Raw genomic sequence first — 115343 nt, 5'->3', positions numbered from 1 at the left:
CCAGAACTTCTTCTCTAATGCTTGTGCCCTCTCATCGTCCCTGGCGGCTTCGATGTCCATGTGCAATTCTCGATAGGCTTTTGCGCGCCATCGAAATGCCGTGTACATTTCGGGCGCGAGGCGTATGGTTTCACTGTACGCCTCCACCGCGTCTTTGAGCTTTCCCTGCGATGCATAAGTGCGTCCGAGGCCATATGGAAAGGCACTATTTCGTGGCGCGATTTGCCTTCCGTATTCGAAATCTGCGAGGGCCAAATCGTGGTGCTTCTGCCGGAGATAGAAAAAACCTCGTGAGGAATATAAGCGGGCTTCCGTTGGGCTAATTCGAATAGCTTCATTCCAGTCTGCTTCTGCTCCAGCCGTGTCGGAGATTTGCTCCCTGGCGTGGGCGCGGTCACGGAGTAGACATGCGGCGTCTCGGGACGAAAAGGTTCTTGCCAAAACCTCCGTGTAGCTCCGGATTGCTTGATCGTAGTCGCGGCGCGCCAAGGCTTGGCTGACTTCCGGAAGAGATGGACAATCTAAGCCATTATCCGTTGTAAGAGCGCGTGGCCAGTAGCCTGCCCTGTCGATAGCATAGGCAGCCGTCAGCACTACAACGAATGCTAACACTAGTGCCATCGACAATTGTCTATCATGCCGTTGCATCGGCAAGCCGATCTTGTCCATCCGCGTCGAGATACTCACAGCCAAACGAACTCTGGCGATCACAACATCCTTGGCATGCTGGGCAGACTATTCGGCGCGTCGATCCCGCTTGGCGGCTGCTATCCTGCATCGTAAGGTAGTGATGCCAGTCTATCCCAATCTGAGAAAAATAGCAGGCAATGTCCGCTCAGGGTCAATACCAGTCCTGCGTCCCAAGGACGTCGATGGGTCACACCTCGTGCCGAATGACTTTCCACGCCAGAACACCGGCGATAAGAAATGACACGGTGCAGAATGCGACAGTCCCCCAGATACGGACATCGGGACGTGTCTCATTCAGCCAAACCAGTGCCGCGAGGCAGAGGATCGCCGGGATCGCGCACGCCTGTGTCGCAATATACCGACGGCGCAATGCGCGCGGTGCGCGTGAGCTCCAGACGAAACTATCAACCTCGAACCTGCGGGAAATGGTGTCCATTGGCTCTTGCGGATACCATTTGCTTAGCTCCAACATAGTGGACCGGAAACCCCATGCGGCAACGCCGAGCAGCGCAATGGCAAGTAGGCATAAAATGAGCGACATCTCGCTTCTCCAGCTTCCCTAAGCTATCGAGCGTCAAACATAATGGTCCGCTAAGGGGCAAACTGAGAAGTCCGGGCGTTCAGCCGGCAGGTCGGCTTTACCCCCAACTCCAGACAAACGCTGCATCGGACTAACTGACGCGATGGGCCAATATCGGAAGTAACGGACACGAAGTTGCGGCGTAGGCAGAGGCAGCGTTCAATCCGACAGACGAGGAATGCGACGTATGGATGCGAGCGCGATGGGATGTGAGACAAAGGCGTTGCACAGCCTTGCTTGTCGAACGGGCGCGATGCCCCATGACTTAAGGCAGCGCCGCCAATGCATTTCTGAATTACACCGGCCGTTTTAGCCGCCAGACCGGATCAAATACGGATCCAAGGACCCAGCTAATCGGTCCGCCACTTGTATGGCGGCCGGCGTGGACTGCTTTTCGCGATGAAGCGAGCCGACGGAATTCACGACCAGCCCACTACAAGCAAGAACAGCTATCGCAATCGCAGCGAGATATTTAGTCCTCATGACGATGATCCCCTTTATCGCCCCATGAACTAACCGGGCACTCTCAGAAATGGTTCCCGAACACTGCGGCCCAATGTTTTCGGCCGCATCGGAAGTTGCTTGGAAGTTGCTTCCATGGCGCCAGCGACTAGCCGCTGGGGCAGGTTCCTCCTTCGGAATGGAACATCGCGGTCGCGATCAGAAATCAAGGAACGAAAGCGTCCGCCAGGCTTTAGAAAAACTGAGGCCGTCGCTCGCCGGTAGTAACACGGCGCATGTCGCGGATAGCCAAAGGTCGTGGCGAACGACCCGCTGTTCTTAACACAAGTCTTAACACAAGCGCTCGCGCAGATAGCCAAAAGCGACGGTCTCCAGTTCTATTCAAAATCGCCAGCAGTGCCCCGATCGGTTGCGGGGGCCCGATCGGTTGCGGGGGGGAGGCACGGGGTGCTGCCGGAACCGAAGGCTCCGTCATGCGCAACCGAATTGACATTGACCACATACACTGTCGGGCCATCATTCGAGAGATCGGCGAGAGACTACGTGCGTCGCTGAAACCAGAGTCGAAACTACCGGCGAGCCTGAGAGCGCAAATCGATCGGCTCCGCGAATTCGAAGCGGCCGAGCACTGTAACAAGCCGCGCGGTTGAGCCGCAGTCGGCTGGGCGAACATGGATGAACGATGCCGCCGGTGAAGCTTCGTGCATCGACGATCTTGAATGAGTACGGTAAGGCGCAATCCGAATTGATCGGCAAAACCGTCGTCCTTACTGACGGAAAGGCAGGCACGGTCGAGAAAGTTTGGCTGGATGAATTGCACGGGCTTCGGATTTCAATCAAAGGTCATGACGGAAGATGGCCGGTCTCAACCATCAAGTTCGAGGAGAACTAGACCTTCGCACCCGCTGCGCATCACCCCAATAGCGCGCTATTTCAGAACATTCCGATCAGGATGAAAAACCCGATCTCGATCAGGAACGTCGTGCTCATAACCGCGACCGTAAGGAACACGTCGCTCGCCGAAAGAGGGTTCATGAATGCCTCGCATCTTGCGAAGCCCCGGGAGTAAATCGTTCAGGCTAGAAAATGTTTCAGTTCCAAACGCAGACGGCGCGAGAGTATCGGGCAAAGTTTCAAAAATGTTGGCAGCCGACATGACACGCGCTCAATCGACCTTCGGCTAAGGGCCACGAGCGGAAGTAGCCCTTCGCCAAAGAAACGACCATTGCGGATAGATGAAGATCGGATGGTTACTCCAGTCGCGACCTAAGCCGACGCGGTGTCGAGCCCGCCGACCATGGGATGAGACACTCGCGCAGAAGGTCCGCCCTGCTTTGCAATTGCCACGCTCTGCCAAGCCGTCATGAGTTGAACTAACTCCTCTGCGCGGCGTCGCGGTTCAGGAGCCGCGGCGGAACACACTGAATTGGAATGATTGATCGGTGCCCCAAGGCGTCGCATGAGCGTGCCGCCGGGTCTCAACGAGTTGGAACGCGCTACCGAGGGTCTGACCGAGGCTCGCAGCATCGTACCTCACGACGGGAAGGCCGCTGCATCGTTCAGGTCCGTCGAGCGCAAAGGTGGCAATGATTGCGTGCCCTCCGACTTTCAAGGCCCGTCCGAGACGCGCGACATACGCAGCACGGTCACGCTCCTCGGTCAGGAAATGAAAGGCCGCCCGATCGTGCCAAACATCGTAAGCCTTCAGCGGCTCCCAGGCTGTTGCATCCGCGACGATCCAATGAACCTGTGCGGCCCGGCTTCCAAGGCGGGCTTTCGCGGCCTCAAGTGCCGCCCCGGACAAATCGAGGACGGTTACATCCTCAAAGCCCCGATCAATGAGATTGTCGACCAGGCGCGAAGCACCCCCACCGATGTCGATGATGGCCGAAGCCTGAGCCGCGCCGACCCGGGCAATCAACTCAAGCGAAGGAGCCGGACTTTCCTGAAACCAGCTTACTTCGTTCTCGCCCTTGTGGGTGTAGACGCCTTCCCAATGGGCTTGACGGTTCTCGCTCTCCATTGCGTGTTCCCTCCACCCAAGGGGCCGCGATTAGTTCAGAACATGGCAACTCCCCCAATCCTTGACAATAAGCACAGAGCAGCCCTGGACACATTTGCCCGTTGCCCGTACCGATGTCGCGGCGCATCCGGAAGGCACCACCGCCCCGTGCAGCTACCTCGTTCACTATCCCGGCCCGGCGGGGACATGAACGCCTGAAACCTGCACTACCTGGAGCACCTCGGTCACCTGCGTCCGAACAGTCCCCCCACCACGCCGCCAATCAGTCCGCCGGGACCACCCCCGCTGTGCTGATGGTGAGCACCCGTGCGACGACGGGTTGGACGGTCGTCATCGGATTTGTCGCTGCCGCTGACGCCGGCATGCGCCGCCGAGGCGGATTCGGTCAGGAGCGCCTGATGCTGCAGCGGGTTTAGGAAGCCTGTCCTGGGATAGCCGCGTGCCGCCTGCCAGCGCGTGATGACGGCGCGGGTCGACCCGTCGAACCGTCCGTTGACCTTGGTGTCGAAACCGAGATCGGTCAGCCGGCGCTGCACGTCGCGACGCTTTCCCTTGTTGAGGCCGATCTGATCTTCGGTTTCCTGAGTTGCCTCGCCGGCAACGATCGCCGGATCGACGGATGCGATCAGCTCACGGTCGGTCGTGCTCGGACCGGCCGCGGCACCATTTGCACCGACGAGAATTCCCAAGAAAATTCCCAAGGCTGACAATGCGAGGATGAAGACACGCATGGCATATTCTTCGCTGATCTTAAGTCTCGCGATGATTTCGCGTTGAACACCTATCGGTTCAAATGCGCCGCTGTGACATTCGAACGTCCAGCGGCGTCCAAATCAAGGGTCGACTCCGGGTTCTGTCGCTGGCAACTGTTACGGGGGGACACTTGTTCCTTAGCGGGCGTTGATTGTTGCACGGCATCGCACTGAGATGGACCGACAGGAAGGACAGGGACATGATCATCGGCTGGACAGGCCGTTCAGTTATTGACGTAGGTCAGGGTTGCGTACCCGGCTCTGTCGCGAAGCAAGGGCGGACTCGCGGACGAACGTTGCGATGCTCGTCCCCCAGACGAGCACCATGCCGAGCAGCACCCATTTGAAATCCGATTGGATCATGAAGTTGACGGCGGCCATCAACCCGATCGAGAGCCCGCCAGCAACCCCGGCGCCGACCGCAGCCACGGGGCGATGGTCGCGGAAGGACGTCGCGGCCAGGGTGAGCGCGAGAATTCCCGTGGCCGCCACGTAGCCGCCCATCACACGAAAGACGTAGGTCAGCCATGACATGAGTCTGGGCCCGACCGACTGCAATTCGGCCGGGGTGAGGCTCATGTACCGGATGTCCTCCGGCAGCAATGGAGGGCGGAGGAACAGGAAGTAGATGCCGACGCCGACCAACAGGGTGCCGGAGACCGCCAGGAGCATCGAGGATAGATGCCAGCGGTCCCGCGTGTTGCGCATCGTTGCCCCCGGATCAGCACGGCGCCCAACCAGCCAACGACCAGGGCGAGCGCTGCGATGATGACATCATGCCCCTGTTTTGCCCGACGGGTCAACTCTGTTTCGAGAAATCAGAAGCGATGGCGCGGGGCTGTTAAACCATTGATATCACTGTCCCCGGCTACTGTGCATGGGGTTGTTTTTCGACTTTTTGTTGTGCGGCCTGCAAGGGCCGGTCCTAATGCCCGCCGAGATAGGCCGTGATCAGCCTGGGATCGTGGATGAGATCCTTGGCGGGGCCGGACTGCACGATCTCGCCGGTTTCGAGCACGTAGCCGTAGTCGGCCGTCTCCAGCGCGGCGCGGGCGTTCTGTTCGACCAGCAGGATGGACACGCCGAGATCGCGCAGGGAGGCGATGGTGCGGAAGATCTCGCGCACGATCAGCGGCGCAAGGCCAAGGCTGGGTTCGTCCAGCATGAGCAGCTTCGGCTTGGCCATCAGCGCGCGGCCGAGCGCGAGCATCTGGCGCTCGCCGCCGGAGAGCGTGCCGGCGGCCTGGCGCTGCCGCTCCTTCAGGCGGGGAAAGCGATCATAGACCTCGTCCAGCGTCTTCTGGACGCCCGAGCGGTCGCGCAGGCTGTAGGAGCCGAGCAGGAGGTTGTCGGCGACCGACATGTCGGAGAACAGCTCGCGCTTTTCCGGCACGAGGCACAGCCGGCGCTCGACGCGATCCTCGACGGACATCCTCCCGATGTCATTGCCCTGAAACACCATGCGGCCGCGGGAGGCGAGCAGCCCGATGGCGGCCATCAAGAGTGTGGTCTTGCCGGCGCCGTTCGGACCGATGACGGTGACGATCTGCCCTTGCTCGACCGACAGCGAGACGTTGCGGACCGCCTCGACATTGTCGTAGCAGACGGTCACGTCCGTCATGGAAAACATCTCGCTCACGCGACGCCTCCAAGATAGGCCTCTTGAACCCGCTCGTCGCTGCGGATCGCAGCTGGAGCGCCTTCGCAGAGCTTGGATCCGAAATCGAGCACCACGATGCGGTCGACCAGCGACATCACGAACTCCATGTCATGCTCGACGATCAGGATGGTCAGGTGGTCCGACCGCAGTGAGCGGAGCAGCTCCGCAAGCCGCAGCTTTTCCTGGCGGCGAAGGCCCGCCGCCGGCTCGTCCAGCACCAGCAGTGCTGGGTCCGCGGCGAGCGCACGGGCGATCTCCAGGATGCGCTGGTTGCCGAGCGGCAGGTTGCCTGCGAGCTCGAACGGCTTTTCGCCGAGCCCGACGCGCTCGAGCTGCGTCAGCGCCTCGTGCCGCGCGCTGGCTTCCTCGCGCTGGTTGAGACGGAGGGCGCTCGCGAACAGGCCTGTGCTGGTGCGGGCGTAGGTGCCGAGCATGACGTTTTCGAGCAAGCTCATGCGCGGCCGCAGCTTCACATGCTGGAAGGTCCGCGCGATCCCGGCCTTGGCGATGCGGGATTGCGGATCGCGCGTGATCGGGCGTCCCGCAAAGACGATCTCGCCCTTGTTGACCCGGAGCGCGCCGGTCAGGCAGTTGAACATCGTGCTCTTGCCGGCGCCGTTCGGGCCGATGACGGCAAGGATCTCGCCGGAGCGTACCTCGAAGCTGACATTGTTGACGGCGACCAGGCCGCCGAACCGGCGCTCGGCGCCGTCGACCTTCAAAAGTAGTTCGCCGGGTGCCGGTTGTGCGCGGCGGGGCAGGGGAGCCGCCGGCTCCGGCCGCTCGCGTTTGATCTTCGGCAAGTAGCGCGCAACGAATGGCACGATGCCCTGCCGCGCCCATTGCAGGAACAAGATGAACAGCGCCGAGAAGGCGACGATCTCCAGCTGTCCTGAAGCGCCCTTGGCGATCAGCGGCAGATAATCCTGCACGCTGTTCTTGAGCAGGGTGACGACCGCGGCACCGACGACACCACCGAGCAGGCTTCCGGCGCCGCCGACCATCGACATCATCAGATATTCGATGCCCATGCCGGCATCGAACGGACCCGGGCTGATGAAGCGGCTCATATGGGCGTAGAGCCACCCGGAGAGCGAGGCCAGGAAGGCCGCGATCACGAAGGTCACGAGCTTGATCCGGAAGGCGTTGATGCCGAGGCTCTCGACCAGCGTGTTGCCGCCGCGGAGCGCCCGCATGGCACGGCCGAGCCGGGAGTCCAGCAGATTATATCCGAGCAGGAGGACGGCGGCGACGATGCCCCAGATCAGGAAATAGATCTGCGCGCTCGTAACAAGCGCGAACGATCCGATGCTGATCGGCGGGATCGACGAGATGCCGTTGAAGCGGCCGAGCCCCTCGACATTGCCGAACAGGAAGCCGATCGCAAGGCCCCATGCGACGGTCGAGAGCGAGAGGAAATGTCCCTGAAGCCGCAAGGTGACGACGCCGAGGATGGCCGCGACGCAGCAGGTCAGCGCCACCCCGAACAGGAGGCCGAGCCACGGGGAGTATCCGTTCAGCGCGGAGACCCACGCCGTCGCATAGGCCGCGACGCCCACGAACGCTGCCTGTCCGAAGGATACGATGCCGCCGACGCCGGTGAGCAGGGCAAGGCCGATGGCGACCAGCGAATAGATGCCGATGTAGTTCATCAGCGTGATGCTGAAGGGGCTGAGCACGAAGGGGGCCACCGCCAGACACGCCAGCGCCACCATTGCCACGAGCTGAATTTGGAAGCGCGTCATTCCTCGATCTCCTCCTCGGAATGCAGCGAGGCGAGGGAACGCCAGATCAGGATCGGGATCAGAAGCGAGAACACGATGACGTCCTTCAGCGCGCTGCTCTCGAAGGATGCGAAGCTCTCGAGGATGCCGACGCCGACGGCGCCGATCGCCGCGCCGGGATAGCTGGTCATGCCGCCGACGATGGCGCCGACGAAGGCCTTGAGGCCGATCAGGAAGCCGGAATCATAGAACACGGTGTTCACAGGCGCGATCAGGATGCCCGATACACCGGCCATCAGTGAGCCCAGCAGATAGGCGATCGTGCCGGCGCGGGCGGGCCGTATTCCCATCAGGCGGGAGCCGGTCCGGTTCACGGCGGTGGCGCGCAGCGATTTTCCGACCAGCGTAAAGTCGAAGAAGAGATAGAGCAGGCCGCTGAAGACGAGCGCTGCGATCACGATCAGCATGGTCTGGCCCGAGACCAGCACACCGGCGAACTCAGTCGAGAGCGACGTCAGCGGTTCGGTTCTGACGCCTTCAGGTCCGAAGAAGAGCAGGCCGAGGCCGACCAGCGCGAAATGCAGCGCGACCGAGACCGTCAGGAGCAACAGCACCGTTCCGTCCGCGATGGGGCGGAAGACGATCCGGTCCAGAAGCGGGGCGATGGGCGTTATCAGCATCAGCGCGAGCACGAGCCTGACAGCGAGCGGAGGATCGGCGCGCATCGTCAGCCAGGCGAGGCCGACCACGGCCAGCGGAAGCACGAGGTAGAAGAAGAGCGCGCGTGGCAGCAGCCGAAGCTCGCCGGCGCGCATGAGCGAGACGATCTCGATCAGGGTCGCAAGGCAGGCCAGGATGACGACCAGCGCCCCCGTGCCCGGAAAGCGCTTCGCATCCAGGGCCGCCAGCGTCAGCGCGGTGAAGGCGGCGATGTCGCCGAAGGGAATGAAGATGACCCGTGTCACCGTGAAGATGAGGACGGTCCCGATCGCCACCAGCGCATAGACTGCGCCGGTGGCGATCCCGTCGATCGCAAGAATGGCTGCGATGTCACTCGTCATTGAGACGCCGTTCCCCCGTTTTGACTGTCTGCCGCCTTCCGACTACGGCGCGAACTTCCAGGCGCCTCCGGTCAGGCGCACCACGACGAGCGCGCGCTCGTCGACGCCGGTCACCGCACCGGGCTTGAAGTTGTAGACGGCATGCACTCCCGGCAGTTCCTTGGTGCTGAGGATCGCGTCCCGTAGCGCCGTACGGAATTCCGCCGTTCCGGGTTTCGCGGTCTTGAGCGCGCGCTCGGCGGCGTTGGCGAAGATCAGCCAGGCGTCGAAGGAGTAGGCGGAGAAGCCGTCGGTGGTCGGGATGTTATGGGTCTTCTGGTAGACGGCGCGGAAGTCGAGCGCGATCTTCTTGGCAAAGTGCTCGTCGGGAAGCTGCTCGGCGACGATCACGGGACCCGCGGAGACCTGGATGCCGTCGGCGGCCTTGCCGCCGACGTTGACGAAATCCGGATTGACCAGCGCCACGGTGCCGTAGGTATTGCCCTTGAAGCCGCGCTCGGCGAGGCTGAGCAGAGGCAGCGCGCCTTGCGTCCCCGAGCCGCCGTCCAGCACCGCGTCCGGCCGCGCGGCAAGCACCTTCAGGATCTGCGCGGTGACCGAGGTGTCGGTGCGGGCATAGCGCTCGTTGGTCTGGATCTTGATGTCGCCGGCGGCTTCGGCGGCCTTGGCGCCGTTGTAGACGAGGTCGCCCCACGCGTCGGAGAAGCCGATATAGCCGATGTTCTTCATGCCGTCGCGCTTCATGCGATCGGCGACGATCTTGACGAGGAGGGAGGCCGGCTGCGGCACCGACACCACCCATTGCTCGGGCGTATCAGGCAGCTTGCCGATCGGCGAGACCGCGATCATCGGCACCTTCAGCTCGCTCGCCACCGCCGCCATGGCGATGGTCGAGGGGGCCGTCGCGGTGCCGATCAGGAGGTCCACCTTCTCTTCTTCCACCAGCTTGCGGGCATTGCGGGTCGCGGCCGACGGGTCGGAGCCGTCGTCGAGCTGGATCAGGCGAACGGTCTCGCCGTTGATGGTCTTCTTGTATTCATAGGCGGCGTTGATGCCACGCCCGTAGGGGATGCCGATCGACGAGCCGTTGCCGCTGAGCGAGGTGACGAAGCCGATGGTGATGTCGGCCTGCGCCGCCGGGGCTGCGACGATGCCGGCGACAAGTGCAAGTAGGCTCAGAGTCTTGCGCATTTGCGTTCTCCTCCGTTGATGCTGGATAGGAATGCTTTGATGCCGCCGCGCGGGAAGCCCGAACGACAGACGAACCGATTGAAAGCATTGCTGCAGCGCCAAATCATGGGCGCGGCCGACGCGAGTCTGCTCGGCCGGGCGTCAGCAGCCATGATGTTGCTTGCCGCTCGAACAACGGGCCCATCGGCGAATGCGGGCGGGCCTTATCTGAAGCGATGAAAGGTCGTTGGCCCTGCCGCGATGCGCGACCGGCGGTGCTGCTGCTGCCGGCTGTCCGAGCACGGCGACTGTCCACACGATCGAGTCTCTCAAAATCGGTGCCCTGCAACATCATTGTCATGGCCACCGGTCCCTGACCGGCGAGGAATTACTTAAAGCCTAAAGTATTATCGGTGGGGCCGTCAACACGTGTCACGGTGCTGTCAGAAAAAAATGTCGTTGCATACAATTTCGACAGAGCGCGGCGCTTCTTTGCCATTGGGCCGGACGAAAAGGCCGTGCCTGCCCTGCCGTGACGGGCCCCGTCGGCGGCGTCGCCGCGCGCATTTGACGCGTGAATTAGTTTATGATTGAAATATATTCATCGGCAGCCGACGACCGATCCTCCGATCACCGCTTGAGGAGAAGGACGATGCGCATCTTCTGGCAGAGCTTCGTTGATGCGAGCGTGAACGCGCCCTACATGGCGCGGCTGTCGGAATACCTCAACAACATCGCCGCAGCAGGCACGACGGTTCATGTCGAGGGCATTACGCCACCGGACCGGGAGTTCGGGCGGCTCGCGGAATTGCGCTGCGCCGTCCAGGCGATCGACAACGGCATCGCGGCCGAGGAGGGCGGGTTCGACGCCTTCGTGATGGGGCATTTCCAGGATCCCGGACTCTACGAGCTGCGCTCGGCGCTCGACATTCCCGTGATCGGGACCGGCGAGGCGACGTTGCTGGCGGCCTCGCAGCTGGGCCGGCGATTAGGCCTTGTGACGCTCGATCCTGTCTTCGAGGTCTGGCATTACGAGCAGGCCGAGCGTTACGGCCTCGGTGGTCGCGTGGTCCACGTGACCGGCCTTGGCTGCAAGCCGGCGGATTTCGCCGATGCGTTCGCCGGAGACGATGCCGCGCAAGCCCGCATGATCGAGGACTTTGTTGCCTGCGCACGTCCGCTGGTCGAGCGCGGCGCCGATGTTGTGATTCCGGCCGGTGTGCTGCCGGGTCTCCTGATCGGCAGGGAGCATGGCCTGAAGATCGGCCACGCGCCGGTGGTCAACTGCGCGGCCGTGGCGCTGAAGAGTGCCGAGATGTGGGTGCAGCTCCGGAAGCTCAATGGCACCGAGCCCAGCCGAGGGCCGAGCTTCAAGCGGGCCAGCGCCCAGGCGCGCGACGATTTCCGCGCGCTGCTTGCCCGCAACAGCCGCTAGTCCTGGAGAATAATCATGATGGTTCCCGAAAAGATCCTGTACGAGACCGAGGTGACGGCGACCGGAGGTCGGGATGGCAAGGCTGCCAGCGCCGACGGTCTCTTGTCGGTGTCGCTGTCCTTGCCGAAATCGATGGGGGGCCCCGGCGGCGAAGGCACCAATCCCGAGCAGCTCTTTGCGGCCGGCTATGCCGCGTGCTTTCTCGGTGCGGTCAAGCTCGTCGCGCGCACCCACAAGGTTGCGCCAGCCGCCGAGCCCACCGTGACCGCAAAGGTTGCGATGGGGCCGGTTCCGGTCGGATATGCGCTCGCTGTCGAGCTGAAGGTCAATCTGCCCGGTGTCGAGAAATCAGTGGCCGAAGAGGTCGTCGCCGGCGCGCACGAGCGTTGCCCCTATTCGAACGCAACCCGCGGCAATATTGCCGTGAAACTGACGGTGGTTTGAGGCGGATGAACGAGGCGGGCGGTCGGTGACCAATTCCTTACGCACACCGTACGACGGCGTCGTGATTGCGGCTCCCGTCACGATTCCCTATGTGCGCTACTCCATCGAAAGCGCGCAGTGGTGGATCGGCCGTGCGCTCAGCGCGCTCGTCGCGCAGGCCGGCATCAAGGCCTCCGACATCGACGGCCTGTGCGTCTCCAGCTTCACCATGGGGACCGACAGCGGGATCGGATTGACGCAGCATTTCGGACTCTGCGTGCGATGGCTGGATACGATTCCGCTCGGTGGCGCCAGCGCCGTCGCCGGATTGCGAAAGGCGGCGCGCGCGGTTCAGGCTCATGACGCCGACATCGTGGCGTGCGTGGCGGGTGACACCAACCACGTCGATTCCTTCCGGCTGACGCTCGAGAATTTCTCGCGCTTCAACCAGGATGCCGTCTATCCCTACGGCGCGGGTGGCGCCAATGCGAGCTTCGCGCTGATTGCGCGCAACTATATGCGCACCTTCGGCGTCACGCGGGAGGATGTCGGTCGGATCGCGGTCGCCCAACGGGCCAATGCGCTGCGCAATCCGCACGCCTTGATGAAGGCGCCGTTGACGCTCGAACAGTATCTCGCGGCCCGGCCGATCTCCGATCCCATCCATCTCTTCGACTGCGTGATGCCCTGCGCCGGCGCGGAAGCGTTCCTCGTCATGCGCGAAGACACCGCGGCATCGCTGGGGCTGCCTGCGGCGCGACTGCTGTCGACGATCGAGCGGCACAACGCCTTTGCCGACGATCCCATGCAGGTGCGCGGCGGCTGGGCGATGGATATCGGCGAGCTCTATGCGATGGCCGCCGTGAAGCCTGACGATTTGGATGTCGTCCAGACCTATGACGACTATCCCGTTATCACGATGATGCAGTTCGAGGATCTCGGCTTCTGCAAGAAGGGGGAGGGGGCCGAGTTCGTGCGCCAGCACGACCTCACCATCGACGGTGACTTTCCGCACAACACCTCGGGCGGACAACTCTCGGCCGGGCAGGCCGGCGCAGCCGGCGCCTATCTCGGCCTCGTCGAAGGTCTACGGCAGGTTCTGGGGATTGCAGGCCCCACCCAGGTCAGGAATGCGAGCCTCGCCTTGGCCTCGGGGTTCGGTATGATCAACTACGATCGCGGTCTCGCCTCGGGCGCCGCGATTTTTGCAGGGCCGTCGCGATGATAGAGCCGATCAAATCGCCCCGGCGCAAGAACCCGCTGCTGCGGACGCGGCTGCCTGCGTCGCCACCGCGACCGCGCAGCAGGACGTCGCATGGGTTCACGCGGGCCGCCGCCGAAGGCCGCTTCATGCTGCAACGCTGCGAGGCTTGCGACGCCTTTGCCTATCCGGCGCGGGAGGCATGTCCGTCATGCCTGTCGTCCGGCCTCACCTTCGTCGATGCGCCGCGCCGGGGCATGCTTCTTTCCGAGACCACGGCGCGCGTGCCGAGCGACGTCTATTTCCGCGAACGGGCGCCCTGGCGCATCGGCCTCGTCAGGATGGACTGCGGTCCGACAATCGTGGCGCATCTCCATGCCGACTGCGTGGAGGGCGCGCCAGTTCGCATGTCGCTTCAGCTCGACAAGAGCGGTCAGGCGGTGGCCTTTGCCCATCCCGAGGGGGGGACTCCCAACATGGCAGACGACAAGCAGTGGCGGGAAATGACGGCCGATCCGAAATTCCGGCGCGTGCTCGTGACCAACGGCCGCAGCGTGATCGGCCAGGAAGCCGTCGCCGCCTTGAAGGCCGCGGGCGCCAGGACGGTCTTCGTCGGCGTTGCCGAGCCGTGGCGGCCTTTCGCCGGCGAGAAGCTGCTGCGCGGCCAGGACGGGATCGAGATCGTGACCCTTGACGCGGCCGACGAAAAATCCGCGGCCGATCTCGCCGCCGACATCGGCGGCAAGGTCGATATCCTCGTCAACACAACGGAGTATGTGCGGCCGGGCGGCCTGCTCGACCGCAGGGGCACGAGCATCGCACGGGACGAGATCGATCAGGCCTATCTCGGCTTCATCAACCTCGCGCAGGCCTTTGGCCCCGCGATGCGGATGCGGGGGGCCGATGGCATCAATAACAGCGCTGCGTGGGTCAACATTCTCTCGGTCTATGCGCTGGCGAACTGGCCTGCCTTTGGCGCCTACTCGGCCTCGCAAGCGGCGTGCCTGTCGCTCTCGCACTGTCTTCGTGCCGAGCTCAGGCCAGGCGGCGTCAAGGTGATGAATCTGTTCACCGGGCCTGTCGACACCGAATGGTTCCAGACCGTGCCGCCGCCGAAGGTCGCGCCGCGCGCGATCGCGCAGGCGATCGTATCGGGGCTGAGAGGCGGGCTCGAGGAGATGTATGTCGGAGACGTCGCCGAGGAGATCCGACAACGCCTCGCGGCCAATCCGAAAGCGCTCGAGCGCGAGCTCGACAGGTGACATCGAGATTTCAACCAAGCCGGAGGACGTGACGATGCAAGGCAACAATCTCCTGGAACTGGCGGGTGCGATTTCTTCCGGCGCGGTGCGCGTCGTCGATCTGACCTTCACGCTCAGTCCGGACTTTCCGGTCATCGTGCTGCCGCCGGAGTTCGGCCAGGCGGCGCCGGTCCGCATCCAGGAAATCTCGCGATACGATGGTCGCGGCCCGGCCTGGTACTGGAATAACATTACGTTTGGCGAACACACCGGCACGCATTTCGATGCGCCGATTCACTGGTTCACCGGCAAGAACCTGCCGAACAATGCCGTCGACACGATGCCGGCCAAGGACATGATCGCGCCGGCCTGCGTCATCGATTGCTCCGCGCAGGCGGCCCAGGATCCCGATTTCCTGCTGACCGTCCCGCTCGTCGAAGCCTGGGAAGCCAAGCACGGCCGGATCCCCGAGCGGAATTGGGTGCTGCTCAGGACCGACTGGTCGAAGAAGGGCTGGCGCGACTACTCCAATCTCAGGGATGACGGCGCGCACACGCCGGGCCCGAACCCTGATGTCATGAAGTGGCTGGTGGAGGAGCGCGGCGTCATCGGATTTGGCACCGAGACCATCGGCACGGATGCGGGGCAGGCCGGCCATTTCGAACCGCCTTATCCGGCGCATCACTTCCTGCACGGCGCGGGTCGCTACGGCCTGCAATGCCTGTGCAACCTGGATCAGCTTCCGGCCACCGGGGCCGTCATCGTGGCCTCGCCGCTGAAGATCCAGAACGGCTCCGGCAGTCCGCTTCGCGTCATCGCGCTGGTCTCGTCGACCTGAAGCGAATCCATGGCGCTTGCCAATCGGAACAAGAAGTCCTCACGAAAGACAGGTGCCATGAACTTGATCAAGAGCCTGCTGGCCTCCACTGCATTGCTTCTTGCCGTCCCTCAGGCCGTCCAAGCTGAGATCCTCGTCGGCTTCGTCACCGGCCTCAGTGGGCCGGTGTCGTCGATTGGAATTCCGAACGGGAAGGGGATCGCGGCGGGCCAAGTCTATCTCGGTGAGATCGGTGGCGAGAAGGTGCGCGTCATCCAGTTGGACGACGGCTCCGATCCGACCGCGTCGGCGCGCAACGCCCGCAAGCTCGTCGAGCAGGAAAAAGTCGATGTCCTCATGGGCACGTCCGGTGCGCCCCAGACGCTCGCGATGGCGACCGCGGCCATCGAGATGAGGATTCCGATGATCGCGGTGTCCCCGATCGCGCCGGTGCCGCCGGGCGAGGGCGGTCCCTGGGTCGTGCAGACGCCGCAACCGACGCCGCTGCTGTTGCAGGGCATCGTCGACAACATGAAGGCGAAGGGATTGAAGAGCGTCGCGTTCATCGGCTTCTCCGACGCGTTAGGTGACCTCTTCTACGATTCCCTGGTGCAGGCCGCCAAGTCGGCGGACATCAAGGTGATCGCCAATGAGCGCTACGCGCGTTCGGACTCTTCGGTCACGGCGCAGGTGCTGCGCGTCGTCGCCGCGCATCCCGATGCGATCATGCTGGGTGGGACGGGAACGCCCGGTGCGCTGCCGGTGATCGCGCTGTCTGAGCGCGGCTACAAGGGGCCGCTCTATGGCAATCACGGCATGATCAGCGCCGATTTCCTTCGTCTTGCCGGCAAGGCCGCCAACGGCATCATCTGCCCGACCGGGCCGGTGACCGCGGCGGAGCAGCTTCCGGCCAGCAATCCGATCCAGAAGGTTGCACTGGATTTCCGCGCGGCCTTCGCGAAGGCGAACGGCGAGGCGCCGACGGATTCATTCTCGTCCTATTCCTTCGACGGCTGGCTGGTCTTCGCCGATGCCGCCAAGCGCGCGATGGCGACCGGCGCCAAGCCTGGTTCGCCGGAATTCCGGACCGCGCTCCGTCAGGCGCTGTTCACGACCAAGGAGGTCGTCGGGACGCAGGGCGTCTACACCTACACGCCGGCGGACCGGCATGGCGTCGACGATCGCTCACGCGTCATGGTCCAGATCGAGGACGGCAAGTACAAGCTGTTGCCCTGAGCCGGAAGCATGATCGTGACGGAGAACGAGGCGCCGGCGAACACCAGCGAAGCGGTCGGCCGGGAGAACGTGACGCCGGCCTGGGCGCGTGCGGTGACGTCGTTTCCGCCGTCGGACCGGATTCTGTCCACCATTCTCACACGGCAGGCCGAGCGCTATGGCGATCGCACGCTGCTGGTCGCGGGTGAGACGCGCTGGACCTTTGCGCAGACCGCGGCGATCGCGGCCGCGTCGGCCCAGGCGCTCGTCGATGCGGGGATCAAGCCGGGCGATCGGGTCGCACTGATGTGTTCGAACCGTCCGGAGTTTTTGCAGGTCTATCTCGGCTGTGCGTGGCTCGGGGCCATCGCAGTCCCGATCAATACCGCGCTCCGCGGTTTCCAGCTCTCCCACATCTTCCGCAACTCGCGTCCCGCGCTCCTCGTCGTCGAGGCTCAGTTCGTTGTCGCGATCGAGAGTGTCGAGGCGGGTGTCGAGCTGCCGCCCCGGACCTGGATCGTCGGGGCTGCCGCCGATGCAATCGATGCCAGGCTTTCCGCGTTACCGTTGCCGGCGCTCGGAGCCGCGGCGCCGGCGGCTGCCGTCCGCCCCGGCGACACCGTTGCGATCCTCTACACATCGGGCACCACGGGGCCTGCAAAGGGTGTGTGCTGTCCGCAGGCGCAGCTGTTCTGGTGGGGCATCTATTCGGCGCGAGCGCTCGGCGTCCGCGAGGGCGATGTGCTGTTTACGACGCTGCCCCTGTTCCACACCAACGCGCTGAATGCGTTCTATCAGGCGCTCCTGAACGGGTGCACCTATGTGCTGGAGCCGAAATTCTCCGCCTCCGGCTTCTGGGCCGCCGCGCAACGGCACAATGCGACGGTCGGCTATCTGCTCGGCGCGATGGCGTCGATGCTTCTGGCGCAGCCGACCAATGCGAACGATTCGACGCATCGTCTGCGCGTTGCGCTTGGCGGCGGCGTGCCGCCGCAAATCCACGGTCCGTTCAACGAGCGGTTTGGCGTGCCGCTGGTCGACGGCTACGGATCGACCGAGACGAACTTCGTGTTCGCAGGCACGATCCCGTCCGATCGTCCGGGGACGATGGGCTATCTCGCCGACGGAATCGAGGCGCTGGTCGTCGACGAGAATGATTCAGCGCTTCCGGACGGACAGGCCGGCGAGCTGCTGCTTCGCGCAAGAGAGCCCTTTGCCTTCGCCACCGGCTATTTCGGCATGCCGGAGAAGACGGTCGAGGCGTGGCGAAATCTGTGGTTTCACTCGGGCGATCGGGTCGTTCGGGACGCCGACGGACACTATCGCTTCATCGACCGCATGAAGGATTCCATCCGCAGGCGCGGCGAGAACGTATCCTCATGGGAGGTCGAGCAGGCCATCCAGTCCCATCCCGCGGTTGCCGCCTGCGCGATCTACCCGCTGCCATCGGAATTGGGAGAGGACGAGGTTGCGGCTGCGATCCTGCTGGAACCGGGCCAATCGCTGGAGCCCGTCGACATCGTCAGGCATTGCGAAGGGCAGATCGCCTATTTCGCCATCCCGCGCTATGTGCGGATTTTGAGCCAGATGCCGTTGACGGAGAACGGCAAGATAAAGAAGGGCGTGCTGCGCGAGGCGGGCGTCACCACGGACACATGGGATCGCGAAGCGGCCGGAGTGAGGGTGCGACGCTGACCGTCGGTCCGCTCAGGGTTTTTGCAGCGCGTCCTTGACGGCGCCCTTGAGTTCGTCGAGCTCGCCGATCAATCCGTCGAACCGGTCCGCCGGGAAATCCGCCAGCAGCTCGGCAAGCCACGCGCCGTGGCTCTTGGCCATTCGCCTGAATGCCTTGCGGCCTTCGACCGTCATGCAGACGATCTGCACGCGGCGGTCGAGGTTCGACGGCGTGCGGGTGATGTATCCGTCCTCGACCAGGCGGTCCACGATCGGCGTCAGGTTCCCGGCCGAGACCATCAGGCGCTTGGGCAGCTCTCCCAGCACGAGTCCGCTCGGCTCGCGGTCGAGCTGCGCGAGAACATCGAAGCGAGGCATCGTGAAATCGAATTCTTCGCGAAACCGGCGCCGCAGCTCCCCCTCGATCAGGGTCGTGCAGGCGAGCAGCCGGAGCCAAACTCGCGTTTGAGCCCTGTACTCGGCCTCCTGATCTGCCCCATTCTTGGCTGAAACAGGCGTGGACTCCTTCGCGAGCGCCAATCGAATCTCCCGGGCTTGGTGGCCTGACGAAAGCTGATGCAGCTTTCGCGGATGCCGGCAAGATAGTTCGTGCCAAAAGTAAATTCAAGGCTGAGCCCGGGTGCCCCGGAATCGGCTCTGCCGTGTGTCCAATTTGATTGTATCTCAAGATCGACGCTGTGGCGCCGCGGGCGTCGCCCGGGCTCCTTGCAGAACCCACCTTGACAAGGCCCGTGCGGACAAATTACTTTATGCTTAAAATAATTCGGGCGAGAGCTCGGCACACGGCGCGGCGCGCGAAAGCGAGGGATCATGCGCATAGTCTGTATCGGCGGCGGCCCGGCGGGTCTCTATCTGGGCCTGCTGATGAAGCGCCGGCATCCGGAGCACGTCATCTCGGTCGTCGAGCGCAACAAGCCCTACGATACGTTCGGCTGGGGGGTCGTGTTCTCCGATGCCATGATGTCCGCGATGCGGCTTGCCGACCCCGAGAGCGCCGCCGAGATCGAGGACGCCTTCAATCACTGGGACGATATCGAGCTCGTCTTCAAGGGCACGCGCCAGCGTACGACCGGCCATGGCTTCATCGGTATCGGGCGCAAGCATCTGCTCAACATCCTCCAGAGGCGCTGCGAGGCGCTGGGTGTCGAGCTCGTCTTCGAGCGTGACGTCGAGTCCGATCTCGAATTTCCCGACGCCGACCTGATCGTCGCCTGCGACGGCGTCAATTCCAGAATCCGCGCCCGCTATTCCGAGCAATTCCAGCCCGACATGGTGATCCGGCCGAACCGCTACATCTGGCTCGGCACCAAGAAGGCGTTCGACGCCTTCACGTTCGATTTTCAGAGGACCGAGCACGGCTGGTTCCAGGCGCACATCTACAAGTTCGATGCGGAGACCTCGACCTTCATCGTCGAGACCACGGAAGAGGCCTACAACGCCCACGGGCTTGGCGAGCTCGATCAGCAGGCGTCGATCGATTTCTGCGAAAAGATCTTCGCCGAGACGCTCGATGGCGCGAAGCTCCTGACCAATGCCCGCCATCTGCGCGGCTCGGCCTGGCTCAATTTCAGCCGCCTGATCTGCGGCAAATGGAGCGTGTTCAACGGCAAGTCTCATGTCGTGCTGATGGGAGACGCCGCGCACACCGCGCATTTCGCGATCGGGTCGGGCACCAAGCTCGCGCTCGACGACGCCATTGAGCTCGCCAACCAGTTCGACCGCCATGGTCACGGTCGCGCCGGCATCGAAACCGTGCTGGAAGCCTATGAGGAGGTGCGCCGTGTCGATGTCGCGCGCATCCAGAACGCGGCGCGTAACGCCATGGAATGGTTCGAGGTGGTCGGCCGGCGTTATGCCGACACGCTCGAGCCGCCGCAATTCTTCTATTCGATGCTGACGCGCTCCCAGCGTATCAGCCACGAAAACCTTCGCCTGCGCGACCGCACCTGGCTGGAAGGTTTTGAGCGCTGGTTCGCCGCGCGCTCGGGTATCGCCGTCAAGGACGGCGAGCGGGTGCCGCCGCCGATGCTGACGCCGCACCGCGTGCGTGGCCTTTCGCTCGCGAACCGCATCATGGTGTCGCCGATGGCGATGTATTCGGCCGAGGACGGGCTCATCAACGACTTCCACATTGCTCATCTCGGCGCGCGTGCCATGGGCGGCGCTGCGTTGATCTTTGCCGAGATGACCTGCGTCTCGCCGGATGCGCGGATCACGCCGGGCTGCCTCGGGCTCTGGAACGATGCGCAAGAAGCGCAGTGGCGCCGCCTGGTCGAGCTGGTCCACAGTCTCGGACACGCCAAGGTCGGAATCCAGCTCGGCCATGCCGGGCGCAAGGGCGCGACCAGAGTGCCATGGGATGGGATCGATCAACCCCTTGAATCCGGAGAATGGCCTCTGATCTCCGCGTCGGCCTTGCCGTATCTGCCCCACAGCCAGTTGCCGCGGGCGATGGACCGCAGCGACATGGACCGCGTGCGCGACGATTTCGTCGCGGCGACACATCGCGCCGCTGCCGCCGGCGTCGAGTGGCTCGAGCTGCATTGCGCCCACGGTTATCTTCTGTCGAGCTTCCTGTCGCCGTTGACCAACCGGCGCACGGACGAATACGGCGGCAGCCACGAGAACCGCGCGCGCTTTCCGCTCGAGGTGTTCAAGGCGATGCGCGCGGTGTGGCCGTCCGATCGGCCGATGTCGGTGCGTTTGTCCTGCCACGACTGGACCGAAGGCGGCAACACTCCGGCCGATGCGGCGATCTTCGCCGCGATGTTCAAGGAGGCGGGGGCAGACGTGATCGATTGTTCCTCGGGGCAGGTCTGGAAGGAGGAGCGGCCGATCTATGGGCGCCTATTCCAGACGCCGTTCGCCGACCTGATCCGCAACGAGGTCGGCATCGAGACCATCGCCGTCGGCGCGATCTCCGAGGCCGATCACGCCAACTCGATCCTTGCAGCCGGCCGCGCCGACCTCTGCGCCATTGCGCGGCCGCATCTTGCCGACCCGGCCTGGACGTTGCACGAAGCCGCGCGCATCGGCATCACGTCGGTCAGTTGGCCGAAGCAGTATCTGTCCGCCAAGGGGCAATACGAAACCAATCTGGCGCGCGCCGCGGCAGCTAGCGCGCAGTGAGCGGAGGAGGGATCAGATGAGCTCCGTGGCAAAGGTCATCAAGCGGGACTGGCTGGACTGGCCGTTCTTCGAACAGCGCCACCACACGATCGGCGAGCGGCTCGACCGCTTCGTGCAGTCGGGGGTTCTCGACACAATCGATCATAGCGATGTCGACGCCGCCTGCCGCAAGCTCGTGCGCGCGATGGGCGAGGCGGGGGTTCTCGATTGCGCGGTTGCGGCGCCCGACGGCGATGCGACGACGATCGATTCCCGCTCGATCTGCCTGTCGCGCGAGTCGCTCGCCTATGCCGATGGCCTCGCCGATTTCGCCTTCGCCATGCAGGGGCTCGGCTCCGGCGCGATCGCGCTCGGTGGTTCGGCCGAGCTGCGCAAGGCCGTGCTGCCGAAGGTTCGCTCCGGCGAATGGCTTGCGGCCTTCGCGCTGTCCGAGAAGGAGGCGGGGTCGGACGTCGCGGCGATGTCCTGCACCGCGCGCGCCGAGGGCAACGACTACGTCATCGACGGCGAGAAGACCTGGATCTCCAACGGCGGCATTGCCGACGTCTACACGCTGTTTGCGCGAACCGGCGAGGCGCCGGGCGCGCGCGGCATCTCGGCCTTCGTCGTCTTTCCCGATGATCCCGGCTTCGGCATCGCCGACCGCATCGACGTCATCGCGCCGCATCCGCTGGCGACGTTGCGCTTTGCCAATTGCCGGATCCCGGCGAGCCGTCGCCTCGGCGCGCCGGGCGGCGGGTTCAAGCTCGCGATGCAGACGCTGGATATTTTTCGCGCGTCGGTCGCGGCCGCAGCTCTCGGCTTTGCCCGGCGGGCGCTCGACGAGGCGCTGTCGCACGCGCGCAGCCGGCGCATGTTCGGCGCGACGCTGGGAGATCTCCAATTGACCCAGGCCGCGCTCGGCGACATGGCGACCGACACCGACGCCGCCGCGCTCCTGACCTATCGCGCGGCCTGGCGCCGCGATGTCCAGAAGCTTCCGACGACGCGCGAAGCTGCAATGGCGAAGCTGACGGCGACCGAGACCGCCCAGCGCGTCATCGATCGCGCGGTCCAGATGTTCGGCGGACGCGGCGTGCGCAAGGGTGAGGTCGTCGAAAGCCTCTACCGCGAAATCCGGGCGTTGCGCATCTACGAGGGCGCGACCGAGGTGCAGAAACTGATTGTGGCGCGCGATTTACTGAAGTCGCGCTGAGACGATAGAGAGAGACCGATGAGTGTGATGAGACAGCCGGGCGCAGCGGCTCCCGACATGGCGAACGGTTTGCAGGTGCTCCAGCCCGGCGGCTGGCCGCAGCCAAAGGGATATGCCAACGGCATGATGGCCGACGGGCGCCTCGTCGTGACCGGCGGCGTCGTCGGCTGGGACGTTTCAGGCCGGTTTGGCGACGGATTTGTTGCGCAGGTCCGCCAGGCGCTCGAAAACATCGTCGCGATCCTGGCCGAAGGCGGCGCGCGGCCGGATCACCTGGTTCGCCTGACCTGGTATGTCGTGGACATGGACGAATACGTCTCCAACCTCAAGGCGCTCGGCAAAGCCTATCGCGAGGTGATCGGCACCCACTATCCCAGCATGGCGCTCGTTCAGGTCGTGCGTCTTGTCGAGCCGGCCGCGCGCGTTGAGATTGAAGCGACGGCTGTCGTCCCGCGTTGAACGACTGCGGCCTAGCGTGCCCGTTCGACGTGGCCCGCATCGCATCTCGCGCGATATCGATCCAGCCATGCCTGAGTTTCGCTGGCGCAACTCAGTGGCTGGATGTTGGCGCGGTCTTGATCCGCTCCCGCAGACGCTGGAACGTCACGTAGAGCGTCGGGACGAGAAAGATGCCGATTGAGCTTGCCGCAAGCATGCCCGCAAATACGGCCGTCCCGACGGCTCTTCGGCTGAGCTCCGCAGCACCGGTTGCAATCACCAGCGGCAGGAGGCCGAGGACGAAGGCGGCCGAAGTCATCATGACCGCGCGAAAGCGCATATGTGCGCCCTGGATCGCGGCGTCGTGGAGTGCCACGCCCGCTTCGCGTTGCTCCTTGGCAAATTCGACGATCAGAATGCCGTTCTTGGCGGCGAGCGCGATCAGGACCACGAGCCCGATCTGGCCGTAGAGATCGAGATTGAGGCCGGCGAGCTTGATGCCGATATAGGATCCGAGCACGCCGACGACGACCGACAGCAGCACCGGGATCGGGATCACCGTGCTCTCATAGAGCGCCACCAGGAACAGGTAGGCAAACAGCACCGCAAGCATGAGCACGATGCCGGTCTGGCCGGCGGCCTGCTGCTCCTGATAGGCGGTGCCGGTCCACGCGAAGCTGTAGCCCGCAGGCAGCACGGTGTTGGAGATTTCCGCCATTGCGGCCATCGCGGTTCCCGAGGAGATGCCCGGCGACGGGCTGCCGTTCACCGTCACCGAGCGATAATTGTTGTAGCGGGTGATCACCTGAGGCCCGGTCACGATCTTGATCCCGGCGAGCGACCTGATCGGGACCATCTGGCCGGCGCCGTTGCGCAGATAGATCCGCCAGATGTCCGAAATATCGGCGCGATCGAACGCTTCGCCCTGAACGTTGACCTGCCAGGTACGGCCGAACAGGTTGAAGTTGTTGACATAGATTCCGCCGAGCGTCGCCTGCAAGGCCGTGAAGATGTCGCTGACCGTCACGCCGAGCGCCTGCGCCTTGCGGCGGTCGATGTCGAGATAGACGGACGGATTGGTCGCAGTGAAGGTCGAAAAGACACGCGCAAGCCGTGGATCGGCGTTGGCTGCACCGATCAGCGCCCCCGTGACGCTGGAGATCGCGGCCGGGTTCTGTCCTTCCAGCGCCTGAAGCTGGTATTCGAACCCGCCTCCGGTGGAGAGCCCAATGATCGGCGGCAGGTTGAACGGCAACACGTTGGCCTGTCGAATCTGTGCGCCGGCTGCGAAGGTCTGCCGGATCAGCGCCTGTACGGAATCGGCTGCCGCTTTGCGATCGGAAAACGGCTTCAGGCGCGTGACCACCAATGCGCTGTTCGGCTCGGATGCGCCGTCGAGCAGAGAAAAGCCTACGATGGCAAGGACGTGATCGACGGCGGGGATCTGCTTCAGGAGATCCTCGATCTGCTGGGTGACTTCGCTGGTTCGCGCCACCGATGCGCCGTCTGGCAGTTGCACCGAGGTGAAGAAGGCGCCCTGGTCCTCCTCGGGGAGGAAACCTGTTGGCGTGATCAGCGACATGCCGAAGATACCGGCGGCAAGGACGGCGACGAGCGGCAGTGAGAGGCCCGCCACGCGCAGAAGGCGGCGGACGCCGCCGCTGTAGCGGTCGCGCAGCCAGTCGACGAAGCCGAGGACGCGCCCCATGATGCCGCGCCTGGGGCCGGTGTGGCGCAGGAACAGCGCGCACAAGGCGGGCGACAGCGTCAGCGCGTTCAACGCCGAGATCATCATCGCGGCGCTGATCGTCACCGCAAACTGGCGAAACAGCGTTCCGGAAATGCCGGGAATGAATGCGATCGGTACGAAGACGGAGAGCAGCACCAGGGTGATCGCGATGATCGGCGCGGTGATCTGGGTCATGGCCTTCTTGCTGGCCTCGGCGGGGGAAAGGCCCGGCTCCTCCTCCATCACCCGCTCGACGTTCTCGACGACGACGATGGCGTCGTCCACCACGATGCCGATAGCGAGCACCATGGCCAGCAGCGACACCGTGTTGGCCGAATAGCCCAGCACCAGCAGGACGGCGAACGTGCCGATCAGGCTCACCGGAACGGCAACGGCCGGGATCACCGTGGCGCGCAGATTGCCGAGGAAGAGGTACACCACGATCACGACCAGAATGAAGGCCTCGCCCAGCGTCCGCAAGACCTCCGTGATCGTGTCGCGCACGAAGCTCGTGGAATCGTATTGCACGAGATAGCTCAAGCCGGTGGGGAAACGCAGCGACAGCCGCTGCATCGTCGCCGCGACGGCCTGTGCGGTGGTCATCGCATTGGCACCCGGCGCCAGATAGATCGCGATCGGCACGGCCGCGCGGCCGTCGATCCGCGCTTCGCTGTCGAGATTTTGCGCGCCCATCTCGACACGGGCAACGTCCTTCACGAGCAGTGACGAGCCGTCCGGGTTGGCACGCAGCACGATATTGGCGAATTGGTCGACGGTGGCGAGCCTGCCCAGGGTCTGCACATTGAACTGGAGCTGCTGGTCGTCGCTGATCGGACGTGCACCGATGCGCCCCACGGGTGCCTGGACGCTTTGCGCGCGGATCGCGGCAATGACATCGGATGGCGTGAGATCGAGGCTGGTGAGTCGCTGCGTATCGAACCAGATCCGCATCGAGTAGTTCATCTTGGCGAACAGGTTGGCCTGGCCGACGCCGGGCGTGCTGGCGATCGCATCAAGCACGTTGATGATCGCGTAGTTGGTGATGAACAGCGGATCCTGCTGACCATCGGCGCTGTAGAGCACAAGGAATTGCAGGATCGACGAGGACCGCTTGTGTACCGTCACCCCCTGCTGCTGCACTTCGGTCGGTAATTGCGACAAAGCGCTCTGCACGCGGTTGTTGACGTTGACGGTATTGATGTCGGGGTTGGTGCCGAGCGCGAACGAAACCGTCAGCGTGTAGCTGCCGTCATTGGCGCTGGTCGATTTCATGTAGAGCGCGCGGTCGACGCCGATGATCTGCGCCTCCAGGGGTTGGGCGACGCTGCTCTCGACCACCTCGGCGGATGCACCGGGGAAGGTGCCGGAGACCGTGACCTGCGGCGGCACGATGTCCGGAAATTGCGCCACCGGGATCTGCATCAACGCCAGCGCGCCGGCAATGGTGATGATGAAGGCGATCACCATCGAAAGCCGCGGGCGATCGATGAAAACGGCGGATATCATGGTTTGCGGTCCAGCGGTCGGCTCTTGCCGGAGGCGCCGTGATCCGCTTGCGGAGCCGGGGCGTCTGCGGTGGGCTTCATGCTCGACAGGATCAGCGGACTTGCCGGTCCCGGCGAAACGGTCTGGCCGGGACGAACGCGCTGCAAGCCCTCCGCGATGACCTTGTCGCCGGCCGCAAGTCCGGCAATCACGGCGGCGATGGTCGTGGTCGATTGTCCGAGCTGGATGCGGCGCTGCTCGGCCTTGTTGTCGGCGCCGACAGCCAGCACATAGTCGCCCTGCTGATCGGAGAGCACAGCGGCGCGCGGGATCGCCAGCACCTCGATCGGCTGGACGCCCTCCAGCACGACGGTGACGAACTCGCCGTCGGTGAGTTCGTGGACGATGACGCCAGCCGCCGAAGAAGCCCGCAGGATTGGATTGCCGATCTCCCCGCGTACGGTGATGGTATCGGTGCCCTGGGCGATGGTGTTGTCGACGAAATTCAGCTTGCCGGAGTGGCTGTACATGCGGCCATCGGGCAGTCGCAGCCTGATCACCACCGCGTCCAGGCCGCCCTGTGGTCCGTATCGTTCCCGCAGCTCGAGTCCCTGGCGGAGCGGCACCGGGAAGGTGACATACATCGGGTCCTGGCTGACGATGGTGGTCAGCACGCCCGAGCTCGGACCGACGACGTTGCCTTCCGTCACCGCCGTGCGTCCGATCTTGCCGGCAATCGGCGCGTTGATCATCGTGTAACCGAGATTGATCTGGGAGGCCTGGACCTGGGCTTGCGCGGCTTGCACCTGGGCTTCGAGGCTGAGCTGGTTGGCGATCGCTGCGTCGTAGGTGGACTGTTGCCCGGCCGGGCCTCCGAGCAGGGTCCGCGCGCGCTCGGTCGTCAATCTGGCATTTTCGAGCGTTGCCTGGAGCTGCGCGACCTGCGCCTGCTTCGATGCGAGATCCGCTTCGAAGGGACCACGCTCGAGCCGGTAGAGCTCATCGCCTTCCTTGATCTCGGCGCCCTCGTCGAACAGGCGCTTGTCCAGAAATGCCGTCACGCGCGCGACGACGTTGACCCGATTGATCGCCTCGATCCGTCCAAGAAATTCGCTGGTCTCGGTGATCGGCCGCCTGGTCGCTTCCACGACGCCGACCGCAGGGGCCCCGGCCGGGGCGGATTGTGTCCGGGCGGCCCCACCGGCGATGATCGTCACGAGAGTTGCCGCCAGCAACCTGATCGGGACGCCAGCAAGGTTCATTGTCCGCTCCTTGCTCCAGACCTAAGAGCCTGGCTTGGTCGGTGCTGCACCGGCGCCTCGTTACTCCCGCCGTATCCGATCGTTGCGCGCGGGCTCGTCATAACCCTTGCGACGGCTATAGAACATCAGCGCGATCAGGCCGCAGCCGAACACCAACATCAGGATGACGGCCCCTCCGAGGATGATGTTGCGGTAGAGCGGCATCGATGGAGTTGCCTGCCATACCGACACGCAGAAGGCGGCTGCCACTACGAGAAGAGCTATCAGAGCGGCCCACAGGAGCCATTGATTCGCGTGGCGCACGATCGCCTCCTTCGCCCGGGTCGGGGCTTGCATAACCTTCGCGGCAAATCTGCTCCCGGCGGATTGCTCAAGTTGAGAGGGGCGTCCCTAGCGCCACCGCCATCCGCAACGACGACGACCGCGATGCCACCAGCAAACCCATCGGCGCCTGCGCGGCGGTGGGCGGCCCCAGCCCGGACCAGGTCCCCAACCGGGACCGGCCGGGGGTCCCCACCACTGAGCTTGCGTCAGGAGGTCCGACGGCGCGCTGGCCTGGCCAAGATCGTGGGCAATGGGCATCGCTTCCGCAGTCTCAATCAGACGAACTCCGATAGCGCCGATCGCCGCGGCAGCAACGGCATTCTGAGCGAAGCCAAGGAAAGCTCGACGCGTGGGAGTGTCCATCATCATGTTCTCCTTCGTTACGCAGCTCGCCGCACGGATTGAAGCGCATAAAGCAGCCACGCCAGGCCGTGCGAGATCAGGTCGACGCCAAGCAGGAATCCGAGGGCCCAGACGCTGATGGTCGGAAAGCCGAACAGGATCAGCACGCCCGCGAGCAGTCCGAAGATGCCGGAGATCAGCATCATCCATCCGTTCTGTCGCCAATGGGCGAAGCTCAGCACGCATCGAATGACGCCCGAGGCGAACAGCACCGCGCCGAGGAAATAGGTGAGGATCAGGGCACCGGAAGCCGGCTGGGTGAGCAGCACAAGCCCGAAGGCGAGATAGAGCGCGCCGAGAACAATCTGCCACAGGAAGCCGCCCCATCCTTTGGTCCAGAAGGCATGGGCGATCTCGAATGCGCCAGCCGCGATAGCCGTCAGCCCGATCAGCTTGACGCTGATGATCGTCGCGAAGACCACGTCGCTGAGAGCCGCGACGCCGGCGGCGATCATCACGATGCCAAGGAGAGCGCAGACCCATAGCGGAGGCGAGCCCAGAACCCCGATGTCCGACCGGCTATCATAGACTGTCATGCCATCCTCCTGATCCGCGCGATGATCGGCACGCTTGGGATGGTAGCTTCGAGCCCGCGCGGTCGACATCCGACGAAACCCTGAGCGACGGGGTGGGAATGTTCGCGTGGGCCCAACCGGACTCCAGCGATCGCGCGTGAAATCGCTGTTGCTAGCTATCGGCTGCCGCGCGGGCCCAGCGTCAGATTGGTGACGCCGGCCGCGAGATTGATCCCGATCGACCGCTCGATCGACAGCGGCTGCAACATCACACTCCTGCGCGAGCCGCCGATCAGGACGTTGGCGCCGAGACCGGGGCCGAATGCGAGGCTGCCGCTCGCGCCGACATAGTTGCCGCGCAGGGTGGCGGACCCGATCCGCGAGTTCTTGGCGAGCACGGCCCAGGACAGGGAGCCTGCACTGGTCACGCCGAGATCAAGGCCAACGCGCCGGATCCGTCCCTCATAGATGAACTGCCTCGGCGGGTTTCTCGCGAAGAATGTGCAGCGCAGTGACTGCGCTGATCCGAGCACAAGCCCGACGCGCGGGGTGCTCAAGCAGAGGAGCCGGCCGACCCTGAACGTTTCGGCGCGCGCGGGCAGGTTGGCGATGCATAGCAGCGCGGATGTGCCGAAGACTGCAACAAGTCGTGTCATTCGCATTCAGGCCTCCACTTGGCTGTTGGTGTCGGAGGGCGCAATCCTCGGTCGGCCGTCCTGGCGGAGCCAGAACGTGATGCCGAGGCCGATCAGCAGCACTGCGCCCAGCAGGAAGAAGAAGACGGACTGCTTCAGCCAGGATATTGCCGGGACGGCGACGCCCATCGCCAGGCCGAGGAACGAGATCTGCAGCGACAACAGGCTGACGCCGGCGAGGAACGTGCCGAGCGCGAGCAGCGTCAGCAGGACCAGGCCGGTCGCCGGTGTCGGAAGCAGCTGCTGGACGCCCGACACCAGTATGATGTTCATCGTGACGAGCACGGCGATCCAATGCAGCGCCTGGGTCCAGATCAAACGGAGCTGGGCCTCTTTGCCTTGGGTTTCCGGCCATTTGGTAACGACGCAGACGACGCAGATGGCAAGCGCCAGGAATTCCCAGTAGCCGACGAGAGGCTGGTGGGAGACGTTGGTATAGGCGACCCCTCCGATAGCGAGCACCAGCGCTACTATGTAAGGAAGCTGCTGCCACAGGAAATGAGCCATTCCGGAACGATACGAGGGAGGCTCGGTACCCACGTTCCGTTGTACATCGATCTTGCTCATGGCCGATCCACTCTCGATCTACCGCCGTTGAACGTCTGCCTGAGGTCATCGCCAAGGTAGTCCTCGACGTAGAATCGGATGATCGCGACACGGCCGATCGCGACCAGTGGCATCGCCAGCGCGATGCCCAGGACGCCGAACAGCGCGCCCAGCATGACGATCGCGACCAGCGTCCAGGCAGGAGGGATCTCGACCGCCTGACGCTGGATCAGCGGGCCGATCACATAGCCTTCGACCGACTGGATGATCGTGTAGATCAGGACGGCCCAGATCAGCAGCGAACCGCCGAGCGGCATTGCGACGAGCGCGATCGGAATTGCGGCCACGATGGGTCCGAGATAGGGAATGAAATTGGACAGTCCCGCCTGCAATCCGAGCACGAAAGGACCGGGCAGCCCGATGAGGTAGAGTGCGACCCAGACCCACAGCGTCATGAGGATGATGCGGATGAACTGTCCGACCAGCCACAGCCGCATGACGGTGCCTATCTCGTCCATGACTGCCCTTGTCCGCGCGCGATAGGGCTGCTTCACCAGCATGACGAGGCTATCGCGATGGCTGTTCGGATCGAAGGCAAAGAGGATCCCGAGGAACAGGATCACCAGCGCGCCGGTCAGAAGAGTTGAGGCTCCGCCGAGCAGAAATTGAGCGTGGCTGAGAAATCGGCCCTGATCCGAGAACAGCCATTGCGCAAAGTCGCGGCCCCATTCCGGGCCGAGGAGGTCAACGCCATATGACAGGAGATGCTCCTGCAGGACGTCGATCTGGCTGTCCATGACCTTCAGCAGGAGGCGCGTCTGCTCCGGCAGCTTGCCCGCACCCCAGACCATTCCAAACCCCGACAGAGCGGAGAACAGCAACAGGACCAGCGTCAGTCGCCAGGCGCGATTGAGCGGAAGGACCGGCGCCAGAGCCCTCGCGCACGCGTCCAGAAATGCGGCGAACAACACGCCTGCGAAGATGAGCAGGAGACTGGACACCGTCTGCCACGCCAGGAACAGGCAAACGCACGCAGCGAGCAGCGTGAGACCGGTCGCGAGCATGCTGCGTCGTGCGTCGTTCTCCGGCCGGCCGGTGGAATCGTCGCGTAGAACGACCTCGTGGAGCTTCTCCGGTCCTGTCCTGGACTCGCTCATGGATCGGTCCAATCGCTGGAGTCGACGATCGTCTTTTGCGCCTAGGTCCGCACGCGCCGGCTGCCATAGTGCGGATGCTTTCCGCCGCGGTGACGCCAGTAACGGTGCTTCGTCGGGTTCGTATTGGTGTTGGGCGCTGCGCTCTTCGGTGCCGGCGCGCCGGCATCTTTTTGGGCAGACACGCCGGTCTCGGTCGGCTGGGCCGGCGACAGGGTTGGAAATGCGGAGACCGCCACCAATCCGCCGAGGATCAAGGCGCCACAGATGGCCCGGGTGCTCATATCCGCCTCCATGTAACCAGGGACAAGGGACTCAAATCGAGATGGCTCCGGTGGCCAGCGCGTAGACGCCGGCGCATGCGGCGATCGTGATCGCTGCAAAAAGGATGATTTCGAACGGCCTGAAGATCGCTTCCTTGCGCTCGCGCTTTGCGAGTAGGAACAGCACCGTGCCGGGTGCATAGAGGATCGACGACAGCAAGAGAAACTTGGGCCCGCCTGCGTAGATCATGCCGGCCGCGTAAAGTGTCGCGATGGCCGAGCGGATCCAGTCGACAATGCGGGCGTGCTCGCCGGCGTGATAGGCCTCGCTGGTCCAGGCGAGCTTCAAGCCGTACGCCGCAACAAAGAAATATGGGATCAGCGTCATCGCGCTCGTCATCTTCAAGGCAAGCGTGAATGCGTATTCCGCAAACCAGGTGACGAGCAGAAAACTCTGGATGACGCAGTTGGTGAGCCAGAGTGCGCCGGCAGGGACCTTGTGCACGTTTACCGTGGCGAGAAAGGAGGGCATCGTGCGGTGGATCGCGGCGGAATGCAGGATCTCGGCCGCCAACAGCGACCAGGACAAGTAGTTGCCGAGGACCGAGATCAGCAGTGCCACACTGATGAATACGCTGCCCCAGCGGCCGACGACCGCTTCCATCACGCCGGCCATGGATGGTGTCGGTAGATCCGCCAGCTCCGCTCGTGGTAGCACGCCGTACGACAGGAGCGTCACGAGGACGAGGAGGCACAGAACCGTCAGAAAGCCGGCAAGGGTTGCGAATCCGACATCGGCGCGGCTCCGGGCGTAGCGGGAGTAGACACTCGCGCCTTCAATTCCGACGAACACGAACACCGTCAGCAGCATCGTGCCGCGAACCTGCGCGACCACCTTCGAGACGTCCGGCTGCTCCGTCCCCCAGAAATTCATGGAGAAGAGCGTGCCGTCGAAGGCGATGACGGCGACGACGATAAACAATAGTATCGGGATGATTTTCGCGTAGGTCGCGATCGTATTCAGCGCGGCCGCCCCCGTGATGCCGCGCAGCAGCAAAATGTGCACTCCCCAGAGAAGGACGGTCGCCGAAGCGATCGCCACCGGCGTTGTGCCATCGCCGAAGATCGGGAAAAACTGTCCGAGCGTCGCCTTGATCAAGACGAGGCAGGCGACATCTGCAAGGCAGCAACCGATCCAGTATCCGACTGCCGAAGCAAAGCCGATATAGTCGCCAAATCCGGCCCTGGCATAGGCATAGATGCCGGCATCGAGGTTCGGCTTGCGCTGCGACAAGGTCTGGAACACGAAGGCGAGCATCAGCATGCCCGTGCCCGCGATGGCCCAGGCGATTATCGCTCCGAGCGCGCCCGTGGTCCGTCCGAACGCTGCAGGCAATGCAAAGATACCGGACCCGACCATCGACCCGATCACGAGCGCGATGAGCGCATTCCGGGAGAGCCCTTGATCGGCCTGGCTCGATGGAGGCGCCATGGTGCAAGCTGGCCTTCCAATCGGAGATCGGGCAGGCGCGACAACCCCTTGCGACGGTGGAGCGCCGGCCACCCCTTGGCAAAGACCTTAGGAGCAGCCCTTCTGCTCGAACATCAGTGATTCTATGTAGAGAGCAGTGGCAGGAAACCAGTAGGCCGGACCTGGTCCGGCCAGCCTCGTCTTTCCTCAGTTGCGACCGGACGAAAGTCCGGGAGCGGTATCGGCCACAAACACGAAGCTCGACCGGACGAATTCCCCGGCCTTGGCCAGCTCTTCTACGATGTGCCGGGCATGCAGCATCGCCGCGTGCTGGTCAACGTGCTCGCATCCGCTCTCGTCCGGCGAGAGGCCGTATTTGTCGACGATGTGAAAGAAGTAGCGCATGTCGGCCGATTAGGCCGGAAATCGACCCGCTTCCAGTGACAAATGCGTAAGGGTCGTAATCAGAAAGACGAACGCAGGCGGCAGCTCCATCTTGCGATTCTGTAAGGCGGAAAATCGCCGCAAGCTGAAGGGCAGGCGTGCCGAATTTGCAGGCCGAGTAGGGTGATCTTGCCCCCGGGATATCAGGTGATTGTCCGATATCCGTACGAGGGCAGAGGGATAGGGTTGCTGCCTCCCAACGGCTCCGCGAGGAGGCAAGCGATGTCAAACTACGATCAGAACCTGGCGACCTCTGACGCAATCGCGATGGACGCTGGATTGCGCGGCTACATGCTGCGCATCTACAACTACATGGCCGCCGGCGTCGGCTTGACCGCCGTTGTAGCGTGGCTGACCTATCAGCTCACCGGCCCCGCCTTGCTGCAGAGTCCGTTGATGTGGGTCTTCATACTGGCGCCGCTCGCGCTGGTCTTTTTCCTCAGCGCGCGCATCAATACGCTGTCGGCGGCGACGGCGCGGCTCCTGTTCTTCATCTATGCCGCGCTGGTCGGTGTCTCGCTCTCGATACTGCTGCACATCTACACCAGCGCCTCGATCACGCGCGTGTTCTTCATCGCGGCCGCCATGTTCGGGGCGCTCAGCGTGTTCGGCTACACCACAAGGCGTGACCTGTCCGGCCTCGGCACTTTCCTGTTCATGGGCCTGATCGGGGTCATCATTGCCAGCCTGGTGAACCTGTTCCTGCAATCAAGCGGGCTCGACTGGTTGATCTCGGTCGTGGGCGTCGGCGTCTTTGCGGGGCTCACGGCCTACGACACCCAGCGGATCAAGGCGATGTACGACAGCGGGGACGATGAAACGTCGGCTGGCCGCAAGTCGGTGATTTCAGCGCTGTCGCTCTATCTCAACTTCATCAACCTGTTCATGATGCTGCTGCGTCTGGCCGGCAGCCGGCGCTGAGCGACCGAACGAAAGGCGGCCCTCAGGCCGCCGGTCGCTCCGCGGCGCTTGCCAGCGCGTCGCGCAGGGCCTGCTCCCTGGTGTCATCCAGGGACGTCTTCAGCACGGTCCCTCCGGCGTCCTTGATCTCCTTCAGGACCTTGTCTGCAGTCATATTCTTGATCAGGACGAACAGCGCGGCATTGCCGGTGTGGAGTGACGCTGACAACTCCTTCATGAAGGAGTCGTCGATGCCGAAATCGGACAATGCGCCGCCCAGCGCGCCGGAGGCCGCGCCGACGGCGACACCGAGGATCGGATTGAGGAAGATCATGCCGATCAGGAGCCCCCAGAAACCGCCGGTCACCGCCCCCATCGACGTCGTATTGACGAGTTGATTGAGCTTGATGCCGCCGGAATCCGTCTTCACGGCGATCACGGCATCGCTGATCGTGATCAGATATTCCTTCTGCAGCTTGAGCAGCCGTTGGCGCACTTCCTCAGCCTTTGCTTCGGATGGATAAACGATCGCCACTAGATCTGACATGAAGACCTCCCGCTGGATCGCACTCCGCCGGCTAAGCCTGGTACGCTGGCGGACGCGCTGTCAGAGATTAGCCGTCGGTTCACCGGCGCGGCATCGGAGAAAACCCTCAGGCGTCGGGATGATTGTTCCTGATCATGGCGACAGGGAATACCTGGGTCTGACCTGTCCCGATGCATGAGCTCGCGCCTCACGCGGCCACAAGCATCAACACGCTGAACAGCAGCGCCAGCATCAGAAGGCAGGTGCTTGCCGCCGGCCACTCGCAGAGAACACCGTTGCCCCTCTCAACATAGCTACTGAACGCGCAGCAGCCCTGTCGGAATCGATTGAGCACGCCGATTGCGACCTTCCAGCGCACCGAAGACGCAAACGGGTGCGGCCAGGGGCTGAGCAGGATTACCAGCACCACGCCTCCCAGGACAGGCAACAGTGATTTGGAGAGCGTCTCGAGACCGTAGAGATCTGGCGGCGAAATGTACGGGACAGGCAGATACGGTTCCCAAGGCACGAGGCCGAGCAATAACGAGCAGAGCGCCAGGACGAGCGCCGCCACGTTCCGAAGTCGCGGTGCCGGGCCCGTCAATACAACGGGCTTGTCCGGAGGGGCCAGCGCATGAGCCAGAACCAACAAAACATAGGCGGCAGTGAATACCCCGCCCGCCTGGAGCACGACCACCCACCACCATTGCTGCCTCTCGGTCGCGGCCTGAAGCAACAGGTCCTTCGCCAGGGATGCGCCACTCGGCTGCACGCCGATCAGCGCGATGCCGGCGAAGGCAAACGTCAGCACGCTCAAGGGCAGGACCCGCGCGATACCGCCGAGCCCCGTGATGCGATCGTGGCCGAGCCCGGCGTAGATCGATCCGGCGGCCATGAACATCGCCGCCTTCGCAGTGGCATGAGAACCAGCCTGTAGCAGGCCGCCCGCCAGGGCCCCGCCACTCTCCAGGTGACCCGAGCCATTGAACGCGAGCGGAAACATCAGAAAGAGATACCCGATCTGGGCCAGCGTTGAATACGCGATCAGGAGCTTCAGTCGTTCCTGGCGCAAGGCGAGAACGCTTCCAAACACGATCGCCGCCGCTCCCAGCGCGGCGAGCAGTTGCGTGGCGGCGAAACCGGGCAGCCCAGGCATCACCTGGAACCAGAGCCGCACGATGATGAAGAAAGATCCCTTCACGACGAGGCCAGACAGGATCGCACTGGCGGCAGCTGGCGCGCCCGCGTGGGCCGGCGGCAGCCAGAGATGCAACGGAAACAGCGCGGTCTTGGCCAGAAGACCCGTTGTCATCAATGCCGCCGCGACGAGCGAGGCCGGCTCTGCTCCAATCCGATGCGACAACAGCACGATATCCAGGGTGGCATGGAGACCATAGAGCAGTGCCGTGCCCAGCAAATAGAGCACGGAGCCGAGCAACGCGAAGAGCAGATACCGTATCGCCGCTCGCAGGGTCTCCGGGCGGCCATCCAGCGAGACCAGCGGCACCGCGGCGAATGTCAGCAATTCCAGGGCAACATAAAGCGTGAAGAGGTCTCCACCGACAAAGATTGCGTTCAGCGCGGCCCAGACCGCCAGCAGCAGGATCCAGAACGCGAATGGCGCGCGGGCCTTGGTCGTCGTGACGGAGAATTCAGCACCGGCATAGACGGCGACTGCGGAGATCACGACTGCGGTTGCCGCAAGCATCACGGCCGACAATCCGTCCGCGCGCAGCGCCACCCCCAGCGGCGGCGGCCAGGCGCCGAGCAGGTAAACGAGAGGGCCCGTGCCGTGCGGCACTGCTGCCAGAATCGTCACGGCGATCGCCAGCCCCAGCGGCACCATCGCGAATGCGACCAGCCTGACGTATCGGTCGCCCAGAACGAAGGCCAGCAGAACACCCGCGATGGGTATGGCAATCGACAGCACCAGCAGGAACCCGCTTGGGGTTGTTGTCGCGTCCAGTGCAGGGGCAGGGGGTAGCATCAGCCACCAGCCTGATCTGGGTCATCGCCCGGCGAGGAGCGACTGCTCTGCGCCACGGAGGCGCTCGTCTGGAACAGCCGCAGCAGCAGTGCGATTGCCAAAGCCGTTGCGGAAAACGCGACGACGACGCCGGTGATCACCAAGGCTTGCGGCACGGGATCGTTGCCCATCCCTGCCGCCGCACCGCGCCGTCCAACGACGCCGAACAGGAGGAATACGCCGCTGCCAAGTAGATTGAAGGCGATGATCTTGCGGAGGGGCTGGGGGTTCGTGATCAGGCCGTAGAGCCCGAGTCCGACTGCGGCAGCAGCGTACAATCCGAACACCGTCACGCCGCTCACGGCCCCGTGCTCCGTTCCGGCGCGCCGGCGAGCAGCAGGCCGAGCGTCGCTGCGATCGTCAGGGTCATTGCGATTTCGATGCCAAGTATCAGCGGCTTGGCCAGCGCCGGCGGATAGGAGAGGAATGCGGCGCCAAACAGAAGGCCGGCAAGGCCGACGAGCAGGAACAGGCCGGGTCCGGCAACGAGGATGAACCGTACCGATCGATGGCTCACGAGCGGCGTGTCCGCCAATCCGGCCATGATGGTCAGCAGCCACATCGACGCGAGAATCGCGCCGCCCTGGAAAGCTCCGCCGGGATGGTCGGAACCGGTCCAGAGGATATAGATCCCGATGACGATGCCAACCGGTGGCAGCAGCCGCGCAAGAAAGGCGAGAACGCCACGTGGATCGGCCTGGTGGCGCGGCCCCGGACGGCCGCCCCACGCGCTGTCAGGCGCAAGCGACCAAACGCCGATGATGGCCAGCAACAGCACGACCTTCTCGAGCATGGTATCCATGGCGCGGAACGCCATGAGCACGTTGGTGACGGGGTTGGACAGGCCCGTCGCCCAGGCATTTGCAACAGCAGCCGGGGCAAGCGTCGGAGCAGGATCGGGTAGCAGCAGGACCACCCCGGCCAGCACGGCAGCCGTCAGTACGGACAGCGCTGCGGCGCCGGCTCGCAGCAGTTTGCCTGGCCTTGCGTCTGCCATCATGTCGGCATCCCGCAACCGCGCCGCCGCACCCAGCAGCAAGACGCCACCGAGCCCGCCGCCGATTGCGGCCTCGGTCAGCGCGACGTCGGCAGCATCGAGGCGTACCCAGATGAGTGCCACCAGCAGTCCATAGGCAACGAACCCGACCGTGGCCGAAAACGTCTCGGGCACGACGATCGTCCAGACGCCGAGGGTCAGCACGACCGCGGCAAGAACGATTTCGAAGACCGTCTCAATGCTCATCGGTTCAGCTGGCTATGGCGCGCCGCACGCGCAATCAGTTGCGAGACGGTGGCGCCCGCGAGCAGGCCGAGCAGCCAGATACCAACCAGCTTCAGCCCGTCGCGAAGACCCGCTGCCTGCGGGAGCAGTCCGAGCACAACCAGGCCGAGGCCGAGATTGTCCGCCTTGGTCAGCGCGTGCAGGCGCGTCAGGGTATCGGGAAAGCGGAGCAGGCCGACCGTGCCGGCCAGAAAAAAGAACGCGCCGGCCGACACTGCTGCAATCGTCATCACGTCGCGTGCGAGGCTCATTCGTCCTCCGTTGATGCGGTTCCATCGGCCGCGAAGCGGGAAAGTCCCTTCTTGACGAACGCGATGGAGGTGAAGGTGGCGAGCAGCGCCAGGGTCAACGCCACGTCGATCGCTGCGGGTATGCTCGCTGCGGTGCCGAGCAGTAGCAGTGTCGCAATGCCTCCGGTCCCAATCAGTTGCGTCGCCATGACTCGATCAGCGTCGCCAGGGCCACGCAGGATCGACAACAGTCCAAGCGCCAGCATGGCCAGAATAAAGCCGACCGCGACCGTCAGGAACTCAGTCATTGTAAAGCGCTCGAGCCAAGGCCGCCTCCTCCTGATCGAGTTCGGCGATCACGGGCTGATCGACGTCGAGGCAGTGATAGAGGAGTTGCGCCTCCTCCTCTCCGGCCGGCACGGTGCCTGGCAACAGGCTGGTGAGTGTAGCGAACACGTTGCGACGCAGGCCACGCGGAAGGCGGGTTGGATACGCGACGAATCCAGGGCGCAGCGGCAGGCTGGGATCGAGTGCGCGCCTTGCGACGTCCACTCCGGCCACAATGGACTGGTACAGGAACAGAAGCGCCAGTCGGAGGATCGCGCGAGGTGAGCGCCGCGACGTGCCAGGCTCCAGCAAACGCAGGCTCGCCCAGGTTGCCGTCGCGACGGCGATTGTTGCGGCAGGAATGTCATCGCGAGAGGCGCCGGCAAGAACGAGCCAAAGGCAGAGGAACCATGCCGCTCGGGACGCCGCGCTTCGCCAGGTCGCCCCGACTCCGACGCCCGTATGTGCGTCCCGCTGTCCCGAGGGCCCTCTCATTCGTCAAGCCGCCGCGCTCGATCGCTTCATCTGAGCGTGGAACAGTGCGCTCTTGATGAGACCGGCGATATTGGGTGATTGCCTGATCAGGCGTCGGGAATTCCCCAGAGCGCTGTCGGACGGTTGTCACGCCTCGTCAGGTTTTGCCTGCGTTTGCGCCGCGCCGTAACCGCGATTGCATCCGGCCGCACCGAGTAGATTTGCCGATGTGTGCGGCCGATCCCCTGGGCAAGAATACCGAGGGGCGATGCCGCGAAATCGCAACCTCGGGAAAGGCTGACCTGCTCGGCAACGTCTCAGGAATTTGAGGAGCTTGGCTATGCGCGGTCGCCGAACGACACCTCGGCAAGCCATTGCACTGACGCTGATGGCAGTTGCATCCGCGTCGATCCTGGCTGCGTGTGACCGTCAGGTGGAAACAACGAAGTCGTCTCCGCGTCCGGTCCGGACCACGACGATCGAGAAGCGTGAGAGCCTGATGCCGCTGACCTTCACGGGGCGCATCGAGGCGGAGGACGAAGTCAGCGTCGCTTTCCGGATCTCCGGGCGTCTGCTTGCGAACGAGGCCAGGCTCGGTGACAGGGTCGAGGCCGGGCAGTTGCTGGCGCAACTGGAGCCCCAGAGCGAGCTGAGCACATTGCGGCAGGCGAAGGCTGCTCTTTCCGCTGCACAGGGCCAGTTGACGCAGGCACGCAACCATTACGAGCGCCAGGAGACTCTGTTGGCACAAGGGTGGACCACGCGTGCCAATTTCGAGGCGGCGACGCAAGCACGACAGACCGCCCAGTCGCAGGTCGAGGCGGCGGAGGCGCAATTGAGTTCTGCGCACGATCTCGTCAGTTTCACCGAACTGCGAGCCGACGCGCCGGGCAAGATCACCACGACGGGGCCGTCGGCCGGCGAGGTCGTTCAGGCCGGACAAATGATCGCGCGGATCGCCAGACAGGACGGCCGCGACGCCATCTTCGATGTTCCTGCTCAGATGGTCAGATCGGCCCCAGCCGACGTGCAGGTCACCGTCAGCCTGACGGATGATCCGAAGATTACGGCGCGAGGCCGCATTCGTCAGATCGCGGCACAAGCCGATCCAGTCACCCGCACCTTCGAGGTCATGGTCGGCTTGACGGATCCGCCGGCGGCGATGCGGCTCGGCGCGACCGTCAACGGCCGCGTCGAAACCAGTTCCGGGCCGGTGATCGACATACCGGCAACCGCGTTGACGCGGATCAATCAACAGCCGGCCGTGTGGGTTGTCGATCCGTCGACGAACGTCGTTTCGGCGCGCAACGTTGATATCCTGCGTTTCGACCAGGCACAGGTCATCGTCTCGCAGGGGTTGGACGCCGGAGAAATCGTCGTCACCGCGGGCGTGCAGGCGCTTCACCCGGGCCAGAAGGTGCGGGTGCTCGGGTCAGAGCCATGACCGGGCCCAATCTCTCCGACTGGGCCCTCAGGCATCGCTCGCTCGTCGTCTATGTGATGATGGTTGCCGTGATCGCCGGTGGACTGGCATATTTCCGGCTTGGCCGAAACGAGGATCCGTCCTTCATCATCAAGACCATGGTCGTTCAGGCGGCCTGGCCGGGGGCAACGACCGAAGAGACGATGAAGCAGGTGACGGAGCGGCTCGAGCGCCAATTGCAGGAGACGCCCCACCTGGACTTCCTGCGCAGCTTCACCCGGGCGGGTCTCGTCACCATTTTCGTCAACCTGAAGGGAAGTGCGAACGCGAGGCAGGTTTCCGACACCTGGTATGAGGTGAGAAAGAGCATCGGCGACATGCGGCACACCTTGCCTGCCGGGGTCGTCGGTCCGGGCTTCAATGACGACTTCGGCGACACGTTCGGCATCGTCTACGGCTTCACCAGTGACGGCTTCACGCAACGGGAATTGCGAGATCACGTCGAGCGTATCCGTTCCCGATTGCTTCAGGTCCGTGACGTGTCGAAGATCGAGCTCCTGGGTGCGCAGGACGAGGTGATCTTCGTCGAATTCTCCAAGCAGGAACTTGCGACCCTGGGCGTCGATCGGGCGGCTCTGCTCGCCGCGCTGCAATCGCAAAATATCGTCCGCCCGGCGGGCGTGATCCAGACCGGCAAGGAAAGCATCTCCGTGTGGGTGTCAGGCGGTTTTCAGTCGGAGCAGGACATCGCGGGCGTCAATTTCGTCGCGGGAGGACGCACGATTCGCCTGAGCGACATCGCGCAGGTGCGGCGCGGCTACGTGGATCCGCCGCAACCGATGTTCCGGGTCAACGGCCAGCCTGCAATCGGGCTTGCCATCGCAATGCGCGACGGCGGTGACATTCTTGCGCTCGGCAGAAACGTCAAGAAGGTGATGGCGGAGATCACCGCCGACCTCCCGATCGGAATCGAGCCGATCCTCGTTGCCGACCAGGCAGTCGTGGTCGGGGGCGCGATCGGCGAATTCATGACCTCGCTCCTTCAGGCGATCGCCATCATCCTGGTGGTGAGTTTCATCAGCCTCGGAATCCGTCCCGGCCTCATCATCGCGCTTGCCATCCCGTTGACGCTGGCCATCGTGTTTCCGATCATGGAGATCGCTCGCGTCGACATGCAGCGGATATCGCTGGGAGCGCTGATCATCGCGCTCGCACTTCTGGTCGACGATGCGATGACGACCACCGACGCAACGCTCAATCGGCTGGCGCAAGGCGATAGCAAGGTCGACGCGGCGACGTTTGCCTACCGCAGCCATGCCTTTGCCATGCTTGCGGGAACGCTGGTGACGATCGCGGGCTTCATCCCGGTCGGGTTTGCCGCGAGCTCGGCCGGCGAATATACGTTCTCGCTGTTTGCGGTGGTTGCGATCGCGCTCCTGGTGTCGTGGCTCGTTGCCGTGGTCTTCACGCCCTTGCTGGGTGTCGTCATTCTTGTCCCGCCGGCGCAGAAGGGCGCTGCCGAGCCCGGCGCGATGTTCCGTTTCTATCGGAGTTTTCTGACGCTGGCGATGCGCGCCAAGTGGCTGACGATCGCGATCTCGCTGGCGCTCTTTGTTGCGTCCGTTCTCGCGCTTCCGTTGATCCCGCAGCAGTTCTTTCCGTCGTCCGATCGGCCCGAATTGCTCGTGGACCTGAGCCTGCCGCAGAACGCATCGATCCATGCGAGCGAGATGGCAGCCAAGCGCCTGGATGCAGCATTGGCCGCCGATCCGGACGTCCGTCATTGGAGCACCAATGTGGGGCGCGGTGCGATCCGCTTCTATCTCCCACTGAGCGTGGAGCTTCCGAACGATTCCTTCACGCAGGCGGTTGTCGTGGCAAAGGACGTCGCAGCGCGCGAGCGCCTGCAGGTGGGGTTGGAGCGTCGTCTCGCGGAGGAGTTTCCGGCGGCCGTCTCGTCGGTTTCGCCTCTGGGCCTCGGCCCACCTGTCGGATGGCCGCTGCAATATCGCGTCAGCGGACCTGATGTCGAGCAGGTGCGTGAGATTGCACTCAAGGTTGGACAGATCCTGGCCGCGGATCCCAGGGCCAAGGGCATCAACTTCGACTGGATGGAGCCGGAGCGCCAGCTGCGCATCTACGTCGATCAGGATGAAGCGCGCCGGCTCGGCCTGAGCTCGCAGGCGATATCGAGCGTATTGAACACCGTGATATCCGGCGCAATCGTCACCCAGGTCCGCGACGACATCTATCTGGTCAACGTGGTGGCCCGGGCAATCGATGAACAGCGCATTTCGCTGTCCAACCTGCGCACGCTCCAGGTGCCGCTACCTGGTGGAAAGACGGTGTCGCTCAGCCAGTTTGCGACGTTCGGATATCATCAGGAGCATCCGCTGATCTGGCGACGCGACCGCATCCCGACCCTGACGGTGCGTGCCGATATCGGTGGTGGAACGCTGCCCGATACGATGGTGGATGCTCTGTCGCCCGCGATCGAAAAGCTGAGGAAGACGCTTCCTGCATCCTACGATGTGGCCGTCGGCGGGACCGTGGAAGAGAGCCGGAAATCGCAGGCGTCTGTGCTCGCCGTGGTTCCCATGATGCTGTTCGTCATGTTCACGGTACTGATGGTCCAGCTGCAGAGCTTTTCGCGACTGGTCATGGTCGTCAGCGTGGCTCCGCTCGGGATGATCGGCGTCGTGGCCGCGCTGTTGCTGTCCGGCAGGCCGATGGGCTTTGTCACCATTCTCGGCGTTCTCGCCTTGCTCGGCATGATCTGCAAGAACGCGGTAATTCTGATCAGCCAGATCGACGCGGAGCGCGCGCAGGGCAAGAGCCCATGGGACGCGGCGGTGGATGCCAGCAGCTCCCGTTTCCGTCCCATCATGCTGACGGCGGTGTCGACCGTTCTCGGCATGATCCCGATTGCGCCAACCGTATTCTGGGGGCCGATGGCGGTTGCAATCATGGGCGGCCTGCTGGTCGCGACCGTGCTGACGCTTGTGTTGCTGCCGACATTGTACGTGACCTGGTTCGGGGAGAAGGGACCAGCCATGGCCTCCGCGCCACCGTCGTCGTGAGTGGCTGTTTCCGGCGAGGGAAATCCCGACGCTCGACTAGGTAATCACCCGATATTCCAGGTGTCGCCCAGGGCGCATCGTGCGACCGCCGGCAAAGTCGCTCGGCCGGGATGTTGCGCACCCGCGTGTCGCGAGGTCTTCACATGACTGGGACGCCGTCAATCCAGAAGCTCTCCCTGTTCGCATTGACCGCGATGGTGGTCGGCTCGATGGTCGGCTCGGGGATATTCTCGCTGCCGAGAACTTTCGGCATCGCCACCGGTCCGTTCGGCGCGATCTTCGCCTGGTGCATTGCCGGCGGCGGCATGTACACCCTCGCGCGGGTGTTCCAGGCACTGGCCGAGCGAAAGCCCGAGCTCGATGCCGGCGTCTATGCCTATGCGAAGGAAGGATTTGGCGACTATCCCGGCTTCTTGTCGGCATTCGGATACTGGATCGGCAGCTGCATCGGCAACGTATCCTATTGGGTCCTCATCAAGTCGACCTTGGGCGCCTTCTTTCCGGTCTTTGGCGACGGGAACACGGTCACGGCAATCATCGTCGCCTCGATCGGAATCTGGCTGTTCCACTTCATGATCCTGCGCGGCGTGCAGCAGGCGGCCGCGATCAACACCATCGTCACCGTCGCCAAGATCGTGCCGATCCTGGTCTTCATCGCGATCCTGATCGTCTCATTCAACGCCGACATGTTCCGCGGCAATTTCTGGGGCGGCGTGGGCATGCCGGACAAGGGCCTGTTCGAGCAGATCCGCGCCACGATGCTGGTCACGGTGTTTGTCTTTCTCGGCATCGAGGGCGCCAGCGTCTATTCACGCTACGCCAAGGAGCGTGCGCATGTCGGTGCTGCAACCCTGCTCGGGTTTGCGATCGTGACGAGCCTGATGGTGCTCGTCACCATGCTGCCATATGCCGTGCTGCTCCGCGCCGAGATCGCCGGCATGCGGCAGCCGTCCATGGCGACGGTCCTGGAGGCCGTGGTCGGGCATTGGGGCGCGATCTTCGTCAGCATTGGACTTCTGGTTTCGGTGTTGGGGGCCTATCTCGCCTGGTCGCTGATCTGTGCCGAGGTGCTCTCTGCCGCCGGCCGGACCAGGGATATGCCGGCGTTGTTCGGGCAGGAAAATGCGAACAAGGTGCCCGCCGCGGCGCTCTGGCTCACCAATGTGATCGTCCAGCTCTTCGTCATCAGCACATATTGGTCGCAGGATGCGTTCGCGTTGATGCTCAATCTGACGAGCGTGATGTCACTCATTCCGTTCTTCCTCGTCGCAGCCTACGGGCTTCTGCTCGTCAGGTGGGGCGAGACTTATGAGAAGAGCGGCAGTGAGCGAACGCGCGACACGATCTTTGCCGGCATCGCCGTCATCTACACGCTGTTCCTGATCTATTCGGCCGGAATGAAGTTCCTGCTGCTGTCCCTGATCCTCTACGCGCCCGGCACGGCACTCTATTTCTGGGCGCGCCTGGAACAGAAGGCGAGGGTCTTCACGGCCGTCGAGTGGGGCATCTTCATCGCAGCCGCCGTCGGCGCTGCTGTCGGGATTCACGGATTGGCCACCGGCTACATCACGATCTAGGCAAGGCAACCCTCAAGGGCAGTCCCATGGCAAAGCAGGCATCGGAATCCAATAGTCCCTTTGGCGTTCATTCGGAGGTCGGTCAGCTCCGCAAGGTCATGGTCTGCTCACCCGGCCGCGCCCATCAGCGCCTCACGCCTTCCAATTGCGACACGCTGCTATTTGACGACGTCCTGTGGGTCGAAAACGCCAAGCGCGATCATTTCGATTTCGTGCAGAAGATGCGTGATCGCGGGATCGATGTGGTCGAGATGCACAACCTGCTGACCGAGACGGTCGCGATCCCCGAGGCCAGAAAGTGGATCCTCGACAACCAGGTTGTTTCCGATCAGGTCGGTCTCGGTCTCGTCGACGAACTGCGGGGCTATCTCGAGAGCCTCACGCCGCGCGAACTGGCCGAAACGCTGATCGGGGGCGTTTCGACCCATGACTTCCCGGAGGCCCATGGCGGCGAGATGCTCAAGCTCGTCCGCGAGGCCGCCGGCATGACCGAGTATCTGCTGCCGCCGCTGCCCAACACCTTGTATACGCGCGACACGACATGCTGGATCTACGGCGGGGTCACGCTGAACTCGCTCTATTGGCCGGCGCGGCATGAAGAGCCGATCCTCGCCACCGCCATCTACAAGTTCCATCCGGATTTCGCCGGCAAGGTCAATGTCTGGTGGGGCGATCCGACCCGGGACCACGGTCTCGCGACGCTGGAAGGCGGCGACGTGATGCCGATCGGCAAGGGCAACGTCCTGATCGGGTTGAGCGAGCGCACCTCGCGGCAGGCGATCAGCCAGGTCGCCGCGGCCTTGTTCAGGAAAAAGGCGGCCGAGCGTGTGATCGTGGCTGCGATGCCGAAGCTCCGCGCCGCAATGCATCTGGATACGGTCTTCACGTTCGCCGACCGGGATTGCGTTCTGCTCTATCCCGACATCGTCAACAACATCGCGGCCTTTTCCTACCGGCCGGCCGACAATTCCGCCGGCCTCGAACTGCGCAGGGACGAAAAGCCGTTCGTGGATGTGGTGGCTGAGGCCCTTGGCCTGAAGAAGCTGCGCGTGGTCGAGACCGGTGGCAACGCCTATATGCGCGAGCGGACGCAGTGGGACAGCGGCGCCAATCTGGTTTGCGCGTCCCCGGGCGTGGTGTTTGCCTATGACCGCAATACCTACACCAACACGTTGCTGCGCAAGGAAGGGATCGAGGTGATCACCATCGTCGGTGCAGAGCTCGGGCGGGGCCGGGGAGGCGGTCATTGCATGACCTGTCCGATCACCAGGGATGCGGTGGACTACTAGGCGGATCGAGTGGGCTTGGCCGTGAGGCCAGCGCGCCGTTCCGCTTTTCTCGGGGCAACGCAACCGATCGCGTCAGATGCAGAGTGAGTTCCCCGGCGTCTGTTCCGCAGCGTCGGGAGCTTCCGGCATTTTACGAAATGGCAATCTGTCGGTTCAATCCCTGATTTAAAATCCTATCATTAACACGCCACAATCGCTGCCCAATCTGAGGCGATTCCTGGTGTACGCAGAAGCCATCGGGGCATGCCATGCGTGGATCTATCGTTCTGTTGCCGGTCGTTGGATTGTTTGGAGCAAGCACCGCGTGGGCCGCGGATGTTGATCTCACCGAGCTGAAGGCGAGCAGTCCCGTACCGTATTACTCCGCTCCGTCATGGAGCGTCGTCGGCTCCGTTGCACCGACTTTCACCGACAATGCCTTGTTCAGCCGGGACAACCGCAAATCGGATTTCTACTACGAGCCTGACGTGAGCGTCAGGCTGGACGGGAATCTGACAAATGACCTTTCCTACCGGCTCTACGCTCGCGCCCAATACGAGGCGTTTGCGAGGGAGAAGGATGGCAACGCTGCAGTCGCACGCGTGGGAGCGCGCCTGACGGAGAATTGGGACGGCTGGCGCTTCTCCGCCATCTACGAGAACCGATATGATTTCGACGGTGTCTACCGGGACCTTGCCTTCACTTCGCATGACGTGATGGGCTCGGTGGCGCGCGACTTCCGCATGAATAATGTGACACTCTCGCCGCTGTTGCTTGTGACCTACCGGTTTTCCGACCTCGCGGAAGCTCGCCGCTGGCGCTTCGACGCGTTGCTCGGCATCGAGGTCAAGCTCGATCCGAAATGGTCGATCGTGAGCACGCCGCTGTTCGAAGCCTTCTGGTTCACGGACGGGCTGAACCGGGGGCGGCAGGACCAGATCTACTCGGCGGACCTGGGTGTGAAGTACAATTTTACCAGCAACGTGTCGCTGACGACCAGTGTGTTGTACGAGGCGCGTACATCGAATGTTGCGGTGCGGCGCTACAGGGACCTCAGGATCGGTCCTCGACTTGACTTCGCTTTTTGAGGGGCCTGCAAGATGATGAAATGCGCGTGGGTGCTGATGGGACTCGCCGTTGGTCTAGCGGCGCCGTCTGCCGCTGCCGCAGACCCGCGCGATTCTGTGGACCGAAGCCAACGCCTGGATACCGATGCACTCAGGGACGACGTCGGCATTAACCGCCTCCAGGTGCCGTCTCATCCGCTGGTGATCGCGCCGCCTCAACAGCCCCCTCCGAGCGCGAAGGCAGGAAAGAAGAAGAAGTCCAGCGCGAGCGGAGCCGGAACCCGCTAGCGCCTGGTGGTACATGTCGTCCGATCTCGATCCGAGAACGATATGCATGATTCTCGGAGCGCGTTGCTTACGTGTCGATAAAGCTGTTGTACAATTGTCTCGCTCGTAAAAGTTGTAAGTGGCACTTTAGCATTTGTTGCATCTCTTTTGAGTCCAGTGCCTTCTCCCCTCACGAATTCGAGATTCCAATCTCGCGCTACGACTACTTATGGCGCTATCAACCTAACGGTGTATAATCTGCGGACCCCACGGGCGTCTGTACTCTGATCCAGGGTGATGCCTCGCCTGCGGGGCAGGACGGCGACTCTCGATATCGAGCTTCAATGTCGGGCGTTTCCGCAGCAGAGTGAGCGCGTACCGTGAAGCCTCATAGCTTTCCCGCTCCCGAGCCAATTCGAACCGGCGGCACAGGGTCGTTCCGGCTCGGTTTCGAAGAAGCCAGCGACCGGCTGTACTGGATGTGCTCGGCCGACTTTCTCTTCGTAGTGCGCCCTTCGCCTGGCGGACGCTTCGTCTATGAGGGGATCAATCCGGCCTTCGAGTCGCATCTCGGCATTTCATCCGATGACATCCGGGAGATGGACGTCTCCAGTTGCATGAGCAGGGATGACGCTAGATCCATCTATGAAGCCCTTCGCGCCTGTGTTGCGGAAGGTACGGAAGTGAGGATTCGCCATCGTCTCGCATTTGGCGACCGGCGGCAAAATATGGAGACGACCATCGTTCCCGTTGTGGATCCCGTGGCAAGGAGCGCGATCCGACTGATCGGTAGCCATCGTACCATGCGTCATGGTGCATTCGAAGCCGCGATCGAAGGAGTCGATGATCTGCACGTCGGGGCCAATTTGGCGTCCATTCAGGAGGATATCCAGCAGCGGATTGCTTCCGATCTCCATGATTCGACATGTCAGCATTTGATTGCCGCGAGTCTCGGTCTCATGCGGCTCCGGCGTAACATCAGCGACCCGGTCGGTGCCGAACGGCTTTGCGATGAGATCGACGCGTCTATCGACGAGGCACTCAGGGAAATCCGTGCCTTTTCCTATCTGCTACACCCCCAGAATCTGACGATCGACAGACTCAAGGCCGCGATCGAGCACTATGCCGATGGATTTGCGGCCCGCACCTCGTTGCGGGTCACGACCAGGATCGTGCCCGACGTCGACAGGCTACCTTACGAGAAGCAACGCGCCTTGCTGCGGATCGTCCAGGAAGCCCTCACGAACATATTCCGCCATGCGCACGCGACGGAAGTGAGCATCGTTATCGATGCGATCGGTCGTCATTTTCGACTGACGGTCACTGATAATGGGCGGGGGATGCGCGCCGACTACGCGAAGCAAGGCGCGAAAACCATATCCATCGGCGTCGGAATTCCCGCGATGAGGGCACGTCTCGAACAGATCGGAGGGTCATTGGATATCCACTCCGATCCGGCAATACAGCTCTCCGGCACCGTCCTGCGCGCGGAGTTTCCGCATGGGCTGGCGACGAACAAGCGTGGCCGGCGAAAGGCCGCGGGCTTCGGGAGGGCCCAAGCTGGCACCCACTGAGGCAAGAAGAAGAAGGTTATCGGTGGCGGGTGGGAATGGCTGCCGTATAGCGACATTGGAGTGCTCTGCCATGAAACGCTTTCTTATCGCGGATGATCACGAAGCGGTGCGATTGGGCTTGCGAGCGGTGCTCGAACAGCGAGCGGATTGGGAGGTGGTTGCCGAGGCGAACGACGGCAGCAAGGCGCTGACCGCGGCTATCGAAAGCCGGCCGCATGTGGCTATCGTCGACTTCTCCATGCCGCGAATGACGGGAGTGGAGGTTGCGCGGCGGATCAGGGACTATCCGTTGCAGACGGAGGTCTTGATCTTCACGGTGCACAAGTCCGGTCTGCTTGCGCAGCAGGCGTTCGAGGCCGGCGCACGCGCATTTCTGGCGAAATCGGACGCGAACAGAATGCTGCTGGCGGCCGTCGACGCACTTTTGGTGCATAAGCGGTTCTGCAGCGAAAGCTGCCGGAACGAACTGGATCACGGCGCGGGCAGCGAAGCAGATCGGCGTCGCGGGCTTACGCCACGCGAGCAGCTCGTCGTCAAGCTGGTAGCTGAAGGCTACAGCAACAAGGGCATCAGCGCGATCTTGAACCTCAGCGTCAAGACAACCGAGGCACATCGGGCGGCTGCGATGCGCAAGCTGGAGGTGAACTCAACCGCAGGTCTGGTCCGGTATGCCGTTCGCGCGCAGCTGGTTGAGGCATGACAGCGCGTCGGTCCGCGGGATCTCCTTGAAGGCGGCCACGTCGGTACATTCGCCGACGCAGCTCAGGGTTTTGCAGGATGGCGCTTCGAGCCATGATCGGCATGATTGTTCGACCTAGCGGCTGCCGGCCGTCTCCATTGATTGCGGCCGGAAAACGAGAACGACGCCATGAAACGCATCTTGATTGCGGATGATCATGCAGTCGTACGTTCAGGGCTTCGCGCGATTGTCGAAACGCAGTCCAACTGGATCGTCGCCGGCGAGGCGACCAATGGTGAGCAAGCCGTTGGTCTGGCCGTGGAGACGAGCTCGGACATCGTAATCGTCGATTATTCGATGCCACTCATGAACGGGCTGGAGGTCAGCCGCCGGCTCAAGGCACTTGATCTGCCCACGGAAGTTCTGATCCTGACAATGCACGAGGACGAAGAACTGCTGACGGAAGCCGTTCTGGCCGGAGTTCGCGGCTTCTTATTCAAGTCGGATGCCAAGAAGCACCTGATCTCCGCGATCGAGGCGTTGCTCGACGGCAGGCCCTACTTCACCAGCGCCCTGGTGGAGAAGCTGCTCCATGACTACCAGCTCAACAAGCATGGCAAGTCGGACATGCTGCTAACGTCGCGTGAGCAGAGCGTGGTCCAATTGATTGCGGAAGGGCATACCAACAGATCCATGAGCACCATTTTGAAGCTGAGCGTGAAGACCGTCGAGACCCATCGTGCGTCGGCCATGCGCAAGCTCGGAATGTCGTCGACGGCCGAACTGGTCCGCTATGCCATTCGCAAGAAGCTGGTCGTGCCCTGAGAGACTCCACCGAAGCGCCCGAAACCCACATCGTGATTGGGAGCAGGGAGGAATTGGTCGGCGGCTGGTGAGTCCTATGGCTTCGCCGGGGCGTGGCAATTCGAGCCACGATGCCATGCCGGAAGTTCAGTCCGGCGAGAAGGCTGCACTGTAGTCACGCTTGAGTGCGGGATCCTGCTGTTCTTTTCTCAGGATGCAGTTGCCGACCACCAGCATGTCGAGCTCGTTACCCATGAAACAGCGGAAGGCATCCTCTGGTGTGCAGACGATCGGTTCGCCGCGAACGTTGAAGCTGGTGTTGACCAGCACCGGGCATCCAGTGAGCGCCTTGAAACGAGACAGTAAGCGATGGAAGCGCAAATTGGTGTCGGCGCTCACCGTTTGGATTCGGGCGGAATAGTCGACATGCGTCACGGCGGGGATCGTCGAGCGCACCACGTTGAGCTTGTCGATGCCGAACAATGCTTGCTCGTCCGCGCTCATCATGTGACGCCGGTCACCCCTGACGCCGGCAACCAGGAGCATGTACGGACTGTCGCCATCGAGCTCGAACCAATCCGCAACGTCCTCGCGCGTGACCGCCGGCGCAAACGGCCGGAAGCTCTCGCGAAACTTCACTTTGAGATTGAGGTTCTTCTGCATCGAGGGCGACCGCGGATCGCCCAGGATCGAGCGGGCGCCGAGCGAGCGCGGGCCGAATTCCATCCTACCCTGAAACCAGCCGACCGCGAGCTGGTCTGCCAGCGCCGCCGCTGTCGTCTCGATCATTGCATCTTCGCTGAGTACATCGAAGCGGCCGCCGGCGGCGCGCAGCCGCTGCTCGATCACCTCTTGCGAGAATTCGGGTCCCAGAAAAGCGCCGGACATGCCGTCGCCGGCCACGGCTTGGCGCGGTTGTTGTCTGAACTGATGGTAGGCAGCGAGTGCCGCTCCAACCGCACCGCCGGCGTCACCGGCGGCCGGCTGAATCCAGATCGAATCGAATCTGCCGTCATGCAACACCTTGCCATTGGCGACGCAATTGAGTGCAACGCCGCCGGCAAGACACAGATTGCGTGCGCCGGTCTGAACCGCAAGGCTGCGGGTCAAGCGAAGTACCGCCTCCTCCAGGACTGCCTGGATTGAGGCTGCGATATCCATGTGGAACGGCGTGAGCAGTTCGTTCGGCGAACGCACCGGCTGCCCAAACAGTTTGGCGAACCGGTCATTGGTCATCGTCAGCCCGGTGCAATAATCGAAATACGACATGTCGAGGCGAAACGAGCCGTCCGCCTTCAGATCGATCAGTGAATCGAGGATGAGCTGCGCGTATTTCGGCTCGCCATAGGGAGCAAGCCCCATCAGCTTGTATTCGCCGGAATTGACCTTGAAGCCGGTGTAGTACGTGAAGGCGGAGTACAGCAGACCGAGCGAGTGGGGAAAGTGAATCTCCTGGAATATCTCGAGACGGTTGCCGTCCCCCATCGCCGCCGAGGTGGTCGCCCATTCACCGACGCCGTCCATCGTGAGCACGGCCGCCTTCTCGAATGGGGACGGGAAAAACGCACTTGCCGCGTGGCTCAGATGGTGCTCGGTGAACAGGAGCCGGTCGAGGGCAAAGTCAGCATCGAATTTGGCGAGATGTTTCTGCAGCAGGCTCTTCTGGAACAGTTTCTCCTTCAGCCAGAGCGGCAGGGCCATCTGGAAGGAGCGGAAACCGTGCGGCGCGAGGGCGACGTAGGTCTCGAGCAGCCGCTCGAACTTGAGGAACGGCTTGTCGTAGAAGGCGACCTGATCGATGTCGGAAAGCCTCGCGTCTGCCACCTCCAGACAGTACGCGATGGCATGGTGCGGAAACGACGCGTCGTGCTTTTTTCGGGTGAAGCGTTCCTCTTGCGCCGCAGCAACGACGCGGCCGTCTTCAATCAGAGCCGCTGCGCTGTCGTGATAGAAGGCCGAGATGCCGAGAACGCGCATGTCTCAAGGCAGCGCGTTGATAGGTGGCGCAGCCGCGCGAAGGACGCGCCGGATTTCGGGGAACAAATCGATCATCAGAACTGATCTCGCATGGTTTCGGGCGCAGGGCCGGGCGTGCGGCGAATCCAATAGCTCTCGGTGCTCGCGTCACGCTTCAGCCGCAACGGATCCTTGCCGCTCCAGCGCATGACGAGGCCGGTTGGCAGGATCGTACCGTAGAAGATCAGCCCCATCACGATGGGATTGGCAATCTTGTGCAGGAGCAGACCAAGCTTCGTCCAGGCACGGTTCAGCGGGTGCAGTGTGGCGGGACGGATTGCGGCAATGACCGCGAACACCGCGGCAAGGGCTGACGTCCATGGCCACAGGCGGCCGGAATGCCAGCTGTTGAAGAGGGTGACGAGCGCGAGCGCGGCAGCCATCACCCATCCAAAGGTCCGGTCGGAGCCGACAACCACTTGCTCCTCTCGGGAGAAAAGCTCGTGAGTGTTCTGCTCCACCCTTAGTCAGCGCCCGCATCAGAAGCCAAAAAACCGTGGTGCGTAGTGGCAGTCATATCGTTTGGCTCGGCTTCGCTTCAAACGTTTCTGATTGTGCATGAAGTGCATGCCACTGGAACGCGAGCCGAGTCAATCAGGCCGAGAGCCAATCCCTTCCGAGCAGGCCACTCTCGAGCGCGTTGCCGAAGCGCGGTCACATGGTCGGATACTTCGAACCTCCTTGCGCGCAGGGTGCTTCGCCTCCAATTCTGCGGCTTTCCATCGGCTGCAGCGGCGTTCGCGCCAACCGGGTTGAGCGCGTCAGGTGCTATGATACCATATTATTTGGTAGGCGCAGCGCCCCCGGAGCCTGTTTCTCCACCAGCCTCGCTGCCTCTGCCAGCTTCGGTCCGCAAGCTCTTATCCCGGCGAAGGCTGGTGCATCGGGGCTGCCGGCGGTGCGCGACAGTCGCCTTTATTGGTCGCGCCAAGTTATTGATTTAACTGGGGTCGTCTACTGTGCATGGGGTTGTTTTTCAAGAAAAGGTTCCGCCCGGGCCCCGTCCCCCGCGGTTGGCACTCCCAGGAGTTTTGTGAAGCGGTCGGCAACCGCAGCCTGGTCGAACTGCCGTGACTGGAAGTGTCGATAGGCCGCCTGCTTGTGCTGCTTCAGCAGGTCGGGACTTTCGAGATATTCGACGATGGCATCGGATAGCTCCCGCCTCATTTCGGTGTCCGACGTCGCCGACAGGATTTGCCCGGTAACGCCATCTTCGACCGCCTCACGGCATCCGGGGTGACTGGAGGCGATCGACGCCAGGCCGGTTGCTGCGGCCTCGATCAGGATGCGGGGGATTCCCTCGCCATACCTTGTCGGCAGGCAAACGATGTCGCATTGCCGGAGCAGGTTCGGCATATCCGTGACGTGGCCGAGGAAACGGATTTCCGTCATTTGTTCGAGATCGCGGTGCGGTATCGCGTCGGGATCGTGATCGTCCGGAACGCCGGCGACGACGAACTCCACGTCGCTACGATGCGACAGGTCATGCGCCACCTTCAGAAAAGTGCTCAAGCCTTTCGACTTCAAGAGCCGAGAAGCAAACAGGACCTTTGTTGTGCGACTGCATCGTGGGGTTTCCAGCGGATAAAACAGATTGGGGTCCACGCCAGCGCCGTCGATGAGTGATGAATTCCTGTCGTTGGCAATGCCCCTGTCCGCCCAGAATTCGCAATCGTGCCTCGTCTCGAAAGTGAAGTGTACGTAATCCCGTCGCGACAACATTCGAAATGCCAGAAGCGTAAGCGTGCTTGCGACCGGGTAGCGCCGTTGGCCGGGGGCCTTCGGCGACATCATCCGGCCCAAACCCGGAAGCGTGATCAGAACTTGTTTCGGGCACCCATGGAGAAAACGCGAGACGATCGACACAAATCCGGAAAAAATGGCGGGCTTGAGCGTTACGAGATGCACGGCATGCGGCTTGAACGCGTGGATCGTCCGCGCCGTCCGAATCATCAGCGCCGCATCGCCAAATGGATCGAATCTGAAGCGCTCGATCGGCACATGGATGTATTTCCAGCCCTGAATTCTCTCTGCAGGAATGAGATCGCCGCCAGCGATAACCGTTACATCGACACCGATGGACGTGAGATGGGTGACGACCAACAGCCGATGGCGAAGAAAGTAGGCGCCATCGTTGCAAATCACGAGGACCCGATATCCGGATCCGCAATATTGGGGGCCCTCGAATTCCGGGATCAAGTTTTCCTGACGCTCGGAATTCCGTCCGCCCATTTGCCTACTCTGGATCATGTTGCCTTTCGAGGCCTTCCCCTTGAAGGGTGGACGGTTCCTCAACAAACCGCTACCCAAATATCGCATTCACTGAAAAAATGACGTACCCAGCCTGGTCGAGGGTCCCAGGAAACGGATTTTTGGTCGCATCCAGCATACGGTTGTTATGGGGGAGAAATTCAATCGGTCGCCGAATGCGCTGCCGGCCAGCCCCATGGAACCGGCGCCGCCTCGGACCTTGGAAGCCTGCCCAACGGTCGAACATGACTGAGGCCATGCGTCGCACATCAACGGTTTCCAACTGGGCGGCCCGTGTTGCTTCCAAGTTCAGCCTGGCCGCAGTGCCTCTCGAGGCCAATCTGCTCGTGGTTCTCGCGGCGGTGGCCTTGCCCTGGTCCACGAGCGCCGTTGCGATATTGTTTGGATTCTGGCTGCTCTCGCTGGTGCCGCTGCTTTCGACCTTCGATCACCGCGCGTTCCTGCGCCTGCTCGCAAATCCGATATGTTTGTGGCCGCTCGCTTTGGTCGCACTCGCCCTGGTTGGAATGCTGTGGGCGGATGTTCCGTGGCAAGAGCGGCTTCAAGGTATCAGTCCCGTCGCCAAGCTGCTCGCCCTTCCGCTCCTGCTCTACCATTTCGCGCGTTGGCAGCGCAGTGTCTGGGTTTTCGTCGGGTTTCTGGCCTCCTGCGCGATTCTGATGGGGCTATCCTGGATCGTGTGGTTCGCACCGGAACTGGCGCTGGCGCCAGGCAAGAGCCCCGGCGTACCCGTGAAGAACTATATCGACCAGAGTCAGGAATTCGCGCTGTGCATGGTGGCGCTGACGCCGTTCATTTTCACTTTCTATAAGCAGGGTAGATACGCGGCGGCACTGGCCTGCGCGGCCTTGGTGCTGGGCTTCTTCGCCAATATGGCGTTCGTGGTCTCGGCACGCGCGGCGCTGATTTATGTCCCGGCGCTGCTCGTCGTGTTGGCCTTCATGCACCTTGATCGTCGGGCGACGGCGCTGCTGTTCGCGGGTCTTGTCGTGCTGGCCGCCACGGTGTGGTTCACGTCGCCCTATTTGCAGGGCCGGATCGCAGCGTTTGCGCTTGAATATCGCGACTATCAGCAAAACATTGCCGCATCGACCGGCAGGAGGCTCGAATACTGGCAAAAGTCGCTCGGCTTCTTTGCGGATGCGCCGCTCATCGGTCATGGAACCGGCTCGATCCGGCATTTGTTCGAGCAGGCTGCGGTCGGGCAATCCGGGCTTGCCGCCGAGATCACCAGGAACCCGCACAATCAGACACTCTACGTGGCGGTCCAATGGGGCATTGTCGGAATAGCGGCGCTGTATGCGATGTGGGTCGCGCATCTGCTGCTATTCCGCGGCCAGGGCCTGGCGAACTGGATCGGATTACTGGTCGTTGTCCAAAATCTGGTGAGCTCGCTCTTCAATGCTCACCTGTTCGATTTTGTCGAAGGGTGGATGTACGTGCTGGGCGTGGGAATTGCGGGCGGCATGAGCCTTCGAGCGCAGCGATGCAGCGGAGAATCTCAGGGCTTGCCGACTGAGAACGCGCGTACGGTTTGTGCCGATGCGTCCCGCCATTCACGGCTTTGAAACCGATCGCGGTTCGTTTAATGAGGGCAGGAGCCCTGGTTCGGCAACCTAAAAGGGCAGGTTCTCGTCGCGGAAGCTAAATGAGAGTTTCAATTATTACGTTGACCATTGATTCGTCGGACTATGTCGATGAAGCTATTGGCAGCGTCGAGCATCAAGGGCCTTACGAACTCGAGCATATTGTCGTCCACGACGGCACCGAGAGCTTCACCCGGCGCCTGGCGCAGAAATATCCGCACATCAGATTCGTCGGCGGATGCGGGGCCGGCGCCACGGCGGCGGCGGCTCTCGGTGTCCAAGCGTCGACTGGCGATTTCATTCTGCTCGTTCATAGCGACGACCGGATCCGTCCAGGCGTGCTTACCCGATTGGCCAGCGAGGCATCGGCTCGGCCTGACGTGAAAATCTGGACCGGTGGCGCGCAGATGTTCTGCACGCTCCCCGACGGCGAGGAACTCGTCGTGCGCCGGATGGTTGGCGAGGAAATGACCCGGTTGTCGCTCGAGAACATCTGCGATGATATGCCTCTGTTGTCGGCGCGGTTCTGTCATCGCTCGGTATTTTCCCAGATCGGTAATTTCGATCCGATGTTTTCGGAAAGCAGTGACCGCGAATTCCTGTTGCGGGCGACCATTGCAGGGGTACGGGAAGGTTCGCTCGATGTTGTCGTGTCCGAAATGAGAATGCACGATGAGTCGCGCACCATGCACTTTCGCAAGGGCTTTACGCCGCCCTACCTGGAGGAGCATGTGCGCATCGCCGACCAATGGCTGGCCCGTAAGGACATCTCCGACGAGGTCCGGCGCTTCCTGCGAAACTGGCGGGCGCGCGAGATGGTAAGGCTCATGGTCTATCAGTGCCGCGCCCGGTATTGGAAGGAGGCAACACAGGCATTTTGTCGCGAAGAATTGGCCGACCCCTTGTGGATTTTTCGCGCCGTGAGCATCGTGGAGGCGCGTCGGCTCCGGCACAGGCTCTACAACGCGAAGGCGATCGACCGCCTCCGCCTGACCGAAACGAAGTGAGGCATGAGCTCCCGAAAGATCGCCCCCGAATTTTCATTCCGATTCACCGCTGAAGACATCCGCCTTGCGTATGGTTCGGCGGACACCGCGTTCGCGCGTGGCGATTTCCTGAACGTCGCGCAGATGGCGCCCGCGGATTCGGAGCTGCGGGGTTGCGCGCTGATTCTGGGCGGCCTGCTCGAGCAGGGCTTGGCGCTGCTCGATGGCCTGACAGCCGTCGGCGATCGCGCGAGGCTGTGCAGGGCGCTCGCGTTCTGGTCGCTGAAACGGGATGCGGAAGCGGACGCGGAATTGGCGAAGGTCGGCGGCGCGGAGTTCATGCCGGCAGCGACCGCCTTCCGGACCTTGATCAAGCGCGACGATGTGACCATCTTCGTGCCCGGCGCGATCCTGTCCGTATTTCCGGAGCATTACTCGGAAAGCTTCATTGCGCCGGTCTACAAATATGGTTCGATCACGGTCAAGTACGTCGGAAGTCAGCTTGCCAGCAATGCCTACGATTATTCACCGACGGACTCGTTCAGCGAATTCATCGACGGCCTGCCCGAGGGCGAGCGGCCAGACCTGATCTTTTCATTGAGCCCGCAATGGCTGGTGGCAAGGGACTTCCACAAGGTCACCGTTCCGAAGGTGATCTGGTGTCACGACTCTGACGCTTTCCAGTACCGCAACGCCGACAATTATGCGCTCTACGATGTAGCGATCTGCAACTGCTCGCAGGAACATTTCGAACTGAGCCAGGGGACGCCGGGTCTCTATTGTGCGGCCAATATGCTGTTGCACCCGATAGCGACGCCGTTTCCCGAGGCATCGCCCCATCGCGAAAAGCTCGTCGATATCATCTTCACCGGCTCCGCGTTGGCGCCGTTCCATTCCGAAAAGCCACGGTTCCTGTTCAACCTTTCCAGCCTGGCTCCGCGTTACAAGGTCAAGGTGATCGAAGGGCATATGCCGGAGCAGGAATATTTCGAAGTCGTCTCCCACGCGAAATTCCTCCCCATCGTCAATCGTTACGCCGGTTCGCCGTCGCCGCGATGGCGGGATGCGCTTTCCAACGGTGCGTTTCTGCTGTTTCCGGAAGGATCGTTCTACGACGAGATCGCGCCCGGCTGCTATTCGTTTCGCGCGGAGACCATGACGGCTGATATTGCGGGTCATCTGGATCGCTGCGCGGCCGGCCATCCGGATTACGAATTTGCGACTGTCGTACCCGTGGTGAACGAGCGCTTCGCGATCCATCGCGAGCCGCGTGAGGAAAGCTATCAGCGGCTGCTGAAGTATGCGCTGTTCATGGGATTGGTCTGGCCCCACGCGACGCCGGTCCCCAAACGGCAGCGCCAGCGGAGGCTGGTATGGTTGACGCCGGCGGTCGATTGCGGTTGCTTCGGTACCGATAACATCCGCGAGCAGATTGCAAATTTCGGCGAGAGGGTGGGGCCGGACGATCTGTCCGACGAGGTCGATTACAACAACGCCGCCCATTTGCATGCCCAGGCGGTCTTCACGTTCCACGAAAACAGGAGCGCCGGGAAATGGGCAGCGCGCGCCGATCAATATTTCAGGGAAGGGCTGGCGCGCTTTCCGAATTCACTCTTGCTGCTGTTCAACGAGGCGCATTGGAGCTTCTTCAAACCCGGCGCGGATTTTCGAGCGGCCGAACAGAAATTCCTCGATATCATCGATCGGGATGAGGAGCTCGTCTTCGATCCGCGCGGCGCGGACGTCGCGTTTGCCTATACGTTGCATGGCAATGACGAGGTGTTTCCCTGCTACGAATATGCCGACGTTGCGACCAGCGAATTGGTGCTGGAAAATACACCGGAGCTTCGTGATCGAAAGCAACTTCCTTACAGCACGCGCGACATGATCATCGCCGCGTGTCATGGCTACGTCGGCTGGGCGAGGCTCAAGCGCAACGACAATGAGGGCGGCGTCGCGTGGTTGCGGCGTGGCACGGAGCTCTATCCGCACGGGCTGCCGATGTTGCGCCTCCACTTCGACACGCTGCTTCGGCTTGCCGCGAAGGTTCCGAAGCTCCCGGCAAGCCTGGCGTCCGATCTGGCCGAGGCGTTCATCGCGGTCGCGAACGTCAATCCGTCGATCCTGCTGACGCATGTCTATACCATCGTTCCGATCCTTGCGGAGAACGGCGAGCGACAGGCAGCGAGAGAGGTGCTTGCGGGGTGGCACCAGCTTTCCAACATCGTCCACAAACTGCGCGTCGACGACGAGGCGCATCAACTCGCGCTGTACGGCTTGCTCTGGAACCACCGCTCCCTGCTTCCCAAGACGCTGCTGGATCGGATCGATGAGGCGCTCTGGGACAGGGAATCCGTGCACGATCTGACGCAGCTTGAACGGCGCATGATCGAAGTCGCGCGGATCAGCAATTCCCCCGAGAGAAAGCGAAAGTGGTGGTCCCTCAGGTCTGCAAAGGCTCAGGCAGACGACCAGATCGCCCGCTTGCTGGCCGAGAGTGGTTACGGGCAGGAGCGCGTGGTGTTTTCCAGCATCCTGCGTGCGATAGAGATCTGGCTGCGCGCGCCGAGCGATGTGCGCTGGATCTACCTCAAAAAGGCGGTGCGCCTCGGATTGCGCGGCGACTTCAAGCAAGCACTGGTGCGTACCCAAAAATGGTCGGCGGTCAGCAAATGGTCCAAGGGCGAAGGCTTGAACGCACGTCCGCGGCCACGAAGATGGGGAATCTCCTCGTTGCGGATGTGGCTGACGCGGCTGGGCAGGGGTCCTGTCCGGCGAGAATGATCGGTGTGCATCAATTTCAGGTGGTTTCGGAGGCGCGGGGATTGCTCTGGGGGCGGTCGTCGCTCAGGATCAAGGCTGTGACGCGGTGAGGAGGGGCTAGATGGGGCGTGGCGTTCGACTCCTGATGAAGGTTCCGGCCGTACGGCGCGTGATGCTGCGACTGTTGAATGTGGAGGATGCAATTGCGAAGCAGCAGGCTGCGCTCAACGTGCTCGAGGCCGGGCTCAATGCGCTCGAAGCTGATCGGGGGCAACTGAGTGCGGAGCACGCGCAGATCGAATCGGTTATTCAGACCGAGCACGAAAAGATCGATGAACTGATCGCGCAGCAAGCTCAGTCGGCTACGCGTGACGCGACTCAATCCATGCAAGCCAAGATCGACGCGTTGATCGCGCAGGTCAACCGGTTGATCGCCGATGGCGAAAAATACCGCGCGGGATTGGCCGAGGTCTCGCAGCATCTGCCTCCGGCGCATCGCATGAATCTGGAGGCCGCTCTCCACGGACAGCAGCTTCAGCTCGGAGCGTTGAATTCGACGATCACCGCGCAGCAGATGCAGCTTGCGGCGCTCAACGACATCGTCCGCCAGCTAACGGCGGCGCCGGCGAGCGCGCCGGCTGCCGTTGTCACTGCCGTGGAGGGAAGTCGGAGCGACCAGCCCACGCGCCCCGCCGTCAAGCCCTATACGTTCGAGCAGTTGTTGAATCGGGAGGTTGAGCGCCTCGGATTGGACTTGGTATTCAACATTCATATTCCAAAGGCTGCAGGCAACACCGCCAATGCCTTGTTCCGACAGTTGGGCTTTATTCCGATGTCGCTTGATATGAATACCAATGGTTTTTTTGCCACCGTTCGAGAGGATCGCTGGTTTGAAGGTTATGCCGCGCCACCACCGCGTGATGCTTACTTGATGACGGGGCATATGCGCCTCGATCAACCAATGTTCCGCCGGCTTTGGATGCCGCACATGATCGTATCGGTGTTGCGCGATCCCGTTGAACGTATGCTGTCGAATTACAATTTCACGCTGCGTAGGCCTGCCAATCCTTGGCATGACGAGGTGGTCAACAAGGGCATGTCCTTCGTGGAGTACTCGTCCAGAATGCTCGACGCGATCGGCCCGCAATACAGCTTCTTCGATGAGACGGGCAAAGGAGTATTCGCTCGTACCGGCAATGCGTCGGTGCAGGAATGTCTCGCCAATCTGCTGACAAAGGTCAGCTTTTACGGATTGAGCGAACGCTTCGACGAGTTTGCGGCACTGACCGGATACCTGCTCGGCCGCGCAAAGATATTGGCGATTGCTCCCGCCAACGTCACGAATGAAATCCAGGATTTGACCGGGCTTCCGTTGAAGACAGCGCTGACGGCGGAGGAGCGGGACGGTTTGGGAGGCTTGATGAATGACGATATCTGGTTCTATCAGGAGGCGGTCAAGGAGTACGACAGGCGTATGGCCGACCCGCGATTGCAGGCTGTGTTTTCCGACGTGCTGCCACTGATCAGGTCGAGCCGCGAGGCGATGAGTAAGATCTTGGCGCTGCGGGATCCGGCAGATCCCGGCCGTCCCGCATTTCGGCGGGCAGGATGATGGCTCGAGTGATGGCGTCCAATGTGGATCCGCGCGTGTGCCCAAGCCAAGACTGACCATCGTTATTCCGATCAGGAATCGGCAAGAGCTTGGAGAACGGGCGTTGAGGAGCGCCGCGGCCCAGGCCGTTTTGCGGACCGAGATCATTATTGTCGATGATGCGTCGGACCCGCCATTCCAAATTCCGGCGGATATTCGCTCGAATGAATCAATAAAGCTTGTCCGCCATCCCGATAATCTAGGTGCGAGCTCGGCGAGAAATACCGGTATTGCCTCGGCCGGCGCGGATTGGATCGCGTTCCTCGATTCGGACGATTATTGGCTCCCGGGGACTTTGGCGCCCCGGCTGGAGAACGCCGAGGCTGGTTTCGCCATCGATCGGAATCCGCTGGTGGTCCACGCCGCAGGTTTCATCCTGGAAAGCTCGATCACGAGGCGGCTGGAAACGCGCATACCCCGCGAAAGTTCAGATCCCCTGGACTTCGCAAGCGGTTGCTGGTTCGCACCTGGCTCGACGCTGCTGGTGCGCAAGGAGGCGTTCGATTCGATCGGACCCTACGATATCGAATTGCGTCGTCTCGAGGATTTGGATTGGTTCTTGCGGTTGGCGCTTCGAGGAGGGGCCCTGAAAGTCTGGAAAAAGCCGGCCGCGTTGATCGGCTTCGAGTCTCATTTTGCCGAGGTTCATCTGACGCGGGCGGTCGCGCACTTGAGCCAGAAGTATCTTACGAAGCAGAGCCCGGATCGTCTCTCTGGAAAGCTGGCATGTCGGTTCAGGGCGTATATGAATATTGAACGTGCGGCGTGTTGCTCGAACCAAAAGCGATGGTTCGGCGTGTTGTTTTATCTCGGGCGGTCATTTCTTCAGGTCCCTCGGACGGCGCTGCATCTTGCGAAGTTTTGGCGATTTGAGGCGCCACCGACCGAAATTGAGCCGGCCGGCGATGTCGCCGAGCGCGTCAAGCTCGGAGTCCCTACCAGCAGCTAGCGTGGAATTCTGGTTGTGTGCGCACGACCGGCCGGATTTCGCTTTGGTGCGCTGGATTTGCATGTCATGGGTAGCGGCGGCGCTAGCCAGGCAGGGCCGCAACTGCGCAGTTTCTCGGCTAAGTGTAGAATTTGGTCCACTCGTGCTGGGCTATGAACGAGGGGAAGTGCGGCTTCCTTCGATCGTAAAGTGCGACGGCTTCCTCATAGAACGCGATGTCGTCAGCCAGGATGACTTTCAGTTCGGAGACCTCTTCACGGCTCACTTTGGCCGCGTCGAAAGACGTTCTATTCAAGGATTTGTAGACCCACGTTTGAAACCCGAGCAGCGACGAAAGCGCCGTGGTAAATTCGTCAAACTTTGATGAAAGGCCGAAGAGCGACACCTCATGCTCCAGCCGCCGGATGGCATCATTGACGGACCCATTTGGCGCGAATACCCCGAACTGGGTACCAATCGCACCTGCGAACTTGTGATGATAGTCGAGGACGGACATGCCCTCTTCATTGATGGTGTTCTGGAACACGCCCGGTTGCGTCGAGTTGAAGCGATAGTGGGAAATCACGCGCTCAACCGGATCGCGTAGAACCGCAACGGTGACGAAGCGGCCTGGCGTCAGGCCGAAGATTTCGTTGTCCAGATCGATATGGCCAGTGAAGAAAGTTGGGCGGACCCGATCATCTTCTGACCGCGGTGGCTCGGCAAGAGTGATGATTTCAGCTTTGGTGAACCGAGGAACAAAATCGACGCCGCGCGAAGAAACCCGCATCTTGTAATTCTTCATCAGAAGCCCGTTCAGTGTGGAGCCGGCAGACTTCTGGACATGGACGTGGATTAGCGGCGGAGCCAACGGCTCGCGCCGATGGAGCAAATCGTCGAAGCTGTAGACGCTCATCGAGGCAACCTGGGACTAGTCATTCGCGGGGTGGCTACCAGCATGTTGCGCTGGTCTGCTGGTTGAATTTACTCGGTTTGCCCGCTTCACGTGCTATGTTGGAAGCCAGCTCGGATTGTGCGGCCCATTTTGCGAGACTGTTCGCTCCCTCGGCCAAATGTGCATCGATGTTCGCCGATGTCAGGCGGATCCCAAAATCGGCGGGAACCGCACGACTCGGACCACTATAATCGAACACCCGGTCAAGAATGAAGTCGCCTGTTTGCTTTCGATAGTGCGACCGCTCCCAAAACCAGCGCATCGGCGAACGGTCACCGAGATTCGGTATTGGTTCGGTGGTAATGGAGCTGGGCGCACTGAAGTCCCAAAGAGGGAAGGGTTGGTGTCCGGCTCTCGATGCCTCTTCTTCGTTGATCCGTACCAGTTCCTTGAGCCAGAACGCGTAGCGCTCTCCGAGCCCCAGAGCTTCGATCGTGGCGCGTACCACGGCATGAAGTGGTGTAACAAACAGCCGCAGATCGGTGCCCTCGGCGTACGCCTTCCGGATCATGAAACGATACGGATCGAACGTCGTCATTCCCGTTTCGGGATTGGTGAAGCAGTATTGCATTTTTGGCGCAACCAGCATGGGATTCCATGCCTTCTGGAGCCTGTGAATGACCGCGGTCGCGCCGCCGACGCGATCCAGGACTGCCTCCTGACCGTGCCAGACCCGCATGCCCTGCGAATCAAAATCGGCCGGCTCCGATTGCCGGCGGAGCGTCGCGATGGCGTCGCGCAGAGTTGTGGTCGAGAACAGGAGACTGAACCGTTCGCTGGCGACATAGACCGCGTGGCTTAACGTGGGGTACTGCAGCAACAGGCGGTCGAGTATGTTTATGGGAGGGGTGGCTCCACGGAGGCCCTGCTTGCGGCCTATCGCAGCGTAGTGCAGGTAGCCGTCGCGATATTCCCCGCGCGCTATTCGAATCCTAACGAAGGGATTGGCGGCGAGATATCGCGCTTCATCCCAATCCACGGGCCTGAACCCGCCCAGCCGTCCTTCTGCCAGTCCGGCTGCCAGCCAATGGTGGTAGCCGTTTACGAAAGTGCCCTCCTTGATGACGGCAGCGACGTCGGGATTGACCTGGAGATAGCCTACCTCATCCCAATCCGTGGGCACCGTGGCTCCCTTGCGGCCTTCGGCCCGGCCGGCGAGCTCGAAATGCTCCCGGCCGGATTTGAATTCCTTGCGAAGGAGGGCCGCTTTCACATCCGCATTGACGGCAAGATAGAGCGCTTCATTCCAATCGCCCGCAGTGGCCGGTGTCGCCGCGGATTTGGGGCGGTCGCGAAGCGCGCCGTCGAGATAATGGGCAAATTCCCGAACAGCGCTTTCATCAAAGCGCTGTTCCTGCAGCGTGGAAGCGAGTGGAAAGTTGATATTGTAGGCAAAGAAATCGAGGCCGACGACGACCTGCCCGAGCGGAGCGCCATGTTTCTGCGCATGCAGGAATGCGAGCATGACGGCGTAGGAATTGGACGAGGGAAGGGCGAAGTTGAAGACGGTGCCTGGTGTCCAGCCCTTGTGCCTGGGGTCGAGACCGACCTCGGCGCGCGAGCTTCCCAATGACACGGCATTGGGGTGCAGGCGGGCGACCTGGTATGGCTTGGCTATGATCACCTTCGATTCGTAGGCGGGGCGCACCACATTGATGCCGGGCCAACTCGGCGATCCCCAAACGAAATAAGGATCGACCGCGATCGTAAAGCCGGCGAAGACCGCCGGTGGAATCAGCAGGAACGCCAGTACGGCAAATGCGAATCGGCGATAACCGGTCTGCTGTCTCGTGGCCTCAGTCCCGAATGGGACATCGCCGGATTGCCAAATGAGCGTCAAGCTGACGTCCCGATCAGTTGCATGTTCCGACTATAACCACTCCGCATTGGAACGAACAGTCTGCGTAAGTCGGCCCCTGGTGCCAAGCCCAAGCCCATGGCGAGTTGGCCGGGAATCCACTAGTAAAGCATGCTGGTTTGTTTCGCGATCGCGTGGCAAGTTTCGATATGCTCCCGGTATGCATTGAACGAGGTGAACGTCCTGGATGCGCCGACCCCGGCAAGGGGGGATGTCGTTGATGGAACATCTACCCGCCGATCTGGGTCGCCTGGAAGCGGAAGCCATCTTTATCTTCCGTGAAGTCGTCGCCGAGTGCCGCAAGCCAGTCATGCTCTATTCGATCGGCAAGGACTCCTCGGTCATGCTGCATCTGGCACGCAAGGCGTTCTATCCGGCGAAACTGCCATTCCCGCTGCTGCATGTTGACACCACCTGGAAGTTCCGCGACATGATCCAGTTTCGCGATGAAACCGCGGAGCGTCTCGGGCTCGAGCTGATCGTCCACGTCAATCGCGCAGGGGTCGAACAGGGCATCAACCCAATTCAGCACGGGTCCGCCGCCTATACTGGCGTGATGAAGACCGACGCGTTGAAACAGGGGCTGGCTGCGCATGGATTCGATGCTGCGCTCGGTGGGGCGCGCCGTGACGAGGAATTGAGCCGGTCCAAGGAGCGCGTGTTCTCGTTTCGCTCGAAAAACCATGTCTGGGATCCGAGAAACCAGCGTCCGGAATTGTGGAATATCTTCAACTGCCGCATCGCACCAGGTGAATCCATTCGCGTCTTTCCGCTCTCCAATTGGACCGAACTCGATGTCTGGCGCTACATCGAATGTGAGAATATTTCGGTCGTCCCGCTGTACTTTGCGGCACGACGGCCGGTGGTAAGGCGTGGCGGAAATCTCATCATGGTCGATGATGCGCGGCTTCCGATCGGGGCCGATGAGGTGGTGCAGGATCTCGACATCCGTTTCCGCACGCTGGGCTGCTATCCGCTGACCGGCGCGATCGAGTCCAGTGCAGCGACGGTCAGCGATATCGTACGCGAGCTGGAGACGGCTTCGATGTCCGAGCGGCAGGGCCGGCTGATTGATTTCGATCAGGCTGGATCGATGGAAAGAAAGAAGCGTGAAGGCTATTTCTGACCCGAAACTGTCAGGTCGGGATGCGGGCCCGGTCCAGCGCGACTTGCTGCGTCTCATCACCTGCGGATCGGTCGACGACGGCAAGTCGACATTGATCGGGCGACTGTTGCTCGATTGCGGCGCAGTGTTCGAGGACCGCCGGCAGGCGCTGGAGCGGGATTCGAAGGTCGCAGGGACGACCGGTGACGCGCCTGACGCCGCGCTGTTGCTCGACGGGCTGCAGGCCGAGCGCGAACAAGGCATCACGATCGATGTCGGCTATCATCACTTTGCGACCCCGCGCCGGCGTTTCATCGTCGCCGATACGCCCGGTCATCTGCATTACACCCGCAACATGGTGACGGGGGCGTCGAACGCGGATTTGGCCGTTCTGCTCGTCGATGCCGGCAAGGAAATGCTGGAGCAGACTCAGCGGCACAGCTTTATCTGCGCACTGCTTGGAATCCGGGACATCGTCCTCGCCGTCAACAAGATGGATCTCGTCAATTTCGAGGAGAGCGTTTTCAACGGCATCCGCGATGCCTTTGCCGGGTTCTCCGCTTCTCTTCATTTTCGGAGCGTCGTAGCGATACCGACATCCGCGGTGCTGGGCGACAATGTCACACGGCGCGGCGACCGCATGGGCTGGTATCACGGGCCGACGCTGCTGGAACAGCTCGAAGTCGTCGAGATCAATCCCGATGCGCCGCAGCGGCCGCTCCGGATGCCCGTGCAATGGGTCAATCGGCCGGATGCGACGTTTCGCGGTTATGCCGGGACGGTGGCCTCGGGTGAATTGCGTCCCGGCGACGAGGTCCTGATTGCGCGGACCAACGTTCGGACGCGAATTGAGCGAATCGTGTCGATGGACGGTGACCTGGCGCAGGCCGGTGCGGGCGATGCCGTCACGGTGTTGCTGGCGGACGATATCGACGTCTCGCGCGGAGACCTGCTCGCCAGCCCGGACAAACCACCGCAAATCGCCGACGCGTTCGCCTGTGACCTCGTCTGGATGTCGGAGGCTCCCTTGCTGCCGGGACGCAGCTATTTGTTGAAGTGCGGCAGCCGCATCGTCGGGGCCACAATTACAACTCTGAAGTACCGCGTCGACGTTACGAATTATGCGCATTTGGCGGCCAGGCAGCTTGCGCTCAATGAGATCGCCTGTGTCAACATTGCGACCGCCGAGCCGATCGCGGTCGATCCTTATCAGGAGAACCGGACGACCGGCGGCTTTATCCTGATCGATCGGTTTACCAACGAGACAGTCGGGGCCGGCATGATCCGCTTCGGCCTCAACCGCGCCGCCAACATTCACCATGCCGATTTCGACGTCACCAAGGGCGCACGCGCGCAGTTAAATGGCCAGCGTCCTTTCATTCTCTGGTTCACGGGGTTGTCGGGCGCGGGAAAATCGACAATCGCAAATCTGCTCGAACGGAAGTTGCACGCGTTGGGCAAACGAACATATCTGCTCGATGGCGACAATGTTCGTCAGGGATTGAACCGCGACCTCGGCTTCACGGAAGCTGACCGGGTGGAAAACGTTCGTCGCGTCGCGGAGACCGCCAAGCTTTTTGTCGACGCCGGCCTGATCACGCTGGTTGCGTTGATCTCGCCGTTCCGCGCCGAACGACGGATGGCGCGTGCAATCGTCGAGGAAGGTGAATTCATCGAGATATTCGTCGATACGCCGGTCGAAATCTGCGAGCAGCGCGATCCGAAGGGACTCTACCGCAAGGCAAGACGCGGTGAATTCCGCAATTTCACCGGCATCGACTCGCCCTATGAACGCCCCGAGGATCCGGAATTGATCCTCAACACAGCGGTTGAGGGCGCCGAACATCTCGCCGACCGGATCATGCAATTTCTGCGGCAGCGTGGCGTATTGGATTGACCCGGCGTCCAACAAGGAAATTGTCCGGCGCTAGAACTCGAAGTAGATGAATTGGTTCGAACTTTGCGATCCAATCGAATAGGCCAGAACACACGCTACCGCCATGACGGTGTAAACCACGAGCGGAGGGGCTTTCCGGGCGGCAATGCGCACGCGGCGTGCATCGTCCCAGGGGTGAAGCAGAAAGAAGCCGACAATCAGCGTGAGCTCGAACGCGTGCGCCGTCAGAAACGCCGATGCGTTGGCGAATGACCACGAGAAGAGGCAGCCCGAGAGTATGGTGAGTGCCGAACCGAAATCCTGTGCCCGGAAGAAGACCCAGAGCAGGGCCACGACATGAAAGGTCAGAAAGACGAGAACCCATCGAGGTGGCTTCAGCCCGCCGAACGGCAGCCGCGCCTGGAGCCGGCTCGCCGCCACGCCCACCCCGTGCAGAACGCCCCACACCAGAAACGTCCAGTTGGCGCCATGCCACAGGCCGCCCAGCGCCATGGTCAGCAGAATGTTGCGCAAGGTCCTGGCGTCGCCATCCCGACTTCCGCCGAGGGGAATATAGACGTAGTCGCGCAGCCAATGGGACAGAGTGATGTGCCAGCGGCGCCAAAAATCGCCGATCGAGGTCGCCATATAGGGGCGCCGGAAATTGCCCGGCAAGCGTACGCCGATCAGTCGTGCGAGACCGATGGCCATGTCGGTGTAGCCGCTGAAATCGCAATAGATCTGCACCGAATACCCATAGAGTGCGAATAGATATTCGGCCGTGCCGAGCCCGGCCGGCTGGGCATAGATTTCGGAGACGACCGATCCGATCGGGTCGGCAAACACCAGCTTCTTGATGAGGCCGACCGTGAAGAGCGCCAGGCCGGGCAATATATTCCGGCGCAGGATCGGCATTTGCCGATGCAGTTGCGGGATCAGTTCGTGGGGACGCAGAATCGGACCGGCAATCAGATGAGGAAAGAACAGCACATATCCGAGCAGCCAACGAAGCGATGCTCGATGCGGATACTTGCCTGTTGAAACATCGACCAGGTAGGCGATCAGCGTGAAGGTGACGAACGAAATGCCGAGCGGCAGCCCGAGGCTCAACAGTCTTTCGTCGTTTGCAACGCCGGCCAGACGGCTCACGGCGCCGATCACGCCATTCCAGATGAAGTTGGTATATTTGAAGAACAACAGCGGCGTGAGCAGCATCAGCACGCTGATGCCGAGCCGCCATCGGCGGCGCTCCGGGGCGGCTGATGTCGTCCAGGCTGTTGCGATAAATGTCACGAGGGTGAGAACCACCGGCAAGCCCGCGTAGGCCCAGTTCCAGTACCCATAGAACACGGCACTGCCTGCGATCATCGTATAGATGCGCAGATCCTTCGGGGTGAGCCAATGCAGGGGCAGATAGCAGGCGAGGAAGAGGATGAAGGCCGGCGAGCTGAACAGCACCTGTCATTCTTCCTTGGCAGGCGTGACTGGCGTAGCCAGGACCGGATAAATGGCCTCTGCCATCAGCGCGTGTCCCCGCGCGTTCGGGTGAGGGTCGCCGGGCATCGCCCAGATGTCGCTGGCAGCTATTCCATTCAGCGCGGGAAGCAGGTCCACATAGGTGAAGCCATTGTCGCGGGCGGTCTTGCCGAAAATCTCGTGAACGAACTGTAGAGGATAGTGATCCAGATTATGGATGTCCGGCACCATCGCGAGCGTGACGCGGATGCGATGCTCCCGTGCATAGGCGGCAAGTTTGGTGAATTCCACATTCATTCTGGTCACCGCGGATGAACCCGGCGCATAAATCCGCTGATAATGCGCGACGAGACTTTTCTCGCCGCTCTCGCCGAACACGCGATTGATCACGGTCCAGGCGGTCAGGGCGAGCTGGCTGTTGCGCAGCAGAAAATTTCCACCGCCTTGCTCGAGCGGTTCACCATCCCTGACGAAGGCAAGAACCAGCAGGTCGGTCGGCTTTAGCGGCGTCAGCCGGTGGAGGAACCGTTCGACGTAGCGTTCGGTATTGTAGTTACCGATGCCGGCATTTAGGATCTCGACGTCTTGTCCAGCAGCCTCGAATTTTGCCTGCAGCAGACTGGATACGACGCTTCCCTCCGGCACACCCCAACCCAGGGCAATCGAGCTGCCGAGCATCAAGACGCGCCGGCGGCCCGGGGCAGGGGTCTCGCTGACGTTGCCGCCGCGAAGTCCCCAGGCATTGGTGCGTATTTCGACCGATTGCAGCGTCGCCTTTGCATTCGGCTGGTGCTCGTGGCCGAGGACTGCAAGCTCACTGGCAAACTTGAGCTCGCGGCTATAGCGCCACATCTCGATATCGTAGTTCCGCATCGAGGCGTTCTTCAGCCGGAGCATGCCCTCGGCGGCGGCCGCGCATATCAAGAGGGTCAGGATGACGGTCAACGCGCCGGATACGAATATCCTGACGCGGCCCTGGCCCAATGTCGACCCGCTCTCCATATCTACTATCCCGAATATCGCAGCAATGATGCAACCTGTATCGTTTCGCGAGGGCGACGTCCACCGCCTGCCGGCGACCAGGGATTGACATGCGCAACAGCGGCCAGCTTTATTCTGAATCTATCAGTTTTTCCTGCGGAAGGTGGTTTTGGCGGTGCGGTATTTGACCACGCTGGGAAGCTTCTTGCGAACGACGTCGCTGATTGTCGGGAACACCCTTCTGCTAACGGCCGTCTGTCTGGTGATCGGTGAATGGTGGGCGCGTTCGATCGCGCCGCCAGCCCCCGAGGCGACGATGATCACGGTCCAAAATCAATACGGCGCTTTCCATCCGTGGGCTGGATTTCGCAACACACCCGGATTCCGGTACGAGCTAGGCAATTGGGTGCCGGTCGTTATCAACAGTTGGGGGTGGCGCGGTCCGGAACCCAAAATCGAGCGCAGCAAATCGGTCAGACGCGCGATCTTGCTGGGCGACAGCGTCGGGTTTTCTTGTTGGGGGTGTCGCGAGGAAGCTTCTCTCGGAGGCGAGCTCAAGCGGGCGCTCGAGCTCCGGACGGACGAGGAGTGGGAGGTCATCAACACATCGGTCGGCGCCGGCTTCTCGAGCGTGTCTCTCGGTACTCTGGCGCACGATGCCATGCAATTCCGGCCCGATGTCGTGACCTCGCTGAACGGGATCAACGACATGCTTGTGCTGGACGATCGCACGATCTTGCGGTTCGGAGAAGGCCTTTTCAAGCACTCGCTGTATTACAAAACGCAGGTCGATATGGCCAAGGCGTTCGATCCGCGAACTGGAAAGATACAGCAGCAAGGTGTCCTGCAACAGCTCGCAGCCGGTTCTGCGCTAGTTCGGCTGGCCTCGCCATTGCTCGGCGCGCCTCAGGCTCTGCATCCGTTCCAGGGTGAGACCGGCAGGCCCACGAGCGAGGGCTATTCCACCGCGAAACTCGAACGGCTCGATACTTACGTCAGCAATCAGCTAGCGATGTCATATCTTGCGGAAGGAGCGGGTGCCAAGTTCGTTGGATTTCTCCAGCCCTATTTCTCACTCCAGCACAAGATCGTGGGTGAGGTGGACAAGGAGGTCATCAAGAGGACGGAGCCCTCGTTGCTGAAATGGATGGACGATGTCTATCCGGTCGTGCGTTCGAAGCTGCAGGCTGCGGCCGACCGCAACCCGTCGTACCACTATGTCGATTTGAGTTTGATGTTTACCCGCGAACAGGTTTTCGAGGATCTCGCGCACATGAAGTACGAAACTCTCGAACTGAGCACCGGGGGCGAGATGATGGCCGGCCGGATGGCGGATGAGATCGTACGCGTTCTCTATGCCGGAAAGGTGCTGCCGGACTGGCGGCAAAGCCATATCTCGGGAACCCCGCACAATTGGAAGGAAGCCGCCTATTTGTCGGCCAATCCGGACGTGAGTGCCCTGATCTCGGAGCGCAAGTTCAAGAACGGTTTCGAGCATTACCGGGCTGTGGGCTTCCTTCAGTTCCGCCACAGCGGGTTTCCCAGTTGGAACGAGAAAGCCTATCTTGAAGGCAATCCGGACGTCGCCGCCTTGATCCGCTCAGGTGCCTTCGCCAGCGGTTATGAGCACTACGTCAAGCAGGGACGGGCGGAAGGGCGCCGCAAGGGGATGCCCATGCAGTGGATTGAGGAAACCTATCTGGCAGCAAACCCGGACGTTGCCGCGGCGGTGAAGGCTGGCAAATATGGCAGCGGCGAGGAGCACTATATGAAGGTCGGTGCGCTGGAGAACCGACGAGGCGGGTTCTCCGGCTGGGATGAAGAAGGTTACATCATCCCCTACGGGGACGTACGAAATGCGATCATCAGCAAGATGTTCCGGTCCGGAATTGAGCACTACCTGGCGGCAGGAGCGGTCGAGAAGCGGAATATTTCGCTAGGACTTCCATCCGTTCACTAGCGTTTCGGCTTGCGGAGCCGTCGATTGTCGGAGGTTGCAAATCGGGATTGTTAAAATCTATTCCGGATCGACCTGGGACATGCGATAGTTTCGCAGGAACCTGTTGAATCATGCGCGAAAGCCGTCGGCGTCCCGCCCGGACTCGGTGCATCATCGCTTCCGAGGTTTGGACATGCTCTCGTTTCTGAGCGAATTCTGGATGTTCCTGCGGGTACGGAAGAAGTTCTGGCTACTGCCGATCTTCATCATGATGCTGCTATTCGGCTCGCTGCTCGTATTGTCGAAAGGCTCTGCGGTCGCGCCCTTCATTTACGCAATTTTCTAGACGGACAGCATCAGGTCATGACGAGCCATTCGCTTGAGACGAAAGACTTCGCGCGCCTTCTGGGACATCCCGAGGATCAGCTGCCGCCAGGCTGCCTTGCGGAGATTGCGCGATGCGACTGGCGATATGATTGGATCGAAGGTGAGCAACTTGACGGTGTCGTAACCGGCTTGCTCGAACGCATCCGCCGCAAGGAATTCTCGATTGTTGTTCCCGGCGACAAGTCGCGCTGGATCAAGGGATGGGGCGAGAACCTCACCGATTTCGTGGCGAGCAAAGGCGATGTCGACGCGCTGGCGCCGAAATACGTTCGACCGAACGTGCCGGTCCGGCTGTACCGGCGGTATGCCCAGCCGGTCGAGCCGAACTTCGAGCAGAACTGGCGCAAGGTGTATCAGGAATGGCTGTTCCGTACCTATCTGGCAGACAGCGAGGAGATCTTTGAGTTCGGCTGCGGCTCCGGCGGCCACATCAGCGTGCTCGCGCAGATGTTTCCGGACAAGAAAATCACGGGTCTCGACTGGGCCGAACCGTCCTGCGAGATCATCAACAATATGAAGAAATTACGCGGCTGGAACACCGAAGGACGCCTGTTCGATTTCTACAAGCCCGACTACGATATTGAAGTTCACCGCGACAGCGTCGTCTACACGTTTGCCGCCCTCGAACAGGTGTCCGATTCATTCGGCGCCTTTGTCGAGTTCCTGCTGGCGAAGCGCCCCAAACTGTGCGTTTTCGTCGAGCCGATCTACGAATGGTATGACCCTGCCAATTTCATCGATCATCTGGCCATGCGCGGGCACGCGATCCGTAACTTCCTGCATGGAATGCCGCGCGCGCTCCACGCGTTGCAAGACGAGGGGCGCATCGAAATCCTGAAGGAACACCGCGTGGAATTCGGCAGCCTCCTGCACGAAGGCTATTCGCAGACGATCTGGCGGCCGGTCTGAGCGGTCATCACCTGGCTCTAGCTCGCCGTCCGCGCGGCATACCAGCGAACGAGGTCGCTCAATCCGGCCTCGATCGGAATATGCGGCTCAAAGCCGAGCACCCGCCTGGCCTTCGACGTGTCGACCGTCCGGATCGGGATCGTCGTCGGCTTTGACGAATCGAAGCGAGGCGAAACGTCATGGTCCGCCGCTTTGAGGATGGTCTCGACCACCTGACGAATCGAAACGGCCGACCCGTATCCGATATTGATTGGATCGCAGACCGCATGCTTTTCGATCGCGAGCAGGCAGCCGCGCGCGAAATCCTCGACGTGGAGGAAATCGCGCATTTCGTTGCCGCTTCCCCACACCTCGAACGGGTTGGCCTTTTCGACAGCCCTGCGCACCAGCGCGGGAATAACGTGGCTGCGGCTCGGGTCGAAATCATCATACGGGCCGTAGACGGCCGTCGGCCGAACCAGCGCGACCTTGACGGTTGAGCGGCTGGCGACGAATTCGGCGAGATGCTCGAAGTAGCGACGCATCCGGCCATAACCGAGATAGGAGGGGTGCGGCTGTTGTTCGCGCAACTCGTCTTCCCGGATCGGGTGATCGGTTGCAGGATAGACCGTGCTGCTGCTGAAGATCAGGATGCGTTCGATGTTGGCCGCCCAGGCGGCGTGCAGCACCTGTGCCGTCAAATTCAGGTTCTTGACGATCCCGGCCATGGCGTCTTCCGGCGACGCCCCGACGCCCGACACCGCGCCTGCCGCGTGGAAGACAAGTTGCACGCCCTGCATTGCTCTGAGGCAATCCTGCGGGTCGGCAAGATCGCCATGGACGGTCTCCACGCTGGAATCGGAAACGATCGGGGCGCGCTGGTGAACGGCAAGACGCACGCGGCCGCCTGCATTCAGGAGCGCCTGGGCGAGGTGGGTGCCGATAAACCCGGTTCCCCCGGTCACCAGAGAAAGGCGGTGTTGAAAAAACATCAGCGGCTCAAAAACCCGTCAGCGCGCCCGGGCGCGGTGTGATCTCCGTCGTGTTCAGCGAGGCCGCGTTGCCTGCGAGCGGTCCTCGAGCAACGTCTGGACAGCACCTCGGATCGATGCTGGATCCAGGCCGATGCGCTTGCGGATGTCGTGCACCGTCCCGTACCAGCCGCAGAATGCATCCGGCAGGCCGTGATAGCGCATGCGCAGGGCCGGGACTTCGGAAATCGCTTCGTAAAGTCCGTAGGCGTCATGGACGACCAGGATCTCGGTATCGCGGAACTGCTCGATCAGCGCCTTGTCGATCGGCTTGAGCGTATGGAAGTAGACGAGGTTGACCGGCAGGTCGCGGCACGCCTCCATCACGTTGGTGAGGATCGGTCCTGCGGTCATCACGGTCAGCGGTGCGCCCTCGTTCTTCAGCACCGTGCCTTTGCCGAACGCGGTATTGGTCTCGATCGTATGCGGATGATCCGACAGCCGGTAGTAGGTCGGCCGCGGGCTCTTGTATTGCGACCGGATCAGCGCGTCGACCTCCCGCTTGGAGCCGAGATGGAGGACTTCCATGTTCGGCAGCATGCGCAACGAGGCAAGATCGGTATAGGCATGGTGGGTGGCGCCGTCCCAGGCGTAATCGAAGGTCGCGCCGCAGGTCACGATGTTGCCGGCGAAATTGTTGTAGCACATGTCGAGCTTGATCTGCTCGAGGCTGCGATCGGTCAGGAAGGGGCAGATCGTATGCACGAACGGGTTGAAACCTTGCGAGCTCAGGCCCGCGGTGACGCTGACCAGCGTGTTTTCGCAGATGCCCATGTTGTAGAACCGGTTCGGGTGCTTCTCCCAAAAGTCCTTGAACATGTACACGCTGATGTCGCCGAGCACGATGACGATGCTGTCGTCCTGCGCGGCCAGCTCCGAGACGGTGTTCTTAAATTGCGCCCGCATGGAGCTCCTCTTGAAGCTTGTTCAGTTCGTCCGGTTTCGGTGCGCGGCGATGCCATTCATAGACATTCTCGGAGAGAGTTTGGCAGCCATAACCCTTCACGGTATTGCAGACGACGACGCGAACCCGGTCGGTCGGCTTGGCGAGCGCCTGCTTGATTGCCGACAAATCATGGCCGTGCATCTCCGCCACGTCGCAGCCAAACGCGCGAAAGCGCTCGGCCGGATTCATGATTGGCAGGCAACGTCCCTGTGACTGGTTGTTGTCGTACAGGACCGTCAGATTGTCGAGCTTGGTGTTGACCGCGACCATGATCGCTTCCCAGACGCTGCCCTCATTGGATTCACCGTCGCCGATCAGGGTGTAGACCTTGCGCGTCGTGCCGGCGATCTTCGCGGCCAGTGCCATGCCGACTGCGATGCCGATGCCGTGGCCAAGTGAACCGGTCGAGGCTTCGACGCCGGGAACCTTGGTGCGATCGGGGTGGCAGCCGAACCGGGAGTCGAATGCGCCGAACGCATAGACATCCTCGAAGCGGAAGTAGCCGTGTGCGGCAAGGGTGCAATAGAAGCCGAGCGATGCATGCCCCTTGCTCAGGACGAACAGATCGCGCTCCGGCATGTCGGGCCGCTTGGGATCGTGCCGCATGGTCTGGTAGACGGCAGTCAGCATCTCCACGATCGAGAATGACGTCGGAATATGGCCGTGCCCGCTCTTGTGCGAGATGTTGAGGATTTCCGACCGGATCTTTCTGCAGATATCGTTCATCAAAGCACCACGTAGGATACGCGCGCAGTCATCGGCATGCGCTCCACCCTGAGGTTGGTGACGTCGAACACCTCGCGCAACGCAATCGTCTCGCCGGGGAAGATATCATCCGCGAGTTCGTCGAACACGAGCACGCTGCCTCTGAACAGATGTGGCTTGATCGCCTCGAGCGCTGCCTTGGTCGGCTGGTAAATGTCGAAATCGAAGATCGCGAGCGACACCAGGGTTTCCGGCTGGCGCTTCAGATAGGCCGGGATCGTTTCCGTCGCGTCGCCCTGCACCAGTTCGAATTTCTTCAGGTGCGATATCGGGTTGAGCGCTTCCTGCAGCTCAAGGATCTCGCCGAGATATTGTTGATAATTGTCGCTGACCGAGAATGACCCGTCGGTGGTCTTGCAGAGCTTGCCATCCTTGTCGCTCATGCCCTTGAAGCCGGCGAACGTATCGAAGCCGATGATCTTGCGATGCCGGTTGAAAGGCTCGAAAATTCCGCGCAGCGCCGACAGCAGCGAAAGCGTCTGCCCCCAGCGAACGCCGAACTCCATCACCACACCATGGGTGTTGATGATCTTACGGTAGATCTCATAGAAGAACAGAATCCGCGAAAGCGATTTCGAGGACAGAAACAGGCCGAGATTGGCGAGGAGCTCGTCCTCCGGCAACGGAGCCTGCTTGAGCATCTCAACGAATTTGAGCTGCAGGTCCTTCTCGCTTTGGCTCGAAAGCACGATCGCGTCGTGCTTCTGTGTCTTGATGTCCGCCATTATGATCGCCTGGAGTGTCGCGGATGAAGGGTTGGCCGGATTTCGCAGCTGGTTTTATCTACACTGCGGATCAGGGGCGCGTCTAGTGAGTGCCGCAGCTCGCGGACCCCTACGGGAAGTTGCTCTGAAATGCATCCAAGGCTCTCGCATTAAACACATCTTCGGGCATCAAGGTCCCCGCAATCGACCGGTGCCGACATAGGCGGGTCCAAGCCAATCGATATACCTGTTCAGCGTCTGCCAGGAGGGCCGGGCAAAGGAGGAATGGAGTGCGCCAGCTTTGCGGCTGTCCACGGGCCCGATATCGTACGGATATTCGCCATAGCGCACGGAGAGGCCAAGTTGATCGACGATGCTGGATAAATGGACCAGGCCCTCTGATCCCAAATTGAACACGCCGGTGTGGCCGGAATCCATGGCTTGAACCATGAAGTCGATGATCTCGTCGTGCATCACGAAATTGTAGCGCGCGGTTGGCGCCAGGAAGAGCTGGCAATCTCTTTGGGTCAGTGCGCGGTGGACCGTGCTGGCGCGAATGGAAGGACCGAGCAGGGTCGTCGTGCGCAGGATCAGGGGCGCGGTTGCATGCTCCTGCACGTAGAGATCGGAAAACAGTTTTGTGAAAGCATAAGGGCCGGTGAGCGGAAGCAGGTCGATGTCTTCGTCCTCGCGGATGGCGCGGCCGGTCGGCGGATAGACTGCCAGCGTCGACACGAAAATGAACTTGCGATGCGGAATGTTGACCAGTTGCTGCGTCAGCAGGAGATTGTCGGCCATGTAGCCATAGGCCGTCTTCATCGAGACGTCCTTTGCGGCATTGACTGCGCAATGGATGATGGCGTCGAACGGCGCCGCGGCGCGGATCAAGGGATCGTCGATCGACATCCCGCGCACAAAGGCGATCCCGCCGAGCGCGCGATGTACGGAGTGTCCGAGGCCGCTGCGCGCGCCGGTTACCAGTACATTGCGCGTGGGCTGTGTGGCCCTCGAGGAGAGACCTGCCGCGACGATGTCGTTCATTCTGTCAGGCCATCGATAAAGAACTGGGCCGTCCTCAGCCAAATGTTTTGGTCGGTCACTGACATCGCGCGGAACCGGCAACCTGAACCGCCGACCAGGATGAGCGCTTCGCGAGTTATGATTTCACCTTTCGGTTGCAAAGCAACTTCGAGTTTGCGCGGTGCGGAAACGTAGCTATAATCATCACTACAATCAACAATAGTGTTTGAGTCACAATCATCGGGGGTGTTTGATATGACGGCTGATTTGCCGCCCAGGACTCGAAAAACACCGCTGGACGGCGTGCTCGTTGTGGAACCGCTCACTGTATTCGAGGACTTTCGCGGTGAATATGTCGAGCTCTACAACGACCCGGCGTACAAGGCCGCCGGCATCGAATATGCATTCATTCAAGATGATATTTCGGTTTCGCGCCAGCATGTCTTGAGGGGCATCCACGGCGACCGAAAGACGGCCAAGCTGGTTTCGTGCCTCCACGGAGCGTTTTATCTGGTGGTGGTCAACAATATTCCGGAATCGCCACAATATCGGCAATGGACGGCGTTCACGCTGTCGGACCGGAATCGCGAACAGGTTCTGGTTCCGCCGGGATTTGGCAATGGCCATGTCGTGTTGACTGAATCGGCGATGTTCCACTACAAGCAGACCACAACCTATGATCGATCCTCGCAATTCACGTTGCTGTGGAACGATCCCGAACTGAAAATCTGGTGGCCCATCCACAATCCCATCATTTCGCAAAGGGACGGCGGAACGTCCGCATGAGATCATGAAGGTCCTGATTACCGGCATTACGGGGATGGTGGGCAGCCATCTGGCGGAATACTTCCTATCGACGTTTCCGGAGATCGAAGTCCACGGGCTGGTGCGGTGGCGGAGTCCGCTGCGAAACATCAAGGGCATCTTGTCGCAGATCAAGCTTCATCAGGGCGATTTGCGCGACCTGAACTCCCTGGTGGTGCTGTTGCGCAATGTGAAGCCCGATCGCATCCATCATCTGGCGGCGCAGTCCTACGTCGATATGAGCTTTGTCGCGCCCGCGGACACCCTGAACAGCAACATCATCGGCACGTGCAATCTGCTCGATGCGATCCGGATCGTTGGAATCAATCCGAGGGTACACATCTGCTCGTCGTCCGAGGTCTATGGGCAGGTCAGGCCCGAAGAAATTCCGATCACGGAACAAGCGCCGCTTCGCCCTGCAAGCCCCTATGCGGTCTCCAAGGTCGGCGAGGACATGATCGCCTGTCAGTACGGGCTGTCGTACCATCTCGACCTGGTGCGAACCCGCATGTTCACGCACACCGGCCCGCGTCGCGGCGACGTCTTTGCGGAAAGCTCGTTTGCGCGGCAGATTGCAGAGATCGAGGTGAACAAGAGGAGCGGTCCGGTGCTCGTCGGAAATCTCGACAGCGTGCGCACGCTTGCTGATGTGCGTGATGCGGTACGGGCCTACAAGCTGCTGCTGGACCACTGTCCAAGCGGCGAAGTCTACAACATCGGCGGCAACGAAACGATGACGGTGGGCGATATCCTGGAGACCCTGAAATCTCTGGCGCGCGTGCCGATCGAGCACAAGGTCGATCCGAGGCGGTTGCGTCCGTCGGACGTCACGTTGCAGATTCCCGATTCAGGAAAATTCCACAAGGCGACGAACTGGACCCCGCAGATTCCGGCGCGGAAAACCCTGAGCGACCTCCTCGATTATCAGCGCGAGGCGATTCGCGCGGAGGGTGTTTGCTGACATGTCGATGGTCGTATGCCGGGCTCCGTTCCGGGTCTCCTTCTTCGGAGGCGGCAGCGACTATCCAGAGTGGTATCGTGACGAGCCGGGTGCGGTGCTGTCGACCACGATCGACAAATACATCTATATCACCTGCCGCTATCTGCCGCCGTTTCTCGGCACCAAGCATCGCGTCGTTTGGCGCTACGTCGAGCAGGTCGATTCGATCGGGGAAATTCTGCATCCCGCCGTTCGCGAAGGTCTGCGTTACCTCAATTTCGACGACAGTCTCGGCATCGAACTGCACTATCAGGGCGATCTTCCCTCGCGTGTCGGTATGGGCTCGAGCTCAACTTTCGTGGTGGCGTTGTTGAAGGCGCTGACGGGCCTGCGTGGGTTGAAGGCCGATCAGCAGAAGATCGCCGAAATGGCCATCGAGCTCGAACAGGTCCGTATGAAGGAGACTGTAGGATCGCAAGATCAGGTGGCGGCGGCGTTCGGCGGGTTGAACGTCATCAATTTCCACCAGAACGGTCGCTTCGACGTCAATCCGCTCGGCCTCTCCCCCGAACGCGAGCGTGAACTCTCTTCCAATCTCATGCTGTTCTTTCCCGGAAGGAGCCGCTTTTCATCCGACCAAGCGCTCAGCGTGACGCAGAACCTGCCGAACCGTGTCGCCGAGATTCGCCGCATGGTGGCGATGGTCCGCGAGGGCGAGGCGATCCTGCGCCACGGCGACCTCATGGACTTCGGGCGGATGCTGCATGAAACATGGCAGCTGAAGCGCTGTTTGAGTGACAGGGTATCGTCACCGGAGATCGACGACCTCTACGATCGTGCGCGGCGGGCAGGGGCGGTCGGGGGCAAGCTTCTCGGCGCGGGTGGAACGGGCTTTGTCTTGCTCTTTGTGCCCAGGGAATGCCGGGCCGCGGTGATCGATGCCCTGACACCCCAGTGCGTCAACGTGCCCTTTGCACTGGAGCGCGAGGGCGTGCGCACGGTCCATCAATCGAACAACGTGATTTTGCCAAATGACGGCTGAGTTCAAGACGGTCTTTCAAACCCCGTGGTTTGAGATCAGAACCGTTGACCCCGGTCAGGAGCCGAGTGGAACCACGGAGCCCTACTACTGTCTGGTTCGTCCCAATGGCGTCATTGCCTTCGTGCTTGATCGCGCGGGAGCGGTCGTTCTGGTCGAGCAATATCGCCCGCCGCTTGGCCGGGTGACGCTGGAGATGCCGGCGGGGTCGGTGGACACGGGAGAGACTCTCGAGGCCGCTGTCGTTCGAGAGGTTCTGGAAGAGACGGGGCTGGTCTGCGAGCGTTGGCACGCGATAACCCCGTGCCGCCTCGCTCTTCAGCGGGAAGATGTGGTCGACCATTTCTTCGTCGGTCTGGGGGCCCACGAGGCGGAGGGATACCAGCGAACGGAGCATGGAACCGTGCGTTTCCTGCCACGATCCGAGCTGCTGGATCTGGTGAAATCGCATCGTTTTGACCAAACCGCGGCGCTGGGCGGGCTCTATGTGGCCGAGAAGTTATTTGGTATTGACTTGTTGACAGCCGATCTGGCGTGTATCCAATCCGTGCTGGCTACTTCGGCGGGTGGGGACCTGGGAACTGACAATGGTTCGGATCGGGCTCGTCCAGATCAACAATAGCTTCTCCGGTCAGAACTACCTGCCGTATTCGATTGCGTGCCTGCAATCCTACGCCGAACACCGGCTGCCGCCTGGCAAGTTCAATTTCCTCCCGATGATCTATAAGCGGATTCCGGTGTTCGAGATTGTGGCCCGGCTGGAAGGCGCAGACGTCATCGGCTTCAGCGCCTATGTGTGGAACGCCAGAATATCGCTGGAGGCGGCGCGACGCATCAAGCAGCTCCATCCGGATCGGCTGGTGATCTTTGGCGGACCGCATGTGCCTGACCATGCCGAAAGCTTCCTGCGCGGCAACCCGTTTATCGATCTCGTCGTCCACAACGAGGGGGAGAAGACTTTCGTCGAGCTGCTGAACCGGCTTCCGGAGCGCGACTGGAGCGGAATTCGCGGCATCAGTTACATCGACGCCGCCGGCAACTTCGTGCGCGCCGCGCCCGTCGAGCGAATGCGCGACCTGGAAGAGCTGCCGTCGCCATTCCTGAACGGCATTTTCGATGGCCTGATCGCCAGTAACCCGGAAGAGCAGTGGATCGGTCTCTGGGAGACCAATCGCGGCTGCCCGTTCCAGTGCACGTTCTGCGATTGGGGTTCGGCGACCGCCGGCAAGGTGACCAAGTTCGAATTCGACCGCCTGCGTCGCGAGCTTGATTGGTTTGCCAGGCACGAGGTCAAATACATCTTCGTCTGCGACGCCAATTTCGGCATTCAGAAGCGCGACGTTGAAATCGCGGAGGCGGTGGCGGAGATCCGCGAGCGGACCGGATTTCCGCATGGGTTCTCGGTGCAGAACACCAAGAATGCCACGGAGCGCGCCTACCAGACCCAGAAGATCCTGGCGGATGCAAAGCTGAACAAGGGGGTTGCGCTATCGATGCAGAGTCTTGATGCGACCACGCTCAAGAACATCAAGCGCGACAACATCTCGCTGGAGACCTATTTCGAACTGGCGCGGCGATTCACGGCCGACAAGGTCGAGACCTATAGCGATATCATCCTCGGACTGCCCGGCGAGACCTATGACACGTTCCGGAACGGCGTAGACAAGCTGATCCGGCTTGGTCAACACAACCGCGTGCAGTTCAACAATCTGACCATTCTGCCTAACGCGGAAATGGGCAACCCCGACTATCTCAAGAAGTTCGAGATGGTGACGGTGCAGTCCGAGATCATCAACATCCACGGCACGCGCGAAGAGATGCCCGACGATGTTCCCGAGGTCCAGGACCTCGTGATCGCAACCTATTCGCTGCCGCCGGAGGATTGGCGCAAGACGCGGGTGTTCGGCTGGATGGCGGCCTTCCTGCATTTCGACAAGCTGCTGCAGTTGCCGATGATGGTGGCATGCGAGCTCGGCGGGCTGGCCTATCGCGACATCATCGATGCGTTCCTGACGGCCTCGAAAGAAGAGTATCCCGTCATTTGCAGCGTGCGCGAATTATTCGACAGCGAGGCGCTGTCGATGCAGAATGGCGGACCCGAATACGTCTATTCGAAGGAATGGCTCGGGATCTATTGGCCGGCCGACGAATACATGTTCATCAAGCTGACCTCGGAAGGGCGGTTGCAGACGTTCTACGCGGAGGCGGAGCGGCTGCTGCCCGATCTGCTCGCAAAGTCCATGGTCGATCAATCCTGGCCGCTGCTCGAAGGCGCGGTGAAAGAGGCGATCAAGCTGAACGCGGCCTTGATTTCGCAACCGTTCGTGCTGGAGGATCTTCGGATGTCCACGCGCTACAACGTCCTCGAATTCTGCGACAATGTGCGCAAAGGCGCGCCGGCGGCGTTGCGCGAGGCGCCGTCCGAGGTATTGATCGAGCGCAGCAGGTCCCGCTATTCCGATATTCTTGACTGGTGCCGAGAAGTCGTGTGGTGGGGCAACAAGAAGGGCGCCTATCTCTATATCAACCGCAGTATCCCGGCCGAGCCGCAGCTCGCCGGACATTACTGACCGCGTAGCGAGCCAAGCCCTTGCGCTATCGGCCGCTCGGCTCCACCGGAATCATGGTCTCGGCCATCGGCTTCGGGGCCTGGGGGATCGGGGGGGGCACGCCAGGCGCCACTTCCTACGGCGAGACCGATGATCAGGAATCGCTTCGTGCCCTGAACGCGGCGTTCGATCGCGGAATCACCTTCTACGATACGTCGAACGTCTACGGGGACGGTCACAGCGAAGAACTGATCGGCGAGTGCTTCGAGGGCCGCCGAAGCGATGTCATCATCGCGACCAAGGCCGGCATCACGACTTCCTATCGCGGATACGACTTCAGCCCGGCGGCGTTGCGGACGTCGCTCGAAGGCAGTCTGCGCCGGCTGCGGACGGATTATGTCGACGTGCTCCAACTCCACAACGGCAGTCCAGACATCGTCATGGGCGGCCTCGAAGTCGTGGAGCTGATGCAGCGGCTCGTGACCGAGGGCAAGGTGAGGTGCTGGGGCATCTCGACGCTCTCGCCGGAAGACGCGCTCGCGCTGATCGATGTGGCCGGCATCGGGTGCTTTCAGGTCAACTGCAACATGTTGGACTGGCGTGCGATCGATGCCGGATTGCCCGGTCAGGCGGCATCGCGGGGCATCGGCATTGTCGCCCGTACGCCGCTCGCCTCGGGATTTCTGGCCGGAGGCGTCGGCAAGGACACCGTATTTCCCGCCAACGACCACCGCAGCAGATGGCCACGAGATCGAATCGTCACCTGGATCGAGGCTGCCCAAGCGGTCGTCGACAGTGTCGATCTGGCCGATACGCCCGGGAATCGCGTTGCGCTGGCGTTGCGATTTTGCCTTTCGGTGGACGGAGTTGCCACGGTGATTCCAGGCATGCTAACTCGTAGCGAAGTTCTGGCCGGCGTCGCGGCTTGCGAACAGGGGCCGCTAGAGCAAGATGTCATGCTGGGCATCGAAGGCGGCTACCGCCGTTACGAAACCCGGTTGCGGGCCTGACGTCTGGGGTAATCTTGCGGGGCATCGTAAGTTCTTCTGCGCGGACTCCTCGTCCGGTCTGCCTGTCGGATGCGATATTCAGAACGCGACGCCTGACGCGGAGTGGTGCACGAAGTTGGGAGTGGTCTTGGTCTCAACCGTTGTAAAGCCGATATTGGAACCGCATCCCGTGGCGTCAGCGATCCACGGGAGCTTGAAGACGTTGTCCAATGCCCTGAGCTGGGCGTGGCTCGACACGGTTTGCCAGTATCGCCGGTCGAGAATCGGCCCTCTGTGGGAGACCCTCAACGTTCTCGTGATGCTGCTGGGCCTGAGCGTCGTCTCTTCGGCGATCTTCGGCAGCAGCGTCTCCGATATCATCGCCTATGTCGGCGTCGGCATCATCGTCTGGTCGGCCGTGTCGGCGCTGGTCATCGAAGGGGGCGGTGTCTTCGTCAGGAATGCCGGATATCTCAGCAATTCCACGCTCGGTCTTGGTCTTTATGTCGGCCGAACCGTGTTCAAGATCATGATCACCTTCGGTCATCACGCGATCATCTATGTGATGGGGATCGTGTTTGCGCTCGTACCGCTCAGTTGGACCAGCCTGCTCGCGATCCCCGGGATTGTCCTGCTGTTCGTCAACGGCTTCTGGGTCGTGATGGTGCTCGGCTTCATTTGCGCGCGGTACCGGGACGTCGAGCTGATCGTGCGCAACTTGATGCAACTCGCTTTTTTCGTGACGCCGATATTCTGGAATTACCGGCAAATCGCCAGCAATCGGCAGTTTCTCGTCGAATACAACGTGCTGTTCTATTTCATCGAGATCATCCGCAATCCGCTGCTCGGCGAGGTCCCGCCGCTCGCGCACTATTTGACGGTTCTCGGGGTCACCGTGGCCGGCTATGGCCTGGCCTTTTTCGTTTATCGCCGGATGCGCGGTCAACTCGCATTCTGCGTCTAGTGAATGTCGGAAAAGGGGGCACCGGTTTTCCGATAAGATTATGCTCAAACAGCAAATGACCTCGAGAATCGGCTGACCCATGACTCACGTGCGTCTGAAGAACGTCAACGTCAGCATACCGATCTACGACAGCCATGCGCTCCGCCTGATCCGCCTGCCGTCGTTCAGCAACGTCCGGGTCGGCTCCGACTCGGCAAGCCGCACCAACGGCGTCATCGTCATTCATGCCTTGAAGAATCTCTCGCTCGAACTGGAAGAGGGCGACCGTGTCTGCCTGATCGGCCACAATGGCGCCGGCAAAACCACCCTGTTGCGCCTGGTTGCCGGAATCTATCCGACGTCGACCGGTTCGGTGGACGTGAAGGGAAGCGCATTCACGCTGCTCAGCGGCAGCATCGCGTTGAACGCCGATGCGACCGGCTACGAGAACATCAGGCTGATCGCAAACCTCTACAACTGGCCCAGCGAGAGTTATCAGGACCTGGTGCGTGACATCGAGGAATTCACCGAACTCGGCGTTTATCTGTCGTTACCCACGCGCATCTACTCTGCAGGCATGCAGGCGCGGCTCGCGTTCGCGCTCGCGACCGCCCAGAATCCCGACATCCTCTTGATCGACGAAGGCATCGGCGCCGGCGACGCACATTTCCAGGAGAAGGCGCGCGAGCGGGTGAACCAGTTCGTCAGCCGCGCGCGGATATTGCTGCTGGCGTCACATTCGAAAGACCTGTGCCGGTTGATGTGCACCAAGGCGCTGGTGCTGTCCAAGGGCGAGAGCGTCTTCTTTGGCGGTGTCGACGAAGGCTTCGCCTTTTATGAGGGGCTGGGCTGAGCCGCCGTCACGAGGCCGTTTGAGGTCATCCTGCTTCAGAACGTGAAGTAGATGAATTCGCTCACGCGATTGACCGCCACCAGATTGTAGGTGAAGGCAATGCCGAACAGCAGGCCAAGCGCCGCCGCCCAGCCAAACGTCGGACGCCAGGCCAGCCGGGCATTTTTCGAACGGCCTTCGCCAAGCAGGAACTGCTGGGTGTTTGGCAGCCCCCACACGATCGCCAATGCCGCGACGAACCAGCCGAGCAGCAGACCGCCGGCGAGCCAGTCGTCTTCAACACCGACCCCGATCGCCTTCAGCATCTCCGATAATCCCGGCGCAGGATCGAGGAGAGGGCCATGGAGCCAGCCGTGCATGCCCCTCATGCCATCGAGAACGCGATGCGCCGCGTCGAAACTCTCGGCCCGAAAGAAGACCCAGGCGAGCACGACCAGGAGAAAGGTGGCAACCCGCGCGATCCATTGCCTGACGACATTGACCTCGCGCTCACCGCGAAGATTCCGCCAGGCGTGATTGACGAGCAGGAACAGGCCGTGCAACCCGCCCCAGGCGACGAACGTCCAGTTTGCACCATGCCAGAGGCCGCCGATCAGCATGGTGAGCATGATGTTGACATGGCGCCGGGCCGGCCCGGACCGGTTGCCACCCAGCGGGATGTAGACGTAGTCGCGCAGGAACAGCGACAGCGTGATGTGCCAGCGCCGCCAGAAGTCGATGATGCTCGTCGCCTTGTAGGGCGAGTTGAAGTTGAAGGGGAGGACGACGCCGAACATCAGGCCAAGTCCGATCGCCATGTCGGAATAGCCGGAAAAGTCGAAATAGATCTGGAAGGTGTAGGCCAGGGCGGCTCCCCAGGCGTTGACGAAGCCGGGCGTTCCGCCGCTCGCCGCGGAGGCGAATACAGGCGAGGCGTAGGCGGCCATGCTGTCCGCGATGATGGTCTTCTTGAACAGGCCGAACAGCAGGAAGCTGATGCCGAATGCGAAATTCTGCCAGGAGAAATGCGCGAAAGTCGGGGCGGAAAACTGCGGCAACAGCTGATGCGGGCGGATGATGGGGCCGGCGATCAAATGGGGGAAGAAGCTGACGAACAACGAATAGCGCGCCAGCGACGGTTCGGCCCGCTTCTGTTGCCGGGTCTCGATCAGATAGCTGATCTGTTCGAAGGTGTAGAAGGAAATCCCGACCGGCAGCGCGATGGTTGGAATGAAGAACGAGGCCGAAAATAATCCGTTGACGGTGGAAATGATCAGGCCGGTGTATTTGAAGTAGCCGATCAACGCGAGATTGAGCGTAATTCCGCCGATCAGCCATGCTCGCGAGCTCAGGCGGGAATGCGCGATGGTGTAGCCGAAGAGGAAATTAACGACCACCGAAACAAGGAAGAGAACGAAGTTGAACAGGCTCGAATAGGCATAGAAGATCAGGCATGCAGCAAGCAGGAACAGCAGCGCCGCATTCCGTCCGCGCAGCCAACCAAGCAGGTAGAAGCCGCCGAGCGTGATCGGCAGGAAGATAAACAGGAAGATGGGCGAGTTGAACAGCAAGGATTACCAACACGTCGCTTGGCTTTGACGATTTTGAACTTTCGAGCCCTGGGTCACGGCTGAGATCTGCGTTGCAAATTCAGAATTGGTGGCCGCCCAATCGGCAATTCCGGCGCGGCTATGCGCGAGATGCGCATTGATGTTCTCAGCCGTGAGGCGGACGCCAAAATCCGCCGGGGGCGGGGATTCCGGATGACCATGTCCGAAGATGCGATCGAGGACGAGATTGCCGGCCGCATGGCGGTAATGCGAAAACTCCCAGAACCAGCGCATCGGCGTTAGATCGGTACGTTCCGGAACGGTCTCACGCGCCACCGAGTTGGCGTCGCTGAAGTCCCACAGGGGAAACGGTTTGCGTCCGGCACGCGCAGCCTCCTCTTCATTGATTCGGACTACTTCCCTCTGCCAGAATTCGTAACGGTCGGAGAGGCCGAGCGCGACGAACAATTGCCGAACCGAAGTATGTAGTGGCGTCATGAAGAGTCGCAGATCGGTTTCCCGTTCATGGGCCCGCCGAACCAGGAAGCGGAATGCTTCGAAACTGCTCATTCCGGTGTCGGGGTTGTTGAAGCAATACATATACCGCGGCGGCATGAGCCAAACGTACCACCGCCAGGTCAGAACGTTGTCGCGGAAAACCTGGCCGTTTCCTCCGTTCTTGCGAATGTTGCCGTCCTGCCAATCCCAAATACGCATGCCACGGTTGTCGAACGATACGGGCTCCGATTGCCCGCGAAGTGTTGCAAGTGCGTCGCGCACGGCCGTTGTCGAAAAAATCAGCCGGAATAGCTCTCCAATCTGAAACGATGCTCTTCCGAGCGTCGGCCAACGCGACAGTAGCGCGTCCGAAAGATCGGCGTGCGGGAATCCGCCCGTCAATCCTTGCTTTTGACCGACTGCGGCGTAGTGCGAATAGCCGTCGCCGTATTCGCCGAGCGCCAATCGGATGCGTGCATCGGGGTTCCTGGACAGATAGTTGGCTTCGTTCCAGCCGTCGGGGAGGAATCCGCCCATTCGCTTTTCGGCACGTCCGGCCGCGAGATAATGGTGATAACCGTTCAGAAAAAGACCTTGCGAGATCTGATATTCGACGTCGCGGTTGACTTGCAGATATCTCGTCTCGCTCCAACCCTTCGGCGTAAAGCCGCCCTCGCGACCTTCCACCTTGCCTGCGGCGAGATAGTGGTGATAGCCGCTGATGAAGGTGCCGCGGGCAATCTCGTTTTTCACGTCGGGATTGACGCGCAGATAGAGTTCTTCGCGCCAGCCGGGCGGGGGCGTGCCGTCCTGCCGGCCTTCGGCGCGCCCGGCGGCAAGATAGTGGTGATAGCCGCTGACAAAGGTGCTCCGCCGAACTGCGGCGGCGACGTCAGGATAGATTCGAAGATACTGCGCCTCATTCCAGCCAGGTGGCGCCGCTCCGTTCTGTCGACCTTCGGTGCGCCCGGCGGCAAGATAGTGGTGATAGCCGCTGACGAAGGTGCCTCGCCGAACCTCGGCGGCGACATCCGGATAGAGTCGAAGGTAGAGCGCTTCGTTCCAGTCGGTGGGGGGACTGTCCTCCGCTAACCCGGCTTGGGTGCATTTCTCACGGTCCGCGTCTTTGCAAGCAGGGTCCGTGTCGGCTTCCGTCGGTAGCGCGGGTTGAGCCTGCGTGCGAGCCACTTCCCCGGGCGCAGGCGCCACAACGGAGGCAGGAGGTTTGCCCGCGCCGTGGGGCCGGCGCTTTGCAGGCTCTCCCGTCAGAAAATCGGCGAAGGCCCGAACCCCGTCGCCGGAGAATCGACCCTCCAGATATGTCTGGTCGCGTGGAAAGAAGATGTTGAAGCCGAAGAAATCCAGGCCGATCACGGCTTGCTTGAGCGGTGCAACTGATTGCGCATGGAGAAACGCCAGCATGACCTCGTAGCTGGTGGCCGAAGGCAGGCCGAAGTTGAAGACATTCTTGCCGTTCCATCCGGGATGCCGCGGATCGAGCGCGACCTCGGCGCGGGAACTGCCCAATATGACCGCGTCGGGCTTGATCCGCCGCACCTGATACGGCTTCACGGCGGGATCGTGATTTTCATAGCGCGGCCGCACGACATTGATCCCCGGAATGTCAGGGGTTCCGAACACGTAGTAAGGATCAACCAATACGATGAGCGCGGAGAGGGCGAGCGGAGGTATCGCTACAAATCCAATGAATCCGACGGTAAAGCGTCGAAAGCTGGAGCCGATTGACGATGCGGGATCGGCAGCCTTGCTGGTCGCAGAGACGAGTGCGCTCACCTTGGTCGTGGCTCGCTTGAGTTGATTTCGTAGGTTGAGCGCAACCTATCCAAGGACTCCACGAGGGTCAAATGGGCAGGAACGCGAATAGGAGCAAGCTATCAGCGCGCTGCTTGAGCTTGACGGTTCCGAACTTTCCGGCCGTGCGCCGCAGCAGAGATCTGCATTGCAAAACTCGGATGGTCGCCCAATCCCGGGACTTTCGCCCGGCTGCGCGCAAGATGAATACTTATGTTCTCGCCCGAGAGGCAGACGCTGAAATCGGTCGGCTGGATGGGCCCAGACGATCATATGCCAGCACGCGATCGGGAATGGAGATTGCTCGCCGTCCTGCGGTGATGCCCGCCGCCGCACCAGCGGCTTCTCCGCTCCGCGCGCGGTAGCGGCCAAGTAGCCGATGACAGTGGACCGGTCTCGTCGGCAGACGCCGAGTCGTCTTGTACTGACCGGCAGACCTTTCGCGCCTGGCTCACGCCACGGATCGGCCGCTCGGCTGCGAACGGGCAGTTCGAGGTGCTGCTGGAATCCCGCGAGCCGATCGGCCGCAAATACTTCGATTACCACCGGCTTGCTGATCTGTCGGATACTGAGCTCGTGATCTACGGGCGCAACTCCGTCGTCCCAGGAGGCTCGTCGGTTTCCCGATACCAACTCCGTCAGCCATTCGCGGACATGGACATTCTTGTGCGGCCAATTGCACGAGGGCATGTGCCGATCATGGGGCCGCGCACCCATGGGCTCTGGCTCGGTTCGACCATCGCACACGAGGTGAAGCTTGCGGTGTGACAGGGGGCTATCTGGACCCCGAACCAGCACGGAAGTTCTGCTGCCGGTGATGGCGCGATCGGACTTGCGAGCCTCTCTGGGACCAGTCAGGATAAGCGCGCTACGGTAAGCAATTCCAAACCGGAAGACGCTGATGCGAACACTCTTTTCATTCTGTGTCGCCCTGGCCTGTTTCTCGGCAGCGATGACCCTGAGCTGGTCCAGCGCGAATGCAGTGTTCTGGCGTGGCCTGACCGCACCAACCGACATTGATTACCACGGCTACACCATCATCAAGGAGCCTCCGCCGAGCCCCTGCCAGTGGATACGGGTCAACGGCTATTACGTCCGCCAACGTGTACGCTAGTAGTTGTCCGTGCTTCATGTGAAATGCCGGCGATTGGTCAACTTGGTGCTGTCCGCTATCCAAGGTCGGGAATCGCCGGGTTCGGCCGATCGATAGAATAGAGCGCACCAACATTGGCGGCTGATTACAGCCCTCAATCCTCGATTGCGTTCAACTCCTCCGCGTTTCTCTGGGCCGACAACGCTGTGCATCGTCAGGCCCATGATGGCTGAGCGCTCGGGAGGCGCCAGCGCGCTGTCGCGCGTCGGCCGAACGCAGGCCGTTGAGCGAAATGGTTAATTCGAGGGAGGAGTACCCCTTTTGCTCCGCATCACCACTCTATGGAGCACGCGAAACCTTCGGTGCAGACATTATAAATGAATCCAGTTGGCGCTAGGGGTTTTTCGCCAACGAACGTTCCGATGTCTGTCATCTCCAAGGAAGGGATCCTCCTATGTTGACGTATTATATTGAAGCTAAGGAAGCGTTGAAGCGTTTGCGCACGGACCAGGACGGCGTGGTGTCGTTCGAGTACATCATCGTCGCGGTTTGTATCGTTGGTGCAGTGGGTGCTGTGTTCGGTGGCGGTGCTGGTGGTCAGATCGGCGCGGCGCTGACGACCGGGATCACCGCTATCACCACCGCTTTCGCTACGGCCATCGCTGGTTGATACAGCCATCTTGACGCCAGAGGGGGGCAATCCAGGCTGCCCCCCCTCCTGCAAGAGTGCCCCCCACAAAGTTGCCTTCCGCTTTTTTTGGCGTGCATTTGATGAATTGGATTGCTCCCACGGCCTCGCTTCTGCAAATCCTGTTGTTGCTCTATGTCGCAACGATCGATGTCGCGACGCGCTTGATCCGAAACGAAATTTGTCTGGCGCTAGCACTTCTCGGGATCGCCACTCAATTGCCCAACTCGATGCAGATTGCCGAGTCGCTGATAGCAGCCGCGGTCCTCTTCCTGCTGCTGTTTGTCCTGTACACGCGCGGTGGAATTGGCGGCGGCGACGTCAAGTTGCTGACTGCGTTGGCGATCGGCTTTCCCCTGACGGGCGTGATTCAGCTGCTGACCGTTACCGCGTTGGCTGGCGGCATTCTTGCCCTGGTGCATCTGCTGATGCGCCTCCTGCCATATCCCAGGCTAGCGCCCGCCGGCTCGTCGCTCATGCGCCGCGTCTACGCGGTCGAACGGTGGCGACATTTGCGACACGCACCGCTGCCTTACGGGGTGGCCATAGCATGCGGTGGCATTTGGACCATTTTCAGTCGAGGACTTTGACATGTCATCCGCCTTGCGTCTCTCGATCATCACAGTTCTGTTGCTCGCAACCGCCGCGTTCGGGCTTATTGCCTACAACATGAACCTGCCGAAACAGGTTCCGGTAGCGGTCACGGAGCAGGGGCCGGCGCCTCCTTCGACTGTCGGGTACTTTGTTGCGGCACGTCCGCTATCGAGAGGTACATTGGCCCGCGATGAAGATTTCGCAGTACGCTCGGCGCCGCCTGAACGTCTTCCAGCGGGGGCGATTCTCGAAACGCCCGACGCGAAGGCCGGACTTACCGGCTCTCTGGTTCGCAAGTTCGTCGAGGCTGGCAGTCCAATTACCTTGCAGGACGTGTTGCGGCCGCGAGATCGCGGCTTCCTGGCCAGCGTCTTGGCACCGGATAGCCGTGCAATCAGCATCAAGGTTGACGAGGAATCTGGCGTCTCGGGGCTGATCAGGCCCGGTGATCATGTCGATGTCTTGTTGACCCAAGTGTTCGAGAAGGCAGATCCGGCGCGTCGGGCCATGAGCGAGGTCGTTCTGGGCAACGTTCGGGTCATTGCTATTGATCAGGAGATTGTGCAAGGCGGGCGAACCGTTAGCTCTTTGGCCGGCAAGCAAGCGCAAACCGTGTCGTTGGAGCTTGCGCCAGACCAGGTCAAGAAGATCACAGTCGCAAAGCAGATCGGAACGATCTCGCTGGCCGTACGGGCAGCAGTCGAGCAGTGGGATACGGCGGACACTGGCTCCATGTCCAGCTGCGATGTGTCGCCGGAAATTGCTCGCCAGAATGCAGTTGCCGGCCGGACTGCAGCGGTAGTCGTTCATGCTGGCGGTCAGGTCAAGCAATACTCAGTCAGGAAAGACTCAGGCGACGGGGACTCTATGGTCAACTGCGATGGGTCGGAAGTTTTCCACCGGGGTGCGACGATGGTGGTTCAGGCAGGCAAGGTGCTGGAGAAACGTTGATGAGCGTTAATATTGCAGTCGTCAGTTCACCTGAAGAAGCTACATCTGTTGTAGCCCGCAACCGGATCGTCTGTTTTGTGAATGACGAGCTTAGTGCTGCGGCTCTGCGCAAGGGCCTCGAAGGTAGCAACATATCGATCAAGCGTGGCACGATCCGTAATGCCATACGGATGCTCGAAACCGATACCGATATATCCGCGTTGGTGACGGACATCAGCGGCATCGAAGACCCATTCGCTGAGCTGGGACGGTTGGCCGGCGTCTGCCCGCCCGATGTCCGGGTTGCTCTGGTCGGCGAGAGCAGGGAGATTACGTTCTACCGCGAGCTTATGGATCTTGGCCTGACCGAGTATCTGCCGAAGCCGATCACGCGGGACATGGTGCTGGACCAGCTACGCCCGAAGCTGCTTGGCGATGTGGCCCACAGTCAGCCCGATCGCGGCGGGCATGTGATCTCGATCTGCGGAGCGCAGGGCGGCGCCGGAGCGACGAGTATCGCCATCAACCTCGCCCTGCAGCTGGCCGAGACCACCAAGGCCAAGGTCGCGCTGCTCGACCTTCACCTGCAAGCCGGCGAAACAGCCGTGATGTTGGGTGTTCGGCCTGGGCCAGGGCTCCGTATCGCCTTGGAGAACCCGATGCGGGCGGACACGTTGTTCCTCGAGCGCGCGGCAATTGAGGTCAACGAGCGGGTTTGCCTGATTTCCGCCGATGAGGAGTTGGATGCGCAGCTCGACATCACTGAAGCGGGCGTGAGACACGTGCTCGGTCTGCTCCGCCAACGGTTCAATTACATCGTTGTCGATGTACCGGTCCCATTTCCGCCATCCATCCATCCGGTGATCACTCTTTCTCGTCACGTGCTGGTGCTGCTCGAAGCCGAGGTGACTGGACTTCGTAATGCTCATGCGCTGCGTACCGCTGTCACCAACATCGCCGGCAAGGATCGGGTCTTTACTCTCCTGAACCGCGCCGATCGCCCCGGCGGCCTCCCCAGGGCCGCGATTGTCAAGGCCTTGGGGGCAGAACCAGACATGGTGGTACCCGATCTCGGGAAGGGGATGACTCAGGCGGTCAATCTCGGAATTCCAGCGCTCAAGCACGTATCGGGACTGCGGCGTCACCTCGCCCCGATTGTACGGGAAATCACAGGGCTCGGCGCCGAGCAGAAGGGACGGCTGAGGAGGCTGCTGGGACTATGAAGACCTTTGGTAGGCGCGACGACGATACGCCAGCTCCTTTGCCTGCAGTGACGCCATTGCCTGCGTCGACGCCGAGCTTGCCTGCATCTGCGCCCAGGCACGCGCCTTCGACTCAACGGCCCCTGATGCCGGCCTCGCTCCGCGAGCGAGTCATCGAGCAGATTGATCCGTCGGTTGCCGCAACGGTTTCGCGAGATGTCCTTCGGCGGCAGATCGAGGAAATCATCCATGGAATCGCCAACGAGGAACGACTTGAACTGTCGGGTCGCGAGCAGATTCAGCTAGCGGACGAGATTGCGGACGACATGACCGGCTACGGGCCGCTGCGTCCGCTTCTGCTCGATCAATCGATCAACGATATCATGGTGAACGGTCCGAGTAACGTCTACGTGGAGCGAAGCGGCAGGCTGGAACGAATTGCCGTGCGATTCCGCGACAATGATCACATCGCCTCCGTCGCGCAGAAGATTGCCGCGCAGGTTGGTCGGCGCGTCGACGAATCCAGCCCGATGGTGGATTGTCGCCTGCTGGATGGCAGCCGCGTCAACATCATCCTCCCGCCGCTGGCGATTCATAGTCCGTGCATCTCCATCCGAAAATTCCCAAGCCTTCGTTTGGATATGGCCGGATTGATCGAAAACGGCTCAATGACCGCGGCAATCGGACAATTGCTGGAGGTCGCGGCCCGATCTCGGCTCAACGTTCTGGTCTCCGGCGGCACCGGTTCCGGTAAGACAACGCTCTTGAATGCGATGAGTCAGTACATCGATCACACCGAGCGCATTGTCACGATCGAGGATGCGGCAGAATTGCAGCTTCAGCAGCCGCACGTGGTTAGCCTGGAGACCCGGCCTCCCAGTCTCGAAGGCACAGGACAGGTGACACAGCGCGATCTCTTGTGGAATGCGCTGCGCATGCGTCCTGACCGGATCGTCGTGGGCGAGGTGCGCGGCGCTGAAGCATTTGACATGCTGCAGGCGATGAACACCGGCCATGATGGTTCGATCTCCACGGTGCATGCCAACAGCACCCGCGATGCCCTGACCCGCATCGAAAACATGGTGCAGATGGGGCAGGTTAATCTACCGTCGCGCGCCATTCGAACTCAAATCGTCGCTGCGCTGGATCTCATTGTGCAGGTCGAACGCATGCGGGACGGACAGCGCCGTATCATTCAGATCAGCGAGGTAATCGGGCTGGAGGGGGACGTGATCACCACCAATGACATCGCAGCCTTCGAGTACCAGGATGAGGATGTGCATGGGCGGTTATCGGGCACCTACAGGTGCAACCTTGCAACCCCGAAATTCAAAAGCCGTCTTGTCTATTACGGGCTGGACGGAGCTTGGGCCGAGGCGATGAGGCAGATATGATGCCGGAGTCCGTGATCGTCACTGTTCTGGCGCTCGCGATGTGCGCAGCAGCCATTGCGTTGTGGCTCGATGCTCGGGAAAGACGCATCGATCGCCGGCTGGCTGTTGCTTTGCCAGCCTCACATCCAGCCAACCTGCTTTCCATTCGCCGCACGGAAACCGGATCCCAGACTCAGTTCCTCCATCGCCTGGTCAATTACAATCCCGAGATACCGAACATTTGGCATCCGGCCTATGTGCTGGTTGCCGGTGCGTTCGCAGCGGCAGCAAGCCTCTATGCGATTAGCCAGCTCGGATATTCCATTCTCTACGGGGGCATCGCCGCTGCAATCGCGGCCGTCATCGTGATGCGAGGGCTGTTTGGATGGCAGCAACGTCGCGTCGCCCTCCAGCTTTTTCGACAGCTGCCTGATGCGATCCAGCTGGTGACGAGTACGGTTCGATCGGGTTTGCCCGTGCACGAAGCATTCCGCGCCCTCGCGCGCGAAATGCCGCAACCAACAGCTGGGCAGTTTGCCATCGTATGCAACGAAGTGAATATGGGGAGACCTCCAGCGGAAGCTGTCGAAGGTGTCTATCGCCGAACGCGAGTGGCCGAGTATGCGATGTTTGCGGTGACGCTTGCAGTCCAGTTGAAGTCAGGTGGCAGCTTGGCTGAAACCCTGCAGAACCTGGGAGACACTGTGAGGCAGCGTGTTGCGCTGGCTGCTCGCGCCAAGGCGCTGGCAGGAGAGGTGATCTTTTCCTCACGAGCGCTGACAATCTCGCCCTTGATTGGAGGCGGGGTACTCTACGCGGCCAATCCGCAAACTGTTGATCTCTTGTTCACCGATCCGGTTGGAAACAAGCTGCTCGCTTACGCGGTAGGCTCAGTGCTTGTCGGAGCCTTGGTGATAAGTTGGATGGTCAGAAGGGAAACACAACTATGACTTTTGGCCTCGGTCTGGTGGCCCTCGCATTGGCAGCTGGGACTGCGACCAGCCTGATGATTATCCGCGAGATACACATTCGTACTGTGGACGCACGGGTGGCAAACGCGGTGATGGGCGGTGCTGGCGGGGCAGCACCCTTCCAAGACGTGACCGGTTGGTTCTCATGGCTCGGCACGCGGTATCGCCGCTTCTACGCTGAGGAGAATCTGGATCAATTACGAACGATCCTTCAATCATCAGGTTTCAATCATCGTCGCGCGTTGCCGACCTGGATCGGTGTCAAAGCTGTCGCCATGTTCCTATGCCCGATCATCGCCGGGTGTGTCGCTCAGCTTTTCGGGAAGTCACTGACGGATGTGCTGGTCTTCACACTCATGGGCGTGATGATCGGAATCTTGGGGCCACGATTGATACTGGCGGTGCTGAAGCGGCGGTTTGATGCTGCCATTCGGGTAGGTACGCCGGATATGATCGATTTGCTGGTCGTGTGCAGCGAAGCGGGAATGGGCCTGGAGAGCGGGCTCGCTCGCGTCGCGCAAGAAATGAGCGAGACCAATCCCCCTATGGCCCGGGTCATACACTGCCTTCTTGATGATCTGCGGATACTGCCAAATCGCAGCGAAGCATTCGATAAATTAGGAGCTACATCGGATGGGCTTCGCCGATTCGGCACCATGGTGGCTCAAAGCCTGCAATACGGAACGCCGGTAGGCCAGGCTCTGCGGAATATCGCTGTCGACCTCCGGCGAGAACGCATTACCAAGCTTGAAGAAAGAGCACACAAATTGGGCGCCAAGCTGACCATTCCGATGGTGCTGTTCCTGCTTCCAGCCATGTTCGTCGTTTTGGGAGGAAGTCCCATTCTGCACCTGGTGCGTTCGTTCGCCAGCTTCGGTAAATAGCCATGAGCACGGTTGCCCTGTCGAAAACCTCCTCTTACGACCGGACGATGCAACTGTTCGGCGGCATGTGGTTCATGCTGCTGGCGCTTGGCGTCGCTTTCAATATTGGATCATCCGCCGATAAACCTTGGCCATCGCTCTTGTCGAGTGTTTGCCTTGGTACCTTCTACGTGCTCCTGGCGCTATTGACGATGACGCGGTCGCCGGCGAAGGCGCAAGCGGATGGCGTCCTCCCAAGAATAGCGGCGTTCGTCGGCACCTATATGCCATGGACGATAGCCTTCTTCGGCAAGACCGACCAAGCGTTACCGAACCTGGCATCCACCGCTTGCGTGTTGATCGGCATGATCATGATGCTGGTCACCATCCGACACCTTGGCAGGTCATTCAGTCTGGTGCCACAGGCGCGCAACGTGGTGCAAACGGGTCCGTACCGGTGGATCAAGCATCCGCTCTACCTTGCGGAAGAAATCGCAGTGTTGGGAGTGGTGCTGAGAAACCCGACGCCGCTGACGGCGGTGCTGTTCGTCCTGCATATCGGCGTTCAGGTATGCCGAATTCTTTACGAAGAAGACCTGCTTCGGCGCAATTGCCCCGAATATTCCAGCTACGAGGCATCGCGTTGGAGAGTAGTCCCTTATGTTTGGTGAACGACTATGCGTGGCCGAATTGTCATGGACAAGGTTCAAGTCGCTACCGCGCGGACTCGGCGATCGGAAGTGGTAAGTATCGGTCGAGCCGGGCGCGCGCGTGCCAAGGGGTCTTTCGTCGCGGATCAGCGCGGCGCCGTCGCGTTTGAGACGATGATCGTTTACCCGGTCTTGGTGGCGTTCCTGCTCATGCCGCTCGCCGACTTAGCCGCCGCGAGTTTCCAATTTATCTCCGCGAAGACGGCGTTGCGCTCCTTCGGGCAATATGTGCAGTACTATAATCCGCTCGGCCCCGACGGCACGGTGACCTGGAGGTCCGGGCTACAGACAACAGTCGCTGGTCATACGATCGGCAACCTGCAGGTCATATGCGGAGATGCAGGCGCTACCTGCTCGCCGAGCAATATTGCTTTTCCCAAGTACATTACATTTTCGACAACCGTCACCTTGCACCCGATTGTCTCGAGATCGGTGCTGTGTCCGACCACTTGTACGTACACGTTGGCTTACTCAGAACGCTTCCAGTAGGTGCTTCCATGCGCGGTCTGCTCCGTTCCCGACGAGGCTCAGCCGCATTCGCAACGGCCATCGCGCTCGTGCCGCTGATCGGAGTGGTCGCGCTCGGGGCCGAGGCCGGATCGTGGTACGTCACCCGCCAGCATGCGCAGAACGCCGCCGACTCGGCGGCCTACTCGGGTGCATTGCGGCTCTCATGCACGATCGCTGGCGCGACCTGCGACACGCAATCGGTGGACTATCGCGGCAAGGAATTTGCCGCACAGAATGGGTTCTGCAACTCGAATCCGAAGGACAATACGCCCTATCCCGGCGCCACGTGTGCGTCGGTTCTCCCGACCAGAGTCTCGCGGGCCGTTCAGATCGATATCGGCACCTACAATGCGGGCACATTCACAACGCCACCTGCAGGCACCGGCAACGCCGTTCGCGCCAGGGTCAGCCAGCAACAACCGGCCTACTTGTCGGCAGTGTTGGGTTTCTTGACCATCAACATCCCCACCCAAGCGATTGCGCTGGTCCAGCTGCCGACCAAGGTGTGCGCCTTGGCGCTTGGACCTGACTCAGGCGCGCTTAAGCTTGCTGGTAACCTCAGCAACAACGGAACTGGCTGCGCGCTGATGTCGGACACCAGTGTTCAACTTGCCAGCACGCCAACTTTCACCGGTTCGGGATGGGCGGTTTATGGTGCAAGTGGCTGCACCCCCTCAGGCTCCTGCAGCAGTGTTAGCGTGCCGCACAATTATTTTATGCCGTACGCTAACAATCCGCTCAGCAAACTGGACACCGAATCGTTCAACAGCAGGACTGGCAATACAAACCCGTCATGCCCCGTTCAGGCGGATGGGTGGAAGCATTGCGCGCCGAATAGCGCGGGGACTGGCGCTTACGGCAGTTTCACGGTGCAGAACGGGGACAAGTACGTTTTGGACCCGGGAACATATTTCTTCTACAAAGCGACCATAAAGGTCACCGGCGGACAACTGAAAGGCACAGGCGTAACCCTCGTATTGCTCGGTGACTCGCAGCTGACCATCAACGGGGGGACTGTTGATCTCTCCGCACCTGTTACGAACAGTTTTTCGTCTGATCTGAATGGCGTCTTGATTGATGATCAGGCTCCGAGCAAGACCAGCAACAAGGCCACTGTAAACGGGAATGGTCTAGTTAGCCTGGGCGGGGCCATGTACTTCCCCAAGGTCGACGTTAGCTGGAACGGAACGACTGCCAGTGCCAATACGACCTGCTCACAAGTGATTGCGAAAACGCTCGACATGAGCGGTGGCGGCTACCTGAGCACGCAAGGGTGTGACCCGGCCACCATCGTTTACACCCAAGTTGTCGCTTTGGTGCAATGATGAGAAAGCTCGACAATCGCGGCTTTGCGTCCTTCGAATTCATCCTCGTGTTCGTGCCGCTATTCACATTGATGTTCGTCATCATCGATCTCGGACGCTATGCCATCACGATGCAATCCTTACGGACGCTGGCGAGTGCCGGCGCACGGGCGGTCATGATTAGCTGCTACACGCCTGACGTGGTCCAAAGCCCGCCGCAGTCGCCGGCGGGCTGCACCGGAGATCCCCTGTCCACGACGGCTAAGCAGAACGCGGCGCCTTTCCTGTATTTCGGCCATCTCACGCCGACGTTGACCGTGGGGGCCAGCGGCAGCAGTTTGACTGTTACCGCTTCGCAAGCACGCTTTACCATGCTGATGCCGATATGGGGCACGTCACTCAATGCGCCGAGCGCGTCCACAAGTATTCCCTTCTAGCGCACTCCCGGCATCACCGATGAACACCCGATCAGCCCCTGGCGATGGCGTTACAATGATGCCGGATGCGAAGCCAAGACAAACGCCATCACCATCATGACAAGTGCCATCGTGACGGCGTCATTGGTGCAGGCCGTCGTAAATATGGCAGCATACCTTACGTGTATTGGCCAGCATCGCTGCGTGGCCGCGCCGGTCGAGTTGGCTAAGTGCGTGGCATGGAACTTTGCCAGAGCTGTGGAACTCCGCCAGAGCTATCTGCGCCTGGCCAAGCGAATCTCCAAGAGCGACTCGAGGCGTTCGACCGCGGGGCGACGACGGGAACTCGTACCCGAGCGGTTGTGCCGCGGGATTGTTCCGAACGGGCAGAGAGAATGATGCTCGCTGGCAACATTGGAAAGTTTTCTTTGCTGCCTGCGGCAATGCGGTAAGCGTCTCTTCTTGCAAGGAGGCTGCATGAGGGACGATGATCTCGGAAACACGAAGTAACGAATTGTAGTGGGACGGAATGTAAGCTCTGCGACGTGGTGCGCGGAGGAGAATTGTTGGGGACATCGAGCACGTAGATTTGCGGGGATAGCCGTGAACCTGCGGCGGGGGGACTCGAATGGGTGGCGCTGGCGTTTCGGGTAAAAGGGTAGGGAGGCTTCTCGCCACCGGTGTGATGGCTCTTGGCGCGGCGGTGGCCTTGTTTGGGTCCGCCGACCGCACGGAGGCTGCAGACCGGCGGGGTTCCTCCAGCGGCGTCTTCGTCAGCGAAATGAACGACGTCCAGCGGGTCAAGGTGGTCGTCAACAAGTCGCGCACCTTCAAGGTCGACACCGCTTTTGCGACGATTGTTGCGGGCTCGCCTGACATCGTCGACGTGAAGTCGCTGAGCGATCACCTGATCTATGTCCAGGGCAAGCAGACCGGCACCACCAACGTCATCCTGTTCGACAGTTCGATGAAGCAGATCGGGATCCTCGACGTCGAGGTCGTGATCGATACCGGCAATTTGCAGCAGAACATCCGGACCGGCACCGGCATGCAGGGTGTTCGCGTCTCCGCCTCCGAGGGCCAGGTGGTGCTCAGCGGAACCGCCGTCGACGCGGTTGCGGCCGAGCGGGCCATGGCAATCGCCACCAGCACCGTTGCCAAAGGAGGCACTGTCGTCAACGCGATGAGCGTCGCAGCGCCGCAGCAGGTGATGCTGGAGGTGCGCTTCCTTGAGGTCAGCCGGGAGGCCGGTCGAAACCTCGGGGTGAACCTTTCTGCGGCGAACGCCAACGGCACTAACATTGGTAATTCTGGGCTGGGTCGTGTGACCGCCGCCGGTCGAACACCGATCGGTGGTATCAACACCGCCAACGGTCCCCTCGGTGCGGGCGGGGGGCCTGTTGGTAGTGCCCCGACAGGCAGCCTTCCGGTACTCGGAACTCTGGGGACGCTGGCCGGTACTGCAGGCGGCATCGCGCCGGCTCCGTTCGGGAGCTTGTTGACCAGTTTGATTCGAACCAGCAACGGCGGCTCGGTGGACCTGCTGATCTCTGCATTGGAAACCAAGGGATTGGCACGCCGGCTGGCGGAGCCAAACTTGACTACGCTTTCCGGCGATGCCGCCCGCTTCCTCGCCGGCGGTGAGTTTCCAGTGCCGATACCGACCCAGACGGCGAACGGTTTTCCCACCATCACGATTGAATACAAAAAGTTCGGTGTTGAGCTCGCCTTCGTTCCTACCGTGCTCTCCCGCGGCGTGATCAACCTTCGGGTTGAGCCGTCGGTGAGTGAACTTGATTTCGCCAATGCGGTGACGATCCAGGGGACGACCGTTCCTGCACTGACCCGCCGCGACGCGCGAACCACGGTTGAGTTGCGCGATGGCCAGAGCTTTGCAATCGCCGGCCTGTTGCAGACCCGCAATCGCCAGGACGTTTCGCAATTGCCCTGGATCGGCTCGGTGCCAGTGATTGGAACCTTGTTCAGCAGCAAGTCGTACCAGCAGGAGGAAACGGACCTCGTCATCATCGTCACGCCGCGCCTGGTTGCGCCGGCGGCACCCGGTCAGCAGCTGGCGTCTCCGCTCGACTCCCGCCTTCCGGCCAATGACGTCGACTTCTTCCTCAATGGCCAGATGGAAGTCCGCAAGCGCTACGATGACTACGTCAATTCCGGTGGCGACGTGAAGGGCCCGTACGGCCACATCATCGCTCCTGAGCTCAGGACACCCGTTCCGCCCCCGGCCGCCGCTGCCAACCAGCCGGTCGTAAAGACCCTCAACTAGGAGCGAGAGATGACCAAGAGGTATCTGGTTCTGTTCGTGCCTTTGCTGCTCGGGGGATGTTACGGCCTCGCCGGTCATGACGAGGTGGACCGCTACTTCCAGCGTTCCAATACAATCACGATGACCGCCGGCGATGCCAAGGAGGTCAACGCGGTCACACATACGATCCATCCATGGCCACGAAACGTCGGTGACAGGAGGATCGCGTACGACGCTCGGCGCGTTGGCGCCGCCGTGACGCGTTATGGCAATACGCAACGGCCGGTCGATCAGCTTCCCGATATCGGGCCGGCGACGGAAGCGATGGGCCAGCGGCCCCCCGTTACCCAGAATGTCAACGTAACCGGAATGGGGGCTGGGTCGACGAGTGGAATATCGGTGCCGGTCGGCGGCGCGGCGAGCAAGTGAGCAGCCGAGGGGGCCATAGCTTTGAGTGATCTAACGAAGATATTTCAATGAGTGCGCTGGGCCAAACTGGGACGAGAGTTGTGCGGCGCATCATCTTAATGCTGACCTGCTGCTGCTTGGGGGCAGGCCTTGCGGGGTGTGACTACACACTGAGGGAGGCTGCGATCGTGGCTCCCGTGGATCCGCCGGGCGGGGACCCCGTGCAGGAACCGACCGACGTCAAATATTATCCGTCCGACGAGCCGGTGCGGCTGGGACTGGAGCATTACAACCGCGGCAGCTACGGGCTATCCCAGCGCTATTTCAAGGACGCTGTCGAGAAATCACCGAAGGACCTGACAGCCTGGATTGGGCTCGCGGCAAGCTATGACCGCCTGCGTCGTTTTGACCTGGCTGATCAAGCCTATGCCCAGGCGATTCGGCTGGGGGGCGAGACCGTTCAAATCCTGAATGATCAGGGTTATTCGTACATGCTGCGCGGCAATCTGAGTGCGGCGCGACGGAAGTTTGAGAAGGCTTATTCGCTCGATCCAGGCAACCCGGTTATCGCTAATAACCTCGAGCTTCTCAATGGTAGCCGTCGGTTCATCGAAAGGCCGCCGAATAATCAGCCATAGGTGGGCCGCCTCTCATTAATTGGGCCCGATCACAACATCGGCTTGACGGCTGCCGATGCGGGTAATGACGATGACGCCGTTGCGGATGGTAAATCTCGCGCCGAGTAGTTTGCGGACCTTCTCAGTGATGGGAGAAGGGAACGGGATCGTCTCTCCCGTGACGGGATCGCCGACCTTGATCGACTCAGTTGCGGAGCCCGCAACTGGGGCGGGCTTGATATAGTCGCGGATCAGCTGAACCTCTTCGCGCGATAGGACGAGAACAGCCTGGTCGGGGCGATTCTCGGCCGGCGGCTTGGGTGCTTCGGTGCCTGGCTTGTCACGGGCCTCATTGGCGCTTGCGATCTGATCGAGCCTGGCTACGCGTAGCTTGAGCGCGATAATTTCGCGTTGCAGTGTGGCGATCTCCGCCTTGAGCGCCGTGGCCTGCATCAAGACAATGGTCGCGCAAACGCAACTCACGATGACGAGAACGCTCAGCAACGCGAGCAGCCAGCGCTCGATGTTCCCCATCGACCCTCCGGTTGCCTCGGGGAGTTGATCGCGCTGGAGGTGCCCGCGCCAGTTGCGGCGTCCACGCTGTATCCAATTCGCAATGGCCGTCACACGTCCGGACTCCTCCTGCCCGGAACCGAAGTGCGTGGACGACAAGGCAGGGGCCCCCTGGGGCGGGTGAATTATGGGCGCACTGTTACCTTGATCGGTGCGTGGCTGCGGCTCTCGGTCCTCGGCGACGTGATCGTCCGCCAGGAGATGAGCGGGGGCGCGCGGATGAGTGCGGGAGGGATCATCATCCATCTGGTGATCAAGCCGGCCCGTATCCGTTCTCGATGGAGCCATCTATCAACTTCAGCGGTTGTTCCGCCTGGAGCATCAAATGGGGCGGTCGTTTTGCACGTTTGCGGGCCGACGCCGCCGGATCTGCAAATCATTCCAGCATAGACGTGGACGTAAACCGTGCCGATAAGCGAGCCCTATGTCAATTCAGGAAAAGGGCAGCAGCATCGAATCGGGATATCCGCAGAAGGTCTCAGTCGCGCCGGCCCCGGGCGCGCGGCCGCGCACGACGGTTCATTCTACGGACGCCCGACGTCGCCTCATAGAATGCAGCGGCAAATGCGACGCCCAGCGAGTCGATCGAGGCCTCGGAATAACTGTCAAAAACCAACCCGGACGTGGCCTCATCTTGAGGTTTGATCCGAGATTGGGAGAATCGGTCTCTGGTTCCGTTTCGCGTTCGCGAACCCGTGAGGAGACTTCATTCGTCCCGCGAAGACGAAACAAATGACATCGGATCGAAACCACTTTCCAGCAACCTCGAAGTCAGGGAAACACATTGCCGGCCTACTGTTTCCGATGCTTCTAACTCGGAGAGCCAGCAATGCGGTCTCACCAGAATTTAATCGCGCCAGTCATCATTCTGTGCTGCTCGGCTTTGAGCATCGCCACTCTTGTGATGATCGGAGCGTGGTGACTCCTTGGCTACACATACATGCGTGAAGAATTCACATCTCTTGCTTTTTTGGCGGTTACGCTCGTGGGCGTCGCTCTGCTCGGCTCCGGTCTGCTCGCACTGGTAATCGTGGGGTAGAGCGCGACGTGCTTATGCTTGAGACCCGTCGGATTTCAGTTGCTTGAGTGCGGCACCGTTATCGGTGGCCCGGGCCAAGCTCGGATAAATCGCGGCGCTCATTGTAGCGGTTCGACATTCGTCGTCATGGCGCGACTTGCCGGAGCGTTACGGTCCCCGCACCACTCGTTACTTCGTTCGGTGGCGGCGAGCTGGCGTCTGGGACCGGATCATGGATGCACCGGTCGCCGGTTGTGACGCGGCGGTACAAAGGATCGACACAAGTTCTTCCGCACCCGCATGAAGCGCCAGAGTTCGACCAGAAAATCCATCATCAGAACTGGTCTCTCATCGTTTCCGGCGCTGGCCCCGGCGTGCGCGCAAATCCAATAGCTCGCGGCGTCGGGCTCGCGCTTCAACCGCAGGAGGTCTCCGCCGCGCGGCCGCATGACGAGGCCAGTCGGCAAAATTGTACCGTAAAAGAGAAGGCCCATAACGATTGGGTTGGCGATCCTGTGCGGGAGCAAGCCAAGTTTCGTCCAGAAACGGTTTAGCGGCTGCAACAAAGCCGGACTGCTCCAGGGGACGACGGCGGCCAGAGCCCATGGCCACAGCCGCTCGTGATGCCAGCCGTTCGGGAGGTTTAAGAAAGCGAGCGCCCGGGCATCACCAAGCCGAAAGTTCGATTCGAACCCGGACTCGGTGTCGCGGACGAACTTTCGCGGATTGCTTGCGGCATCGTAGCTGGCCAAGCGTCCATGGACAATCCAAGCTGCCCCATCAGGTGTCTGGGACTGGGGGCGCTGTCCGTTTGCCCCCTCCCTTTGAGCATCAGGAATCTATTGATCGAAAGCAATCACAGTTCCAAAGTCGATGCACCTATTGAGTCATTTGGAGTTCATTTAGGAGATTTTCAATGAAGCCATGGTTTCGCCTCCTCAGACAGGGGGCGTTGCTCCTCATCACCTGGGGCGCGATTTTCGAGGTCGGGCTGCGGCTGCAACAGTATTTTGGGCCCCTGTTCGATTTGGAGATGGCGAGTGTCAATCTGAACTGGGAGTCCAACGTCCTGAACCATAAGCCGGCTCCGGAAAGCCAGAACCTCTGCATTTACGGCGACCTGACTGGCTTCAGCTACCAGAGGCACTATGACGAGAACGGTGTCAGGGTGATCGACGACAAGGCTCTACTTGAGGGGTGTAGGAAGCCGCTTTCGGTCTTGTTTCTCGGCGATTCCTTCATGGAAGGCTATGATGACGAGAACACGCTCCCGTATCACGTTGCAAAATATATCAAGAAGGAACGCGGGGTCTGTCTGAAGACGCACAATGCTGGATATACGTCCTATTCTCCGGCGATCTTCGTGCCCCAGGCGAAGAAGCTGTTGCCTATTGTGCATCCCGATTACATCGTTGTGGACGTGGACGAGACAGATCTCTACGACGACTTCGCACGATATCGTAAGTTGATTGTCCGCAACGAGCGCGGACAGAATGTTGGCGTCAAGGCTTCACCCATCGGACATGCATGCAGCGTCGGGCTGATGGAGGCTCGCGAGCATCCACTGTATCTGATGCGGTTCGCGGCGAAAGGTTGGCTCTCCTTCGTACATATGCCGGCGGTGATCAAGAAAAACCGACCGGATGACCTCATCCTCTTTGGCTATTCGCAGGACCACGGCGCCGATCTCGAACGGAAATATGCAGAACCGCTCTCGACTTTCCAGCGGAACCTGCAGGAGCTGGCTGACATCCTGAAGGATTACACCGAGGACGGGAGCCGGGTGCTCTTCATCTTTCATCCTCATCTCGAGCACTTGAAGCCCGACGCCGAAGGGCACGTCTGGAACGATCTCGTCAGCTCTACTGTCGAGAAGATGTGTATCGACAATGGCTTTCTTTTCTTCAATGCCACTGAGCCGTTGAGGCGGCGGTTCGGGTCGCGGCCCGAGGAGTTCTATTGGCCGGGCGATATGCATTTTAGCTTTGAGGGGTTGGAAGAATATTCCACTGCAGTCGCAGCTTTCATGGCCTCGGATATGTTCAAGCGAAGGACCAGTGCGCTTGATAATGGCGACCAATCTCAGACCTCCACAGGGCTCGGCGTACGCTCTGCGGACCAACTGCAATGAAAAGTCCCGGCTCGAAATTCTGTCTGCAGCGGCGCGTTCACGGCGACTTCCATTCAATCGACGTCGAACTTGACGCCCTGGGCGAGCGGCAGCGTGCGACCATAATTGACCGTGTTGGTGGCGCGGCGCATATAGGCCTTCCAGGCATCCGAGCCGGATTCACGTCCGCCGCCGGTTTCCTTCTCGCCGCCGAATGCGCCGCCGATCTCGGCGCCCGAAGGGCCGATGTTCACGTTGGCGATGCCGCAATCGGAGCCGCGCGCCGACAGGAAGGCTTCGGCCTCGCGCAGATCGTTGGTGAAAATCGACGATGACAGGCCTTGCGGAACGGCATTGTGCAATTCAATCACGGCATCGAAGTCGCGGTACTTGATGACATAGAGGATCGGCGCAAAGGTCTCGCGCTCGACCGAGCCGGTCTGTCCGCCGATCTCGACCAGCGCAGGGCGGACATAGAAAGCCGCTTCTGCGCCCACAACATTGACGCGATCGCCGCCGACAATGCCCGCACCCGCGGCCTTGGCTTCGCCGAGGGCTCGCTGCATCGCTTCGTAGGCAAGACCGTCAATGAGGGGGCCGACCAGGTTGCCGGCGAGGGGATTGCCGACCGAAACGGACGCATAAACCTTCTTCAGACGCGGCACGAAGCTGTCATAGACGCTCTCGTGAACGAACAGGCGTCGCAGCGTGGTGCAGCGCTGGCCTGCCGTGCCCATGGCCGCAAAGGCAACGCCGCGCAGCGTCAGGTCGAGATCGGCCGTCGGCGTTACGATCGCCGCGTTGTTGCCGCCGAGCTCCAGAATGGCGCGGGCGAAGCGTTGCGCGAGCTTCGGAGCGACGGCGCGTCCCATGGCGGTCGAACCGGTTGCCGAGACCACGGGGACCCTGGTGTTGTTGACGAGGGCCTCACCGATCTCGCGCCCTCCTATCAGCACGGCGGATAGTCCGTCGGGGGCCGACCCGCCTTCGGCTTTGAAGCGCCTCAGGGCGCGTCCGAACAGCGCGTCGGTCGCCAAGGCGGTGAGGGGCGTTTTTTCCGACGGTTTCCAGACGATGCTGTTGCCGCAGACCAGTGCCAGCGCGGCATTCCACGACCAGACTGCAACCGGGAAATTGAACGCCGAGATGATTCCGGTGACGCCGAGCGGATGCCACGTCTCCGCCATGCGGTGCTCGTGTCGTTCGGTGGCGATCGTCAAGCCGTAGAGCTGGCGGGAGAGCCCGACGGCGTAATCGCAGATGTCGATCATCTCCTGGACTTCGCCAAGGCCTTCGGACTCGATCTTGCCAGCCTCGATGGAAACCAGCCTTCCGAGCGTACGCTTGTTGCTGCGCAGCTCTTCGCCAAGCAGCCGCACCAGTTCGCCGCGTTTGGGAGCAGGGACCAGACGCCATTGGAGGAAGGCCGCGTGAGCCTTTTCGATGGCTGCGGTCGCACTGTTGGTATCGACCTGCCTGACCTGCGCCACGGTTTCGCCGTTGATCGGGGTTTTCGAGACCAGCGTGCCACCGGTGTAGCTGGCGGGCTCGACGCCGAGCTCAACCAGAAGCGCGTCGACCTCGGCCTTGAGCGAGGGGTTTTTGGCATGAGCGGATTGTTTGTCTGACATGAGGGACTCTTTCCGACGGCTCGCGTTGATTTCAGAGGAGTTGGCTGTCAGCGATTGTCTTGAGATACGTCATGACCGTTCTCCGGCAGCGCGGGCCTTGAAGGCGATCGCCAACCTCATAGAGGACAATGGCCCGGCATTTTCAAACGATAGAAGTTCAATAAGTCATTCTGAGGCTGAATGACCAGGGGGCGAAATCCAAAATCGCTCGCAGGTGAGTGCAAGCCAGCAGGCCTGACGCTGTCAGGCGGCGACCTTCAGCGGTCTGGTGCCGTTTCCAGGAGAAGCCATTCCCGGAAGGCAACAAGTGGCGGGTGGGATGCCCGGTCGGTCGGCCAGACCAGATAGTAGGCCTCGGCGCTTTTCATCGGCAGGTCGAGGGCGCGCACCAGCTTGCCGGCACTCAACTCCTCCTCGATGAGAAATTCGGGAAGCAGCGCGATGCCGAGCCCGGAGATCGCCGCCTGCGATGCGGTGGCGAACTGATCCAGCAGCATGCCGTGGACAGCATGGGCGTCCACGCCGTGGAGCGTGAGCCATTGCTCCCATGCGTCCGGGCGCGTCGTCAAATGCAGGAGAGGGGCCTTCCGGAGATCGCTTGCTTCCTTGAAATCATATTGCCTTCGCAGTTCTGGGCTGCAGGCGGGGATCACGGTCTCCGACCGCAGCAACGCCAGTTCACCCCCTTGCCATTCCGGGCGCCCGAAATGGATCGCCGCGTCGACGGGCTCAAGCCTGAAGTCGAAGCTCGACAACCGCGTGATCAGGTTGATGGTGATGCCGGGATTACCCGCAAGGAATTTGGGCAGCCGCGGCGCCAGCCATCGTGTGCCAAAGGTTGGAAGGATTGCGAGAGTCAGCGTGCCGCCGAACGGATTGGCGCGCAGATTGAGCGAAGCCGTGCTGATTTTGCGCAGCGCGTCGCGGATCTCGCGGGCATAGGCGTCGCCACCCACGGTCAGGCGGATGGTCTGCCGCTCGCGATGAAAAAGCTCGACCTCGAGCTGCTCCTCCAGCGCCTTGACCTGGCGGCTCACCGCGCTCTGCGTCAGCGACAGCTCCCTGGCCGCGGCCGTGATGCTCCCGGTCCGCGCTGCCGCTTCAAAGGCGGTTAACAGAGGCAGTGAGGGTAGGAAGCGGCGGGGGCCTTGCACGTCATTCTCCAGCCGAATGAGGTCTTGACCAAACATGACTTGGCCCGCCGCAACTGGCAACGCTAGATTACCGCCCGGACCCGCAGTCCTGGTATTCGGCCCCCTGCAGCGGTCGGCATCTCACTTGCCGAATTGGAATGAGCCAGTCAATGCGCCTCGGACAACGCGACCCTGCGGGCGGAAACAGACGAGGACGTCGGAGGCGATGCTAGACAACGCCAGATCCCACGGTCTTTGGGAGTTGACCGCGCCACCGGCCCCCGAAACGAGCGGACTGAAGGGATCGATCAGGGTCGACACTGCCATCGTCGGCGGCGGGTATACCGGTCTGTCGGCCGCGCTGCACCTTGCTGAAGCGGGCGCCAACGTCGCACTGCTCGAGGCGGTGGAGATCGGCTTTGGCGGGGCCGGCCGGAACGTCGGTCTGGTCAATGCCGGCATGTGGGTGATGCCGGACGTCCTTGGCGATGTGCTCGGTGGCGATTACGGTGAGCGTCTTCTCGAATTGCTGGGCGATGCCCCGAAATTGGTGTTCGATCTGATCGAGCGCCACCGCATCGAATGCGAGGTGGAGCGTGCCGGCACGCTCCATTGCGCCGTCGGACCCAAAGGGTTGCAGGAACTGGAGCAGCGTGCGGCGCAGTGGAGCCGTCGCGGTGCGCCGGTCGAGTTGCTGAACGCCGCCGACACCGCCGCGAAAATTGGCTCGTCGGCCTATGCAGGATCGTTGTGGGATCGGCGCGCAGGCACGATCCAGCCGCTGGCGTATGCGCGGGGCCTTGCCCGCAGCGCCGTGAATGCCGGCGCGAAGATATTCACCCGCAGCGCGGTTACCTCGGCCGAGCGGGTTGACGGAAAGTGGAAGCTGCACGCTGCGGGCGGCCACGTCATCGCCGATCGCGTCATCGTGGCAACGGACGCCTATGCGACAGGGCCCTGGTCCGAAGTCAGAACGGAGCAGATCCATCTGCCCTATTTCAACTTCGCCACCCAGCCGTTGTCCGACAACGTTCGCGCATCCATTCTTCCCGAACGGCAAGGCGCCTGGGACACCAATGAGGTGCTGAGTTCGTTTCGCTTCGATCGCGCCGGCCGCCTCGTGTTCGGAAGTTGCGGCGCGCTCCGAGGGACGGGTGCTGCGGTTCATCGATCCTGGGCACGACGGGCGCTCAAGAAGCTTTTCCCGCAAATCGGGGACGTCAGGTTCGAAGCGGAGTGGTACGGCCTGATCGGCATGACCGACGATCACCTGCCGCGCTTCCACAAGCTCGCCGAAAACGTGTTCGGCTTCAGCGGCTACAACGGGCGCGGCATTGCGCCCGGTACGACGTTCGGGCGTTTGCTCGCCCTCTACGCGCTCGGACAACTCGACGAGAAGGACCTGCCGCTTCCGGCATCGACGCCGATCAAGCCCAATTTCCGGAGCGCGAGGACGGCGCTGTACGAGGTCGGGGCGCAGTTCGTCCATATGATCGAGGCGCGGATGTAGACCCGAAATTCAGAAGCACAACAAAATGATCCTATAGGAAATAAGTTGACGATAGGAAACTTTTGATCAAGGATGGACCCGCGGTCTGGTCCAAACCCGTCTCTCCAAGCTGCGATCCAGACGTCAGCAGGGCAAAGGCATGACGGACGGCGCCGTTTACGCTCTGGAGACTCGCGGTCTGAGCCGCGAGTTCGGCGGCTTCTTCGCCGTCAACGGTGTCAACTTCCGCCTTGCCCGCAACAGCATGCACGCCGTGATCGGCCCCAACGGGGCCGGCAAGACCACCCTGTTCAACCTTCTGACGAAATTCCTTCCGCCTTCAGCCGGCACGATCCTGCACGATGGCCAGGACGTCACCCGCCTCAGCATGCCGGCGATGGCCAAGCGCAGCGTGGTGCGCTCCTTCCAGATCTCCGCAGTCTTCGCCGGATTGACTGTGCGCGAGAATATCGAGCTCGCGCTGCTGCGCGAGCATGGTCTCGCCTGGAATCTGCTCGGCCGGATTGCGCATCATCGTCGCGTGCTGGAGCGCGCCGACACGTTGCTCGAGCGCTTCGGCCTGACCGACTATGCCGGGACGATGGCGGGCAGTCTTTCCTATGGCCGCAAGCGCGTGCTTGAACTTGCGACGACGCTCGCGCTGGAGCCCAGCGTGCTGCTGCTCGACGAGCCTATGGCAGGGCTCGGTCATGAAGATATCGGGCGGGTGACGCAATTGATCCGAGAGGCCGGCAAGGGCCGTACGGTCTTGCTGGTCGAGCACAACATGAATGTGGTCGCCGAGCTTGCCGACACCATCACCGTGATGGTGCGCGGCGAAGTGCTGGCGCAGGGAAGCTATGCCGAAGTGTCCTCGCGCGCCGACGTGATGGCTGCGTATACGGGGCAGGCACATGAGTGAGAGCCTCGCGGTCTGCGATCTCCAGGCCTGGTACGGCGAGTCCAAAGTCCTGCACGGGATGGATTTCGGTGTCCGCGCCGGGGAAGTGGTGACGCTGCTCGGCCGCAATGGTGCCGGAAAAACCACGACATTGAAGGCGATCATGGGGCTGCTGGACAAGCGCTCGGGCTCGATCACACTCGATGGCCACGAACTCATCGGTGCCGCACCTTACGACATCGCGCGCAAGGGCATCGCCTTCTGTCCGGAGGAACGCGGCATCTTCGCGAGCCTGAGCGTGCGCGAAAACCTGCTGCTGCCGCCGAAGGTCGCCGCCGGCGGCATGACGGTCGCGCAGATCTTCACGCTGTTTCCCAATCTGAAGGAGCGTCTCGACAGCCAGGGCACCAAGCTGTCCGGCGGCGAGCAGCAGATGCTGGCGCTCGGGCGCATTCTGCACACGGGTGCGCGCATTCTGCTGCTCGACGAGCCGACCGAGGGGCTCGCTCCCGTGATCATCAGCCAGATCGGCCGGACGATCACCGAACTGAAGGCGCTCGGCTTCACCATCCTGTTGGTCGAGCAGAATGTCGGCTTCGCCGCCGGCCTAGCCGACCGACACTACATCATGGAGCTCGGCCGTGTCGTCGAGGAAATTCCGGGCGCGGCGTTCGAGGGCCGACTGGGCGCGCTCAAGAGCTATCTCGGACTTTAAAGGGCATCATGACCACGATCCTCGGCGTCCCTTCTGCAGTCCTCTATGGCCAGCTCCTGCTCGGGCTGATCAACGGAGCGTTTTACGCCATGCTGAGCCTCGGGCTGGCGGTGATCTTCGGAATGATGAACATCGTGAACTTCGCACATGGTGCGCAGTACATGATCGGCGCGATGGGCGGGTGGCTTCTGCTCAATTACCTCGGCGTCGGCTATTGGTGGGCGCTGATCCTGGCGCCGCTCATCGTCGGTGCGATCAGCATCGTGATCGAGGTGTTGCTGCTGCGGCGCCTTTACAAGCTCGACCATCTCTACGGCATGCTCCTCACTTTCGGTCTCGCGCTGATGGTGCAGGGCGCCTTCAGCAACTGGTTCGGATCCTCCGGCCAGCCCTATACGATTCCACAGGCGCTGACGGGCGGCCGCAATCTCGGCTTCATGTTTCTGCCGAACTACCGGGCCTGGGTGATCGTAACCTCTGTCGTGATCTGCCTCGGCACCTGGTACGTCATCGAGCGCACCAAGCTTGGCGCCTACCTGCGTGCCGCGACTGAAAACCCGATGCTGGTACAGGCGTTCGGAATCCGCGTCCCGCGCATGATCACGCTGACCTACGGCGCCGGAGTCGGGCTCGCCGCGCTGGCGGGCGTGCTGGCCGCGCCGGTTTACCAGGTCAGTCCGCTGATGGGCGCAGATCTCTTGATCGTCGTCTTTGCGGTGGTGGTGATCGGCGGCATGGGCTCGATCATGGGCGCGATCGTGACCGGCTTTCTCGTCGGCATCATCGAGGGCCTGACGAAGGCGTTCTATCCCGAAGCCTCGACGACGGTCGTCTTTGTCGTGATGGCGGTGGTGCTGCTGATCCGTCCAGCGGGATTGTTCGGCTCGAAGCTCGAGGCGGCGCAGGGCCAACCGCAGTCCGGCCTGTCGGCGACCGCGCCGTCGATGCGTACGCAGACGCTGATCTTCCTGGCACTCGCCTGCTGCCTCGCGGCCGCGCCACTCGTCGTCTATCCCGGCTTCATGATGAAGGCGATGA

Annotated in this window: 105 protein-coding genes and 2 pseudogenes (2 of these 107 cut by a window edge); 61 read left to right on the top strand and 46 right to left on the bottom strand. The window is 61.6% G+C overall.

All coding sequences use genetic code 11. The features are described from left to right. Positions 1–669, bottom strand: the 5' portion of a protein-coding gene (locus A3M7_RS48040) for a tetratricopeptide repeat protein (RefSeq protein ID WP_156937119.1). Its footprint begins 45 nt before the window's first position; the window shows 669 of its 714 coding nt (coding positions 1–669); its start codon is at positions 667–669; the stop codon falls past the left edge of the window. Between the two features lie 208 nt (positions 670–877). Further along, positions 878–1231 carry a hypothetical protein gene (locus A3M7_RS0139755; protein ID WP_027548870.1) on the bottom strand — a complete coding sequence of 118 codons (354 nt, stop codon included), beginning with the start codon at positions 1229–1231 and terminating at the stop codon, positions 878–880. Positions 1232–2414: 1183 nt separating this feature from the next. On the opposite strand from A3M7_RS0139755, the gene A3M7_RS0139750 reads away from it, so the two are divergent. Continuing rightward, positions 2415–2624, top strand: coding sequence for a PRC-barrel domain-containing protein (locus A3M7_RS0139750; RefSeq protein ID WP_027548869.1), 210 nt, complete (start codon positions 2415–2417; stop codon positions 2622–2624). Positions 2625–3131: 507 nt separating this feature from the next. Here A3M7_RS0139750 and A3M7_RS0139740 read toward each other — a convergent pair. The 7 genes from A3M7_RS0139740 to A3M7_RS0139710 form a co-directional block, all read right to left on the bottom strand. Beyond that, positions 3132–3755, bottom strand: a complete 624-nt coding sequence (locus A3M7_RS0139740; RefSeq protein WP_027548868.1) for a trans-aconitate 2-methyltransferase — start codon at positions 3753–3755, stop codon at positions 3132–3134. 224 nt (positions 3756–3979) lie between these two features. Continuing rightward, positions 3980–4486, bottom strand: a complete 507-nt coding sequence (locus A3M7_RS0139735; protein ID WP_027548867.1) for a peptidoglycan-binding domain-containing protein — start codon at positions 4484–4486, stop codon at positions 3980–3982. A 249-nt stretch (positions 4487–4735) separates the two neighbouring features. Next, positions 4736–5215, bottom strand: a complete 480-nt coding sequence (locus tag A3M7_RS45700; protein ID WP_049823988.1) for a hypothetical protein — start codon at positions 5213–5215, stop codon at positions 4736–4738. A 217-nt stretch (positions 5216–5432) separates the two neighbouring features. Continuing rightward, positions 5433–6146 (bottom strand): ABC transporter ATP-binding protein, encoded by a 714-nt coding sequence (locus tag A3M7_RS0139725; RefSeq protein WP_027548866.1) that lies wholly within the window; start codon positions 6144–6146, stop codon positions 5433–5435. Next, positions 6143–7912 (bottom strand): ATP-binding cassette domain-containing protein, encoded by a 1770-nt coding sequence (locus A3M7_RS0139720; RefSeq protein ID WP_027548865.1) that lies wholly within the window; start codon positions 7910–7912, stop codon positions 6143–6145. The genes A3M7_RS0139725 and A3M7_RS0139720 overlap by 4 nt, the downstream gene beginning before the upstream one ends. Continuing rightward, complete coding sequence (locus A3M7_RS0139715) at positions 7909–8952, bottom strand: branched-chain amino acid ABC transporter permease (RefSeq protein WP_027548864.1); 1044 nt, start codon at positions 8950–8952, stop codon at positions 7909–7911. The genes A3M7_RS0139720 and A3M7_RS0139715 overlap by 4 nt, the downstream gene beginning before the upstream one ends. Before the next feature lie 42 nt (positions 8953–8994). Beyond that, complete coding sequence (locus A3M7_RS0139710) at positions 8995–10143, bottom strand: ABC transporter substrate-binding protein (RefSeq protein ID WP_027548863.1); 1149 nt, start codon at positions 10141–10143, stop codon at positions 8995–8997. Between the two features lie 631 nt (positions 10144–10774). Here A3M7_RS0139710 and A3M7_RS0139705 point away from each other — a divergent pair. From A3M7_RS0139705 to A3M7_RS0139675, 7 genes are read left to right on the top strand one after another with little or no spacing between them, the layout of a single operon-like run. Continuing rightward, the gene (locus A3M7_RS0139705; protein ID WP_027548862.1) at positions 10775–11557 is read left to right on the top strand and encodes an aspartate/glutamate racemase family protein; all 783 of its coding nucleotides are present in this window, start codon (positions 10775–10777) and stop codon (positions 11555–11557) included. A 15-nt stretch (positions 11558–11572) separates the two neighbouring features. Next, entirely contained in the window at positions 11573–12001 is a 429-nt protein-coding gene (locus tag A3M7_RS0139700; protein ID WP_084302930.1) for an organic hydroperoxide resistance protein, read from the top strand. 25 nt (positions 12002–12026) lie between these two features. Further along, on the top strand, positions 12027–13205 hold the full coding sequence (locus A3M7_RS0139695) for a thiolase family protein (protein ID WP_027548860.1): 1179 nt from the start codon (positions 12027–12029) through the stop codon (positions 13203–13205). Next, on the top strand, positions 13202–14443 hold the full coding sequence (locus A3M7_RS0139690; protein WP_027548859.1) for an SDR family NAD(P)-dependent oxidoreductase: 1242 nt from the start codon (positions 13202–13204) through the stop codon (positions 14441–14443). The genes A3M7_RS0139695 and A3M7_RS0139690 overlap by 4 nt, the downstream gene beginning before the upstream one ends. A 34-nt stretch (positions 14444–14477) precedes the next feature. Beyond that, positions 14478–15260, top strand: coding sequence for a cyclase family protein (locus A3M7_RS0139685; protein ID WP_027548858.1), 783 nt, complete (start codon positions 14478–14480; stop codon positions 15258–15260). Positions 15261–15317: 57 nt separating this feature from the next. Further along, a complete protein-coding gene (locus A3M7_RS0139680; RefSeq protein ID WP_027548857.1) occupies positions 15318–16475 on the top strand; it encodes an ABC transporter substrate-binding protein in 1158 nt (385 codons plus the stop codon). 9 nt (positions 16476–16484) lie between these two features. Further along, positions 16485–18149, top strand: coding sequence for an ATP-dependent acyl-CoA ligase (locus tag A3M7_RS0139675; protein WP_084302927.1), 1665 nt, complete (start codon positions 16485–16487; stop codon positions 18147–18149). A gap of 12 nt (positions 18150–18161) precedes the next feature. Here the strand turns inward: A3M7_RS0139675 and A3M7_RS0139670 are convergent, their stop codons facing one another. Continuing rightward, entirely contained in the window at positions 18162–18668 is a 507-nt protein-coding gene (locus tag A3M7_RS0139670) for a MarR family winged helix-turn-helix transcriptional regulator (protein WP_027548855.1), read from the bottom strand. Between the two features lie 291 nt (positions 18669–18959). Between A3M7_RS0139670 and A3M7_RS0139665 the strand changes: the two genes are divergently transcribed. The 3 genes from A3M7_RS0139665 to A3M7_RS0139655 are packed head-to-tail and all read left to right on the top strand — an operon-like array spanning position 18960 to position 22932. After that, the gene (locus A3M7_RS0139665) at positions 18960–21278 is read left to right on the top strand and encodes a bifunctional salicylyl-CoA 5-hydroxylase/oxidoreductase (protein ID WP_027548854.1); all 2319 of its coding nucleotides are present in this window, start codon (positions 18960–18962) and stop codon (positions 21276–21278) included. Between the two features lie 16 nt (positions 21279–21294). Further along, the gene (locus tag A3M7_RS0139660; RefSeq protein WP_027548853.1) at positions 21295–22473 is read left to right on the top strand and encodes an acyl-CoA dehydrogenase family protein; all 1179 of its coding nucleotides are present in this window, start codon (positions 21295–21297) and stop codon (positions 22471–22473) included. Positions 22474–22491: 18 nt separating this feature from the next. Beyond that, entirely contained in the window at positions 22492–22932 is a 441-nt protein-coding gene (locus A3M7_RS0139655; RefSeq protein ID WP_027548852.1) for a RidA family protein, read from the top strand. 91 nt (positions 22933–23023) lie between these two features. Here the strand turns inward: A3M7_RS0139655 and A3M7_RS0139650 are convergent, their stop codons facing one another. The 10 genes from A3M7_RS0139650 to A3M7_RS0139605 form a co-directional block, all read right to left on the bottom strand. Then, the gene (locus A3M7_RS0139650) at positions 23024–26146 is read right to left on the bottom strand and encodes an efflux RND transporter permease subunit (protein ID WP_027548851.1); all 3123 of its coding nucleotides are present in this window, start codon (positions 26144–26146) and stop codon (positions 23024–23026) included. After that, positions 26143–27387, bottom strand: a complete 1245-nt coding sequence (locus tag A3M7_RS45695) for an efflux RND transporter periplasmic adaptor subunit (RefSeq protein WP_049823987.1) — start codon at positions 27385–27387, stop codon at positions 26143–26145. The genes A3M7_RS0139650 and A3M7_RS45695 overlap by 4 nt, the downstream gene beginning before the upstream one ends. A 60-nt stretch (positions 27388–27447) precedes the next feature. After that, on the bottom strand, positions 27448–27723 hold the full coding sequence (locus tag A3M7_RS0139640; RefSeq protein WP_049823986.1) for a hypothetical protein: 276 nt from the start codon (positions 27721–27723) through the stop codon (positions 27448–27450). A 368-nt stretch (positions 27724–28091) separates the two neighbouring features. Next, positions 28092–28649 carry an HdeD family acid-resistance protein gene (locus tag A3M7_RS0139635; protein WP_027548849.1) on the bottom strand — a complete coding sequence of 186 codons (558 nt, stop codon included), beginning with the start codon at positions 28647–28649 and terminating at the stop codon, positions 28092–28094. Positions 28650–28804: 155 nt separating this feature from the next. Further along, a complete protein-coding gene (locus A3M7_RS0139630; protein ID WP_027548848.1) occupies positions 28805–29290 on the bottom strand; it encodes a DUF992 domain-containing protein in 486 nt (161 codons plus the stop codon). Continuing rightward, the gene (locus A3M7_RS0139625; RefSeq protein ID WP_027548847.1) at positions 29291–29890 is read right to left on the bottom strand and encodes a hypothetical protein; all 600 of its coding nucleotides are present in this window, start codon (positions 29888–29890) and stop codon (positions 29291–29293) included. Then, positions 29887–31026 (bottom strand): AI-2E family transporter, encoded by a 1140-nt coding sequence (locus A3M7_RS0139620; protein ID WP_027548846.1) that lies wholly within the window; start codon positions 31024–31026, stop codon positions 29887–29889. The genes A3M7_RS0139625 and A3M7_RS0139620 overlap by 4 nt, the downstream gene beginning before the upstream one ends. 41 nt (positions 31027–31067) lie before the next feature. Continuing rightward, positions 31068–31307 carry a hypothetical protein gene (locus A3M7_RS0139615; RefSeq protein ID WP_027548845.1) on the bottom strand — a complete coding sequence of 80 codons (240 nt, stop codon included), beginning with the start codon at positions 31305–31307 and terminating at the stop codon, positions 31068–31070. Positions 31308–31338: 31 nt separating this feature from the next. Beyond that, positions 31339–32778 (bottom strand): basic amino acid/polyamine antiporter, encoded by a 1440-nt coding sequence (locus tag A3M7_RS0139610; RefSeq protein WP_027548844.1) that lies wholly within the window; start codon positions 32776–32778, stop codon positions 31339–31341. A 186-nt stretch (positions 32779–32964) separates the two neighbouring features. Beyond that, positions 32965–33162 carry a hypothetical protein gene (locus tag A3M7_RS0139605; protein WP_027548843.1) on the bottom strand — a complete coding sequence of 66 codons (198 nt, stop codon included), beginning with the start codon at positions 33160–33162 and terminating at the stop codon, positions 32965–32967. A gap of 261 nt (positions 33163–33423) precedes the next feature. On the opposite strand from A3M7_RS0139605, the gene A3M7_RS0139600 reads away from it, so the two are divergent. Next, positions 33424–34122: a Bax inhibitor-1/YccA family protein gene (locus A3M7_RS0139600; protein WP_027548842.1), complete on the top strand. Its 699-nt coding sequence runs from the start codon at positions 33424–33426 to the stop codon at positions 34120–34122. 22 nt (positions 34123–34144) lie between these two features. Here A3M7_RS0139600 and A3M7_RS0139595 read toward each other — a convergent pair whose 3' ends face one another. From A3M7_RS0139595 to A3M7_RS0139565, 7 genes are all read right to left on the bottom strand, one after another. Beyond that, on the bottom strand, positions 34145–34648 hold the full coding sequence (locus tag A3M7_RS0139595; protein ID WP_027548841.1) for a DUF1269 domain-containing protein: 504 nt from the start codon (positions 34646–34648) through the stop codon (positions 34145–34147). A 187-nt stretch (positions 34649–34835) separates the two neighbouring features. Beyond that, the gene (locus A3M7_RS0139590; protein WP_245284432.1) at positions 34836–36557 is read right to left on the bottom strand and encodes a complex I subunit 5 family protein; all 1722 of its coding nucleotides are present in this window, start codon (positions 36555–36557) and stop codon (positions 34836–34838) included. A 56-nt stretch (positions 36558–36613) separates the two neighbouring features. Next, positions 36614–36955, bottom strand: a complete 342-nt coding sequence (locus A3M7_RS0139585) for an NADH-quinone oxidoreductase subunit K (RefSeq protein WP_027548839.1) — start codon at positions 36953–36955, stop codon at positions 36614–36616. Next, entirely contained in the window at positions 36952–37896 is a 945-nt protein-coding gene (locus A3M7_RS0139580; protein ID WP_027548838.1) for an MnhB domain-containing protein, read from the bottom strand. The genes A3M7_RS0139585 and A3M7_RS0139580 overlap by 4 nt, the downstream gene beginning before the upstream one ends. Beyond that, positions 37893–38186 carry a monovalent cation/H(+) antiporter subunit G gene (locus A3M7_RS0139575; RefSeq protein ID WP_027548837.1) on the bottom strand — a complete coding sequence of 98 codons (294 nt, stop codon included), beginning with the start codon at positions 38184–38186 and terminating at the stop codon, positions 37893–37895. The genes A3M7_RS0139580 and A3M7_RS0139575 overlap by 4 nt, the downstream gene beginning before the upstream one ends. Beyond that, on the bottom strand, positions 38183–38473 hold the full coding sequence (locus A3M7_RS0139570) for a monovalent cation/H+ antiporter complex subunit F (RefSeq protein WP_027548836.1): 291 nt from the start codon (positions 38471–38473) through the stop codon (positions 38183–38185). Before A3M7_RS0139570 ends, A3M7_RS0139575 begins: the two co-directional genes overlap by 4 nt. Beyond that, the gene (locus A3M7_RS0139565; protein WP_027548835.1) at positions 38466–38987 is read right to left on the bottom strand and encodes a Na+/H+ antiporter subunit E; all 522 of its coding nucleotides are present in this window, start codon (positions 38985–38987) and stop codon (positions 38466–38468) included. The genes A3M7_RS0139570 and A3M7_RS0139565 overlap by 8 nt, the downstream gene beginning before the upstream one ends. A 319-nt stretch (positions 38988–39306) precedes the next feature. Here A3M7_RS0139565 and A3M7_RS0139560 point away from each other — a divergent pair, with 319 nt between their 5' ends. The 8 genes from A3M7_RS0139560 to A3M7_RS0139525 all read left to right on the top strand — a co-directional run bounded on the left by A3M7_RS0139560 (position 39307) and on the right by A3M7_RS0139525 (position 50726). Then, positions 39307–40410 (top strand): efflux RND transporter periplasmic adaptor subunit, encoded by a 1104-nt coding sequence (locus tag A3M7_RS0139560; protein WP_049823985.1) that lies wholly within the window; start codon positions 39307–39309, stop codon positions 40408–40410. After that, a complete protein-coding gene (locus A3M7_RS0139555) occupies positions 40407–43469 on the top strand; it encodes an efflux RND transporter permease subunit (RefSeq protein ID WP_027548833.1) in 3063 nt (1020 codons plus the stop codon). The genes A3M7_RS0139560 and A3M7_RS0139555 overlap by 4 nt, the downstream gene beginning before the upstream one ends. A gap of 143 nt (positions 43470–43612) precedes the next feature. Further along, the gene (locus tag A3M7_RS0139550; RefSeq protein ID WP_027548832.1) at positions 43613–45046 is read left to right on the top strand and encodes a basic amino acid/polyamine antiporter; all 1434 of its coding nucleotides are present in this window, start codon (positions 43613–43615) and stop codon (positions 45044–45046) included. A 26-nt stretch (positions 45047–45072) separates the two neighbouring features. Then, on the top strand, positions 45073–46335 hold the full coding sequence (arcA, locus tag A3M7_RS0139545; protein WP_027548831.1) for an arginine deiminase: 1263 nt from the start codon (positions 45073–45075) through the stop codon (positions 46333–46335). A 269-nt stretch (positions 46336–46604) separates the two neighbouring features. Next, the gene (locus A3M7_RS0139540; RefSeq protein WP_245284431.1) at positions 46605–47402 is read left to right on the top strand and encodes an outer membrane beta-barrel protein; all 798 of its coding nucleotides are present in this window, start codon (positions 46605–46607) and stop codon (positions 47400–47402) included. 626 nt (positions 47403–48028) lie between these two features. Continuing rightward, positions 48029–49222: an ATP-binding protein gene (locus A3M7_RS0139535; protein WP_027548829.1), complete on the top strand. Its 1194-nt coding sequence runs from the start codon at positions 48029–48031 to the stop codon at positions 49220–49222. Positions 49223–49292: 70 nt separating this feature from the next. Further along, the gene (locus A3M7_RS0139530; RefSeq protein WP_027548828.1) at positions 49293–49922 is read left to right on the top strand and encodes a response regulator transcription factor; all 630 of its coding nucleotides are present in this window, start codon (positions 49293–49295) and stop codon (positions 49920–49922) included. A gap of 168 nt (positions 49923–50090) precedes the next feature. Then, a complete protein-coding gene (locus A3M7_RS0139525) occupies positions 50091–50726 on the top strand; it encodes a response regulator transcription factor (RefSeq protein ID WP_027548827.1) in 636 nt (211 codons plus the stop codon). Between the two features lie 126 nt (positions 50727–50852). On the opposite strand, the gene A3M7_RS0139520 is transcribed toward A3M7_RS0139525, so the two are convergent. The 3 genes from A3M7_RS0139520 to A3M7_RS45690 form a co-directional block, all read right to left on the bottom strand. Further along, positions 50853–52682 carry a carbamoyltransferase gene (locus A3M7_RS0139520; RefSeq protein ID WP_027548826.1) on the bottom strand — a complete coding sequence of 610 codons (1830 nt, stop codon included), beginning with the start codon at positions 52680–52682 and terminating at the stop codon, positions 50853–50855. Between the two features lie 74 nt (positions 52683–52756). After that, positions 52757–53140, bottom strand: coding sequence for an SxtJ family membrane protein (locus tag A3M7_RS0139515; protein WP_256374926.1), 384 nt, complete (start codon positions 53138–53140; stop codon positions 52757–52759). 535 nt (positions 53141–53675) lie between these two features. Continuing rightward, entirely contained in the window at positions 53676–54971 is a 1296-nt protein-coding gene (locus tag A3M7_RS45690) for a glycosyltransferase (protein ID WP_049823984.1), read from the bottom strand. A 245-nt stretch (positions 54972–55216) separates the two neighbouring features. On the opposite strand from A3M7_RS45690, the gene A3M7_RS0139505 reads away from it, so the two are divergent. The 5 genes from A3M7_RS0139505 (at position 55217) to A3M7_RS0139485 (ending at position 62927) form a co-directional block, all read left to right on the top strand. Next, positions 55217–56560 (top strand): O-antigen ligase, encoded by a 1344-nt coding sequence (locus A3M7_RS0139505; RefSeq protein WP_027548824.1) that lies wholly within the window; start codon positions 55217–55219, stop codon positions 56558–56560. 80 nt (positions 56561–56640) lie between these two features. Then, the gene (locus A3M7_RS0139500) at positions 56641–57585 is read left to right on the top strand and encodes a glycosyltransferase (RefSeq protein WP_027548823.1); all 945 of its coding nucleotides are present in this window, start codon (positions 56641–56643) and stop codon (positions 57583–57585) included. Positions 57586–57708: 123 nt separating this feature from the next. Next, positions 57709–60348 carry a hypothetical protein gene (locus A3M7_RS0139495; protein WP_156937117.1) on the top strand — a complete coding sequence of 880 codons (2640 nt, stop codon included), beginning with the start codon at positions 57709–57711 and terminating at the stop codon, positions 60346–60348. A gap of 100 nt (positions 60349–60448) precedes the next feature. After that, positions 60449–61939, top strand: a complete 1491-nt coding sequence (locus A3M7_RS0139490) for a hypothetical protein (RefSeq protein ID WP_156937116.1) — start codon at positions 60449–60451, stop codon at positions 61937–61939. A 37-nt stretch (positions 61940–61976) separates the two neighbouring features. Beyond that, positions 61977–62927: a glycosyltransferase family 2 protein gene (locus tag A3M7_RS0139485; RefSeq protein WP_198033907.1), complete on the top strand. Its 951-nt coding sequence runs from the start codon at positions 61977–61979 to the stop codon at positions 62925–62927. A gap of 118 nt (positions 62928–63045) precedes the next feature. Here A3M7_RS0139485 and A3M7_RS0139480 read toward each other — a convergent pair whose 3' ends face one another. Together A3M7_RS0139480 and A3M7_RS0139475 are read right to left on the bottom strand one after the other, a co-directional pair. After that, positions 63046–63822 carry a sulfotransferase family 2 domain-containing protein gene (locus A3M7_RS0139480; RefSeq protein ID WP_027548819.1) on the bottom strand — a complete coding sequence of 259 codons (777 nt, stop codon included), beginning with the start codon at positions 63820–63822 and terminating at the stop codon, positions 63046–63048. A 34-nt stretch (positions 63823–63856) separates the two neighbouring features. Then, positions 63857–65701 carry a hypothetical protein gene (locus A3M7_RS0139475; protein WP_027548818.1) on the bottom strand — a complete coding sequence of 615 codons (1845 nt, stop codon included), beginning with the start codon at positions 65699–65701 and terminating at the stop codon, positions 63857–63859. Between the two features lie 238 nt (positions 65702–65939). On the opposite strand from A3M7_RS0139475, the gene cysD reads away from it, so the two are divergent. Continuing rightward, positions 65940–66845 carry a sulfate adenylyltransferase subunit CysD gene (cysD, locus tag A3M7_RS0139470; protein WP_245284429.1) on the top strand — a complete coding sequence of 302 codons (906 nt, stop codon included), beginning with the start codon at positions 65940–65942 and terminating at the stop codon, positions 66843–66845. Next, positions 66829–68721 (top strand): adenylyl-sulfate kinase, encoded by a 1893-nt coding sequence (cysC, locus tag A3M7_RS0139465; protein ID WP_027548816.1) that lies wholly within the window; start codon positions 66829–66831, stop codon positions 68719–68721. The genes cysD and cysC overlap by 17 nt, the downstream gene beginning before the upstream one ends. 30 nt (positions 68722–68751) lie before the next feature. Here cysC and A3M7_RS0139460 read toward each other — a convergent pair whose 3' ends face one another. From A3M7_RS0139460 to A3M7_RS49335, 3 genes are all read right to left on the bottom strand, one after another. Beyond that, positions 68752–69915 carry an MBOAT family protein gene (locus tag A3M7_RS0139460; protein ID WP_245284437.1) on the bottom strand — a complete coding sequence of 388 codons (1164 nt, stop codon included), beginning with the start codon at positions 69913–69915 and terminating at the stop codon, positions 68752–68754. 246 nt (positions 69916–70161) lie between these two features. Continuing rightward, complete coding sequence (locus A3M7_RS45685) at positions 70162–71178, bottom strand: GDSL-type esterase/lipase family protein (protein ID WP_049823983.1); 1017 nt, start codon at positions 71176–71178, stop codon at positions 70162–70164. Between the two features lie 123 nt (positions 71179–71301). Continuing rightward, a complete protein-coding gene (locus A3M7_RS49335) occupies positions 71302–71481 on the bottom strand; it encodes a hypothetical protein (protein WP_156937115.1) in 180 nt (59 codons plus the stop codon). On the opposite strand from A3M7_RS49335, the gene A3M7_RS0139450 reads away from it, so the two are divergent. From A3M7_RS0139450 to A3M7_RS0139440, 3 genes are all read left to right on the top strand, one after another. Continuing rightward, positions 71474–73117 carry a hypothetical protein gene (locus A3M7_RS0139450; protein ID WP_156937114.1) on the top strand — a complete coding sequence of 548 codons (1644 nt, stop codon included), beginning with the start codon at positions 71474–71476 and terminating at the stop codon, positions 73115–73117. The genes A3M7_RS49335 and A3M7_RS0139450 overlap by 8 nt on opposite strands. 172 nt (positions 73118–73289) lie before the next feature. Continuing rightward, positions 73290–73442 carry a DUF5989 family protein gene (locus A3M7_RS50140; RefSeq protein ID WP_092183768.1) on the top strand — a complete coding sequence of 51 codons (153 nt, stop codon included), beginning with the start codon at positions 73290–73292 and terminating at the stop codon, positions 73440–73442. A gap of 17 nt (positions 73443–73459) precedes the next feature. Further along, the gene (locus A3M7_RS0139440) at positions 73460–74392 is read left to right on the top strand and encodes a class I SAM-dependent methyltransferase (RefSeq protein ID WP_027548813.1); all 933 of its coding nucleotides are present in this window, start codon (positions 73460–73462) and stop codon (positions 74390–74392) included. 17 nt (positions 74393–74409) lie between these two features. On the opposite strand, the gene A3M7_RS0139435 is transcribed toward A3M7_RS0139440, so the two are convergent. The 5 genes from A3M7_RS0139435 to A3M7_RS0139415 all read right to left on the bottom strand — a co-directional run bounded on the left by A3M7_RS0139435 (position 74410) and on the right by A3M7_RS0139415 (position 78858). Further along, on the bottom strand, positions 74410–75336 hold the full coding sequence (locus tag A3M7_RS0139435; RefSeq protein ID WP_027548812.1) for an NAD(P)-dependent oxidoreductase: 927 nt from the start codon (positions 75334–75336) through the stop codon (positions 74410–74412). Between the two features lie 81 nt (positions 75337–75417). Next, positions 75418–76308 carry a transketolase family protein gene (locus A3M7_RS45680; RefSeq protein ID WP_049823981.1) on the bottom strand — a complete coding sequence of 297 codons (891 nt, stop codon included), beginning with the start codon at positions 76306–76308 and terminating at the stop codon, positions 75418–75420. Beyond that, complete coding sequence (locus A3M7_RS0139425; RefSeq protein WP_027548811.1) at positions 76292–77074, bottom strand: transketolase; 783 nt, start codon at positions 77072–77074, stop codon at positions 76292–76294. Before A3M7_RS0139425 ends, A3M7_RS45680 begins: the two co-directional genes overlap by 17 nt. Continuing rightward, the gene (locus A3M7_RS0139420; protein WP_049823980.1) at positions 77074–77838 is read right to left on the bottom strand and encodes a crotonobetainyl-CoA--carnitine CoA-transferase; all 765 of its coding nucleotides are present in this window, start codon (positions 77836–77838) and stop codon (positions 77074–77076) included. The genes A3M7_RS0139425 and A3M7_RS0139420 overlap by 1 nt, the downstream gene beginning before the upstream one ends. 168 nt (positions 77839–78006) lie before the next feature. Next, on the bottom strand, positions 78007–78858 hold the full coding sequence (locus A3M7_RS0139415; RefSeq protein ID WP_027548809.1) for an NAD(P)-dependent oxidoreductase: 852 nt from the start codon (positions 78856–78858) through the stop codon (positions 78007–78009). Between the two features lie 234 nt (positions 78859–79092). Here A3M7_RS0139415 and A3M7_RS0139410 point away from each other — a divergent pair, with 234 nt between their 5' ends. The 8 genes from A3M7_RS0139410 (at position 79093) to A3M7_RS0139370 (ending at position 86954) form a co-directional block, all read left to right on the top strand. Next, entirely contained in the window at positions 79093–79623 is a 531-nt protein-coding gene (locus A3M7_RS0139410) for a dTDP-4-dehydrorhamnose 3,5-epimerase family protein (RefSeq protein ID WP_027548808.1), read from the top strand. Positions 79624–79627: 4 nt separating this feature from the next. Beyond that, complete coding sequence (locus tag A3M7_RS0139405; RefSeq protein WP_027548807.1) at positions 79628–80602, top strand: GDP-mannose 4,6-dehydratase; 975 nt, start codon at positions 79628–79630, stop codon at positions 80600–80602. After that, positions 80592–81623, top strand: a complete 1032-nt coding sequence (locus A3M7_RS0139400; RefSeq protein ID WP_198033905.1) for a GHMP kinase — start codon at positions 80592–80594, stop codon at positions 81621–81623. The genes A3M7_RS0139405 and A3M7_RS0139400 overlap by 11 nt, the downstream gene beginning before the upstream one ends. Beyond that, entirely contained in the window at positions 81613–82242 is a 630-nt protein-coding gene (locus tag A3M7_RS0139395; protein ID WP_027548805.1) for an NUDIX hydrolase, read from the top strand. The genes A3M7_RS0139400 and A3M7_RS0139395 overlap by 11 nt, the downstream gene beginning before the upstream one ends. Then, positions 82208–84190, top strand: a complete 1983-nt coding sequence (locus A3M7_RS0139390; protein ID WP_027548804.1) for a B12-binding domain-containing radical SAM protein — start codon at positions 82208–82210, stop codon at positions 84188–84190. The genes A3M7_RS0139395 and A3M7_RS0139390 overlap by 35 nt, the downstream gene beginning before the upstream one ends. 20 nt (positions 84191–84210) lie before the next feature. Further along, positions 84211–85179 (top strand): aldo/keto reductase, encoded by a 969-nt coding sequence (locus A3M7_RS45675; protein ID WP_049823979.1) that lies wholly within the window; start codon positions 84211–84213, stop codon positions 85177–85179. 202 nt (positions 85180–85381) lie between these two features. Further along, complete coding sequence (locus tag A3M7_RS48030) at positions 85382–86122, top strand: ABC transporter permease (protein ID WP_198033904.1); 741 nt, start codon at positions 85382–85384, stop codon at positions 86120–86122. A 79-nt stretch (positions 86123–86201) separates the two neighbouring features. Then, positions 86202–86954, top strand: a complete 753-nt coding sequence (locus A3M7_RS0139370) for an ABC transporter ATP-binding protein (RefSeq protein WP_027548801.1) — start codon at positions 86202–86204, stop codon at positions 86952–86954. 35 nt (positions 86955–86989) lie between these two features. Here A3M7_RS0139370 and A3M7_RS0139365 read toward each other — a convergent pair whose 3' ends face one another. Next, complete coding sequence (locus tag A3M7_RS0139365; protein WP_027548800.1) at positions 86990–88504, bottom strand: MBOAT family protein; 1515 nt, start codon at positions 88502–88504, stop codon at positions 86990–86992. A 3-nt stretch (positions 88505–88507) separates the two neighbouring features. Beyond that, positions 88508–90775 (bottom strand): hypothetical protein, encoded by a 2268-nt coding sequence (locus A3M7_RS0139360; protein WP_027548799.1) that lies wholly within the window; start codon positions 90773–90775, stop codon positions 88508–88510. Positions 90776–91288: 513 nt separating this feature from the next. Between A3M7_RS0139360 and A3M7_RS50135 the strand changes: the two genes are divergently transcribed. The 16 genes from A3M7_RS50135 (at position 91289) to A3M7_RS0139285 (ending at position 104756) form a co-directional block, all read left to right on the top strand. Then, complete coding sequence (locus A3M7_RS50135) at positions 91289–91561, top strand: hypothetical protein (protein WP_027548798.1); 273 nt, start codon at positions 91289–91291, stop codon at positions 91559–91561. 133 nt (positions 91562–91694) lie between these two features. Continuing rightward, the gene (locus A3M7_RS50130; RefSeq protein ID WP_198033903.1) at positions 91695–91907 is read left to right on the top strand and encodes a hypothetical protein; all 213 of its coding nucleotides are present in this window, start codon (positions 91695–91697) and stop codon (positions 91905–91907) included. A 433-nt stretch (positions 91908–92340) separates the two neighbouring features. Beyond that, the gene (locus A3M7_RS0139350) at positions 92341–92556 is read left to right on the top strand and encodes a hypothetical protein (protein WP_025576376.1); all 216 of its coding nucleotides are present in this window, start codon (positions 92341–92343) and stop codon (positions 92554–92556) included. A gap of 101 nt (positions 92557–92657) precedes the next feature. Next, on the top strand, positions 92658–93164 hold the full coding sequence (locus A3M7_RS0139345) for a prepilin peptidase (protein ID WP_049823977.1): 507 nt from the start codon (positions 92658–92660) through the stop codon (positions 93162–93164). A gap of 1 nt (position 93165) precedes the next feature. Then, the gene (gene cpaB, locus A3M7_RS0139340; RefSeq protein WP_027548796.1) at positions 93166–94119 is read left to right on the top strand and encodes a Flp pilus assembly protein CpaB; all 954 of its coding nucleotides are present in this window, start codon (positions 93166–93168) and stop codon (positions 94117–94119) included. Then, positions 94119–95321: an AAA family ATPase gene (locus A3M7_RS0139335; protein ID WP_049823976.1), complete on the top strand. Its 1203-nt coding sequence runs from the start codon at positions 94119–94121 to the stop codon at positions 95319–95321. The genes cpaB and A3M7_RS0139335 overlap by 1 nt, the downstream gene beginning before the upstream one ends. After that, positions 95318–96694 (top strand): CpaF family protein, encoded by a 1377-nt coding sequence (locus tag A3M7_RS0139330; RefSeq protein ID WP_027548794.1) that lies wholly within the window; start codon positions 95318–95320, stop codon positions 96692–96694. Before A3M7_RS0139335 ends, A3M7_RS0139330 begins: the two co-directional genes overlap by 4 nt. Beyond that, positions 96691–97623 (top strand): type II secretion system F family protein, encoded by a 933-nt coding sequence (locus A3M7_RS0139325; protein ID WP_027548793.1) that lies wholly within the window; start codon positions 96691–96693, stop codon positions 97621–97623. The genes A3M7_RS0139330 and A3M7_RS0139325 overlap by 4 nt, the downstream gene beginning before the upstream one ends. Then, positions 97620–98528 (top strand): type II secretion system F family protein, encoded by a 909-nt coding sequence (locus A3M7_RS0139320; RefSeq protein WP_027548792.1) that lies wholly within the window; start codon positions 97620–97622, stop codon positions 98526–98528. The genes A3M7_RS0139325 and A3M7_RS0139320 overlap by 4 nt, the downstream gene beginning before the upstream one ends. A 2-nt stretch (positions 98529–98530) precedes the next feature. Further along, positions 98531–99178, top strand: a complete 648-nt coding sequence (locus tag A3M7_RS0139315) for an isoprenylcysteine carboxylmethyltransferase family protein (protein WP_027548791.1) — start codon at positions 98531–98533, stop codon at positions 99176–99178. Between the two features lie 24 nt (positions 99179–99202). Further along, positions 99203–99706: a hypothetical protein gene (locus tag A3M7_RS0139310; RefSeq protein WP_049823975.1), complete on the top strand. Its 504-nt coding sequence runs from the start codon at positions 99203–99205 to the stop codon at positions 99704–99706. 8 nt (positions 99707–99714) lie between these two features. Beyond that, entirely contained in the window at positions 99715–101052 is a 1338-nt protein-coding gene (locus A3M7_RS0139305; RefSeq protein WP_027548789.1) for a TadE/TadG family type IV pilus assembly protein, read from the top strand. Beyond that, on the top strand, positions 101049–101468 hold the full coding sequence (locus A3M7_RS0139300) for a TadE family protein (RefSeq protein WP_027548788.1): 420 nt from the start codon (positions 101049–101051) through the stop codon (positions 101466–101468). The genes A3M7_RS0139305 and A3M7_RS0139300 overlap by 4 nt, the downstream gene beginning before the upstream one ends. A 607-nt stretch (positions 101469–102075) precedes the next feature. Continuing rightward, positions 102076–103731: a type II and III secretion system protein family protein gene (locus A3M7_RS0139295; protein ID WP_027548787.1), complete on the top strand. Its 1656-nt coding sequence runs from the start codon at positions 102076–102078 to the stop codon at positions 103729–103731. Between the two features lie 9 nt (positions 103732–103740). Continuing rightward, positions 103741–104139, top strand: a complete 399-nt coding sequence (locus A3M7_RS0139290) for a hypothetical protein (protein ID WP_027548786.1) — start codon at positions 103741–103743, stop codon at positions 104137–104139. A gap of 167 nt (positions 104140–104306) precedes the next feature. After that, positions 104307–104756: a tetratricopeptide repeat protein gene (locus A3M7_RS0139285; protein WP_245284427.1), complete on the top strand. Its 450-nt coding sequence runs from the start codon at positions 104307–104309 to the stop codon at positions 104754–104756. 15 nt (positions 104757–104771) lie between these two features. Here the strand turns inward: A3M7_RS0139285 and A3M7_RS0139280 are convergent, their stop codons facing one another. After that, on the bottom strand, positions 104772–105269 hold the full coding sequence (locus tag A3M7_RS0139280; RefSeq protein ID WP_245284426.1) for a hypothetical protein: 498 nt from the start codon (positions 105267–105269) through the stop codon (positions 104772–104774). Between the two features lie 1199 nt (positions 105270–106468). Between A3M7_RS0139280 and A3M7_RS50955 the strand changes: the two are divergent. After that, positions 106469–106615, top strand: a pseudogene (locus A3M7_RS50955) (IS5/IS1182 family transposase); the annotation flags it as partial. Here A3M7_RS50955 and A3M7_RS45670 read toward each other — a convergent pair. Then, a complete protein-coding gene (locus A3M7_RS45670; protein WP_049823974.1) occupies positions 106557–107078 on the bottom strand; it encodes a hypothetical protein in 522 nt (173 codons plus the stop codon). The pseudogene A3M7_RS50955 and the gene A3M7_RS45670 sit on opposite strands and share 59 nt — an antisense overlap. A gap of 164 nt (positions 107079–107242) precedes the next feature. Between A3M7_RS45670 and A3M7_RS0139270 the strand changes: the two genes are divergently transcribed. Beyond that, on the top strand, positions 107243–108457 hold the full coding sequence (locus A3M7_RS0139270; RefSeq protein WP_027548783.1) for an SGNH/GDSL hydrolase family protein: 1215 nt from the start codon (positions 107243–107245) through the stop codon (positions 108455–108457). Positions 108458–108510: 53 nt separating this feature from the next. Here the strand turns inward: A3M7_RS0139270 and A3M7_RS0139265 are convergent, their stop codons facing one another. Together A3M7_RS0139265 and A3M7_RS0139260 are read right to left on the bottom strand one after the other, a co-directional pair. Continuing rightward, complete coding sequence (locus A3M7_RS0139265; RefSeq protein ID WP_027548782.1) at positions 108511–110067, bottom strand: aldehyde dehydrogenase family protein; 1557 nt, start codon at positions 110065–110067, stop codon at positions 108511–108513. A 257-nt stretch (positions 110068–110324) separates the two neighbouring features. Continuing rightward, positions 110325–111257 (bottom strand): LysR family transcriptional regulator, encoded by a 933-nt coding sequence (locus A3M7_RS0139260; RefSeq protein ID WP_198033902.1) that lies wholly within the window; start codon positions 111255–111257, stop codon positions 110325–110327. A 169-nt stretch (positions 111258–111426) separates the two neighbouring features. Between A3M7_RS0139260 and A3M7_RS0139255 the strand changes: the two genes are divergently transcribed. The 5 genes and pseudogenes from A3M7_RS0139255 to A3M7_RS51455 all read left to right on the top strand — a co-directional run. Then, positions 111427–112710, top strand: a complete 1284-nt coding sequence (locus A3M7_RS0139255) for an FAD-binding oxidoreductase (protein WP_027548780.1) — start codon at positions 111427–111429, stop codon at positions 112708–112710. Between the two features lie 139 nt (positions 112711–112849). Next, positions 112850–113611 carry an ABC transporter ATP-binding protein gene (locus A3M7_RS0139250; protein ID WP_027548779.1) on the top strand — a complete coding sequence of 254 codons (762 nt, stop codon included), beginning with the start codon at positions 112850–112852 and terminating at the stop codon, positions 113609–113611. Further along, entirely contained in the window at positions 113604–114305 is a 702-nt protein-coding gene (locus A3M7_RS0139245) for an ABC transporter ATP-binding protein (protein ID WP_049823973.1), read from the top strand. The genes A3M7_RS0139250 and A3M7_RS0139245 overlap by 8 nt, the downstream gene beginning before the upstream one ends. Before the next feature lie 8 nt (positions 114306–114313). Beyond that, positions 114314–115189: pseudogene (locus tag A3M7_RS51460) on the top strand (branched-chain amino acid ABC transporter permease); the annotation flags it as partial. A 60-nt stretch (positions 115190–115249) separates the two neighbouring features. Then, a protein-coding gene (locus A3M7_RS51455; RefSeq protein WP_371090255.1) for a branched-chain amino acid ABC transporter permease crosses the window boundary here: on the top strand, positions 115250–115343 show its start. Its footprint extends 884 nt past the window's final position; the window shows 94 of its 978 coding nt (coding positions 1–94); its start codon is at positions 115250–115252; its stop codon lies off the right edge, out of view.

Origin of the sequence: Bradyrhizobium sp. WSM2254 (genome assembly GCF_000472645.1) — a bacterium.
GTDB lineage: Bacteria > Pseudomonadota > Alphaproteobacteria > Rhizobiales > Xanthobacteraceae > Bradyrhizobium > Bradyrhizobium niftali.
This window is presented reverse-complemented; position numbering and strand designations above follow the sequence as displayed.

Coding starts and splice junctions, on each gene's coding strand:
- A3M7_RS0139680 (WP_027548857.1), top strand. CDS start 15,318: ATGAACTTGATCAAGAGCCTGCTGGCCTCCACTGCATTGCTTCTTGCC.
- A3M7_RS0139685 (WP_027548858.1), top strand. CDS start 14,478: ATGCAAGGCAACAATCTCCTGGAACTGGCGGGTGCGATTTCTTCCGGC.
- A3M7_RS0139700 (WP_084302930.1), top strand. CDS start 11,573: ATGATGGTTCCCGAAAAGATCCTGTACGAGACCGAGGTGACGGCGACC.
- A3M7_RS0139690 (WP_027548859.1), top strand. CDS start 13,202: ATGATAGAGCCGATCAAATCGCCCCGGCGCAAGAACCCGCTGCTGCGG.
- arcA (WP_027548831.1), top strand. CDS start 45,073: ATGGCAAAGCAGGCATCGGAATCCAATAGTCCCTTTGGCGTTCATTCG.
- A3M7_RS0139705 (WP_027548862.1), top strand. CDS start 10,775: ATGCGCATCTTCTGGCAGAGCTTCGTTGATGCGAGCGTGAACGCGCCC.
- A3M7_RS0139620 (WP_027548846.1), bottom strand. CDS start 31,026: ATGAGCGAGTCCAGGACAGGACCGGAGAAGCTCCACGAGGTCGTTCTA.
- A3M7_RS0139450 (WP_156937114.1), top strand. CDS start 71,474: ATGATCACGGTCCAAAATCAATACGGCGCTTTCCATCCGTGGGCTGGA.
- A3M7_RS0139555 (WP_027548833.1), top strand. CDS start 40,407: ATGACCGGGCCCAATCTCTCCGACTGGGCCCTCAGGCATCGCTCGCTC.
- A3M7_RS0139265 (WP_027548782.1), bottom strand. CDS start 110,067: ATGTCAGACAAACAATCCGCTCATGCCAAAAACCCCTCGCTCAAGGCC.
- A3M7_RS45685 (WP_049823983.1), bottom strand. CDS start 71,178: ATGGAGAGCGGGTCGACATTGGGCCAGGGCCGCGTCAGGATATTCGTA.
- A3M7_RS0139250 (WP_027548779.1), top strand. CDS start 112,850: ATGACGGACGGCGCCGTTTACGCTCTGGAGACTCGCGGTCTGAGCCGC.
- A3M7_RS0139595 (WP_027548841.1), bottom strand. CDS start 34,648: ATGTCAGATCTAGTGGCGATCGTTTATCCATCCGAAGCAAAGGCTGAG.
- A3M7_RS0139415 (WP_027548809.1), bottom strand. CDS start 78,858: ATGAACGACATCGTCGCGGCAGGTCTCTCCTCGAGGGCCACACAGCCC.
- A3M7_RS0139500 (WP_027548823.1), top strand. CDS start 56,641: ATGAGAGTTTCAATTATTACGTTGACCATTGATTCGTCGGACTATGTC.
- A3M7_RS0139300 (WP_027548788.1), top strand. CDS start 101,049: ATGATGAGAAAGCTCGACAATCGCGGCTTTGCGTCCTTCGAATTCATC.
- A3M7_RS0139305 (WP_027548789.1), top strand. CDS start 99,715: ATGCGCGGTCTGCTCCGTTCCCGACGAGGCTCAGCCGCATTCGCAACG.
- A3M7_RS0139710 (WP_027548863.1), bottom strand. CDS start 10,143: ATGCGCAAGACTCTGAGCCTACTTGCACTTGTCGCCGGCATCGTCGCA.
- A3M7_RS0139740 (WP_027548868.1), bottom strand. CDS start 3,755: ATGGAGAGCGAGAACCGTCAAGCCCATTGGGAAGGCGTCTACACCCAC.
- A3M7_RS0139560 (WP_049823985.1), top strand. CDS start 39,307: ATGCGCGGTCGCCGAACGACACCTCGGCAAGCCATTGCACTGACGCTG.
- A3M7_RS0139530 (WP_027548828.1), top strand. CDS start 49,293: ATGAAACGCTTTCTTATCGCGGATGATCACGAAGCGGTGCGATTGGGC.
- A3M7_RS0139280 (WP_245284426.1), bottom strand. CDS start 105,269: ATGGGGAACATCGAGCGCTGGCTGCTCGCGTTGCTGAGCGTTCTCGTC.
- A3M7_RS45700 (WP_049823988.1), bottom strand. CDS start 5,215: ATGCGCAACACGCGGGACCGCTGGCATCTATCCTCGATGCTCCTGGCG.
- A3M7_RS0139260 (WP_198033902.1), bottom strand. CDS start 111,257: ATGTTTGGTCAAGACCTCATTCGGCTGGAGAATGACGTGCAAGGCCCC.
- A3M7_RS0139630 (WP_027548848.1), bottom strand. CDS start 29,290: ATGCGAATGACACGACTTGTTGCAGTCTTCGGCACATCCGCGCTGCTA.
- A3M7_RS0139720 (WP_027548865.1), bottom strand. CDS start 7,912: ATGACGCGCTTCCAAATTCAGCTCGTGGCAATGGTGGCGCTGGCGTGT.
- A3M7_RS0139575 (WP_027548837.1), bottom strand. CDS start 38,186: ATGAGCCTCGCACGCGACGTGATGACGATTGCAGCAGTGTCGGCCGGC.
- A3M7_RS0139635 (WP_027548849.1), bottom strand. CDS start 28,649: ATGACAGTCTATGATAGCCGGTCGGACATCGGGGTTCTGGGCTCGCCT.
- A3M7_RS0139675 (WP_084302927.1), top strand. CDS start 16,485: ATGATCGTGACGGAGAACGAGGCGCCGGCGAACACCAGCGAAGCGGTC.
- A3M7_RS0139405 (WP_027548807.1), top strand. CDS start 79,628: ATGAAGGTCCTGATTACCGGCATTACGGGGATGGTGGGCAGCCATCTG.
- A3M7_RS0139395 (WP_027548805.1), top strand. CDS start 81,613: ATGACGGCTGAGTTCAAGACGGTCTTTCAAACCCCGTGGTTTGAGATC.
- A3M7_RS0139750 (WP_027548869.1), top strand. CDS start 2,415: ATGCCGCCGGTGAAGCTTCGTGCATCGACGATCTTGAATGAGTACGGT.
- A3M7_RS50130 (WP_198033903.1), top strand. CDS start 91,695: ATGCGAACACTCTTTTCATTCTGTGTCGCCCTGGCCTGTTTCTCGGCA.
- A3M7_RS0139755 (WP_027548870.1), bottom strand. CDS start 1,231: ATGTCGCTCATTTTATGCCTACTTGCCATTGCGCTGCTCGGCGTTGCC.
- A3M7_RS0139425 (WP_027548811.1), bottom strand. CDS start 77,074: ATGAACGATATCTGCAGAAAGATCCGGTCGGAAATCCTCAACATCTCG.
- A3M7_RS0139310 (WP_049823975.1), top strand. CDS start 99,203: ATGGACAAGGTTCAAGTCGCTACCGCGCGGACTCGGCGATCGGAAGTG.
- A3M7_RS0139660 (WP_027548853.1), top strand. CDS start 21,295: ATGAGCTCCGTGGCAAAGGTCATCAAGCGGGACTGGCTGGACTGGCCG.
- A3M7_RS0139610 (WP_027548844.1), bottom strand. CDS start 32,778: ATGGCGCCTCCATCGAGCCAGGCCGATCAAGGGCTCTCCCGGAATGCG.
- A3M7_RS0139715 (WP_027548864.1), bottom strand. CDS start 8,952: ATGACGAGTGACATCGCAGCCATTCTTGCGATCGACGGGATCGCCACC.
- A3M7_RS0139325 (WP_027548793.1), top strand. CDS start 96,691: ATGATGCCGGAGTCCGTGATCGTCACTGTTCTGGCGCTCGCGATGTGC.
- A3M7_RS0139520 (WP_027548826.1), bottom strand. CDS start 52,682: ATGCGCGTTCTCGGCATCTCGGCCTTCTATCACGACAGCGCAGCGGCT.
- A3M7_RS0139290 (WP_027548786.1), top strand. CDS start 103,741: ATGACCAAGAGGTATCTGGTTCTGTTCGTGCCTTTGCTGCTCGGGGGA.
- A3M7_RS0139495 (WP_156937117.1), top strand. CDS start 57,709: ATGGCGCCCGCGGATTCGGAGCTGCGGGGTTGCGCGCTGATTCTGGGC.
- A3M7_RS0139735 (WP_027548867.1), bottom strand. CDS start 4,486: ATGCGTGTCTTCATCCTCGCATTGTCAGCCTTGGGAATTTTCTTGGGA.
- A3M7_RS0139370 (WP_027548801.1), top strand. CDS start 86,202: ATGACTCACGTGCGTCTGAAGAACGTCAACGTCAGCATACCGATCTAC.
- A3M7_RS0139270 (WP_027548783.1), top strand. CDS start 107,243: ATGAAGCCATGGTTTCGCCTCCTCAGACAGGGGGCGTTGCTCCTCATC.
- A3M7_RS45695 (WP_049823987.1), bottom strand. CDS start 27,387: ATGAACCTTGCTGGCGTCCCGATCAGGTTGCTGGCGGCAACTCTCGTG.
- A3M7_RS0139525 (WP_027548827.1), top strand. CDS start 50,091: ATGAAACGCATCTTGATTGCGGATGATCATGCAGTCGTACGTTCAGGG.
- A3M7_RS0139640 (WP_049823986.1), bottom strand. CDS start 27,723: ATGCAAGCCCCGACCCGGGCGAAGGAGGCGATCGTGCGCCACGCGAAT.
- A3M7_RS0139320 (WP_027548792.1), top strand. CDS start 97,620: ATGACTTTTGGCCTCGGTCTGGTGGCCCTCGCATTGGCAGCTGGGACT.
- A3M7_RS0139505 (WP_027548824.1), top strand. CDS start 55,217: ATGACTGAGGCCATGCGTCGCACATCAACGGTTTCCAACTGGGCGGCC.
- A3M7_RS45680 (WP_049823981.1), bottom strand. CDS start 76,308: ATGCGGGCGCAATTTAAGAACACCGTCTCGGAGCTGGCCGCGCAGGAC.
- A3M7_RS0139550 (WP_027548832.1), top strand. CDS start 43,613: ATGACTGGGACGCCGTCAATCCAGAAGCTCTCCCTGTTCGCATTGACC.
- A3M7_RS0139295 (WP_027548787.1), top strand. CDS start 102,076: ATGGGTGGCGCTGGCGTTTCGGGTAAAAGGGTAGGGAGGCTTCTCGCC.
- A3M7_RS0139460 (WP_245284437.1), bottom strand. CDS start 69,915: ATGCTGCTCACGCCGCTGTTGTTCTTCAAATATACCAACTTCATCTGG.
- A3M7_RS0139390 (WP_027548804.1), top strand. CDS start 82,208: ATGGTTCGGATCGGGCTCGTCCAGATCAACAATAGCTTCTCCGGTCAG.
- A3M7_RS0139335 (WP_049823976.1), top strand. CDS start 94,119: ATGAGCGTTAATATTGCAGTCGTCAGTTCACCTGAAGAAGCTACATCT.
- A3M7_RS0139600 (WP_027548842.1), top strand. CDS start 33,424: ATGTCAAACTACGATCAGAACCTGGCGACCTCTGACGCAATCGCGATG.
- A3M7_RS0139605 (WP_027548843.1), bottom strand. CDS start 33,162: ATGCGCTACTTCTTTCACATCGTCGACAAATACGGCCTCTCGCCGGAC.
- cpaB (WP_027548796.1), top strand. CDS start 93,166: ATGTCATCCGCCTTGCGTCTCTCGATCATCACAGTTCTGTTGCTCGCA.
- A3M7_RS0139245 (WP_049823973.1), top strand. CDS start 113,604: ATGAGTGAGAGCCTCGCGGTCTGCGATCTCCAGGCCTGGTACGGCGAG.
- A3M7_RS45690 (WP_049823984.1), bottom strand. CDS start 54,971: ATGATCCAGAGTAGGCAAATGGGCGGACGGAATTCCGAGCGTCAGGAA.
- A3M7_RS0139580 (WP_027548838.1), bottom strand. CDS start 37,896: ATGAGCATTGAGACGGTCTTCGAAATCGTTCTTGCCGCGGTCGTGCTG.
- A3M7_RS0139490 (WP_156937116.1), top strand. CDS start 60,449: ATGGGGCGTGGCGTTCGACTCCTGATGAAGGTTCCGGCCGTACGGCGC.
- A3M7_RS0139655 (WP_027548852.1), top strand. CDS start 22,492: ATGAGTGTGATGAGACAGCCGGGCGCAGCGGCTCCCGACATGGCGAAC.
- A3M7_RS0139480 (WP_027548819.1), bottom strand. CDS start 63,822: ATGAGCGTCTACAGCTTCGACGATTTGCTCCATCGGCGCGAGCCGTTG.
- A3M7_RS0139665 (WP_027548854.1), top strand. CDS start 18,960: ATGCGCATAGTCTGTATCGGCGGCGGCCCGGCGGGTCTCTATCTGGGC.
- A3M7_RS0139570 (WP_027548836.1), bottom strand. CDS start 38,473: ATGACTGAGTTCCTGACGGTCGCGGTCGGCTTTATTCTGGCCATGCTG.
- A3M7_RS50140 (WP_092183768.1), top strand. CDS start 73,290: ATGCTCTCGTTTCTGAGCGAATTCTGGATGTTCCTGCGGGTACGGAAG.
- A3M7_RS0139330 (WP_027548794.1), top strand. CDS start 95,318: ATGAAGACCTTTGGTAGGCGCGACGACGATACGCCAGCTCCTTTGCCT.
- A3M7_RS0139625 (WP_027548847.1), bottom strand. CDS start 29,890: ATGAGCAAGATCGATGTACAACGGAACGTGGGTACCGAGCCTCCCTCG.
- A3M7_RS0139255 (WP_027548780.1), top strand. CDS start 111,427: ATGCTAGACAACGCCAGATCCCACGGTCTTTGGGAGTTGACCGCGCCA.
- A3M7_RS0139350 (WP_025576376.1), top strand. CDS start 92,341: ATGTTGACGTATTATATTGAAGCTAAGGAAGCGTTGAAGCGTTTGCGC.
- A3M7_RS0139440 (WP_027548813.1), top strand. CDS start 73,460: ATGACGAGCCATTCGCTTGAGACGAAAGACTTCGCGCGCCTTCTGGGA.
- A3M7_RS0139565 (WP_027548835.1), bottom strand. CDS start 38,987: ATGAGAGGGCCCTCGGGACAGCGGGACGCACATACGGGCGTCGGAGTC.
- A3M7_RS0139420 (WP_049823980.1), bottom strand. CDS start 77,838: ATGGCGGACATCAAGACACAGAAGCACGACGCGATCGTGCTTTCGAGC.
- cysD (WP_245284429.1), top strand. CDS start 65,940: ATGGAACATCTACCCGCCGATCTGGGTCGCCTGGAAGCGGAAGCCATC.
- A3M7_RS0139410 (WP_027548808.1), top strand. CDS start 79,093: ATGACGGCTGATTTGCCGCCCAGGACTCGAAAAACACCGCTGGACGGC.
- A3M7_RS0139615 (WP_027548845.1), bottom strand. CDS start 31,307: ATGAGCACCCGGGCCATCTGTGGCGCCTTGATCCTCGGCGGATTGGTG.
- A3M7_RS0139315 (WP_027548791.1), top strand. CDS start 98,531: ATGAGCACGGTTGCCCTGTCGAAAACCTCCTCTTACGACCGGACGATG.
- A3M7_RS0139650 (WP_027548851.1), bottom strand. CDS start 26,146: ATGATATCCGCCGTTTTCATCGATCGCCCGCGGCTTTCGATGGTGATC.
- A3M7_RS0139345 (WP_049823977.1), top strand. CDS start 92,658: ATGAATTGGATTGCTCCCACGGCCTCGCTTCTGCAAATCCTGTTGTTG.